Origin of the sequence: Bacillus sp. FSL R9-9530 (genome assembly GCF_038008145.1) — a bacterium.
GTDB lineage: Bacteria > Bacillota > Bacilli > Bacillales > Bacillaceae_G > Bacillus_A > Bacillus_A mycoides.
Genome location: NZ_JBBOYO010000001.1, coordinates 1,384,117 through 1,499,459, shown reverse-complemented (window position 1 = coordinate 1,499,459; position 115,343 = coordinate 1,384,117). Strand labels below are relative to the sequence as shown.

94 protein-coding genes and 6 pseudogenes (1 of these 100 running past the window's edge) are annotated in these 115,343 nt (G+C 32.7%); 69 read left to right on the top strand and 31 right to left on the bottom strand.

Going from position 1 to position 115,343, the window contains the following annotated elements; translation table 11 throughout:
* Positions 1 to 203 precede the first annotated feature (203 nt).
* Positions 204 to 1,130: a class A beta-lactamase Bla1 gene (bla, locus tag MKX66_RS07425; protein WP_431179596.1), complete on the top strand. Its 927-nt coding sequence runs from the start codon at positions 204 to 206 to the stop codon at positions 1,128 to 1,130.
* A 7-nt stretch (positions 1,131 to 1,137) separates the two neighbouring features.
* Here bla (MKX66_RS07425) and MKX66_RS30835 read toward each other — a convergent pair.
* A pseudogene (locus MKX66_RS30835) lies at positions 1,138 to 1,224 on the bottom strand (undecaprenyl-diphosphatase); the annotation flags it as partial.
* A gap of 607 nt (positions 1,225 to 1,831) precedes the next feature.
* Between MKX66_RS30835 and hblC the strand changes: the two are divergent.
* The 4 genes from hblC (at position 1,832) to MKX66_RS07405 (ending at position 8,729) form a co-directional block, all read left to right on the top strand.
* The gene (gene hblC, locus MKX66_RS07420) at positions 1,832 to 3,151 is read left to right on the top strand and encodes a hemolysin BL lytic component L2 (RefSeq protein ID WP_341085856.1); all 1,320 of its coding nucleotides are present in this window, start codon (positions 1,832 to 1,834) and stop codon (positions 3,149 to 3,151) included.
* A gap of 62 nt (positions 3,152 to 3,213) precedes the next feature.
* A complete protein-coding gene (gene hblD, locus MKX66_RS07415; protein ID WP_142396323.1) occupies positions 3,214 to 4,443 on the top strand; it encodes a hemolysin BL lytic component L1 in 1,230 nt (409 codons plus the stop codon).
* Between the two features lie 31 nt (positions 4,444 to 4,474).
* Entirely contained in the window at positions 4,475 to 5,608 is a 1,134-nt protein-coding gene (gene hblA / locus MKX66_RS07410) for a hemolysin BL binding component B (RefSeq protein WP_002016983.1), read from the top strand.
* Between the two features lie 511 nt (positions 5,609 to 6,119).
* Positions 6,120 to 8,729, top strand: coding sequence for a putative mucin/carbohydrate-binding domain-containing protein (locus tag MKX66_RS07405; protein WP_341085855.1), 2,610 nt, complete (start codon positions 6,120 to 6,122; stop codon positions 8,727 to 8,729).
* 681 nt (positions 8,730 to 9,410) lie between these two features.
* Here MKX66_RS07405 and MKX66_RS07400 read toward each other — a convergent pair.
* A complete protein-coding gene (locus MKX66_RS07400) occupies positions 9,411 to 9,665 on the bottom strand; it encodes a DUF5065 family protein (RefSeq protein WP_078177185.1) in 255 nt (84 codons plus the stop codon).
* A 523-nt stretch (positions 9,666 to 10,188) separates the two neighbouring features.
* Between MKX66_RS07400 and MKX66_RS07395 the strand changes: the two genes are divergently transcribed.
* Both MKX66_RS07395 and MKX66_RS07390 read left to right on the top strand, forming a co-directional pair.
* The gene (locus tag MKX66_RS07395) at positions 10,189 to 11,388 is read left to right on the top strand and encodes an NAD(P)/FAD-dependent oxidoreductase (RefSeq protein WP_016120229.1); all 1,200 of its coding nucleotides are present in this window, start codon (positions 10,189 to 10,191) and stop codon (positions 11,386 to 11,388) included.
* A gap of 66 nt (positions 11,389 to 11,454) precedes the next feature.
* On the top strand, positions 11,455 to 12,891 hold the full coding sequence (locus MKX66_RS07390; protein ID WP_002141829.1) for an MBL fold metallo-hydrolase: 1,437 nt from the start codon (positions 11,455 to 11,457) through the stop codon (positions 12,889 to 12,891).
* A 502-nt stretch (positions 12,892 to 13,393) separates the two neighbouring features.
* On the opposite strand, the gene MKX66_RS07385 is transcribed toward MKX66_RS07390, so the two are convergent.
* The 4 genes from MKX66_RS07385 to MKX66_RS07370 all read right to left on the bottom strand — a co-directional run bounded on the left by MKX66_RS07385 (position 13,394) and on the right by MKX66_RS07370 (position 18,988).
* Entirely contained in the window at positions 13,394 to 14,521 is a 1,128-nt protein-coding gene (locus tag MKX66_RS07385) for a Ger(x)C family spore germination protein (protein ID WP_305927537.1), read from the bottom strand.
* Positions 14,518 to 15,621: a GerAB/ArcD/ProY family transporter gene (locus MKX66_RS07380; protein ID WP_002127474.1), complete on the bottom strand. Its 1,104-nt coding sequence runs from the start codon at positions 15,619 to 15,621 to the stop codon at positions 14,518 to 14,520. Before MKX66_RS07380 ends, MKX66_RS07385 begins: the two co-directional genes overlap by 4 nt.
* Entirely contained in the window at positions 15,608 to 17,116 is a 1,509-nt protein-coding gene (locus MKX66_RS07375) for a spore germination protein (RefSeq protein ID WP_002085466.1), read from the bottom strand. The genes MKX66_RS07380 and MKX66_RS07375 overlap by 14 nt, the downstream gene beginning before the upstream one ends.
* 828 nt (positions 17,117 to 17,944) lie before the next feature.
* The gene (locus tag MKX66_RS07370; protein WP_098636732.1) at positions 17,945 to 18,988 is read right to left on the bottom strand and encodes a Fic family protein; all 1,044 of its coding nucleotides are present in this window, start codon (positions 18,986 to 18,988) and stop codon (positions 17,945 to 17,947) included.
* Between the two features lie 1,085 nt (positions 18,989 to 20,073).
* Here MKX66_RS07370 and MKX66_RS07365 point away from each other — a divergent pair.
* Positions 20,074 to 20,301: an ArsR family transcriptional regulator gene (locus tag MKX66_RS07365; RefSeq protein WP_050551317.1), complete on the top strand. Its 228-nt coding sequence runs from the start codon at positions 20,074 to 20,076 to the stop codon at positions 20,299 to 20,301.
* A 179-nt stretch (positions 20,302 to 20,480) separates the two neighbouring features.
* On the opposite strand, the gene MKX66_RS07360 is transcribed toward MKX66_RS07365, so the two are convergent.
* Complete coding sequence (locus tag MKX66_RS07360; protein WP_050000495.1) at positions 20,481 to 21,608, bottom strand: alpha/beta fold hydrolase; 1,128 nt, start codon at positions 21,606 to 21,608, stop codon at positions 20,481 to 20,483.
* Between the two features lie 147 nt (positions 21,609 to 21,755).
* Between MKX66_RS07360 and MKX66_RS07355 the strand changes: the two genes are divergently transcribed.
* Together MKX66_RS07355 and MKX66_RS07350 are read left to right on the top strand one after the other, a co-directional pair.
* The gene (locus MKX66_RS07355; protein ID WP_002016995.1) at positions 21,756 to 22,331 is read left to right on the top strand and encodes a TetR/AcrR family transcriptional regulator; all 576 of its coding nucleotides are present in this window, start codon (positions 21,756 to 21,758) and stop codon (positions 22,329 to 22,331) included.
* A 288-nt stretch (positions 22,332 to 22,619) separates the two neighbouring features.
* The gene (locus tag MKX66_RS07350) at positions 22,620 to 23,996 is read left to right on the top strand and encodes a lytic polysaccharide monooxygenase (RefSeq protein WP_002016996.1); all 1,377 of its coding nucleotides are present in this window, start codon (positions 22,620 to 22,622) and stop codon (positions 23,994 to 23,996) included.
* 153 nt (positions 23,997 to 24,149) lie between these two features.
* Here the strand turns inward: MKX66_RS07350 and MKX66_RS07345 are convergent, their stop codons facing one another.
* Together MKX66_RS07345 and MKX66_RS07340 are read right to left on the bottom strand one after the other, a co-directional pair.
* The gene (locus MKX66_RS07345) at positions 24,150 to 25,565 is read right to left on the bottom strand and encodes a phosphatidylinositol-specific phospholipase C (RefSeq protein WP_341085853.1); all 1,416 of its coding nucleotides are present in this window, start codon (positions 25,563 to 25,565) and stop codon (positions 24,150 to 24,152) included.
* Between the two features lie 421 nt (positions 25,566 to 25,986).
* Entirely contained in the window at positions 25,987 to 26,556 is a 570-nt protein-coding gene (locus tag MKX66_RS07340) for a methyltransferase (RefSeq protein ID WP_341085852.1), read from the bottom strand.
* A 600-nt stretch (positions 26,557 to 27,156) separates the two neighbouring features.
* Here MKX66_RS07340 and MKX66_RS07335 point away from each other — a divergent pair.
* The 13 genes from MKX66_RS07335 (at position 27,157) to MKX66_RS07275 (ending at position 40,261) form a co-directional block, all read left to right on the top strand.
* Complete coding sequence (locus tag MKX66_RS07335; RefSeq protein ID WP_002189658.1) at positions 27,157 to 27,999, top strand: metallophosphoesterase; 843 nt, start codon at positions 27,157 to 27,159, stop codon at positions 27,997 to 27,999.
* Positions 28,000 to 28,215: 216 nt separating this feature from the next.
* A complete protein-coding gene (locus MKX66_RS07330) occupies positions 28,216 to 28,467 on the top strand; it encodes a hypothetical protein (RefSeq protein ID WP_002017002.1) in 252 nt (83 codons plus the stop codon).
* Positions 28,468 to 28,651: 184 nt separating this feature from the next.
* Entirely contained in the window at positions 28,652 to 29,377 is a 726-nt protein-coding gene (locus MKX66_RS07325; RefSeq protein WP_002032219.1) for an ABC transporter ATP-binding protein, read from the top strand.
* The gene (locus tag MKX66_RS07320; protein WP_193653879.1) at positions 29,374 to 30,393 is read left to right on the top strand and encodes an ABC transporter permease; all 1,020 of its coding nucleotides are present in this window, start codon (positions 29,374 to 29,376) and stop codon (positions 30,391 to 30,393) included. The genes MKX66_RS07325 and MKX66_RS07320 overlap by 4 nt, the downstream gene beginning before the upstream one ends.
* Before the next feature lie 24 nt (positions 30,394 to 30,417).
* Positions 30,418 to 31,071 carry a TetR/AcrR family transcriptional regulator gene (locus tag MKX66_RS07315; RefSeq protein ID WP_002065518.1) on the top strand — a complete coding sequence of 218 codons (654 nt, stop codon included), beginning with the start codon at positions 30,418 to 30,420 and terminating at the stop codon, positions 31,069 to 31,071.
* 4 nt (positions 31,072 to 31,075) lie between these two features.
* Complete coding sequence (locus MKX66_RS07310; RefSeq protein WP_002189662.1) at positions 31,076 to 32,044, top strand: YbgA family protein; 969 nt, start codon at positions 31,076 to 31,078, stop codon at positions 32,042 to 32,044.
* A gap of 216 nt (positions 32,045 to 32,260) precedes the next feature.
* A complete protein-coding gene (locus MKX66_RS07305; RefSeq protein WP_002189664.1) occupies positions 32,261 to 33,406 on the top strand; it encodes an acyl-CoA dehydrogenase in 1,146 nt (381 codons plus the stop codon).
* Positions 33,407 to 33,421: 15 nt separating this feature from the next.
* Positions 33,422 to 34,759 (top strand): acetyl-CoA carboxylase biotin carboxylase subunit, encoded by a 1,338-nt coding sequence (locus MKX66_RS07300; RefSeq protein WP_016101963.1) that lies wholly within the window; start codon positions 33,422 to 33,424, stop codon positions 34,757 to 34,759.
* A 26-nt stretch (positions 34,760 to 34,785) separates the two neighbouring features.
* Positions 34,786 to 35,001: an acetyl-CoA carboxylase biotin carboxyl carrier protein subunit gene (locus MKX66_RS07295; RefSeq protein ID WP_001985297.1), complete on the top strand. Its 216-nt coding sequence runs from the start codon at positions 34,786 to 34,788 to the stop codon at positions 34,999 to 35,001.
* Between the two features lie 21 nt (positions 35,002 to 35,022).
* Positions 35,023 to 35,934, top strand: coding sequence for a hydroxymethylglutaryl-CoA lyase (gene mvaB, locus MKX66_RS07290; RefSeq protein WP_002017011.1), 912 nt, complete (start codon positions 35,023 to 35,025; stop codon positions 35,932 to 35,934).
* A gap of 4 nt (positions 35,935 to 35,938) precedes the next feature.
* On the top strand, positions 35,939 to 36,727 hold the full coding sequence (locus tag MKX66_RS07285; RefSeq protein WP_002017012.1) for an enoyl-CoA hydratase: 789 nt from the start codon (positions 35,939 to 35,941) through the stop codon (positions 36,725 to 36,727).
* Between the two features lie 2 nt (positions 36,728 to 36,729).
* A complete protein-coding gene (locus MKX66_RS07280) occupies positions 36,730 to 38,271 on the top strand; it encodes an acyl-CoA carboxylase subunit beta (RefSeq protein WP_002017014.1) in 1,542 nt (513 codons plus the stop codon).
* Positions 38,272 to 38,320: 49 nt separating this feature from the next.
* Entirely contained in the window at positions 38,321 to 40,261 is a 1,941-nt protein-coding gene (locus MKX66_RS07275) for an AMP-binding protein (protein WP_002189670.1), read from the top strand.
* 443 nt (positions 40,262 to 40,704) lie between these two features.
* Here MKX66_RS07275 and MKX66_RS07270 read toward each other — a convergent pair whose 3' ends face one another.
* The 3 genes from MKX66_RS07270 to MKX66_RS07260 all read right to left on the bottom strand — a co-directional run bounded on the left by MKX66_RS07270 (position 40,705) and on the right by MKX66_RS07260 (position 42,243).
* Positions 40,705 to 40,902 carry a hypothetical protein gene (locus tag MKX66_RS07270; protein ID WP_002189672.1) on the bottom strand — a complete coding sequence of 66 codons (198 nt, stop codon included), beginning with the start codon at positions 40,900 to 40,902 and terminating at the stop codon, positions 40,705 to 40,707.
* 301 nt (positions 40,903 to 41,203) lie between these two features.
* A complete protein-coding gene (locus MKX66_RS07265) occupies positions 41,204 to 41,677 on the bottom strand; it encodes an exosporium leader peptide-containing protein (RefSeq protein ID WP_341085851.1) in 474 nt (157 codons plus the stop codon).
* A 197-nt stretch (positions 41,678 to 41,874) separates the two neighbouring features.
* Positions 41,875 to 42,243: an FtsB family cell division protein gene (locus MKX66_RS07260; protein WP_002141846.1), complete on the bottom strand. Its 369-nt coding sequence runs from the start codon at positions 42,241 to 42,243 to the stop codon at positions 41,875 to 41,877.
* A gap of 329 nt (positions 42,244 to 42,572) precedes the next feature.
* Between MKX66_RS07260 and MKX66_RS07255 the strand changes: the two genes are divergently transcribed.
* Both MKX66_RS07255 and MKX66_RS07250 read left to right on the top strand, forming a co-directional pair.
* On the top strand, positions 42,573 to 42,743 hold the full coding sequence (locus MKX66_RS07255; protein ID WP_002189675.1) for a hypothetical protein: 171 nt from the start codon (positions 42,573 to 42,575) through the stop codon (positions 42,741 to 42,743).
* Positions 42,744 to 42,909: 166 nt separating this feature from the next.
* Positions 42,910 to 43,290 (top strand): hypothetical protein, encoded by a 381-nt coding sequence (locus MKX66_RS07250; protein WP_002127497.1) that lies wholly within the window; start codon positions 42,910 to 42,912, stop codon positions 43,288 to 43,290.
* 107 nt (positions 43,291 to 43,397) lie between these two features.
* On the opposite strand, the gene MKX66_RS07245 is transcribed toward MKX66_RS07250, so the two are convergent.
* Positions 43,398 to 43,739 carry a hypothetical protein gene (locus MKX66_RS07245; protein ID WP_341085849.1) on the bottom strand — a complete coding sequence of 114 codons (342 nt, stop codon included), beginning with the start codon at positions 43,737 to 43,739 and terminating at the stop codon, positions 43,398 to 43,400.
* A gap of 494 nt (positions 43,740 to 44,233) precedes the next feature.
* Here MKX66_RS07245 and MKX66_RS07240 point away from each other — a divergent pair, with 494 nt between their 5' ends.
* The 5 genes and pseudogenes from MKX66_RS07240 to MKX66_RS07220 all read left to right on the top strand — a co-directional run bounded on the left by MKX66_RS07240 (position 44,234) and on the right by MKX66_RS07220 (position 47,031).
* Positions 44,234 to 44,590, top strand: coding sequence for a hypothetical protein (locus tag MKX66_RS07240; protein WP_002032241.1), 357 nt, complete (start codon positions 44,234 to 44,236; stop codon positions 44,588 to 44,590).
* 124 nt (positions 44,591 to 44,714) lie between these two features.
* Positions 44,715 to 45,230 carry a GNAT family N-acetyltransferase gene (locus MKX66_RS07235; RefSeq protein WP_341085848.1) on the top strand — a complete coding sequence of 172 codons (516 nt, stop codon included), beginning with the start codon at positions 44,715 to 44,717 and terminating at the stop codon, positions 45,228 to 45,230.
* A gap of 46 nt (positions 45,231 to 45,276) precedes the next feature.
* On the top strand, positions 45,277 to 45,837 hold the full coding sequence (locus tag MKX66_RS07230) for a hypothetical protein (protein WP_341087625.1): 561 nt from the start codon (positions 45,277 to 45,279) through the stop codon (positions 45,835 to 45,837).
* Positions 45,830 to 46,570, top strand: a pseudogene (locus tag MKX66_RS07225) (alpha/beta fold hydrolase). Before MKX66_RS07230 ends, MKX66_RS07225 begins: the two are co-directional and overlap by 8 nt.
* Before the next feature lie 2 nt (positions 46,571 to 46,572).
* Positions 46,573 to 47,031 carry a DinB family protein gene (locus MKX66_RS07220; protein ID WP_341085847.1) on the top strand — a complete coding sequence of 153 codons (459 nt, stop codon included), beginning with the start codon at positions 46,573 to 46,575 and terminating at the stop codon, positions 47,029 to 47,031.
* A 57-nt stretch (positions 47,032 to 47,088) separates the two neighbouring features.
* Here MKX66_RS07220 and MKX66_RS07215 read toward each other — a convergent pair whose 3' ends face one another.
* The 3 genes from MKX66_RS07215 to MKX66_RS07205 all read right to left on the bottom strand — a co-directional run bounded on the left by MKX66_RS07215 (position 47,089) and on the right by MKX66_RS07205 (position 50,129).
* Entirely contained in the window at positions 47,089 to 48,105 is a 1,017-nt protein-coding gene (locus tag MKX66_RS07215) for a D-alanyl-D-alanine carboxypeptidase family protein (RefSeq protein WP_002141854.1), read from the bottom strand.
* Positions 48,106 to 48,286: 181 nt separating this feature from the next.
* On the bottom strand, positions 48,287 to 49,444 hold the full coding sequence (locus MKX66_RS07210) for a sensor histidine kinase (protein ID WP_002085430.1): 1,158 nt from the start codon (positions 49,442 to 49,444) through the stop codon (positions 48,287 to 48,289).
* On the bottom strand, positions 49,434 to 50,129 hold the full coding sequence (locus tag MKX66_RS07205) for a response regulator transcription factor (RefSeq protein WP_002016575.1): 696 nt from the start codon (positions 50,127 to 50,129) through the stop codon (positions 49,434 to 49,436). Before MKX66_RS07205 ends, MKX66_RS07210 begins: the two co-directional genes overlap by 11 nt.
* A 197-nt stretch (positions 50,130 to 50,326) precedes the next feature.
* Here MKX66_RS07205 and MKX66_RS07200 point away from each other — a divergent pair.
* The 12 genes and pseudogenes from MKX66_RS07200 to MKX66_RS07145 all read left to right on the top strand — a co-directional run.
* A pseudogene (locus MKX66_RS07200) lies at positions 50,327 to 50,449 on the top strand (HD domain-containing protein); the annotation flags it as partial.
* A 25-nt stretch (positions 50,450 to 50,474) separates the two neighbouring features.
* Positions 50,475 to 51,149 (top strand): DUF3885 domain-containing protein, encoded by a 675-nt coding sequence (locus tag MKX66_RS07195; RefSeq protein ID WP_002189679.1) that lies wholly within the window; start codon positions 50,475 to 50,477, stop codon positions 51,147 to 51,149.
* Positions 51,150 to 51,173: 24 nt separating this feature from the next.
* Positions 51,174 to 51,884, top strand: a complete 711-nt coding sequence (mtnN, locus tag MKX66_RS07190; RefSeq protein WP_002189680.1) for a 5'-methylthioadenosine/S-adenosylhomocysteine nucleosidase — start codon at positions 51,174 to 51,176, stop codon at positions 51,882 to 51,884.
* Positions 51,885 to 51,932: 48 nt separating this feature from the next.
* Positions 51,933 to 52,673, top strand: a complete 741-nt coding sequence (locus tag MKX66_RS07185) for a class I SAM-dependent methyltransferase (protein ID WP_002192889.1) — start codon at positions 51,933 to 51,935, stop codon at positions 52,671 to 52,673.
* A gap of 27 nt (positions 52,674 to 52,700) precedes the next feature.
* Positions 52,701 to 53,549, top strand: a complete 849-nt coding sequence (locus MKX66_RS07180) for a GNAT family N-acetyltransferase (RefSeq protein WP_078177076.1) — start codon at positions 52,701 to 52,703, stop codon at positions 53,547 to 53,549.
* A 192-nt stretch (positions 53,550 to 53,741) separates the two neighbouring features.
* The gene (locus MKX66_RS07175; RefSeq protein WP_033728073.1) at positions 53,742 to 54,305 is read left to right on the top strand and encodes a class I SAM-dependent methyltransferase; all 564 of its coding nucleotides are present in this window, start codon (positions 53,742 to 53,744) and stop codon (positions 54,303 to 54,305) included.
* 436 nt (positions 54,306 to 54,741) lie between these two features.
* Positions 54,742 to 55,221, top strand: coding sequence for an SRPBCC family protein (locus tag MKX66_RS07170; protein WP_341085846.1), 480 nt, complete (start codon positions 54,742 to 54,744; stop codon positions 55,219 to 55,221).
* Positions 55,222 to 55,299: 78 nt separating this feature from the next.
* Positions 55,300 to 58,470 carry an ATP-binding cassette domain-containing protein gene (locus tag MKX66_RS07165; RefSeq protein WP_341085845.1) on the top strand — a complete coding sequence of 1,057 codons (3,171 nt, stop codon included), beginning with the start codon at positions 55,300 to 55,302 and terminating at the stop codon, positions 58,468 to 58,470.
* 454 nt (positions 58,471 to 58,924) lie between these two features.
* A complete protein-coding gene (locus MKX66_RS07160) occupies positions 58,925 to 59,266 on the top strand; it encodes a PadR family transcriptional regulator (protein ID WP_002085418.1) in 342 nt (113 codons plus the stop codon).
* Positions 59,263 to 59,778: a hypothetical protein gene (locus MKX66_RS07155; protein ID WP_098168227.1), complete on the top strand. Its 516-nt coding sequence runs from the start codon at positions 59,263 to 59,265 to the stop codon at positions 59,776 to 59,778. The genes MKX66_RS07160 and MKX66_RS07155 overlap by 4 nt, the downstream gene beginning before the upstream one ends.
* Position 59,779: 1 nt before the next feature.
* Complete coding sequence (locus tag MKX66_RS07150) at positions 59,780 to 61,231, top strand: serine hydrolase domain-containing protein (RefSeq protein ID WP_341085844.1); 1,452 nt, start codon at positions 59,780 to 59,782, stop codon at positions 61,229 to 61,231.
* Positions 61,232 to 61,453: 222 nt separating this feature from the next.
* Entirely contained in the window at positions 61,454 to 62,029 is a 576-nt protein-coding gene (locus MKX66_RS07145; protein ID WP_078185743.1) for an NUDIX hydrolase, read from the top strand.
* 42 nt (positions 62,030 to 62,071) lie between these two features.
* Here MKX66_RS07145 and MKX66_RS07140 read toward each other — a convergent pair whose 3' ends face one another.
* The gene (locus MKX66_RS07140) at positions 62,072 to 62,788 is read right to left on the bottom strand and encodes an SDR family oxidoreductase (protein WP_002032271.1); all 717 of its coding nucleotides are present in this window, start codon (positions 62,786 to 62,788) and stop codon (positions 62,072 to 62,074) included.
* Between the two features lie 186 nt (positions 62,789 to 62,974).
* On the opposite strand from MKX66_RS07140, the gene MKX66_RS07135 reads away from it, so the two are divergent.
* The 5 genes from MKX66_RS07135 to MKX66_RS07115 all read left to right on the top strand — a co-directional run bounded on the left by MKX66_RS07135 (position 62,975) and on the right by MKX66_RS07115 (position 67,068).
* Entirely contained in the window at positions 62,975 to 63,322 is a 348-nt protein-coding gene (locus tag MKX66_RS07135) for a winged helix-turn-helix transcriptional regulator (RefSeq protein WP_002141868.1), read from the top strand.
* Positions 63,323 to 63,609: 287 nt separating this feature from the next.
* The gene (locus MKX66_RS07130; protein WP_341085842.1) at positions 63,610 to 64,362 is read left to right on the top strand and encodes a class I SAM-dependent methyltransferase; all 753 of its coding nucleotides are present in this window, start codon (positions 63,610 to 63,612) and stop codon (positions 64,360 to 64,362) included.
* A gap of 136 nt (positions 64,363 to 64,498) precedes the next feature.
* Entirely contained in the window at positions 64,499 to 65,332 is an 834-nt protein-coding gene (locus MKX66_RS07125; protein WP_341085841.1) for an alpha/beta hydrolase, read from the top strand.
* Positions 65,333 to 65,449: 117 nt separating this feature from the next.
* Positions 65,450 to 66,244: a VOC family protein gene (locus MKX66_RS07120; RefSeq protein ID WP_341085840.1), complete on the top strand. Its 795-nt coding sequence runs from the start codon at positions 65,450 to 65,452 to the stop codon at positions 66,242 to 66,244.
* Positions 66,245 to 66,360: 116 nt separating this feature from the next.
* Complete coding sequence (locus MKX66_RS07115; RefSeq protein WP_341085839.1) at positions 66,361 to 67,068, top strand: phosphotransferase family protein; 708 nt, start codon at positions 66,361 to 66,363, stop codon at positions 67,066 to 67,068.
* Positions 67,069 to 67,139: 71 nt separating this feature from the next.
* On the opposite strand, the pseudogene MKX66_RS07110 reads toward MKX66_RS07115, so the two are convergent.
* Positions 67,140 to 67,214: pseudogene (locus MKX66_RS07110) on the bottom strand (aminoglycoside phosphotransferase); the annotation flags it as partial.
* 397 nt (positions 67,215 to 67,611) lie between these two features.
* On the opposite strand from MKX66_RS07110, the gene MKX66_RS07105 reads away from it, so the two are divergent.
* Positions 67,612 to 68,688: a helix-turn-helix domain-containing protein gene (locus MKX66_RS07105; RefSeq protein ID WP_341085838.1), complete on the top strand. Its 1,077-nt coding sequence runs from the start codon at positions 67,612 to 67,614 to the stop codon at positions 68,686 to 68,688.
* 69 nt (positions 68,689 to 68,757) lie between these two features.
* Here the strand turns inward: MKX66_RS07105 and MKX66_RS07100 are convergent, their stop codons facing one another.
* Positions 68,758 to 70,449, bottom strand: a complete 1,692-nt coding sequence (locus MKX66_RS07100) for a M3 family oligoendopeptidase (RefSeq protein ID WP_326997803.1) — start codon at positions 70,447 to 70,449, stop codon at positions 68,758 to 68,760.
* Between the two features lie 17 nt (positions 70,450 to 70,466).
* Positions 70,467 to 71,405: a DMT family transporter gene (locus MKX66_RS07095; protein WP_000185903.1), complete on the bottom strand. Its 939-nt coding sequence runs from the start codon at positions 71,403 to 71,405 to the stop codon at positions 70,467 to 70,469.
* Between the two features lie 124 nt (positions 71,406 to 71,529).
* On the opposite strand from MKX66_RS07095, the gene MKX66_RS07090 reads away from it, so the two are divergent.
* The 3 genes from MKX66_RS07090 (at position 71,530) to MKX66_RS07080 (ending at position 74,573) form a co-directional block, all read left to right on the top strand.
* Positions 71,530 to 72,900, top strand: a complete 1,371-nt coding sequence (locus MKX66_RS07090) for an aminotransferase-like domain-containing protein (protein WP_002189692.1) — start codon at positions 71,530 to 71,532, stop codon at positions 72,898 to 72,900.
* A gap of 243 nt (positions 72,901 to 73,143) precedes the next feature.
* Positions 73,144 to 73,560 carry a VOC family protein gene (locus tag MKX66_RS07085; protein WP_002127537.1) on the top strand — a complete coding sequence of 139 codons (417 nt, stop codon included), beginning with the start codon at positions 73,144 to 73,146 and terminating at the stop codon, positions 73,558 to 73,560.
* Positions 73,561 to 73,694: 134 nt separating this feature from the next.
* A complete protein-coding gene (locus MKX66_RS07080) occupies positions 73,695 to 74,573 on the top strand; it encodes an SDR family oxidoreductase (RefSeq protein WP_002032284.1) in 879 nt (292 codons plus the stop codon).
* A gap of 174 nt (positions 74,574 to 74,747) precedes the next feature.
* Here the strand turns inward: MKX66_RS07080 and MKX66_RS07075 are convergent, their stop codons facing one another.
* Entirely contained in the window at positions 74,748 to 75,401 is a 654-nt protein-coding gene (locus MKX66_RS07075) for a CPBP family intramembrane glutamic endopeptidase (RefSeq protein ID WP_341085837.1), read from the bottom strand.
* A gap of 398 nt (positions 75,402 to 75,799) precedes the next feature.
* Here MKX66_RS07075 and MKX66_RS07070 point away from each other — a divergent pair, with 398 nt between their 5' ends.
* Positions 75,800 to 76,003 carry a hypothetical protein gene (locus tag MKX66_RS07070; protein WP_033709141.1) on the top strand — a complete coding sequence of 68 codons (204 nt, stop codon included), beginning with the start codon at positions 75,800 to 75,802 and terminating at the stop codon, positions 76,001 to 76,003.
* 35 nt (positions 76,004 to 76,038) lie between these two features.
* Here the strand turns inward: MKX66_RS07070 and MKX66_RS07065 are convergent.
* Positions 76,039 to 76,280, bottom strand: a pseudogene (locus MKX66_RS07065) (hypothetical protein).
* Between the two features lie 127 nt (positions 76,281 to 76,407).
* Here MKX66_RS07065 and MKX66_RS07060 point away from each other — a divergent pair.
* The 4 genes from MKX66_RS07060 to MKX66_RS07045 all read left to right on the top strand — a co-directional run bounded on the left by MKX66_RS07060 (position 76,408) and on the right by MKX66_RS07045 (position 78,528).
* Entirely contained in the window at positions 76,408 to 76,689 is a 282-nt protein-coding gene (locus MKX66_RS07060; RefSeq protein ID WP_002189695.1) for an NmrA family NAD(P)-binding protein, read from the top strand.
* Positions 76,673 to 77,170, top strand: a complete 498-nt coding sequence (locus MKX66_RS07055) for a DUF421 domain-containing protein (protein ID WP_002189697.1) — start codon at positions 76,673 to 76,675, stop codon at positions 77,168 to 77,170. Before MKX66_RS07060 ends, MKX66_RS07055 begins: the two co-directional genes overlap by 17 nt.
* A 242-nt stretch (positions 77,171 to 77,412) precedes the next feature.
* Positions 77,413 to 77,946 (top strand): TetR/AcrR family transcriptional regulator, encoded by a 534-nt coding sequence (locus MKX66_RS07050; RefSeq protein ID WP_002032294.1) that lies wholly within the window; start codon positions 77,413 to 77,415, stop codon positions 77,944 to 77,946.
* Positions 77,947 to 78,105: 159 nt separating this feature from the next.
* Positions 78,106 to 78,528 (top strand): DUF3995 domain-containing protein, encoded by a 423-nt coding sequence (locus tag MKX66_RS07045; protein WP_326997798.1) that lies wholly within the window; start codon positions 78,106 to 78,108, stop codon positions 78,526 to 78,528.
* 340 nt (positions 78,529 to 78,868) lie between these two features.
* On the opposite strand, the gene pdxR is transcribed toward MKX66_RS07045, so the two are convergent.
* Entirely contained in the window at positions 78,869 to 80,308 is a 1,440-nt protein-coding gene (gene pdxR, locus MKX66_RS07040) for a MocR-like pyridoxine biosynthesis transcription factor PdxR (RefSeq protein ID WP_002141887.1), read from the bottom strand.
* A 148-nt stretch (positions 80,309 to 80,456) separates the two neighbouring features.
* Between pdxR and MKX66_RS07035 the strand changes: the two genes are divergently transcribed.
* The gene (locus MKX66_RS07035) at positions 80,457 to 81,374 is read left to right on the top strand and encodes a DMT family transporter (RefSeq protein ID WP_044442047.1); all 918 of its coding nucleotides are present in this window, start codon (positions 80,457 to 80,459) and stop codon (positions 81,372 to 81,374) included.
* A 215-nt stretch (positions 81,375 to 81,589) separates the two neighbouring features.
* Here MKX66_RS07035 and MKX66_RS07030 read toward each other — a convergent pair whose 3' ends face one another.
* Together MKX66_RS07030 and secY are read right to left on the bottom strand one after the other, a co-directional pair.
* Positions 81,590 to 82,033 (bottom strand): carboxymuconolactone decarboxylase family protein, encoded by a 444-nt coding sequence (locus tag MKX66_RS07030; RefSeq protein WP_193653764.1) that lies wholly within the window; start codon positions 82,031 to 82,033, stop codon positions 81,590 to 81,592.
* Between the two features lie 81 nt (positions 82,034 to 82,114).
* A complete protein-coding gene (secY, locus tag MKX66_RS07025) occupies positions 82,115 to 83,419 on the bottom strand; it encodes a preprotein translocase subunit SecY (protein WP_002141891.1) in 1,305 nt (434 codons plus the stop codon).
* Positions 83,420 to 83,956: 537 nt separating this feature from the next.
* Here secY and MKX66_RS07020 point away from each other — a divergent pair.
* The 8 genes and pseudogenes from MKX66_RS07020 to MKX66_RS06990 all read left to right on the top strand — a co-directional run bounded on the left by MKX66_RS07020 (position 83,957) and on the right by MKX66_RS06990 (position 102,818).
* Entirely contained in the window at positions 83,957 to 84,472 is a 516-nt protein-coding gene (locus MKX66_RS07020) for a DinB family protein (RefSeq protein ID WP_341085836.1), read from the top strand.
* A 555-nt stretch (positions 84,473 to 85,027) separates the two neighbouring features.
* Positions 85,028 to 86,974, top strand: a complete 1,947-nt coding sequence (locus MKX66_RS07015; protein ID WP_341024603.1) for a bifunctional metallophosphatase/5'-nucleotidase — start codon at positions 85,028 to 85,030, stop codon at positions 86,972 to 86,974.
* 681 nt (positions 86,975 to 87,655) lie between these two features.
* Positions 87,656 to 89,359: a M4 family metallopeptidase gene (locus MKX66_RS07010; RefSeq protein WP_341085835.1), complete on the top strand. Its 1,704-nt coding sequence runs from the start codon at positions 87,656 to 87,658 to the stop codon at positions 89,357 to 89,359.
* Between the two features lie 483 nt (positions 89,360 to 89,842).
* Positions 89,843 to 92,413 (top strand): type I pullulanase, encoded by a 2,571-nt coding sequence (gene pulA / locus MKX66_RS07005; protein ID WP_341085834.1) that lies wholly within the window; start codon positions 89,843 to 89,845, stop codon positions 92,411 to 92,413.
* Positions 92,414 to 92,679: 266 nt separating this feature from the next.
* Positions 92,680 to 92,757 (top strand): annotated as a pseudogene (locus tag MKX66_RS30830) (DM13 domain-containing protein); the annotation flags it as partial.
* Positions 92,758 to 93,284: 527 nt separating this feature from the next.
* A complete protein-coding gene (locus MKX66_RS07000) occupies positions 93,285 to 94,262 on the top strand; it encodes a SagB/ThcOx family dehydrogenase (RefSeq protein ID WP_060751149.1) in 978 nt (325 codons plus the stop codon).
* Between the two features lie 32 nt (positions 94,263 to 94,294).
* Positions 94,295 to 101,308, top strand: coding sequence for an amino acid adenylation domain-containing protein (locus MKX66_RS06995; RefSeq protein WP_341085833.1), 7,014 nt, complete (start codon positions 94,295 to 94,297; stop codon positions 101,306 to 101,308).
* Positions 101,309 to 101,363: 55 nt separating this feature from the next.
* Entirely contained in the window at positions 101,364 to 102,818 is a 1,455-nt protein-coding gene (locus MKX66_RS06990) for a pyridoxal phosphate-dependent decarboxylase family protein (RefSeq protein WP_002127563.1), read from the top strand.
* Between the two features lie 88 nt (positions 102,819 to 102,906).
* On the opposite strand, the gene MKX66_RS06985 is transcribed toward MKX66_RS06990, so the two are convergent.
* The 3 genes from MKX66_RS06985 to MKX66_RS06975 all read right to left on the bottom strand — a co-directional run bounded on the left by MKX66_RS06985 (position 102,907) and on the right by MKX66_RS06975 (position 106,569).
* On the bottom strand, positions 102,907 to 103,863 hold the full coding sequence (locus MKX66_RS06985; RefSeq protein ID WP_002127565.1) for an alpha/beta hydrolase: 957 nt from the start codon (positions 103,861 to 103,863) through the stop codon (positions 102,907 to 102,909).
* 849 nt (positions 103,864 to 104,712) lie between these two features.
* On the bottom strand, positions 104,713 to 105,714 hold the full coding sequence (locus MKX66_RS06980) for an alpha/beta hydrolase (protein ID WP_341085832.1): 1,002 nt from the start codon (positions 105,712 to 105,714) through the stop codon (positions 104,713 to 104,715).
* A gap of 393 nt (positions 105,715 to 106,107) precedes the next feature.
* Positions 106,108 to 106,569, bottom strand: coding sequence for a GNAT family N-acetyltransferase (locus MKX66_RS06975; protein ID WP_002189710.1), 462 nt, complete (start codon positions 106,567 to 106,569; stop codon positions 106,108 to 106,110).
* 512 nt (positions 106,570 to 107,081) lie between these two features.
* Between MKX66_RS06975 and MKX66_RS06970 the strand changes: the two genes are divergently transcribed.
* Complete coding sequence (locus MKX66_RS06970; RefSeq protein WP_002032327.1) at positions 107,082 to 108,512, top strand: ABC transporter permease; 1,431 nt, start codon at positions 107,082 to 107,084, stop codon at positions 108,510 to 108,512.
* Positions 108,513 to 108,523: 11 nt separating this feature from the next.
* Entirely contained in the window at positions 108,524 to 109,201 is a 678-nt protein-coding gene (locus tag MKX66_RS06965; protein WP_003189466.1) for an ABC transporter ATP-binding protein, read from the top strand.
* 257 nt (positions 109,202 to 109,458) lie between these two features.
* Here MKX66_RS06965 and bla (MKX66_RS06960) read toward each other — a convergent pair whose 3' ends face one another.
* Positions 109,459 to 110,391 carry a class A beta-lactamase gene (bla, locus tag MKX66_RS06960; RefSeq protein WP_341085831.1) on the bottom strand — a complete coding sequence of 311 codons (933 nt, stop codon included), beginning with the start codon at positions 110,389 to 110,391 and terminating at the stop codon, positions 109,459 to 109,461.
* A 469-nt stretch (positions 110,392 to 110,860) separates the two neighbouring features.
* Between bla (MKX66_RS06960) and MKX66_RS06955 the strand changes: the two genes are divergently transcribed.
* Positions 110,861 to 112,153 (top strand): hypothetical protein, encoded by a 1,293-nt coding sequence (locus MKX66_RS06955; RefSeq protein WP_341087623.1) that lies wholly within the window; start codon positions 110,861 to 110,863, stop codon positions 112,151 to 112,153.
* A gap of 57 nt (positions 112,154 to 112,210) precedes the next feature.
* Here the strand turns inward: MKX66_RS06955 and MKX66_RS06950 are convergent, their stop codons facing one another.
* On the bottom strand, positions 112,211 to 113,683 hold the full coding sequence (locus MKX66_RS06950; protein ID WP_002189716.1) for a sensor histidine kinase: 1,473 nt from the start codon (positions 113,681 to 113,683) through the stop codon (positions 112,211 to 112,213).
* Entirely contained in the window at positions 113,676 to 114,341 is a 666-nt protein-coding gene (locus MKX66_RS06945) for a response regulator transcription factor (protein WP_000800741.1), read from the bottom strand. Before MKX66_RS06945 ends, MKX66_RS06950 begins: the two co-directional genes overlap by 8 nt.
* Before the next feature lie 562 nt (positions 114,342 to 114,903).
* Between MKX66_RS06945 and MKX66_RS06935 the strand changes: the two genes are divergently transcribed.
* Positions 114,904 to 115,343: the 5' portion of an HAD family hydrolase gene (locus MKX66_RS06935; RefSeq protein ID WP_341085829.1), read on the top strand. It continues 235 nt past the right edge of the window; only the first 440 of its 675 coding nucleotides appear in the window; the start codon lies at positions 114,904 to 114,906; its stop codon lies beyond the right edge, outside the window.

Below are 115,343 nucleotides of genomic sequence, written 5' to 3'. Positions count from 1 at the left end.
GAAATAAGAGATAGCGGCTATCATAGTTGCTATCTCTTACTTTTGTTAATATCTTGGCTACTAGTTAAAAAGGTTTTAAATTTATGGAACAAACTTGTTTCTTAGATGGTCTATTATGTGTACGTATAAAAACAGGTTTTCAAATAGGATACAGTGTATTGAATTTACTACTTGTTTTCAGTATTGAAAATTTGAAAGGAATGATGATTTTGAAAAACAAGAGGATGTTAAAAATAGGTTTATGTGTTGGTATATTAGGTTTAAGTCTTACAAGCCTAGAAGTTTTTACAGGAGGGGCATTGCAAGTTGAAGCGAAAGAAAAGACCGGACCAGTTAAACATAAAAATCATGCGACGTATAAAGAATTCTCTCAACTTGAGAAAAAATTTGATGCTCGATTAGGTGTGTATGCTATTGATACTGGTACAAATCGAACAATTGCTTATCGACCTAACGAAAGATTTGCCTTTGCATCAACCTACAAGGCATTAGCGGCAGGAGTATTGCTACAGCAAAACTCAACTGAGAAATTAAATGAAGTTATCACTTATACGAAAGACGACTTGGTGGAATATTCACCCATTACAGAGAAACATGTAGATACAGGCATGAAACTTGGGGAAATTGCAGAGGCGGCTGTTCGTTCCAGTGATAATACCGCCGGGAACATTTTATTTAATAAAATAGGCGGACCTAAAGGATATGAAAAAGCACTTAGACAGATGGGTGATCGGGTTACTATGGCTGATCGCTTTGAGCCAGAGTTAAACGAAGCTACTCCAGGAGACATTCGTGACACTAGTACAGCGAAAGCCATTGCTACCAATCTTAAGGCTTTTACGGTCGGAAATGCACTTCCAGCTGATAAACGTAAAATTCTTACAGAGTGGATGAAAGGAAATGCTACAGGAGACAAACTTATTCGTGCAGGCGTACCAACTGATTGGGTAGTTGGAGATAAATCAGGAGCTGGAAGTTATGGGACACGAAATGATATTGCTATCGTTTGGCCACCGAACAGGGCACCTATTATCATTGCGATCTTATCTAGTAAAGATGAGAAAGAAGCTACCTATGATAATAAATTAATTGCAGATGCAGCTGAAGTTATAGTTAAGGCTCTTAAATGATAATTTCTCAATTCTTTATGTAATGTAATTGAAAATAGGAACCTAGAAAGCGATTCTTTTTACTGTGAAAAGAATCGCTTTTTTGTATTCCTATAATGAGTAGTAAGTATATAAGCGAAAATTATTATTTCATGGACAATTTATCCCCTAAAGTGCATGAGGGAAATTTTCTCCTGTGGTGTTCGTAGCAATATGATTGTTATGTATACGATAATAATATTTTGGAGTAGTTAAGCTAGATACTCCTATATGGATATGTAATTTTACATATCCATATAAAAGACACATATGTGTTAATCACTATTAAATTATATTGAAATCATTTTTAAGTAAGGGGTTCATATAGATTTAAGGGAATCAAAGAATTTTTATGTTTAATTATCATAGTATAATTATTTCACTTTATGAAATGAAATTTGTATTTAACCTTTTTAAATATAATATTTTTAAATTCGAATAATAAATATCTGAAAAATTAAATTTAATCAATGTGATTTTCAGGTTTACTTATGAAAAACATAGTGTTTAAAATGAGGGGGAAGTAAGGTCCTTATATTATATCAAAAATAAATAAAAAACGAGATACGATTACTCTATCGAAAAAATTTCTATCCTCAAGTGTGTGTGATGAAATCCTAACGTTAGGTTGTACAAAATTTACGATTAAAACTGTAAAAAACAATAGTGAAGAGGTGTACGGAATGAAGAATAAAATTATGACAGGATTTTTAATAACATCAATCGTTACTGGGGCGACTATTCCTATCAATACTCTCGCAATGCCAATCGTTCAGGCAGAAACGAAACAAGATAATATAGATATTTCCTCAGCATTACGAAAAATAGGTGCACACTCCAAATTAACACAAACCTTTATAGATGGAGCCTTAGCGAGTCCGAATGTACAACTTGAAGAAGTTCCATCTTTAAATACAACTCAATTTCTAATTAAACAAGATATGAAAGAGTGGTCATCAGAACTATATCCAAAATTAATTCTACTAAATTCAAAAAGTAAAGGATTTGCAGCCAAATTTAATAGCTATTATCCAACATTAAAAGGATTTGTAGATAATAAGGAAGATAAAGAAGGGTTTATAGATAGACTGGAAGTTCTTCAAGATATGACTATAACAAACAAAGAAAACGTGCAACGTCAGATTAATGAGTTAACAGATCTTAAACTACAGGTAGATAAGAAACTGAAAAATCTTGATACAGATGTGGTAAAAGCACAGAGTGTACTTAGTTCAGAGGGAACAGGAAAAATAGACAAGTTAAAAAATGAAATGCTAAATACAAAAAAATCAATTCAAAATGATTTAGAGCAAATAGCATTATTACCAGGAGCTTTAAATGAACAAGGGCTAAAGGTATTCCAAGAGATTTATAGCCTATCAAAAGATATCATTGAACCGGCTGCTCAAACAGCGGTAGTAGCGTATAACAAAGGAAAAGAAATAAATAATACTATTGTAGAAGCAGAGAAGAAAGCAGAGCAGGAAGCAACAGAAAAGGGAAAATCAGCTATAGAAATTGAAGCTGCCAAAAAAGAAGCACGTGAAGCGATAGAGAAAAGTAAAAAAGGTGAAATTGCTGCAGCTGCAGTTACAAAAACGAAAGAGTATGATCTTATGAAAGTGATTGATCCTGAAAAAATTAAAAAAACATATAGTACCTTTGCCGAAATTAATAAACTAACAGCAGAGCAAAGAGTATATTTAAATGATTTAGAGAAACAAAATCAGAAATTATATGACTTAACAACTAAATTAACAGTAGCAGATTTACAAAAATCAATGATTCTTTTCATGCAAAATGATTTGCATACATTTGCTAATCAAGTAGATGGAGAAATTGAGCTAATGAAACGTTATAAAGAGGATTTGAATCTAATAAATAATAGTATTACAAAATTAGTGACTGAAGTTGATACTAGTAACACTCAGTCTCAAAAAGATACATTAAGACGACTAAAAAATGTAACAAATCAACTCGAAGAACAAGTTTATAAATTTTAATATTAAGAATTTAGGTTTAATAAAAAGATAATAACTCAATTGAAAATAAGGAGGAGAATCAAATAATGAAATTTCCATTTAAGGTCATAACTTTGGCCACTTTAGCAACAGTTATAACTGCTACGAATGGTAGTACTATTCACGCACTTGCACAAGAACAGACAGCACAAGAACAGAAAATAGAAAATTATGCGTTAGGACCTGAAGGGTTAAAGAAAGTGTTGGCTGAAACAGGCTCTCATATTCTTGTAATGGATTTGTACGCAAAAACAATGATTAAGCAACCGAATGTAAATTTATCCAACATTGATTTAGGTTCAGGAGGGGGAGAATTAATCAAAAACATTCACCTGAATCAGGAACTGTCACGAATCAATGCAAATTACTGGCTAGATACAGCGAAGCCAAACATTCAAAAGACAGCACGTAATATTGTAAATTATGATGAACAATTTCAAAATTATTACGACACACTAGTAGATACTGTAAAAAAGAAAGATAAGGCGGGCCTCAAAGAAGGAATAGGGGATTTAATCGGTACAATTCATACAAATTCAAATGAAGTTACGGAAGTTATTAAGATGTTAGAAGCTTTCAAAACAAAGTTGTATACAAATACTGTAGATTTTAAAAATAATGTTGGAGGTCCAGATGGACAAGGGGGATTAACGGCTATATTAGCGGGAAAACAAGCACTATTCCCACAACTTCAGGCCGAAATTGAGAATTTACGTTCTACGCAGAAAGCACATTTTGATAATGTATTAGCCTGGTCAATTGGTGGTGGATTAGGAGCAGCTATTTTAGTTATTGGAACGATTGCAGGAGCGGTAGTAATTGTTGTGACCGGTGGCACAGCGACACCAGCTGTTGTTGGTGGTCTAACAGCTCTAGGGGCAGCTGGTATCGGTTTAGGAACAGCAGCTGGTGTTGAGGCATCTAATCATATGAACTCCTATAATGAAATTTCGAATAAAATTGGAGAATTAAGTATGAAAGCTGATTTAGCTAACCAAGCAGTTATTTCACTTACTAATACAAAAGACACTTTAACATATTTGTATCAAACAGTTGATCAAGCAATTATGTCTCTAACAAGTATTCAGCAACAATGGAATACGATGGGAGCGAATTATAAAGATCTATATGATAATATCGACCAAATGCAAGAACATAAACTTTCTTTAATACCTGATGATTTAAAGGCTGCAAAACAAAGTTGGAATGATATTCATAAGGATGCAGAATTCATTTCAAAAGACATTGCTTTTAAACAAGAAAAAACAAATTAAAAATCAATATATATGTATAGGAGGAATTAAAATGAATAAAAACTTTCCTTATAAACTACTTGCTGTATCGACGTTTTTAACTCTGACAACAACTACTGTAGTTTCTCCAGTGGCAGCCTTCGCAAGTGAAAGTAAAATGGAACAAACTAGTACCGAAGATATATCTCTTTCTGTAAACAGCGAAAAGATGAAAAAAGCTTTGCAAGATGCTGGGGTATTTGCAAAATCCATGAATGATTACTCTTATTTGTTAATTAAAAACCCAGATGTTAACTTTGAAGGCATTGACATTAAAGGATATACAAATCTACCTAGTCAAATTCTACAAGATCAAAAGAATGCAAGAGAGCATGCTACGAAATGGGATTCACACATAAAAAAACAACTTTTAGATACACTGACGGGGATTGTAGAGTATGATACTAAATTCGACAATTATTATGACACATTAGTAGAAGCGATTAATGAAGGGGATGCAGACACATTAAAAGAAGGCATGACAGATTTACAAGGTGAGATTAAACAAAATCAAGCATATACACAGAATTTAATACAAGAACTGGCTAAGTTAAGAGATAGTATTGGAGAAGATGTCCGAGCATTTGCAGGTCATAAAGATATTTTGCATTCGATTCTGAAAAACCAAGCATCTGGAATTGATGAAGATGAAAAGCGCCTAAATGAAGTTTTAGAGCAAGTAAGACATTTTAAACAAGTAGAATCAGATGGAATAATAACTGTATCAATTCCCTCAATTCCTACGTGGATTGCTGGTGGTGTAATGATAGGGGTAGCAAGAAATAATTTAGGTACGTTAGAGCCGTTGTTAGCACAATTACGTCAGACTATAGATTATAAAGTAACATTAAATCGTGTAGTTGGTGTTGCGTATAATAATATTAATGAAATGCACAATGCGATTGGATCGGCTATTAATGCACTTACCTATATGTCTGCACAATGGCATGATTTAGATTCTCAATATTCGGGAGTGCTTAGTCATATTGATAAAGCATCCCAAAAAGCGGATCAAAATAAATTCAAATTCCTAAAACCTAATTTGAATGCAGCGAAAGATAGTTGGAAAACATTGAGAGCGGATGCGTTTACATTAAAAGAAGGGATAAAAACATTAAAAATGGATCCTGTTTCTTCAAAAAAATAGCGGAATACAGTATTTGTTGCAAGGGCATTTATACAGTTATAAAATGATTTTTTGTTCTTTATAAATTGAAAAGACGGAGGTATCATCAGGCCTCTGTCTTTTATTTTATTGAAATATTTTTATAATTCCATCCTATATGTAGAAAGTAGTTATACAAGTTTGAATTTTTAAGGTGAATGATTTTTATGAATTTTTCCATAAAACCTAATCTATGATTAGTGAGCTTTATATTCTTATTTTCCTAATTGAATACTTTTATACAATTAGATGGAAGTTAAGAATACTAAATCAAAACATAATAGGTTGTTATTGATGAGTTTATCGTAAAGTTGTTATTTTATGTGTCATCAAATAACATTTATAAACAATTAGAAATAAAGAAAAGGAGACTATTATGAGAAAAAATAGAGTATTAGATACAACATAAATAGCGTAAAAAATTTTTGGTGTAAAAACGTAATAAATAAAATAATAATCCTTAAATGTACTAAGGGAAAATGAGGGAGATAATATGGGGAATAACTCAAAATATAAAACTAGAAAAATACTTGCAGCTACCGCTACAGTAACTATGCTTACGACTGGAATGGTTTCTTCATCAGATGTCTTTGCAGAGGAAACAAAGCAGCAAAAAAAAATATCGACATCACTGCAAGAGGAAAAGTCAGTTAAATCAGAAAACAGAATATATACAGTCCCAGGAAAAGGGGATGTTGAGGTACTGAAACAACAGGAAAGAAAAAGTATGGCATTTAGTCCATATGAACCCACTGGTTTATATGCAAAGCCAAATGAACAAATAACGATTAATGTAGAAGGAAATCAAAATATTCAAGCATACATTGGAACGTATTCGTATGATGCTTCTTGGAGAGAAGACTCTAAAATAAAATCATTTACATTAAAACCTGGTATAAACACAATCCAATCTCCAAATGGGGGGATGATTTATTTTTATAATAAACAACAAGGTGGTACCATTCGAACAACAGTCACAACAGGTGGAACGACTACTCCTTTTTTTGAACTAGGAAAGCATACGAAACAAGATTTAATAAACATGCTGGACCAATATCCCAATGCACATGCAGTGGAGTTAAAAGGAGAACGTGTATTAATTACGGCCAGCCCTGCACGTGTTAAGAAATATTTGTTAGGTTCTAATACAGATCCTGTACAACTCTTAAAAAAGATGGATGAAGCTACTCGAATTCAAGACAAAGTAGCTGGTTTATCCGGGGAACAAGTAGATAAACATTATATTCATTACGTAGAAGAAAATCATTCTCCCGATTATTATATGTATGCAACTTCTTATCGAACCGCATATGTAGGAGATGCAATCCAATACGTGCTAGATATTAATAAATTTATAAAAGATGGCTGGGGTCCTTGGCATGAGGCAGGGCATTTGAGACAGCAATCACCTTGGAAGTTTTATAATATGACAGAAGTACAAAATAATATTTACAGCCTTTCTGTAGAAAAAGCATTTACATCTAATCAATCTTTTAGATTGCAACAGGAGGGCGCTTATACTAAGGCATTTCAATACTTAGAACAACCTAATAAAAATTATGACGAAGTTAGTGATGTTTTTGTTAAGCTTGTTATGCTTTGGCAACTACAGTTAGCATATGGAGAGGACTTCTATCCTAAATTGCATCAATTGTATAGAGACATGTCTTCAAGTGAACTTCCACAAACTGATGAAAATAAAAAACAATTATTTATGATTTCGGCATCAAAAGTAGCCAAACAAAATTTGATACCTTTCTTTGAGAAGTGGGGATTGCGTCCAAATAACGATACCATTCAAAAAATGGCTGCATTAGGATATCCGATTTTAACAGCAGAGATTTGGAAGGGTACGGATTCTAATCCAATTAAACCAGATGTGCCTAATGAAAATAATATTTTAGAAGGAAGCCAATTTGCATGGTCACTAAAAGGGATTAGTGATTTCGAATTTGCTAAAATCAATTTCAATAAGTCGACAGAAGAAATGCAAATTGACTTAAAAGCAGGCGTACCGCATCATTATTTTAATGAAACATATGCGAGTATTAAAGTGCAAAATGCATCAGGAAAAGTAGTATACAAGAAAGACATTTATGGAAACAAGCAACAAAATGCTGAATCGCAAAAAGTTCCAGTCAAAGTAGGCGATTATATTGAGTTAACACATTTAGAAGGTGTGCATAGAGCTACTTTCACAAATGTAGACAACAGTAAACAAGAAATCTTTGGAAAAAAAGCAATGTATGAAGTCACAAAAGAAGGCTTGAAGAAAGTAGAAAAAATGCCAGAAGCAACAATTTTAGATGGAAATCAATTTGCATGGTCACTAAAAGGAATTAGTGATTTCGAGTTTGCTAAAATCAATTTCAATAAGTCGACAGAAGAAATGCAAGTTGACTTAAAAACAGGCGTACCACATCATTATTTTAATGAAACATATGCGAGTATTAAAGTACAAAATGCATCAGGGAAAGTAGTATACAAGAAAGACATTTATGGAAACAAACAACAAAATGCTGAATTGCAAAAAGTTCCAGTTAAAGTAGGCGATTATATTGAGTTAACACATTTAGAAGGTGTGCATAGAGCTACTTTCACAAATGTAGACAACAGTAAACAAGAGAGCTTTGGAAAAAAAGCAATGTACGAAGTTACAAAAGAAGGTCTGAAGAAAGTAGAAAAGATGCCAGAAGCAACGGTTTTAGACGGAAATCAATTTGGTTGGTCTTTAAAGGGATATAGTGATAGAGAAATCGCAAAAGTAGATTATAATAGGGTAACAGAGAAAATGCAGGTGAATTTAGAAGCAGGCGTACCACATTCTTATTTTAATAATACGTATGCAAGTATCAAAGTACAGAATTCATCCGGTAGTGTTGTGTACAATAAGGAAATAGTGGGAAATAGACAGCAAACTGCTGAAAGACAAACTGTGCCAGTCAAAGTGGGAGATTATATCGAGTTTACCCATATAGAAGGGGAAGCAGTAAAGGAAAAGACACGGGCTACACTTATTAACCTTGAGAATAATAAACAAGAATATATAGGTAAAAAAAGAACCTATCAAGTTACTTCTACGGGATTAAACAAAATAGATTAACATGAAGAACATTCAAATTATTAGTAAGATGCTAAATAGTGGTTCATTATGAACGGCTATTTGGCTTTTATTTATATAAAAGTGAAATATAATCCAATGTTTAATGATTTATTAGAAGTAAAAAGGTAGGTATTATATAAAAGAAAATGAATAATTTATGCAGAGCTTGTATACGGTATTATTATTTAACTATTCTAAAATCAATTGATAAAAACGCTGGAATGTTTTTTAGAAAACAACTGACTCCATAGGTGGAATTTGGAAGATTAATTCTATTTTGGAGTTTATTTTTATAAGGAAATTCACATACGTGGATTAGTATTAAGATTCAAAATGTAAAATATCTAAAGACCTAAGTACAAGCACACATTTTAAATAAAAAAAGTGAGAAGAATGAATAACATTCTTCTCACTTTTAGCAATTAGGGTCGGCATATACATAAATATGCGTTTGAGTGGAATTTTGGATGAAAAATCCACATGCATAGTATACCAAAATATTTAAGGCCCTTCGTATGCAATATTGCATACGAAGAGTAGGTGGATATAATAGTTAACTTACTTCTATTAAAAGTAAAATGTGTTTATATTAAAAAAGGTAAAATCCAATTAAAGCTGGTTAAGATCTTAATTCTTCATAGCTACCTAATTAATCAATTCTAGCTATTGAGTAGGAAAGAGTTAATTAATTTGAAAATGATTTGAGTAGGTAAATTCTCCGTTATACTTAATTACTGCAATATATGTCCCTTTAGTATATACATTTGTAATTGGTGTTCTCCAAATTTCTAACCCTTTAGGCGTAGTAATAAATTCTGGTTCAATTGTAATAAAGCGTTGTAAAGTACCGTCAGGGTGAACCTTGAAAATCTTCATTTTGGCACCAAAATGCGCTCTACCAAAACGTTGAGTTAAGTAGAAAGTATCTCCTGTTATGAGGTGTTCAATATTCCAGTCGGGTTGGTATGTACTATTTTCAGCTCCCTATAAATCAAAGGCTACGGGAAATATGGTAATAGCAATTCTCACATTATTGAGGGACTGGAAAAACAACAAAGACGTTCTCAAATGCATGTATAGATATTTATAACAAAGATTCAAAAAAGAATAGGTAATATAGCTATTGGAATAAGATTGTTTTTGTCTATCTCCTGAAAAGGAGGATGGACAAACCATACCAAAGAAACTTGCATTTCATTATCTATAGAAGTGTAATGTCATTAAAGTGAGATAGGATACAGGCTAATATTGAGAAATGTAAAGTTTGTAGAGTTTGAAACAAATTAAAGAAGTAACATAAGGGATTTACGCATATAGTAATGTCGACGGATGAAGTTAACGGAATATTCGTTTTAATAAGATAAAATAATAGTATTTTTATCTTATAATATTGTTACTACGATGAAATAAGGCTAATAATTAGTTAACTTAAAAATTAAATTCAGATAGGAAGAGGATAATGAAGACCAGAGATAATTATAAAATTATTGTGATTGGCGCTGGGACTGCAGGACTATCTTCTACTGCACATTTGTTACGAAATGTATCCCTATTGAAAGAAAGTATAGCTATTATCGATTCATCTAAAAAACATTACTTCCAACCACTATGGAGTTTAGTTGGGGGAGGAATTGTTTCAAAGGAATGTACGATGCGTGATCAAGAATCACTTATTCCAAAAGGAGCAACGTGGATTCCTAAAAGTGTTGTTAAGTTGTTTCCAGATCAAAATAAGATACTTTTAGATGATGGAATGCTACTTGAATATGAGATTCTTATTGTAGCAGCCGGTATACAAATAAATTGGGGTGGTATTAAAGGCTTAAAGGAGTCTATTGGGACCAATGGGGTTTGTAGCAATTATTCTTATAAATATGTTGATTCTACTTGGAGAGAAATTGAAAAATTCAAAGGAGGAAATGCGATTTTTACCCACCCCAATACTCCTATTAAATGTGGTGGCGCCCCACAAAAAATTATGTATTTAGCAGAAGAGTATTTTTGTAATGGCGGTTTGAAAAACAGAAGTGAAGTAATGTTTTATTCTGCGAACGCTAACATATTTCAGGTACCGCGTTATGCTGAAACATTAGAACAAGTACTAGAAAGAAAGCAAATTATAACGAACTATAATAAAAACTTAGTAGAAATTATCGCTGAAAAGAGAGAAGCAATTTTTGAAGATACGCAAACACTGAAACGAGAAACAGTACCATATAGTATGATACATGTTGTTCCACCAATGGGGCCACCTAACTTTATTAAAGAAAGTGAGATAAGTGATCATCAGGGGTGGGTAGATATAAGTCCTTATACTTTGCAGCATGTAAAATATAAGAATATTTTTGGACTTGGAGATTGTACCAATTTACCTACATCTAAAACTGGAGCGGCAATTCGAAAACAAATACCTGTCTTAAAACAAAATATTTTGGACGTACTTAATGGAAGAGACTTGCAGGCTAATTATGATGGGTATACATCCTGTCCGATTGTTACAGGATATAAAAGTCTTATACTCGCTGAATTTAACTATGAACATGAGCCTCAAGAAACGTTTCCATTTAATCAAGCGAAAGAACGGTATAGTATGTTTTTACTTAAAAGGTATATGTTGCCCTATATGTATTGGAATTTAATGTTGAAAGGGATTCTATAAGGAAAGATAGAGAGTTGTTGTAACAACCGAGAAGTAATTTGAAATAAGCATTTGGAGGGAATAGCTATGCTTTTAAAATATTTTTATGATGAAAAATTAGCTCATGCTTCCTATTTAGTTGGTTGTCAGAAGGAAGGCGTAGCAATTGTTATTGATCCCAGCCGCTATATAGAACAATATATAGAATTTGCTAAGAAAGAGGGAATGGAAGTAATTGCTGCGGCTGAGACTCATATTCATGCAGATTTTCTATCTGGGTCTAGAGAACTTTCCCTTCTTTTTAATGCAAATTTATATGTATCAGATGAAGGAGATAGTGATTGGAAATATCAAAATCTTAACGAGGGCCGATACAATTTGGTTAGAGAGGGAACAGAGTTTAAGGTTGGTCATATAAAATTCAATGTTATTCATACCCCAGGGCATACGCCTGAAAGTATTTCCTTTTTAGTAACCGATACAAGTCAAAATAATTATATGAATGATAAACCGATAGGAATATTCACAGGTGATTTTATATTTGTAGGAGATATAGGTAGACCCGATTTATTAGAAATTGCTGTTGGTATTAAAGATACCGCAAAAATAGGAGCGAAACAATTATTTGATTCTATACAAAAAATAAAAATATTCCCTGATTATTTGCAAATATGGCCATCACATGGTGCAGGAAGTGCATGTGGAAAAGCATTAGGAGCAATTCCAACTTCCACATTAGGTTATGAAAAGATGTTTAATTGGGCGTTTCAATGTAATGATGAAGATAATTTTATATCGAATTTATTGACGGGACAGCCAGAGCCTCCAAAGTATTTTCCATTAATGAAGCATTTAAATAAGTATGGTCCACCAACTCGTAAGAAGAGAGAGATTACTGCTATTTATATAATAGAAGAACTTCAAGAAGTGATGAGGGGTGTTCAGCAAATAGTTGATATAAGGGATGTAGAGTGTTTTGCTGCTGGCCACATCGAGAAGTCAATTAACATACCTTATAACAATTCTTTCACAACTTGGTGTGGGGGGATATTAGATTATAAAAAAGAAACTTTAATAATTTTAGATGCGGAAAATGTTAAAGTGGAGGAAGTTATTAGAGACTTTGAGTCCATTGGCTTAGATAATATTATTGCTTTTGCACCTTCAAAGGTAATTCAAAGATTCCATAGTTTAGAGATTTATAAGGAAAAAACATCAAATGAATTATATCCGTTAATAAAAGATGGAAGTGTAAAGGTTATCGATGTGCGTAGTAAAAAAGAGTGGGATGAAGGACATCTTCATGATGCAATACATATCACTTTAGGTAATCTACTTGAACGGCTAGATGATGTACCGAAAAATTGTCCAATAGTTTTACAATGTCGAACGGGGTTACGTTCCGCTATAGCAGCTAGCATTTTACAAAAAGCTGATATAAAGAAAGTAGTTAATTTAAAGGGAGGATTTCTTACGTGGAAAAAAGAAGGGCTCCCCTATACAACATGTAATCAAGAAATTTGAAATATATCAAAAGAGTCAAATGGGAAGAAAATAGAATCATTTGAAATAATCTAAGGGGATAAATAATAAAATTCAATTACTATCAGTATGGGATATATAAACTAAAAATGATTTATTAAAGCCGCATTAAACGATAAAATTAAGCACAAATATGCTGATGTGTATCTATTCTATCAAAGTACATAAAACTAAAACTAAGATATTCGAACGAACTCAAAAAGCCGAAACCCCTTAACTTAGGAATTTCGGCTTTGATAATGGGATCTGGCATGTTTACTGCAATAGAGTTATAAGTTCTTAAATTCCTTAAATTAGAAACTTGTACTTGATTACCGTAGTTAAATTGTTGCCCTTTTAAAAGAACTGGTTAGAGAAAAAAGAAAAATCTATTGGTTAGCATTTAACCGAAAGATTTTTCTTTGAATTAGCGTCTTTTATATCATAATTATTGAGGAAGGGAAATTCGACTGAGAAATGCTGTCAAATAAAAGAATAGGCTAATCTAATTTCTAATGGTCCCTGTATCTTTTATTTTGACGTGTGTCTTTACATTTATTTTAGCCTCTGCTAACGCTTGCAACCAATTTCCTTTTACTTTTTTCCACTCGTTATATTGAAAAGCTCTAGCATATAACGATAATCCGATAGGATCAATTTTATTCTTTTGTAATTCATACAACATATTTTGTAATTTCTTATTAATTTCTTTTTGAACCTCATTTTCTAAATTATGTATGTTTTTTTTATTATCATAATGCTCCTTAATTAAATGTGCGTTAGTTTTTTCTATTACAGCTACATTAGCGTTTATATCGAAATTAAATACAAACTTTCCTTTTTGAAAATTAACATCTATTTTCCTAGTCGCATTCTGTATTAATATAGAAGTGTTTGGTTTTTGGCTGGATTTTTTAGGTGGAAGCACAAGGTGTAGTATCATCCGGCCTTTATTTTTGGGCTTATTTAAAAGATTGAAGAACTTAACATTTTTTTTAGGGATACGGCTTAAATATTTACCTTGTCGATCTAAAAGTGCAATTCCTACCGTGTCGATTTCATTCTTTGTTTTTTTTATAACTGGAACAGCTTGTGTCATTCCTTCTTCATTTTTTTCTCTCATTAATTGTTGAATCGTGGAAGAAACGGATTGATTATTTTGAATGGAGGATTCGATTACACTACTTATGTAAGATGGTAGTGATGGTTTATCGGGCTTATTAATTGTGAAAATTTCTTCTACAGGTCCATCAACAAGTACTACTTTAGCATTAATGGTAGCGTAAGGATCACGGTAAGAAGAATCAAGCTCCTGCATCCAATTTGCTTCTTGGGCCAATTTTTTCCCAATTAAAATGATTTCAGCTTTTGAGGCTGTCATATAGCCCGTTAACTTCGTATCTATTTTACTGAATCCATTATATACAGTGGATGCCCGCGTCCATTGCTCTATAGTACTTCTTTGCTGTTTATGATGAAAGAGTGGTATGCTTGTGCCCACTTTTATGTCTCCATTAGAAGTTCTATCTAAGGCGATTAACAGGATTAATGAAACCTGTTCAAGAGGGATTCTTTGACTACAACCGATTAAACATACACAACAAGTTACAATCCATATCCATTTTCGAATCAAAGTTGTTTCCTCCTAGTTAACCAAGTGAAAAGAATGCTGTATGCGAAAAAAAAGATTGGTAATAGAATAAAAAAAATGATATTTAAGATATCCATAAGAGAATATATAAACAAATATTGATCCACGTCGGGATTTAGAAAAATAAATAAGCCGACTATTAAAAACATAAAACTAACGAGCACCCAATTGCGAGCATTTTTTTGAAGTAAAATGGTCACAGATTCAAAACTGAAAAATAAATACGGATATATTGTAGTAGAAAATACAATCAAATAGTAAGCGATATATATAATTTCTAATCGTTCTATGAATGAAAAACGAACCCCTTTTAACAAATGAAATACTGGCCAAATTACGTCTTTTATTCCCTCCGGACTAAAGTATATATAAGAAAGAATAGTCACATATAGATAGAAAAACATGGTTCCAGTATTCGCTATTAGTATTCCTTTTATGGCTTTTTGTTTTTTTTGTAAGAACGGATAAATAAAATATGCAATTTCTAAGCCAGCATAAGGGGTAATTGTTTCTTTTGTTGCCTTTACAATAGGGGATATGCCATCTTTAAAAATAGGTAGTAGGTGTAAAGGATTGTAGTTACTCTTTAATGAAAACAGAAGAAATAGTGGCATCCAAGCAGTGAAGAAGAAAACAAGCATAGAATAACTAGTAAGAGCCCTTATCCCACTCAATGATAAAATAATAAAAGGCAATAGTAATAATATGGCGATTTGATAAGCAGGAGTGGAAGGGAATATCCACACTTTTATAATGTCAGTTGCCTTTAATAAAGTATTAAAACCAGCAAAAAATAGATAAAAGGCATATAAAAGAAGAAAAATTGTTCCTAGCCATTTACCAAAGTATGTTTTTAAAATCTGTGAGAAATTTTTGCTAGGACTTTTTTGTAACATTAATACAATAAATACGCCAATTATAGAAGTAACCATCCATCCCAGAATGATAGAAATCCAGCCATCTGTGCCAGCGGTAGTAGCAAGTGGGCTTGGCATAATTAACATACCCGATGCAAGTTGCAGTGAATGGATGAAAACAATAAATTCAAATAAAGTTATGTTTTGAAATTTAAGATTCCCCATGCGAACCACCTTCTTTTTTCTTTTTTTGTTCCGGCTGTCCTGTACTCGAGCGGGTGGTGATCATGGAAATAGGAAATCTTACAAAAGAATCTTTTAACTCTTGGAGACGAAATGGTGCAATTGGCAATCCATATGGTGAACCATAGGAAGTTAATGAAACAAAATGAGCAAATAAGAGCATTAATCCACTAACAATACCTACAATCCCATAAAAATAGGCTAATAACATCATTGGAAAACGAATAAGCCGAATACAACTTGATAAATCATAATTAGAAACAATAAATGATGCAATGGCGGTAATAGATACGATAATAACCATAACGTTACTCACAAGACCAGCTTGAACAGCCGCCTGCCCAATTACAATCCCTCCAACAATTCCAATTGTTTGTCCAATTGGTTGTGGTAAGCGAATACCAGCTTCACGTAGCATTTCTAGTGTGATTTCCATTATAAAAGCTTCCAATAAAGGAGAGAAAGGGACTTTAACTCTTGACGTTGCAATAGAAGTGTATAGATCTAAAGGAATGATTTCAAAGTGAAAAGAGACTATAGCAATATAAATTGCGGGTAAAAAAATAGCTATAATAAATCCTGCAAATCGTAATAAGCGAAAAAATGATGCAATGAGCCAATGTATATTATAATCATCTGGAGTCTGAAAAAATCCAATTAAATTCATTGGGACAATCATCGCACCAGGAGATCTATCAATTAACACTGCTACTTTTCCATCAAGTATATGATTAGAAATGGCATCTGGGCGTTCACTTAAATAAGCCTGTGGAAAAGGAGTCCAATTTTGATCCTTTGTAAAATTAGATAGTTCTCCAATGCTCAATACCGCATCCGTTTTAATTTTACAGATTCTAGTTTCTATTTCTTGGACCACATCTTCGTTTGCTACATCCCCTAAGTAAATTAAATAGACTAAAGAAGTGGCGCGTTCTCCAATTGTCATTTTTTTAATTTTCAATTCAGTAGAAGGAATATATCGACGAATTAAGCCTATGTTTTTTGTGGCATTCTCAATAAACCCATCATGTGAGCCTTTAATAGTAACTTCTGAAATGGGTTCTTGAATCGCTCTTTCTGCCCAGCCTTTTGTATTTATTAGAAGGGACCTCTTTTCTCCTTCCATAAACAGTACACATTGTCCCTCAAGTAATCCTTCTTTAATTTCATTCCACGTATATACTATTTTGGTATGAGTAGCAATAATATTAGAATTAAATATTTGACTGTCTTCATTCACTTCTTGTAATAATGGTGTAACAACATTTCCTTTTAATGCAACACCATCTGTAAGGCCTTCAAAATAATATAGTAAAATATTCGTGTTTGTTTTTAATTGCAAAGGATGTTCAATCAAATCTGCACTAATATCAAAGATGTTATCTAATGTATTTTTAAGTTCTTTTAAGTTACTTGTTTGGATTTTTTCAATGGTTTTATCTGTCTTTGTTTCTAGGGTCTTTTCATTTAAGGACAAAATTGACACCTCTTTAATATATAACGATTAGTTGTAGTTATTATTTTTATATGTTTGAATTTTATTCACTAATTTAAACGGATTGAGATCAAGAATAACTAAAATTGAAGTACTATATTATAAATTCAATAATTGAGAGTAAAAAAGTAGATGTAATTTGTGTAGAAATCTAAGTATCAAGATAGAAGTGAAATTTGAATAATTATAATAAAAAAGAACCCTTGATAGGTTCTTTTTAATAGTTGGTAAATATGTTGTCAACAATAGATGGCGATAAAGGTAGTAATTTAGATGTCTTTATGTTACTCAGCTGAATTTTGTAGGAAGAATTATTTTTTCATACCTCAATGCTCAATAAAAAAGGACATTTCATTTATTTGAGTGTTTTAGTGTATTTGAATTTTGCACGCTAACAAATTTTGTTTAGGGACAAAATGTGAAGTTTTATTCTGAAATAACAGAAAGTTAATGCGGCAAAATTCCTATTGGTAATTTGGATAGGTATCAAATATTTCTTTGGCCTTATTTTCTTGATATGACCGTACGTTTATATGTTTCTAAGGGAAAGAAATATTTTCATTTTTATTACCATCTATTGTTTGATTAAGATGGTAACATGAAAATAAAACGTTTACAACCAGAAAATAAAGAAAAAATAGTAAAATACGACTTTTTTCGACAAATATTCCTATAAAACGTTTTGTAGGAATTAGTAATAATAGCTTAATATATTAAAGTGAAATTCAATGAATAAGAGTCCAAAGGCATGAATTTAAATGATAAAGTTATAATTTTCTTTTTTGAACTGTAAGTGTTTTACAAGTATAGTTAAACTTTAATCCAACTAGCATTTCTTCCTTTTGTCACTAGCTTAATATGGCCAAACAATTGCAAGGAATTTAAAGCCTTACTGATTGTACTCTCTGCTATGTCTGGATATGTGTTACGAATACACTCCTTAGTAAAGGGTTGTTTTTGTTTAAGGATAAAATCCTGAATTCTCTCCACTTTAGTATGCTTACATATAGAATCTAGAACTGTATTATGAAGATCTTTGTACGCCTCTAATATAATAGTTAAAAACGTTTTTAACCAAAAGCTACTATTATGTTCCTCGCAGTACCAATTTACCGAAGATTTATAAATCGAATTGTAATATTCAGATTCATTTTTCTTAATGTATTTATCCAGACATACATATTTTACAAATGTATTTCCACTCTTAATTAATAGCAATTGCATTAACATAAGTGCCAATCTGCCGTTACCCTGATTAAAAGGGACTATGCAATAAAAATTAAATATAAAACGAGCTATTAATAAAAGTGAATGATGGACCTTACTAGAATTTAATGAGTTATATTGATCACATAATTGTTCCATTACTTGTGGAATAAGCTCATGTGGAAGAATGCGGTAACTATTTAAGTGCATTCCGTTTTCAGGAATACCTGGAATAGTAAACGGTTTTTCGCGCCATTTGGCACTGTCAGAGGTAATGTAATGTATTAATTGAAAATGTAATTCCTGTATAGTCTCTGGATTGATTAATAAATCACAGGAATTCTTATGTACAAAAGTAAGTGTTTGATAAAAACAAAAGATAGCATCTTCCGAAATATTTTGAGGTACTATATCATCTAAAATAAGTTCTTTTAATCTTTTATTTGGGACTTTTATATCTTCATAGGTAGTAGTAAAGTTTTTTATGTAATGAAGTGGTATGGTTTTTTCTAAGCTAGTAAATATATCAGGATTTTGTTCCTGATAAGCAGCTAATTTTCCTTTTAATTCACTAATTTCACTGATTATATTTAATAGTCTCCTTTTTAATTCAATATTTTTATACTTGTCATCGAAAAAATTTCTCATTTTTATTCCCCCTGTAACCCCTTAACATGCTGTTACATAAATCTTTCCATTCTAAAGATAGTTTACAACATTATTTTGAAATAACAATATATTTATTTTGATTTTGAACTTATTTTAGAATCAAAATTGTTATTTAAATTTGATTAACGAGTTAGAACTTATGATTAATCATGTTTGAATAAAGAATGAATATACACAGATAGAAAATATAGTTTGACGTAAATTCCTTTTTATGAATTTACGAGATGAAAATATAATTTTAGAATTATTATTAGTGTAGTTTGCTGTATTATTGCTGGGAATTTACTAGAAAGTAACTAATTTTCACAAATAAAATAAAGAAATCTTAAAGAGGAATCAATAGGATCTAATTTGAATAGGCATAATCCTAACACTAAATGTGCAAATGTACAATAATTAAATGAAAAAAATATGAAAATATCGACTTTTTTCGACAAAATAAATTAAATAGAAAAACAATCTAATGTAAGAAAATTGTTGCTTTAGATGGTCTCTGCATTTCATAAATTAATATTGAAGGAATTATCAAATGGTTTTTACGAGTAATAAAAGAGTAGATATATAAATTAAATTGTGACAATTATAAAGTTAGTATTCTCCATTTTCATTATTTAATTTAACAAATTTAATAATATTAAGGTGACTTTCTATATTTAATATAAGTATTTGATGGGGTATGCTCATAAAAAGTGTCATTTTCTATATATCCATGTAGCATTTAGCGCTTGTATTGCGAAATATTTTGACATAAGTTAATTTAAATATTAGGTACAGAAACATTTTAAGGAAAAGAGTCAGTATGAAAGTACCCTGAAAAACGTTTCACCCTAAAAACGTTTTTCCTCAAGAAGATTTTCAGGAGCACTAAAGTTTTTTAATTTGTTTCTGTGCCTTATTAGATAAAAATAATGTAATAAGTTGTTTAGAAAAGGTGAAAAATTCCCCCATTATAAAATGAATTCATATCACTTAACGTCCGTATGTTCTAGTTAAAGTAGGAATTTAAAGAAAAGGAAAGGGCTAGCTCTAGTTATAATTAGTGCAATAAATAGGGGGCTACTCAAATTTTTTTGTTTGATTTAGTAAGAATAATTATAAACGAGTTAATTCAGTATAAAAAATGTAATGTTACACAATTGACGAAGCTTTTAAAAATTCCACAATCCACTGTTTCCCAACATTTATCGAAAATGAGGGGTAAGGTGCTAAAGGCTGAAAAAAAGGGTTTAGAGATGTACTATTATATTACTAATCTAAAGGCGAGTCAGATTGTTGGAATTTTAGGTTTGTAAATAAACAAAACTTCACATATTTCATTATAAGTAAAACGCAGAATAATCCCCCACAAATACGTGGGGGATTTCTTTTATGAAAATAATATCAGTCTTTTTGAGTAGTGACACGATGGTCACCATGTTCTAATGTGCTAATAAAAGAAAAATTTTGAAAGTGCTAAAACGCTTCATATTTTTCAATATAATTTATGTCGCAAAAATCTTTTAATTTCATCAAAAGCTAAGTGACGATGACCAGCCTGACAATGTTGTTCACCACCAGTTTTCTTAGTGAAAACTACAGAAGTGATGGAGGCTGCATTACATAGCTCCGATTCGATTTGCGGTAATCGGCTAATTGGAACGTACTGATCGTCTTCACCAGCCAGGAGCAATACTTCTTGATTTATGAACTGACCGATTCCTGCCATCGTATGTTTTTCAAAGTTTTTAAGTAAGTTAAATGGCGTTTTTTCACCTGTATTTTCCATACCTTTTTTAACTTTCCAGTTCAGGTCGATGCTGGTGGCCATCATTTGTTTAAACATGGTATTAATTTTGTCAGCTTCATTAGTAGCCAGAAGCGTGGTCAATTTATTCCAGATATTATCCGGCATGCGCATCTTGAGTGCATCAAGGCCACTATAAAAAATATTAAAGGCGATGACTTTGTCGATTCGTTTTTCAAAAGCGGCGGCACGCATTGCCAAGTAGCCGCCCCAAGAAGCTCCGAGAATACTAACACGGTCAAGTTTGAAATAGTCAATGACTGTGGAAACGGGCTTCTCCCAGTTGTGGATGAATTTTAAGCCGTTTTTCAGTGCTGTTCCTTGTCCAGGTCCATCAAAAACTATAATATTATAATTGATTCCTATGAGGTAGTTCATCATCTTCATCATTTCCTCCATGTAGGAATCGTAGCCTCCAAAGAAAAGTAGTGTATTACATGCGCCTGGTGTCATGAATTTGATTGCAGGAAGATAGGAATCTTCATAAGGAATTTGATAGGTTTCATACTCAAAGTCATGAAAGCCCTTATAAAAAGTTTCACGGTATTTTTGGTACACTTTTTCTTTTTTTGGATCGGATGATTCCATATAAAACTCGGCAGCCTGATAATAAACCGAAGCTAGATCGAAGTCTTTCTGATGCTCCCGCATTGCTGCATATTCTATCCAAGTGTTATACCAGCTGTCCGTGTCTGTAAGTCTTGGGATGATGGCTTGCAAATCCTGATTTGCCCGCTCATCGTCTTGATAGAAATCGTTGAAAAAACGGTTAATTTGCAAATTGAACTGTTCGTTGTTTACATACTGTTTAAACATAAAATCCCTCCTTATATTTGACTACAAGGTAAGGATAAGAGAAGTATATTAAAGAAACAACAAGCAGGAAAGGGTAAGAAGTACGAAATCGAACCATAAGGATATAAATGGTTTGATAAGCAACTTTGGGAAGGAGATTGATTATTAATGGGAGAGGATGTTCGCGTTTATAAAACGAAGAAAAATATTTCTAATACACTTATTACCCTCTTGAACGAAAAAGAGTTTGGGCGAATTACAACTAAAGATATTTGCATACATGCTATGGTGAGTAAGTCCACATTTTACAGCCATTTTGCAGATAAATATGATCTTTTGGAAAAATTAGTGCAAAATTATGTCTGCTGGTTCAAGGAAGAAATTGAATTTCGTTTCGCATTAATAGAGAATGGAAATGTGGCTCAAGCTATTAATATGATAACCGATAAGATCTCAGCGCGAAAAAAAGAGATTGCAACTTTACTCCATGTACGTGTTCCCTCAGCGGATTTACGTTTAGAATTAGAATCCATTTTATATAATGCCTGCTATTCCTATTTGAAAGAGCAGCAGGTTGAAGTAAGTGTGCCGATTGACTTTGTAGCTCAGTTGTATACAGCAAACGCAATGGTGTCAATCAATTGGTCGCTGAGCAACGATAAAAATCCAGATGTGGTTGAACTAATCGATAATATGCAGGGATATGTTTTTGACCTGATTTTGTCAGGTGGCGAGAGAATGTAATAAATCATGAAACCTGCTTAATAATGTAGTTATCGTGTGGGGTGTGGTTGTAAAAAATTAAGTAATCGATATTTGGATTTTTTGTGAATCTTTATTGGTTTTTTATAAACTCTTTACTACATAATGTTACAAAATAGAATTAATTTGCTTAATTTAGCCCCATATCAGGTTAATAAATAAACTAAATGTGTTTATGTTATTGAACTATTAATATATTAGTAGGTGATTTGTTCGTTTATCCCTATATTGCTATTATATTAGCATAAACAATATATTGGGGGGACGAGTATGAATTTGAAGTTAACATCTAAGTTAGAAAGATTAAGAAAAAGTAAAAAAGGAATTGGTGCTTGTGTTTTAGCTGTAGGGGTGACGGCAATTACAATGATTCCTCAAAGTGCATATGCACATGGGTTTGTTGAAAAGCCGAGTAGTCGTGCTGCTTTATGTAGTCAGAATTATGGAGCATTAAATTTAAATTGTGGAAATGTAATGTACGAACCTCAAAGTCTAGAAGCACCTAAAGGATTCCCAGATGGTGGACCGATTGATGGGAAAATCGCTTCGGCAGGAGGACTGTTTGGAGGGATTCTTGACCAACAAACATCAAATCGCTGGTTCAAAAACACAATAAAGGGGGGAGCAAATACATTTACATGGAAATACACAGCGGCACATTCTACAAGTAAATGGCATTATTACATTACCAAAAAGGGATGGGATCCTAATAAACCATTAACACGTGCTGAATTAGAACCAATTGGAACTGTGAAACATGACGGTTCGGCAGCATCAAATAATTTAACACATACAATTAATGTACCAACTGATCGCAATGGTTATCATGTTATTTTAGCTGTATGGGATGTAGCAGATACGTCAAATGCGTTTTATAATGTAATTGATGTAAATCTAGTAAATAATGAAGCTCCCGATACAGTAGCTCCAAGTCAACCAACTGGATTAAATGCGTCTAAAGTTTCTGCCAATAGTGTTGAACTAACATGGAAGGCCTCAAATGATAATATAGGCGTAAAAGAATATCAAGTGTTACGTAATGGAGAAGTAATTGGTACGGTACCAGGTACAACTTTTACTGATAAAAAACTAAAAGCAAATACGGAATATACCTATACAATAAAGGCATTAGACGCTGCTGGAAACATATCAAAAGAAAGTGAAAAACTAAAGGTTAAGACAACAAATGAAACTCCAGATAAAGAGGCTCCGACTCAACCAAAAGGATTACATAGTATGGGTACAACAGCGACAACTGTTGATTTGATGTGGAGTGCGTCTGAAGATAATGTAGGTGTTGATCATTATGTTGTATATAGAGAAAGCACTGGGGTTATGAATAAAATTGGGACAGCGGATAATACATCCTTTATGGATAAAGATTTAAAAACTAATACATCGTATAAATATGTAGTGACGGCGGTTGATTTAGCTGGAAATGAGTCTAGTAGAAGTGATGTTTTAACTGTAGCAACAAAACTAGAGGACTCTACTTATGAAAAATGGGATGCAAGAAAAGCATACAATAAAGGTGATAAAGTAGTACATGAGGGAAAAGTGTATGAAGCGATTCAAAGTTATCAAGGGAACGGCGATCCAAATTGGATTTTTGCACTATCGCTTTGGAAGCCAGTTTTAAATAAATGATCAGTGGAAAAGGGTAGTTATCACTTATTCTATGTGCAATACCGGAACAGGGGTGCAATTTTTACTCTTCATCCCAATATATACGAAATGAAATTATTAAAGAACCCCAATGGTATTCCATCAAAAAGGAATTCCATTGGGATTCTTTATTTTTTAATTTGTAATAGCGTATATTTTCACTGTAAATTTGTTAGTGGCACCAAGTGGGCTTGCAATATAATATTTAGTATTCGTATAAGCTTCAGTCCTAGATCCATGTGAAATATTTTTCCAACGAGTAGAATCTGTACCTAGAGAAACGTCAATCATTACATTGAAAGAGATAGAAGAAGGATGATCTTTTTCTGAAGGCTCAATAATCCATTTTAATTCCTTAGTACCTACAGGTAAACTATCAATTTTAAAGTTTTGACTGGATCGATTTTGTTGTCCGGATAAAGGGCTAGATTCGGATGAAATTTGCGAAATTAATATTTCTTTTTCATTCGAATGTATACCATTTAATTTAATGATACTATCAATTAAACCTGGACCAGGAAAATCAGCTGCGATAATACCAGAATGTTTAATTCCACCTTGTTGCAAGAGTTCGGTCCCAAGTGTATTCATTCCACCATAAAATACTTGACCATTTATATCACGAGGGAAATCTTCCCACGCATTAGTTGTAGCTTTTTGAATCATCTTGGGGTTACTATCAGTATTTCTGCTCTCTTTACCACTTGCAACAAACCAAGGATAAACATTATTTAATAATGCAGCAGCACCACCTGTGCCACTAAAATGGTTAAGATAGATTTTATCATTGTTAAAATTATTATTTGCATTTTGAAGGTGGGTTCTCACCGCATTCCATTTTTCATACATTCCGTCTGGTCCGTTTTCAATTTCAAATGTATCTTGTATATTTAAGCTATCGTAATTAATACCATATTGCTGAGAGGCTGTAAAGTTTTGTAAGATTACAATTTTCCCTCGGATGTCTCCTAGAGTAGGGTTATTTCTTTTTGAAGTTGGTACAGAACTCGGATCCCAAAAATAGGAATAATTAAGGTCTTTGTATTTATTAAGTATTTCCTCGAATGATAGTGAGCCACTTTCAGGAGTAGTTTCTTCTTTTAAGCGCATTAAAATTGTTTCTGTAGGATGATCTTTTAAAAATTGAATTGCCTCTTTTAATACATCTTCAAACATTGCTTTTTGATTTACAATCCCATGGTACATTGCAAAAGAATCTTTTACACGTTTAACACGCATATCTACATATCGAATTCCGGAATTTAATTGTTGTGGTAGACTCATAGTTTGATTTCTTGTCAAATTTTCATCAAGAAAACTTGCTCCATGTAAAGCCATTGTACCGTGAGTCCCTGGAATAGATATTTCACTCAATTTTGTTGAATCTGCTACTTTCGACATCCATGCTGGGTTTTGATAGCCTATATTGGATTCATAGGAATAACCTGGATGACTATCAGCAAAAATAGTAGATGGTGTACTTAAACTTGCTAGTGTGAAACAAGTAAGGATACTAATTTTAAAAAAATTCCTCATTTTTATTTTGTTCATTTTATCTCTCCTGACTTTTAAACAATAGATATAATAAAACAAGATGATTTTTTACTACATCTATTGTTTTGATTCTTAAAGTAATGAATTTTTGTGTTTGAAAAAATCAAAATAGGGTAGGAAGTTATTTGAGATTTTAATAGTTTGTTGTAATAAATTGTATCTAATAGTCAAACGGATTCTTAAAGAATTGAAGCATAGATAGGTAAAAAACAAACTTTCCGCTGTACTGTATACAAACAAAACAGAAGTCTTAAAAAAGACTTCTATTTTGTGACATATAATGAATGATAAGGTGGTTAACAAATCAAGATAATGTGACTGAGTGGTAAAAATCTATTTATAGCTGTTTCAGAATTTTTTATAACAAGGTTACTTATGAAAAATGGGACTCTGTTAGGCTAACAAAAATTAAGAAATTCTACTCATTAAAACTTAAACTAACTACAGTTGCGATAGATTGGGCTGCATGTTCCCAGCTTCCATCTATCACTTTTCCAATCTGTTGACCAAGTGCATTTAAATCATTTGGATTAACTGGAATCCCATTATACGCAGCAAGAATTGATAAAAGTGGAGCGGCAAAAGGTGTCCAACCACCTCTATCAATATTAAATGCAGGCTTATCTATTACCTTTCCATCTTGCACTGTAAACTCATAATAAAATTGATCATCTGGACGAAAACTTAAATGATGAGAAATTTGTCCCTTAACATATGTTTTACCGCCACCTAAATTTACTACTTCAATTGGTTTTACATTAAATTCATGCTCAAATACTTTAATTTTTTTAACTTCTGGACCATTTAAGGCAGCTTTAACTGCTGTTTCCAAATTATTTTGTGCAAATGGTTGAATACTCATCTGTGTCTCTTCTTTTTGGATAGGAGCCTCTTTTTCAGCAGCAAACACTGATGTACTTGGTAGTGCACCTGTAGCCAATGTAGCTGCAAGTGCTGTCGTCATCATGATTTTTCTTTTCATCTTCATAGTTTTCTTCCTCCCTTAAAGTTATGATATATAATTTTTTAAAGACTGACATGGGGCAATATTTTATTTCATAATGCACGCAAAAAACTAGTTTAAGAATTATGTGAAATTATGTCAGGAAATTAAAGTTAATTATATATGCACTTACAATGATAGCTATCTACACATATTTTTTCAATTTTCTAATAAATAATACAGTAATACCTTTTCATAAGGCAATTTAGTGTTTCAATTCTCTCTTTGTACGTTTTAAACAAATTAAAATCGTAGTGGTAATAATATATTTGTAATCAAATGTCGTATATACTTCGAGAAAAGTACACAATATTTTTATAAAAAACTATAGGAATTATCATGATATAGTTATCAAACTAAGTAAGATAAATGTTAATATTATGAAGAAATTCCAGTGATCTGCTATAAAATTACTGAAAAATGAGCATGACATCATATACGCATGCGATTGAAAAATTTTATAAGTGGCGTATAAAACTATAACAAATACTACAAATCAATTAAAAAATTTCAGTTATTCTGAATGCGAAGGGCACGTAATATTTATTGTGAACTGTAGTACTGATTAAGATTTTAGGAGGAAGTATGAACAAGAAGATTAAAAGAATCATATTAATTATTGGTATATTAGTAGGCATTAGTATCTTTTTATATTTACAAAACAATTTAATAAGTATAACTGAGGTTAAAATAACCTCTAGTAAAATTCCCTCTTCTTTTAAAGGATATAAAATACTACAAATTTCAGATTTACATAATAAAAAATTTGGTGATAATCAAGACGTTTTAATTCAAAAAGTAAAAAGCATAAATCCAGATATTATTGCTATTACGGGTGATTTAATAGACAGTAAATCGTACGATGCAGAAATGAGTATGCAAGTAATACGAGAACTTGTGAAGGAATATCCGGTATATTTTGTGACAGGAAATCATGAAAAATGGTCAGGAAAATATAACAGTTTAGAAAAAAAATTAAAGAAACAGCATGTCACTGTTTTAAGAAATGAACATGTAATAATACAAAAGGGAGGACACGAAATAAACTTGTTAGGAATTGATGATCCGGAATTTAATACTGGAGATATTGATGAAGGAAGTATTGTAAAAGATGCAATTGTAAAAGCAAAAATTGAAACGCTGCCAGATAGGTATAATGTATTATTATCCCATAGGCCTGAATTTCTAGAAGAGTATGCTGAGGAGAAAGTAGATTTAGTGTTATCGGGTCATGCACATGGGGGACAAGTTCGGTTACCTTTTATCGGGGGATTAGTTGCTCCTAATCAAGGAATACTGCCCAAATATACAGCGGGTTTATATGAACAACAAAATACGTCTATGATAGTTAGTAGAGGATTAGGCAATAGTATCATTCCGCAAAGAGTTTTTAATAGACCTGAGATTGTAGTCGTGCAGTTAAATTAATCTGTACGGCTTTTTTGTTCAGGAGAATAATTTAAAGGTAGTTTTTCTTGAGTACAAGTTTCCATTACAATTTTGTTAAAATTTTTCAACGTTACATAAAGTAACAAAATTTGACCTATTGAGTTTGTTATAGTGTAAATAATCAAAAAACTTAAAAATTAGTCGAGTTAAAATAGTTATTATTAAGCAATATTAAAAATATAAAGGGGTGTACAAATGCATAAAGAATTTGAAATTGAAGAATATACGGCGATTGAGGAGCAAATTCATTATTATAGTACGTCTTTATTAGTAAGTCATCCTGAGCAAATTGTAAAGTATTTAGAAAAACGGTTGGAAAAGTATGCAGAAACGTTACAATATGCACATTTATATCCGGAAACGGTTATATTACCAATACAGCAAATAGTTATCGAATATTCATTAGATGTTGCTAGAATTAGAAGGTATTTAAATTTAAAAACATAACAAAAATCGAATAATTCACAATGAAACAGAGTCGACTTTAAGAAAAGATATTCTAATGTCGACTCTGTTTCATTGATTTAGTAAATAACAGAAAAAATATATGTTTGAAAAGTTTGACATATAATAATTCGAGAGTAAAATAAAAGTGAGTACTCACTCATTTTAAAGAAAAGGGGGATTTTTAGTGCAGCAACCTTCAATTATTTTACGAGATGTATCAAAAAGTTTTGGGAAAAAAGAAGTTTTGCATAACCTTTCGCTGCAAGTAGAAAAAGCAGAAATTTTTGGCTTGGTTGGACCTTCCGGATCAGGGAAAACAACACTCATTAAAATGATTGCAGGTATTAATGAGTCAACTACAGGGGATGTAATTGTTTTTAATACAAACATGCCTAATCTAAATGAAATGAAAAGAATTGGTTATATGGCTCAGGCTGATGCATTATACGAAGAACTATCGGCATATGAAAATGCAGATTTTATTGCAACGATGTATGGGTTAAAAGGTAAGCGTAAGAAAGAGAGAATCGTAGAAGTTTTTGAACTTGTGCAATTATCAGAGCATATGAAAAAGCAAGTACAGCATTTTTCAGGTGGAATGAAAAAACGTTTATCATTGGCGATAGCACTCCTTCATGAACCAGAAATATTAATTTTAGATGAGCCAACAGTTGGGATAGATCCTCTACTTCGAAAATCGATTTGGGAGAAGTTTTATGACCTTAAAAAGAAAGGAACAACTATTATTGTAACAACGCACATTATGGATGAAGCTGAGTTTTGCGAACGTCTAGGGCTAATTAGAGAAGGGAATTTAGTTGCGATTGGCACACCGGAGGAATTGAAAAAACAAACATCTTCTGGACGAATTGAAGATGTCTTTATGTTAGAAGGAGTGATTGAATCATGAGAGTTAATGGTGTAGTCATCCGTATCATTCGTCAATTTTTTCGAGATAAGCGTTCTTTAGCAATGATGTTTGGGGCACCAATGTTATTACTTTGGTTATTATCGCTAATATTTACACAAAAAGACTATATACCGCATATTGCTGTAGTCGATGTACCTGCTCCTATAGTAAAAGCAATGAAAAATCAAGAAGCATCAATTTATGAATATAGTAAAGACAAAGCAATTTCGGAATTAGAAAAGCAAAAGGTAGATGCAGTAATTCATTTAGAAAATGGAAAAATGAATCTTCTATTAGAAGGCAGTGATTCATCAAAAAACCGTGCGGTACTTCAAGTATTGCAAAAGAGTACAGAGAAGAATAATGTATCAATGATGAAGCCTGAAGTGGATTATTTACATGGCTCTAAAGACATTACGATGTTTGATGGGCTTGGTCCCGTATTAATTGGTTTCTTTACATTTTTCTTTGTATTTATATTGTCCGGAGTATCTTTTGTAAGAGAACGTTTAAGTGGTACATTAGAGAGATTATTATCCACACCAGTGAGAAGATGGGAAATAGTTGTAGGATATATTATTGGTTTTGGAATCTTTGCATTTATACAATCTATTATAATTGTAAGTTTTTCAGTTTATATTTTAGATTTATATGTAGCTGGCTCAATATGGCTAACGCTACTTATAACATGTATGCTTTCTTTAACTGCACTAACATTAGGCACATTTTTATCGGCATACGCAAATAATGAATTTCAAATGATCCAATTTATACCGCTTGTTATCGTGCCACAAGTTTTCTTTTCTGGGTTGTTTCCAATGGAATCCATGAATACATGGTTACAAATGTTAGGTAAATTATTTCCACTCACATATGGTGCTGACGCTATGAGACAAGTAATGATTCGGAATCAAGGGTTTACAGAGATTGTATTAGATCTTACTGTATTACTACTTTTTTCACTATTATTTGCAGTAGGAAATGTATTTGCATTAAAGAAACATCGCAAAATATAATGATGATAAAAAGGAGCACAATAAATGAAGAAGGATTGGCTGGAAGAATTAGTTGCCGCAACGAATACTGATAAACGTAATGAACGTCAAATGCGTATATTAGAGGCAGCTGTTGATATGTTTGGAGAAAAAGGGTACGCCTCAACTTCAACGAGTGAAATTGCAAAGCGAGCTGGTGTAGCGGAAGGAACAATCTTCCGCTACTATAAAACGAAAAAAGATTTATTGTTTGCAGTCGTGATGCCGACCTTAACAAAGTTCGCTGCACCATTTTTCGTACAAGCCTTTGCAAAAGAAATATTTAAAACAGAGTATGAATCGTATGAAGTGCTTTTAAGAGTAATAATTCAAAATAGATTTGAATTTGCTAAAAAGCACTTTCCAATGATAAAAATATTAATTCAAGAAGTACCATTTCAGCCAGAACTAAAAAGTGAAATACAACAATTAATAGAAACAGAACTGCTTGTACATTTTAAAAAGCTGATTGCTAAGTTTCAAGAAGAAGGGGAAATTATTGAACTTCCGCCTTCTTCTGTATTACGTCTTACTTTATCAGCTGTATTAGGGTTGCTCTTAACGAGGTTTTTATTATTGCCGGAAGAGAAATGGGACGATGAAGTGGAAATTGAAAATACGATTCAATTTATTTTGTATGGACTAACGCCACGGAGGTAATGTGATGCGACAATTTGCTAAACCGATAATTGTTGTAAGTAAATGTTTAGAATTTGATGCCTGTCGTTATAATGGAGAGATGGTTCCAGATTTAACAATTCGAAACTTGCAGCCATTTGTTACATTTATACCTGTATGTCCTGAAGTAGAAATTGGTTTAGGGACTCCTCGTGAAACGATACGTATTGTAGAAAAAAACGGTACGAATAGGCTTGTGCAACCGTCAACACGAGAAGACGTAACTGAAAAAATGGAGCAATTTTCAAATGAGTTTTTACAAACATTACCTGAAGTTGACGGTTTTATTTTGAAGAATCGTTCGCCAAGTTGCGGAACTCGTGATGTGAAAATCTATTCTGGTTTTGAAAAAGGACCAGTAAAAGGAAAAGGAACTGGATTATTTGGCGGAGCAGTAATAAAAAAATTTTCGCATCTTCCAATTGAAGAAGAAGGTAGATTGTCGAATTTTATTATTAGAGAGCATTTCTTTACAAGATTGTTTACAATCGCGCATTACAAAATGATTAAACATACTAAAAACATAAAAGAACTCGTAGCGTTTCAATCAGATTATAAGTATTTATTTATGGCATATAATCAGGTGAAACAAAAAGAATTAGGGCGTATTATTGCAAATCAAAAAAATGAAACAATTGAAGTCGTATTTGATAACTATGAGAAGACTTTATATAAATTATTTATTCGCGCGCCTCGCTATACATCGAATGTAAATGTATGTGAGCACATTTTCGGATATTTTAAAACAAAGCTAAAAAAACAAGAAAAAGATCATTTTTTAGAGCTGTTACAGAAGTATTCTGAAAAGAAAATCCCACTTAGTAGTTTACTTGTAATTTTAAAAACATGGGCCATTCGATTTGATGAAAAGTATTTATTAAGACAAACATATTTCGAACCATACCCTGAAGGGTTAGTAGAAATTTCTGATTCGGGAAAAGGTAGAGATTATTAAACAATAAATTACATAATTCGACACAAAACCTCCTATGTTGTTGTAGAACAATGTAGGAATTTTTTTGTGCATTGGTACAGAATCTGTTTTAAAATTAAGTTATGACAGAATTATAGCAATTGTCTAACTAATATTCGTGTCTTTTAAGAAGTAATGTTTGTAGTAGAAACTCGCACGCTGTCGAAACTCAATATTCGATAAGGGGTGTGTAGCGGAATGGAATTTACTCTAACTCGCGAAAAACAAATGATTAAAGAAATGGTACGTGATTTTGCTGAAAAGGAAATCGCACCGAAAGCTGTATATTATGACAAAACTGCGGAATTTCCATATGAAACATTTCAAAAAATGGGCGAACTAGGATTATTAGGTATCCCATTCCCGGAAGAGTATGGAGGTTCAGGTGGCGATACGTTATCGTACGCGTTAGCTGTTGAAGAGATTGGTCGTGCTTGTGGTGGAACAGGTTTAAGCTATGCTGCAACAATTTCATTAGGTGCTTCTCCAATTTATTATTTCGGTACAGAAGAACAAAAACAGAAATTTTTAGTTCCAATGGCGTCAGGTAAAACGTTAGGTGCTTTCGGATTAACGGAGCCAAATGCTGGATCTGATGCAGGGGGCACACAAACGAAAGCAATTTTAGATGGCGATGAATATGTTATTAGTGGTGAAAAGTGCTGGATTACAAACGCAGAGTATGCAAATACAATTATTGTAACCGCTATCAACGGTTTTGAAGACAATGGTAAAAAACGTATTTCTGCATTTATCGTACCGACTACTAGTGAAGGATTAACGATTTCAAGCCCTTACGATAAGATGGGTGTTCGTGCCTCTAATACTTGTGAAATCGTACTTGATGGTGTACGTGTACCGAAAGAAAATATTCTTGGTGATGTAAATAAAGGATTTAAACAATTCTTATATACACTTGATGGAGGACGTATTTCAATTGCAGCATTAGCAGTAGGTATTGCACAATCTGCATTTGAACGTGCATTGCAATATGCGAAAGAACGTCAACAATTTGGAAAATCGATTTCTAATTTCCAAGCGATTCAATTTAAATTGGCTGATATGGCGACTGAAGTAGAATTAGCGCGTAATTTAGTACATAAAGCAGCTTGGTTAAAAGATAACGATAAACCTTTCGGTAAAGAAGCGGCTATGGCAAAGTTGTTTGCATCTGAAGCTGCAAGTCGTATAGCAAATCATGCAGTACAAATTCATGGTGGATATGGCTATATGCGTGAATATGAAGTTGAACGATATATTCGTGATGCAAAACTTTTAGAAATTGGTGAAGGAACTTCTGAAATTCAACGTCTCGTAATTGCAAGACATTTAGGATGTAGATAAAAAGGAGGAGTCACTATGTTTCAAAAAATATTAATTGCTAATCGCGGGGAAATCGCAGTTCGCATTATGAAAACTTGTCAAAAACTTGGCATTCGTACCGTTGCTATTTATTCTGAGGCTGATGAAAATGCCCTTCATGTAAAATTGGCAAATGAAGCTTACTTAGTAGGCGGTCCGCGTGTCCAAGAAAGCTATTTAAACCTTGAAAAAATTATTGAAATAGCTAAGAAGACACATGCTGAAGCAATCCATCCGGGGTACGGATTATTATCAGAGAATCCATCTTTTCCGATTCGCTGTAAAGAAGAAGGAATCGTATTTATCGGTCCTTCAGAAGAAATCATTACTAAGATGGGAAGTAAAATTGAGTCACGTATAGCGATGCAAGCAGCAGATGTGCCAGTAGTTCCAGGCATTACTACAAATATTGAAACTGCTGAAGAAGCAATTGAAATTGCGAAACAAATTGGTTATCCATTAATGCTTAAGGCATCCGCGGGCGGCGGAGGCATTGGAATGCAGTTGATGGAAACTGAGCAAACGCTCACCAAAGCATTTGAAAGTAATAAAACAAGAGCGCAAAATTTCTTTGGTAACGGAGAAATGTATTTAGAGCGCTATATAGCAGATGCACATCATATTGAAATTCAGCTTTTAGCAGATACACATGGTAATACAGTGTATTTATGGGAACGCGAATGTTCAGTGCAGCGCCGAAATCAAAAAGTAATTGAAGAAGCACCTTCACCATTTTTAGATGAGGGTACACGAAAGGCTATGGGAGAAGTTGCTGTACAAGCCGCTAAAGCACTTGGTTATACAAATGCAGGTACAGTTGAGTTTCTTGTAGATGATCAAAAGAACTTTTATTTCTTAGAAATGAATACGAGATTACAAGTAGAACATCCAGTTACAGAAGAAATTACTGGGTTAGACTTAGTTGAACAACAATTACTTATCGCATATGGTGAGAAGCTATCATTTACACAGGATGATGTAAAACGTAGTGGTCATGCCATTGAGGCTCGTATTTACGCAGAAGATCCGAAAACATTCTTCCCATCACCTGGGAAAATTACAGATTTAACGTTACCGACAAATATACGTATTGATCACTTTTTGGAGAATCAAGTAACGATTACACCTTTCTATGATCCAATGATTGCGAAAGTAATCGCACATGGTGAAACTCGTGAAGAAGCGATTTCAAAATTAAAAATTGCTCTAGAAGAGTTAAAAGTAGAAGGTATTAAAACAAACACACCAATGTTACTGCAAGTACTCGGAGACGATGTGTTCAAAAGTGGTATTTATACAACGGGTTTCGTAACGAAACAACTTGTTAAAAAGTAAGATTTATGAATATTAAGGGGGAAAAAATGATGACGAAAGTATATGCATCGATGGCAGGAAATGTTTGGAAGATTGTTGTAGGAGTAGGAGATACAGTAGAGGAAGAGCAGGATGTCGTCATTTTGGAATCTATGAAAATGGAAATTCCAATCGTTTCAGAAGAAGCCGGAACTGTTATGAAAATTAACGTACAAGAAGGCGATTTTGTAAATGAAGGAGATGTATTACTAGAAATTGAATAGGGAGATATAGGGGGAAGCGAATTGAAACTACCTAATTTTGCTGTCATTAAAGAAGTCGGGCCACGTGATGGCTTACAGAATGAAAAAAAGATTGTTGGCACAAAAGATAAAGTAAAATGGATTCAACTGCTTACAGAAGCGGGATTGTCGTACGTTGAAGTTTCCTCATTCGTTCACCCTAAATGGGTTCCTGCATTAGCAGATGCAAGTGATGTATTTTCTGAGCTAAAAAGGGATCCAAATGTTACATATGCAGCGCTTGTTCCAAATCAAAATGGTTTGGAACGAGCTTTTTTGCAAAATGTAGATGAGGTGAATGTTTTTTTATCAGCAAGTGAATCTCACAATAAAAGTAATATTAATAAATCTATTAAAGAAGCATTAGCTGTAATTGAAGATATAACAAAACAGGCAACGTTCGAAGGTAAAAAGGTACGAGGCTATGTTTCTACTGTATTTGGATGTCCTTATGAAGGGGATATAAGTGCCACAGCAGTTGACGAAATATGTAATCAACTATTTTCATACGGCATTTATGAAGTTTCTCTCGGTGACACGATTGGTGTAGCGAATCCATTACAAGTAGAACAAGTATTAGAACATCTATTAAAGAAGTATGATGCTTCGCAGTTTGCAATGCATTTTCATAATACGTATGGAATGGCTCTGGCGAATGTAGTTAAGTCTTTAGAATATGGTATTACAACGTTTGATAGTTCTTGTGGTGGACTCGGAGGATGTCCTTATGCACCAGGAGCATCGGGTAATGTTGCTACTGATGACTTAGTGCATATGCTCCATAAGCTGGGAGTCCAAACTAATATTGATGAAGAAAAGTTATTGAGAGCTAGTCAGTTTATTCAAAGTAAGTTGAATATCCAATTACCGAGTCATGTGTATAGAGCGCTTCAACATAAAACGATAAGTAGGTGAGAAGATGCTACAATTACAAAACATTTCAGTTGACTATGTTACACCGCACGTTGTAAAGATTTCGTTAAATCGTGAAAGACAAGCAAACTCATTATCTTTGGCATTATTAGAAGAATTACAAACTATATTAACTCAAATAAACGAAGAATCAAATACGCGCGTTGTTATTTTAACAGGGGATGGCGAAAAAGCATTTTGCGCTGGTGCTGATCTAAAAGAGCGTGCCAACATGAGTGAAGAACAAGTTCGCCATGCTGTGGGTATGATTCGTTCTACTATGGAGATGGTGGAACAATTACCACAACCAGTTATTGCTGCTATTAATGGAATCGCACTTGGTGGAGGTACTGAATTAAGCTTAGCTTGTGATTTTAGAATTGCTTCTGACACTGCGAGTCTAGGTCTTACTGAAACTTCTCTTGCAATTATACCTGGAGCAGGTGGTACGCAGCGTTTACCGAGATTAATTGGAGTCGGTAGAGCAAAAGAATTAATTTATACAGGAAGACGTATTTCGGCGCAAGAAGCGAAAGAATATGGTTTAGTAGAATTCGTAGTACCAGCTGATTTACTAGAAGAGAAAGCAATTGAAATTGCAGATCGAATTGCTAAAAATGGTCCAATTGCTGTTCGATTAGCAAAAGAAGCAATTTCAAATGGTATTCAAGTAGATTTACATACCGGCTTACAAATGGAAAAACAGGCGTATGAGGGCGTAATCCATACGAAAGATAGATTAGAAGGATTACAGGCATTCAAGGAAAAACGCAAACCAATGTATAAGGGGGAGTAAGTATGTTAGATCAAAAACAACAATCTAATTCATTTGAAGAACGAGTTGAAACAATTAAGCAAGGCGGGGCACCGAAATATCATGAACAAAACAAAGCAAAAGGAAAACTTTTTGTTCGAGATCGTTTAGCTCTTTTATTCGATAATGGTGAATATGTGGAAGATGCATTATTTGCAAATTGTGAACAAACCGGGTTACCAGCTGACGGCGTTGTAACTGCAACTGGTAAAATACATGGTCGCACTGCGTGCGTAATGGCAAATGATTCAACTGTTAAGGCTGGATCATGGGGAGCACGTACAGTTGAAAAGATTTTGCGTATTCAAGAAACGGCTGAGAAATTACGTGTACCGTTATTTTATTTAGTTGACTCTGCTGGGGCACGTATTACAGATCAAGTTGAAATGTTCCCTGGACGCCGCGGTGCGGGAAGAATTTTTTATAACCAAGTGAAATTATCTGGAAAAGTGCCACAAATTTGTTTATTATTTGGACCTTCAGCAGCTGGTGGTGCGTATATTCCAGCATTTTGTGACGTTGTTATGATGGTTGAAGGAAATGCTTCTATGTATTTAGGGTCTCCGCGTATGGCTGAAATGGTTATCGGTGAGAAGGTAACTTTAGAAGAAATGGGCGGAGCACGTATGCATTGCTCAGTATCAGGATGCGGAGATGTTTTATGTAAAACAGAAGAAGATGCAATTACGCAAGCAAGACAATATATTTCTTATTTTCCAAGTAACTATTTAGAAAAGACTCCTTTGATTACACCTCAAGAACCGAAACAGTTCGATAAAACGTTAGAAGAAATCATTCCAGAAAATCAAAATGCTCCTTTCAATATGAAAGATCTCATTAACAGAATTATTGATGAAGGTTCTTTCTTTGAAGTGAAAAAATTATTTGCTCAAGAACTAATTACAGGTTTAGCACGCATTGATGGTAAGCCAATTGGCATTATTGCAAATCAGCCGCGTATGAAGGGCGGCGTATTATTCCACGATTCAGCTGATAAAGCAGCGAAGTTTATAAATTTATGCGATGCATACCATATTCCATTATTATTCCTTGCAGATGTACCTGGATTTATGATTGGTACAAAAGTAGAACGTGCCGGAATTATTCGTCACGGTGCAAAAATGATCTCTGCAATGAGTGAAGCAACTGTACCGAAAATTTCTATCGTCGTTCGAAAAGCATATGGAGCTGGCTTATATGCAATGGCAGGTCCAGCGTTTGAACCAGATTGCTGCTTAGCATTACCAACAGCTTCTATTGCAGTAATGGGTCCAGAAGCAGCGGTCAATGCTGTATATGCAAATAAGATAGCAGCTTTACCAGAAGAAGAGCGTGCAAGCTTTATTGCTGAAAAACGAGAAGAGTATAAGAAAGATATTGATATTTACCGTTTAGCATCTGAGATGGTGATTGATGGTATTGTTCATCCAAACAATTTACGTGAAGAGCTAAAAGGACGATTCGAAATGTATATGAGTAAATATCAAGTATTCACGGATCGTAAACATCCTGTATATCCAGTTTAAAAGCCCTATTTAGGGCTTTCTTGCTCAAAAAATCAAGGAGGGGAAAACATTGAAACAAGCAGTTTGGTTTCCAGCAGAAGAATATAAAGAAAAAACGCGTTTATTTGGTTGGATGAAATCATTAGGCTATGAAGATTACGAAGCTTTTTATAATAAGTCAATTGAAGAAACAGCTTGGTTTTGGGGAGAAGCTGAGAGAGCAGTTGGCTATCAGTGGATGAAACCATATACAGAAGTGTTAGATTTAGAAAATGGTACACCGTTTGCACAGTGGTATACTGAGGGAACTTGTAACGTTGTAGAATCTGCTTTATCTCGCTGGCTTGCAGACGATAAAACGAAAACACAAGCAGCGCTTATGTATGAAGGGGAAAACGGAACTTCGAAATCATTTACATATGAAGAGCTTGACAGCTGGGTAAGCCGTGTTGCCAACGGTTTGAAACATGCTGGTATTGAAAAAGGTGATCGTGTAACAATTTACATGCCAATGATTCCTGAAACAGTTGTTGCTATGTTAGCGGTAATGAAAATTGGAGCGATTATTTCACCAATATTCTCAGGTTTTGCTGCTGATGCAGTAATGACACGTGTACAAGCGGCTGGTTCAAAAATGGTTATTACCGCAGATGGCTTTTCACGCCGTGGGAAAATTGTTTCATTAAAAGATGAAGTAGATAAAGCTTGTGAACATTGTCCAACTGTTGAAAAGGTGGTAATTGTTCGTCATGCAGGAAATGATTTTACACCGCATAATTATGATTTTTCATGGAGTACGTTAGAAAAAGAAAAACCATTTATACATGCTGAAGAAATGAACAGTGATGATCCATTAATGCTTATATATACATCTGGAACGACTGGTAAGCCGAAGGGGACAGTACACACACATGCTGGTTTCCCGCTAAAATCTGCATTTGATGCAGGGTTTGGAATGAATATAAAACAAGGCGACCGAGTATTATGGGTAACTGATATGGGCTGGATGATGGGACCATTTTTACTATTCGGCTCTTTAATTAATGGCGCAACAATGGTTATGTATGAAGGTGTCCCAGACTTTCCAGAAGCAGACCGCTTATGGGAGACAGTCGATAAATATGAAATTACTCATCTCGGTATTTCACCAACGTTAATCCGTGCATTAATGGCAAAAGGTGATGAATATGTAAATAAACACTCGTTAAAGAGTTTAGAAGTATTCGCATCAACAGGAGAACCTTGGAATCCAGACCCATGGATGTGGTTATTTAATACAGTTGGTAAAGGTAAAGTACCAATTTGTAACTATTCAGGTGGAACTGAAATTTCAGGTGGGATTTTCGGGAATGTCCTAATTAAGCCGATCGCACCGATTAGTTTTAACGCATCTTTACCAGGAATGGCAGCGGTTGTACTTGATGATCAAGGTAAACCAATTCGAGATGAAGTCGGAGAATTATGTTTAGAAAAACCTTGGGTAGGTATGACGAAAAGTTTCTGGGAAGATGATGAACGTTATGTAAACACATATTGGTCACGCTTTGAAAATAAGTGGGTTCATGGTGACTGGGTCATTTATGACGGTGAGCAATACATCATCACAGGACGTTCAGACGATACGCTAAATATTGCAGGGAAACGTATTGGGCCTGCTGAATATGAATCTATTCTTGTGAAACATAATGATGTAATAGAAGCAGCGGCAGTTGGTGTACCGGATGATGTAAAAGGAGAAGTTTGTCATTGTTTTGTTGTATTACGAGATGGTGTAACATTCTCAAGAGAATTAAAGAAAGAATTAATGAGTTTAGTAAACTCTCATATTGGTAAAGCTTTATGTCCAAAAGACATCCACGTTGTAGAAGATTTACCAAAAACACGAAATTCTAAAGTAATGCGACGTGTTATTAAAGCAGCTTACTTAGGAAAAGAGTTAGGAGATTTATCGTCACTTGTAAATCCTGAAGTAGTTCCGTTTATTCAGGGGTTACAGTCTAGCAAACTATAAAATTACGAATGAGCTCTATGTAAATAGAGCTCATTTTTAATGTTTACAAAAAGATAAGAGAGAAAAAGTAAATTTGAAGTTAAAAAATCTACTATTAGTGTTAAGTATATCTGTTTGTTTTTAGTTTTTATCAAAATAGGATACTATAGCTGTCTATTCAATGGAGTGATTGAATTTTGTTAAGAATGAAAATTTAGTGAAGAAAAAAGTAATGAATAAAAGGAGAAATCCCTGGGGGACAGGGATTCAATAAGGGAGATATTATTGTCGTTCAGTGTCGAAATTTGGCGTATCCGACAAATTAATATTATCACGAATTTTCAGGAGATTGTGATAGTGGATGTGTCAAAAATGTGTACGGGTTTCATATAAAAGTGTTATTTAAATAGGAAAAGGGAAAAGAATTAAGTTCACTCGTTCTTAAGATTTTTTCCCTTTTAAATTTACTGTTTGTTCGTTGTTCTATATACATCTGAAATTGGTAAATCTTCGCCATGTAAAGCTTGAGTACTGTCCTTTTTGTTTGAATTATGTGCCTCCTGAGAGGTTTCTTGCAGTTGTTCTTGGGCCTTACTAGGGGTATTCAGCGCATCTAATGACACAGAATCAAGTTGTTGACTTAATAAATCTTTTTTATCCATGTTATGTTGCTCCTTTTTGAACTTAGATATAAAAACAAAGTATTTTTAAATAGTTACGTGGGTATTATGTATCTTTGAATGGAATTATATACACAAACTATATTGAGAATTTAACTAATTATAAAAATTACTTGTGCTGACAAGCTTAAGAAATATAAAGATCATTAGTTCTTAATAAAAGCGTTATTTTAGTAGGGTGTTACGAAATTTCATTTGAAAGGAACATCCCAATGATAAAAAAGAGCACTGTAAATCAGTGCTCATCTTATTAGATATTGCTTAGTCCTTAAAAATAAAACCGTTACGGACAATTCACAATGGTAATAGTGACGCTAGCCATTGTTCCAGGAGAATCAAGAAGTGAAGCAGTAACGGTTACTGTTCCAGGACCATTAGCGGCTAGAAATACAGCGGTAAAGTTACCTGAAGCATTGGTAATGACCGCAAGAGGAACCATGAAAGCAAGAGAAGGGTTACTAAATGAAAAACTGACCACTACTCCTGGAGTAGGACTACCGTTTACTAATACTTGACCCGAAAAAAATAAAGTATTATTTCCTTGAGTGGATACACATGCTGTGGTTTCGTTAGAAGTCAAGGTAATAGATGCAGGCCCAGCAGGAAGATTAAATCCGGTTGATCCGGTAGAACCAGTTGGTCCGGTTGATCCAGTAGAACCAGTAGGACCGGTAGGGAATTGAAAGGGTGGAACAGGTGGAAGTGTAGGTCCAATAGAACCCGGATTAAGTGCAGCAAAAGATAAAAACTCGTCCATTATATATCACCTCTAAAAATCGTATTACTAATAGTAAATGTAATGATAGAGCAATGTGAAATGGACAAGCGGTTGTATTTTAATAAATTAAACAAAATAGTTATTTGATAGAAAAAGAAATTAGTATGTTTATTTTAGAAATTAAATATAAAAAGGCGATTATCGTCAAATCGCCTTTTGGGTAATGCAGTGTAATTTTATTCAGTTATTTGAAATATAGTTTCATTCGGTTTAGAAAATCCATACAGTTTCCTTGCGAATTTTAAAATTTCTTCTTCACTACCTGTTAAAGCCTTAACATCATTTTTAAGGGTATGACCATCCTTCTTTAAAGAAGATAATTTTTGTTGCTCCGTATTAACCGTGATTTGTTTCTCTTTAATCATTTCTTGCTGGTTATTAAGAGAATATTGAAGGACAAAAATTATAGGTAATATAAAAGCTAAAGTAGTTATAATACGGCGTCTTGTTTTTTTATTATTACCTTGTTTGGTGTTAGCGTTCACTTGCTGTGAGGGTATCTTAGGATTTGATTGTTGTGATGATATTTTTGGGATGTTTCCCATTAAAATGCCTCCATTACTGATTGTAGAATTTAAACCGTTTAAAAGTATTATAAATGTTCAATGGGAATTTTAGAAGATAGTTTAATATAGGTGAGTTTTGTAAAGTTTAAACAAAATCCTTATTTAAATAAAAGGAACCCCGATTGTCTGCGGGGGCTCCTAAGGGTAATCGTCAAGTAATGACGTACTCGACTAGTTAACGATATCATGAATTTTTTGGTAAATATACTGGTAAATGCGTCCAAATTAATGAGAGCATTATTTGAAACAAAACGCTATTTTAATAGGGAGGGGAATAATGATGATTCCATGGGACAAGCGAGTATACATTGTATCAAGGTGATCATTTTATTACAGAGGGGACAATTTTAGAGGTTAGTGAAAAGGCGAATCAATCATTATATTGGCTTTGGTGCATGTTAGCTCCAAGCTATGAAAAAGTGTACGGTAATAGTACAAAGCGACTTCGGTTGATTCGGATAGATGATGATGAAGAATGATATAAAAATTTCATTTTGTAGAGAAATGAGGTGATTAAGGATGGGCATAGAATATGCCATGATTGTATTAAAAAAGAGCAGAATTTAGCCTATATATAAAGATGTTGGAATTGTTCTAAAGGGGGGAATATCTGAAATATAAATAATTGAGGGGAGTGAACTAATAATGGAAACTAGTACTTTTTTAGGATTGTTTTGGGGATGGATAACGGTTATCGTATCGGGAATACTTTTCGTACGTCCATCGGTACTACGTGAATTGAAAAAATTAGTGGTTGAAGACAGAGGATTTGGTATTATGTATGGTTTTCTATCGATTTTCCTAGGGTTAGGTAGTGTAATCCTACATAATGTATGGGTATTCAACTGGCAGGGGTTCCTAACGGTTATTGCATGGCTTGCATTATTAAAGGGAATCTACATAATTGCATATCCTGAACCCTCCAAGAAAACAGACTTTGAATTAAGGGTACTATCTACACGTATAGCGCTTGCTATCATTGGCGCCTTGGCTTTATGGATGCTTATAGTAATCTATATAAAATAATCCTTTTCTAATAAGAACTATATTAAAGTAAATCTATACGTGTTAATATACAAAAAGCTGACTATACTTAGTCAGCTTTTTGTATATTACATTCTAGTGTTTATCGGTCACAAAAGACATGTTCTCTCTTTTAAGTCGATATCGAAAATATTACCAATTTTTTCTTTTACAATGACAACAAATAAAGAAACATTTACAACGACACTTATTTCGTTTAGAACTCCAATCATCATCACAATGATTCTTTTCTTTAGATTTCCACCAATCATCATCACAATGCTTTTCCTTAGAACTCCAATCATCATCACAATGATTCTTTTCTTTAGATTTCCACCAATCATCATCACAATGCTTTTCCTTAGAACTCCAATCATCATCACAATGATTCTTTTCTTTAGATTTCCACCAGTCATCACAACAATGCTTTTTCTTAGAACTCCAGCAATCATTTTTCCAGGACATTCTTTTATACCTCCCTTCAATAGGATTCATACTATTCTATGTTTTAGTAAAAGAATGGCTTGTTTATTAACCTATTATTTTACCTTTATATGATAGAGTGCTTTCTACTAGATATAGAATTCATACAAACTATGCTGATTTTCAAGAGATAGTTGAGAGAACTACTGGTTATGATATTAATCAACAAACACCTGTTGAAGGAAACGTTAAGATTTTAAATAATATCTTATTTTGGAGTACGCTTTTCTGAATGTATATTTCACAATGGTAAAAGAAAAATACACCATATCACTGCGAACAAAGCCTATGTATATGTGAAGTAATAGGAAAAGGTGGTCCCTATTCAAGGAGCCGGCTTATTAAAAGTATAAATAAGAAGGTTTAGTACAAGTGTTTGTTTTTTTGTTTCTATGCTTTTGTCTCGTACACTTTTAAGCTATTGGACATACTTTACTAGTAGAAAGGATTAGGGGGTGAGGTTTTGGGTTCTCGATTTAATAATTGTAGAAAGAAATGTACGTGTAAGCATGATGATTGTTGGGACATTTTTGAAGAGTGTAAAAAGGAAAAGAATGAGAAATGTGACAGCTCTTGTGTACAAGGAATTAGAGATGAGCTTAAAAAATTAATTAATAAAACAGTGCGAATTAACACTGAAGGACGTACTTATATAGGTACTGTTTCTTCGGTAACTTGCGATGTTGTTAAGCTAGCTGCTATTCCTGGTTCAGTTGCAGCAATTATATCTCTTTGTAAAATTGAAGCAATTTTACCACCTGCTACAACTGTTACTGATGAGTTTGATTTTAACGGTGTTGACGTAGCAAATAAAGATTAATTATGCTTTATTGATGCTAAGCCATTCTTATGAATGGCTTTTTATTTTGTTTAAAAGGGAATATATTTTTCATATAGAAATAAATTTGAAGGTGTATAAAAGGTTGTGTGAAAGGAGAATGAGAGTGATCAAGCTGAAACAATTTACAAGAACTGATTTCAAACAATTAATAAATTGGATTAATTCCGAAGAATTTTTAATACAATGGTCGGGAAATGCATTCACATATCCTTTAAATGAACAGCAATTAGAGAAATATACAGAAAGTGCAAACACACTGGCATTCAAAATAATAGATGAAGAGACTAAAGTAGTTATTGGTCATATTTCTCTTGGACAAATAGATAATATAAATAAGTCTGCTAGAATTGGAAAAGTGCTAGTTGGTAATACGAAAATGAGAGGGCGTTCTATAGGGAAACATATGATGAAAGCCGTACTTCATATTGCTTTTGAAGAATTAAAACTACATAGAGTAACTCTTGGTGTTTATGACTTTAATAAGTCAGCTATTTCTTGTTACGAAAAAATAGGTTTTGTAAAAGAAGGTTTATTAAGAGAGTCAAAAAAAGTAGGAGAAACGTATTGGAATTTATGGGAAATGAGTATGTTAGAATATGAATGGAACAATAAAAAATAGTGTTTTATAATTATATTATGTTAATAAAAGGGGTTTGGTGGGAATCGTGAATAAAAAAACAAAAATAATTTCAATTGCAGCTGTTTCAGGGGGCGGTAAAACTACCATTACAGAAAGTTTAGCTCATGAGTTGAAAAACTCAAAGGCTCTATATTTTGATAGATATAAATTTGATAACTGTCCCGCAGATATTTGTAAATGGATTGATGATGGAGCTAATTACGATGAATGGGTACTTACACCGCTAATGAATGATATTCAGCGTTCTATACAAGATAGTAGTTTAGATTATATTATTGTAGATTATCCTTTTGCATACTTAAATAGAGAAGTGGGACAATTCATTGATGTAACTATATTTATCGATACACCTTTAGATATTGCGATGGCTAGAAGAATTTTGAGAGATTTTAAAGAAGATACAATGAGTGAAATACATAATAATTTGAAACATTACATGACACATGCGAGAAAAGCTTATTTAGAGGCAATTCATACTGTTAAGCCGAATTCGGATATTGTATTGGATGGATCTTTATCTGTAAGTGAAATAATTAATCATGTTGTAGAGGAACTTAGTCGAAGAGAAGTGATTGTCAATGGTTAAATGTATTGAGGAATATGTACCAGTTGATAACTTTAAAATATATACGAAAATATTCCAAGGAAAGAAGAAGCGACCAGTTATAATATTGGAAGCAGGTTATGGTGATTATTCAAAGGCATGGGATCGTATTGCGGAAGGGCTGACAGAATATGGGACGGTACTCACATATGATCGAGCTGGATTAGGAAAAAGTGAGAATAGCTCTAAGCTACGCATTAGTTCTGAAATGGTAAAAGATTTAAGAGATTGTTTAAAGCAACTTCATTTAAGCCCACCATATATATTTGTAGGTCATTCATTTGGTGGTATTAATGCACGTTTATTTACGACTTTTTATCCTGATGGTATGTTGGGAATCGTTTTGGTTGATTCAACACCAGAAAATTATAAAGAAGATTTTTTACCAATAATGCCTCCAGAATTTCAAGAAGCTTACTATAAGCAATTTGTATATGAAAGTTCATATGAATAATTTATGTTTAGTCTAGGTGAAGCAGATCGACATTGTAAATCAATGAGTGATATTCCACTTGTCGTGTTAGCTGCTGGAAAAAAAGCCTTTTATTCAGCAGATGCACAACTGAAATGGTTACAATTGCAAGAAGAATTATTACAATTATCAGCCAATAATAAATTTATAATTGCAGAAAATAGTGGTCACTATATTCAAAAAGATGAACCACATTATGTAATAGATGCTGTTAAGTGGATCCTTGGGGTAGGGGAGAGATAAATATGTACACTTTATTTCAACACAATTGGCAAGTAAGAGATGATTGGTTTAAATGGTGTGAACAACTTACAGAGGAAGAATTACTTCGCAAACGTGTTGGAGGTGTTGGGAGTATTTTAGAAACACTTTTCCATATTGTAGATGTTGAGTATAGCTGGATTAGTGCACTTCAAGAAAAAGAGGATAACGAACCACAGTTTAAAGATTATCAATCAATCAAAAAAGCGAAAGCGCTATCTGATTCATATCGACGAGAATTAGAAGAGTTTTTGCAAATATGGTCTGGTGACCTAGAATATAAGATAGTAAAAGCTTCGTGGACAGATAAAACATATAAATACGGTGAAGTTTTAAGGCATGTAATTGTACATGAAATTCATCATATTGGTCAGATATCTATATGGGCAAGAGAATTAAATCTTCAGCCCGTTTCAGCGAATTTAATTGGAAGAGGATTATAAATTTAGAGGCCGACTTGCATTTGTATTGCAAGTCGGTTTTTATATTAAAGAGAATTTTTAGTTAAAATCCTCGGCTTTTTTTTGACGTATATATAAAAACATTAAGATTGTAATGATGAAAAAGATCATAATCGTTTGTATGATTAAATTTTTAAACTGAAACAATATTGTCCAAGATGTAACAGCATCTTTAAAAGCTTGGAGTGCAGAGTACGAGGAAGGATCAAAACCGTACTGAAGTAACTTTTTTGTTTCAATAAAAGTACTGTTTTCATCACCGGCGTCTAATATTACTGAAATAAGTCTAGTATCTCCTCGTGTGGCTGTACTGACAAAACTATAATTACCATTAGTTGAAAAACTAGTTTGTAAGCCGTCAACACCTTGGAGTTTAATGTTTTTATTAAGGGAATATATCATTTTATTTGTATTGAAAACTTTTGAATCTTTGAAGGTAAATTGGTAAGAGGTTAGTTTCGTAACATTCAATACATCTGGAAAGTCTTTTACTAATTGTGTTGCTAGTTTAGCGACGTCTATCGATGTTGTAGTTGATTGTTTATTCGTATCGTTATTAATTCCAGTAGCATTTAGAAACGGGGATGGTTGTGATAACTTTAGTTGTTTTGCTTTGTCATTCATTAAAAGTGTAAAGTTATCTTCGTTTCCAGCAATGTGTTCTGCAAGGGCAAGTGCGGAACGATTATTCCCTGTCAAAAACAATGCATGAAGTAAATCACGAACCGTCGTTTTATCTTTCGAAGTTACTTGTATAGGACTCGTTTCTGCTCGGAAAACTTCGTTACTTATTTTTACTAATTCATCTAACTGTATTTTCCCTTCATTCAGTTGTTCCAGTGCGATATACTCTGTCATTAATTTAGATAAAGTAGCTGATTGTATAGGAGTTTCTTCATTTTTTTTATAAACAATCTCACCAGAATTAGTATCTATTAAAATAGCTGATTTAGCTTGAATAATTGGACCATTTACATAAAGATAAAAATATAAAACGATAAGTGCAGTAATAAGAAAAGATAATAATAAAACTGTTATTTTTTTCAAGAATTGCATTAGCGATCCTCCTAATATTACATCAATAATATTATTGTAAAAAGGAATGCTTAATTAGGAAGAAAGAAAAGGTAAAGAATTTCTAAAGAATTATAAAGGATTATTAAATTTTGGATATTAATGGAATATAAAAGGTTCAATTTCTTATATGATAAAAAATTGAACCTATAAATATGTGGTATTAAGCTTTATAAGGGAGTAATTTTACAGTGAAAGTTGTTTTTTTATCATCGCTATATACTTCAATTGTTCCTTTATGCAATTCAACAATACTTTTTGCAATTGCTAATCCGAGCCCAGATCCACCAGTGTTTGTTGAACGTGATTTTTCAACACGATAAAAACGTTCAAAAATATGAGGTAAATCAGTACTAGGGATAGGTTGTCCGTAATTTGTTATATCAATTGTAATCATGTTATTGCTTTCGTAAGCGGTAATATCAATATGATCTCCATCATTTCCATAAGTAATAGCGTTTATGATTAGATTTTCAAACACACGTACTAATTTATCCCCATCAGCTAGTACCATTAGCTTTTGAGATGGGAAAGAAGGGCGACATTCAATATTAGCTTCTTGAAGCTGTATCCGAAATTGGACAGTTAATTGTCCAAGCAATTCTACAATATCAATGGGAGCAGAATATAAACTTAACTCTTTATTTTGAACACGTGTATATTCAAACAAGTCATTCATTAATGCATTAAGACGGGTTACTTTATCGTAAATGACTTGAATATAGTATCGTAATTCTACTTCATCTCTATAATTATCATGATGGATTAAATTTACGTATCCAACTATAGATGTAAGAGGGGTTCGTAAATCATGTGATACATTTGTAATAAGTTCGCTTTTTGCTTGTTCTGCCTGTCTTTCTTCATCAATTGATACTTTTAATTGCTCAATAATTTGATTGACCCCAGTTGCCAGTTCTTCTAAATAATTATGGTGTACGATGGAAACTTTATGATTAAAGTTTCCACTTGCAATATACCGAATCTCTTCAATCATTTTTTTTATACAAGTTTCATAGTAAACCTTTCTTTCATGACGATAAAAAATGTATAAATAGGATGAGAAAATAGAAAATAAAAACAAATAAGATACAATCATCATCCATAAAGACTCTTTTAATCCAATATATTTTTCATGGCCAAAAATTCTAATGAATTCTTTTCCTAGTTCGCTTAGAGTAAGTGAACTCTCAATTACACTCGTTACGAGGCGAAATATAATTAATTCGGTAATTGGTGTAAGAGTGATAGCTAATAAAAGCCAAAAAATAAGCTTCCACTTTGGTATATCTTTTAATATATCAAATGCTTCATTTCTCAATTTTATATCCTACTCCCCAAACCGTATGAATTAGTTTTTCACCATTCATTACGGTTTCAAGTTTATCGCGTAAATTACTAATATGGACCATTACCGTTTTATTAGAACCATAACCGTCTTCATTCCAAACTCGTTCGAATATCTCTTCAGAGCTAAATACTCTTCCAGTATTACTCGCTAGTAAATATAAAATATCAAATTCGATAGAGGTGAGTTTAATATATTCTCCATTTACTTTAACAGTATGATTATGTTTATGTATTTCAACAGAACGAATACGAATAATACCATCTTCATTCTTTTGGGAAGTAGCATTTTGGAAAGAGGATCTTCGTAATAAAGCTTTCACTCTAGCCACTAATTCTAGTGGATTAAACGGTTTAATCATATAATCATCTGCGCCGGTCATAAGTCCTAAAATTTTATCCATATCTTCAGCCTTTGCACTAAGCATAAGGATAGGTACAGTATTATTTTCACGCACTTCTTGACAAACTTCCAATCCGTTTCGTTTTGGCATCATAATATCTAAAAGCATAAGGTCAACTTCATATGTACATATCATTTGTAATGCTTCATCACCATCATAAGCTTTATAAATGTTATAGCCTTCATTTCGTAAATAAACAGCCAATAATTCTACAATATCTTTATCATCATCAATAATTAATATGTTTTTATTCATTTTATAGTTAGTTCCTTTCCTTACAATTAATCAACATTACTATAATATCAAACATTTATGTATTTTGTAGTAATGTTTCTACATAAAATTTCATGTATCGTATTAAAAAGGAATTAAAACATTCATAACGAATATAAAATAAGAAGGATATTTAAACTCCACATTATACTGAAAGATAGTTATAAGGGGGACTTGCTATGTTATATAATGATATATATTCATTTACTCCAACTGGAAAAATAGAAAATGATATTAAAGCTTTTCTATTAAAATACAATAAAGAATTTACATATAAACATTCAATTCGGAATTTAAAAGAAATTGTAGAGTAGAAAGGGTATGAAAATGCAATTTAAAGAATATATGAATCAAATATTTCCAGGAGTTACTTTAGTACCGTACATATACTCTCAGTGGGAAAATCATCTTCATTTTGATTTTGGGAAAGATAAATATCAATTCAAAGAAGATGGTAACACGTATAATATGGAATATTTCACACAACTATATAGGTATAATAAAAATCTATTTAAAGATATATTTTCAAAAGAAGATACCGTCTTTTTAATCACAAATGTTTATCGATTTAAACAGGAAAATATAAAAAATCTGCAGAAAATAAATGTATACAATAGATTTATTAAAAAGAGCGGTTTAAAGTTTCATATTAGACAAGAAACATTACCTTTTCTATTTGAAGATGAAGAAGCTGACTTATATTGTACATATCAATTTTCTTTACAATGTTTTGCAGAAGATATTAAATATGAACCGCTTATTCAAGCAGCTAATCATGAAGATTTCCCTGACCTACGTCCACGTCTAGGGCGAAAAAAAGAAATTTCATATCCAGATGTATTTTTTATAAATGTAACAAAGGATATTATCATGTTTATTTATGATGATAGAGGATGTGAAGTAATTGCGAAGAATAAAGAAAAGATACGGGATTTATATGTGAAGTATAAAGAGTGGATACCAGAATATGAACGAGAGAGTATAGATGACTTATTTACATGAAAATAGGAGGAAGTGAAGTGTGTAATGAAAAGGATCGCAATTGTATCTGCATGGGAACCAGAGCTTACGTATTTGCATCAACATTATCCAAGTGAGCGTGTAGAAAAAATAGCAGCTTGGGAATTTCATTTTCATTCTATTAATGAATTAGAAGTTATTTCAGTTGTAACTGGTGTCGGTAAAGTAAGTTGTGCTAGTTGTGTACAACTATTAATAAGTGAATTCCAGCCAGACCAGTTATTTATGACAGGGATTTGCGGGAGTTTATCAGATAAGGTGAAAAATGGACACATCGTTGTAGCTCTTAATACTTTGCAGCATGATGTTACAGCGGCTGGTTCAGGAGAAGATAGTTTTAATCTATATGATGGTAGAACAGCACCTATTGAAACAACTAAATCACTCGTAAAACGAATGAAGAAATTGCGTTCGTATGACCCGGTCCATTTTGGTACATTTCTATCTGGAGATCAACGTATTCGAAGTTCAGAAATGAGGTATTTACTTCATACTGTATACGGTGCTTTAGCCGTTGATCAAGAAGTGGCAGCATTTGCTTATGTATGTCGTGTAAATAACAAACCATTTCTATGTTTAAAAGCTGCCTCAGATCAAGCGAATGACAAAACGAAAGAAGAACAAAAGGTTTTTAAAATGTTAGCATGTGAACGAGCGTGTGAGCATTTAATTACTTTTGTACGTGTTTATGAGATTACTGTAGTTAACAATAGATAACAAGAGGGGGAATATCCCGCTCATTTCAAATTAAGAGGTGAATTATAATTGCATACGTATTATGGAGAACTTTGTACAAAGATATATGAAAGTGATAAATCAATTGCAGCCGGAAAAGAATTGGATTTTTATCTTTCTTTTGCAAAAGATAAAAATATACATGTGTTAGAACCAATGTGCGGAAATGGTAGAATGTTAATTCCCTTTATGCAAAATGGTGTGAATATAGAAGGGTTCGATATTTCGAAAGATATGCTTAAAGTTTGTAAAGATAAAGCAGAAAAATTAAACTTAAAACCGGTTGTGTCACAAGGAAGAATAGAAGAATATCATAGTGATAAAAAATACGATCTTATTATGATTCCTATCGGTTCATTTTCACTTTTACCAAATAATTTAGTAGACAATAGTCTTCAAAATATGAAAAACAACTTAAAGGAAAATGGAAAATTACTTCTGACAATTGTACAAGGTGGAAGTGAGACAGAACAAATTTTAGATTGGATAGAGACAAATAGAAAAGAAATTAACAATGAATTAATTGTTGAGTATAGAAAAGTTTCATATGATAAGGCGCAAAAACTTCTAAATATTATACTGAAATATGAAATCATTCATGATGAGAAAATAAAAGAAACTGAGATTATGGATTTTCCTATAAGACTATATAATTTAAAAGAATTTGAAAATATACTTATTACTAATGGGTTTAGTCAAATTGTTGTTCATGAAATAAAAGATGGATATGGTGAAGGTAATTCATTTCATGTATTTGAATGCAGTTTATAACAAGTCAAAGTGGGGGATTATACTTATATGATTCAATACAAAAGATGTAGTGAAGTAAGTATAGATTTAGTGTATAAAGCTTTTAAGGATGGATTTTCAGATTACATCATTAAACTTGAAGTTTCAAAAGAAGATTTTATAAAAAGATTTTTTGGGCCAGAAGGGAATTCGCTAGAACACTCCTTTCTTGCTTTAGACGGTGACAAATCTGTTGGTGTAATACTTGGTGGTATTAAGGTATATGAAAGTATAAAAACAATGCGCTGCGGAACATTAGCTGTTCATCCAGAATTTCGAGGCATTGGTGTAAGTCAAAAGTTATTTGAGTTACATAAAGAAGAAGCGACACAAAATAAATGTAAGCAGCTTTTTCTTGAAGTTATTGTAGGAAACGATCGGGCGATTCATTTTTATAACAAATTAGGTTATGAAAAAGTATATGATCTTTCTTATTATAATTTAAATGATTTAACTAAAATAATGAATAAAGGTAATAAAAATATTGAAGTAAAACAATTAGAATTTCCAACATTTAAAGTTGAAATTCAGAAATGGCTAAGCTTCCATATAAATTGGCAAAATGATATTGATTATATCGAAAAAACAAATCATACATTTTACGGTGCATATGTTGATAGTGATATAAAAGGTTCTGTATGTGTAAATGAACAAGGAAAAATTAGTTTTATTTTCATAGACAAAGATTATAGAAATATTGGTGTTGGGACGAAATTATTACAGGTAGCAAGTGAAGAATTAAAGTTATCAAGTTTATCAATTGGGTTCCCAAACAACAATTTACTGGAAGGGTTTTTAAAGAAATCTGGATTTGAAAAGAATTCTTTAGCACAATATGAAATGTATTTATTGCTATAAAAAGCGGAGGGAATTATTCTTTTCGCTCTTTATTTTGCACTATAAACGTTTTTGCTGTATGTGGGAGGATAAGTAAAAACAACAGAAGTTTTGTTACCTATCTTATTGAGCTAACTGGCACTTTAGTTGAAAAAGGAAAATGTATAGTAAACATAGAATATATTAATACATTAAAAGATTTATGAGGTGAAAGTGATGGCAATTAAGCAAGACGAAATTAAAGTAGTAGTCGGAGCTGGAGTATTTAATAATAATCCAGGTTGGGTTCAAACGCAAGAAGATGAACTTAATTTACTAGACAATACCACTTGGGAAGAAAGATTTGAATACAATTCCATTTCAGCTATTTTAGCAGAGCATGTATGGGAACATCTTACTTTTGAAGAAGGTGTAAAAGCAGCTGAAATTTGCTATAAATTTTTAAAGCCATCAGGTCATATTCGGTGCGGAGTGCCTGATGCATTTTTCCGAGATGAAACCTACCAAAATATAGTTCAAATAGGCGGCCCTGGCCCGAAAGACCACCCAGCTGCAAGCCATAAAATCGTACATAATTATAAAACATTAACGAAAATGTTTGAAATTGCTGGATTTGAGGTAGTTTTACTTGAATATTGTGATGAAAATGGTCAATTTTATTACACAGAATGGGATGCGAATGACGGCGTTATTTTCCGTTCGAAAAGGTATGATTCTAGAAATAGAGGCGATAAACTTGGTTTTCCATCGCTAATTGTTGACGCGATTAAAAGGTAAGTCATTCACCTAAAATAGGTGTTAGTTCTATCAGTTCATGAGTCGCAAATGCGGCTTTTTTTATTTGCTTTGTAAACCTACGTTTAGCAAGGAATTAGACATACATAATAAGTGATTTTGAACATTACATAACTTGATTTGAATACTATATTAGCTCTTATTAACAACATTTATCTTAAAGGAAATTGCTTTTAAATATTTAATGGAAATATCATATAAAGTAAATAAATCAACGTTTTCTCATGTTGAATTTTTTTGTGGAAATGTTGAGGTACGCCTATTGTAATAAACATATGGAGAGAATATATAATAAATCAATGTTCAAATTACCATTCACACATTAAATTAATATTTCATTGCCATAGAGATTTCTTTTATACATAAATTCGTGTAAAATAAGAACATACATTCTATATGCAAGTAGGAGGCAATAAATATGTTGGCTGAAATAGAGAAACAAACTGACGGCTATATTGTGAAATTTGAACGCCAATTTTCTTATACAATAGAGGAAGTTTGGTCTGTTTTAACTGAAAACAGCAAGCTTAAAAAATGGATGTCTAATTTACAGATTGAAAATCTTAAAACAGGTGGAATTATAAAGTTCGACATGATGGATGGTTCATTTTTAAATATTGATATTTTAGAGTGCCAACTAAATTCAGTACTTGAATTCACATGGGATAAAGATCGTGTCCGATTTGAAATACATAAAGAGAAAAATGGTGCTCTTTTACTACTTAAAGAATACATTCATGAATTAACTGATCATACACCAAAAGATATAGCTGGTTGGCATATTTGTTTAGATCTTTTTTCTTCCGTTTTAGAAGGAGAAGAGAAGGTGTTTTCAAAAGATGAGTGGGAATATTGGTTTGATAATTATAAGGTTAAGGTTGATGAGTTGAAAGATTAGGGATTAAATTCATGGTATTTATTATGTAATTATTATCTTATAAAAATGATTTTTAAAACAATAAGAATAGAGGTTAATATGAAAGTAAATCAATTAATTGCTAATAACATAAATAAACTTGATACTGTTATTCCGTTTAATAAATCACTTGGTATTGCTGGTTTATCTGGATCTGGAAAAACAACTCTTTGTCAAACAATTGGTGAAGAATCAAAGAAGCGTCTAGTTTCCTTATTGCCAAAGGCTGAATATCAATATTTATTTCCTAATATTATGGAAACTAATTTTAGTGCAATTAAAATGGAAGAAATGCCTTTAGTACTTTTTTTAGGGAAATCATCAATTTCTTCCAATCCGCGTTCGACGATTGGTACTCATACAGGTGTTTTTAAAGAGATTCGTGAAAAATTAGCGGAAGAATTTAATCTTTCTCCTGAAGTCTTTTCATTTAATAATCAATTAGGTTGGTGTGCTGGCTGTAAAGGGCGTGGTACAACTAAAAATATTGAGTGTAAAAAATGTAAGGGGAAACGTTATAGTGAAGAAGTTGAACAACGTACTATTGAGTTATTTGCTGAATCACATACAATTTCGGGTATTAACGATTTAAGTGTTGAATCTATTCTTTCACTAGCAGAAGAATTAAATATTAGTGAAGCAAAACAACATATACTGCAAAATATTATCAATATGAACATTGGTTATTTAACATTAAATCGAATTATGGGTACGTTGTCAGGTGGAGAATTAACACGACTTTACTTAGCTGAATTCATGGCAGTAAGTGAAAATGCTGTAATTATTATTGATGAGATTTCCGTGGGGCTTGATAATGAAACATTGTTACAAATATTAGAAGAGATCAAGCAATTAGGGTGTAAAAATCAAATCTGGCTCATTGATCATTCAGATACAGTACTGGATACAACAGATGAGCAATTGTTCTTCGGACCTGGTAGCGGAAAATATGGTGGACAAATCGTGAAAGAATCACCAAGGCCAAAGCCAATACTATCGGAACGAAATTACAAAATGCCAACAGAATATTATACATTCCATGAATTATATTGCCGAAATATCCAAATGACTGAGTTTCAGATTCCTAAAAATAGACTTGTAACTGTTACAGGAGAGTCTGGATGCGGGAAATCTACACTTGTCAATGAGTGTTTAGCTACAGATTTCTTGAAACGATATCCAAAAGATAAACTAGTTATGGTAGGGCAAGATCGAAACCAATCGATTACAAGTCGATCAACTGTAGCAACTTTCTTAGATATTAAAAAGAAACTGACAAAGTATAGTGAAGAAATTGATGATATTTTTGAGCGCTCAATTGAGGATATTATTGATGAAATTCCAAACGAAGATATTGCGTATAAACGCTTGAGCCTACTAATCAAATTAGGACTGGGCTATTTAACATTAGAACGAAAAACACAAACATTATCAACGGGTGAGTTTCAATGTGTTCATTTAGTTTCTGAGTTATTTGCAAAAACAAGAAATCCACATACATTGTTTATTTTTGATGAGCCTTCAAAAGGTTTATCGCAAAATATTTTAAATCAATTTATAGATAGTGTTAGAGGGATATTACAAGATGAATCAGTCTCTATCATAATGATTGAGCATAACAGTTACATGCTAGAAAGTTCTGATTATATTGTTGATTTTGGAAAAAGACAGGTTGAATCTATAGAGCATCTTGATGTAGTAAGTCATGAGGATTATTATCGTCAAAAAAGAAGTGTGAATAATGCTGAACAAGTACACATTTCTTCAACGCTTAAGCGTAAAGAAGGAGTTCACTATTTAAAAGAAAATCATATTAACTATTTTAAAAATGCTGAAAACGTTTATAAGGGTGGTATTTTAAAAAGCTTATCATCAATGGCACGATTAATTTATGGTGAATATGAATCTGATACAATGGCACCTGTTGTTGCTATTGATCTCGAAAGACATTTGTATAGTCAATATAGTTTCTTATATGAAATTGGTGGATTGATCAATCATATTGTAGCTGCTCATCCGACTAATAAAGATACGAGAAGCTTCGATTTCTATTCTCAGGATAATCATTGCCCATCATGTTCCGGACGTCTTCAAATTGAAGTTTTTGATAAAGAAATTACAATTCAAGATAAAAATGTTCCATTTTGGGATGGTCTATTCGATCCGGAAATCATGAAAGTATTAAAATTTTATCAATATGAAAAAATAGAATTTCTATTTGAAGAAATTAAAAATGAGCTTGGTCATGATTTGTCAAAGAGCTATAATGATATGTCTGAGGAAGAAAAACATACATTTTGGTACGGCTATTTTGATAAGTCCTTTTATGATAAGAAAGGAAAGACACGTAGAACATGGGTAGGATTTAATACGATTATTGGCGGGTATATTGTTATTTCAAAAGCAGCTATTAAAGAAGATATTAAGACTTCTAAAGAAATGATGAAATGTCCAATTTGTAAGGGGACTTTATTAAATCACCACAAACCACTTAATTTTGGAGATACAGATATTCGTGAAATTATTAATCAGCCGCTTAACGAAGTATTAAAAATTGTAGGAGATTTGCCTGTACTCGTCAAATTGAAATCTATCGTAGGTGACGATATGATTATGACAGAAGATGTTTCTTTATTACCTAGAAATATACAAGTCGCACTGAAAATGTTTGAATTAGAACAAGCAAGCTTTTCAAATTATGAAATGGTGTTACAAAATGTTTTACCATTCTGGGATGAAATAAAAGGAAATATAGAATCCATTTGCTTCAACAATCAAGTAACTATTTGTGATTTTCCTAATGTTTATGAAACAAGAGAAACCATTATAGATAAGTATTTCACAAATGGTAAATATAAAAAACTAACATATGTATACGAAGCATTTGGTTACAAAAAATTAGTTACCCAAATTAATAAAATTAAAAAAAGCAACCAGTGTCCATTCTGTAACGGTAAGAAAGTTATAACCGAAGATAATCTACATGATGGCGTGTTTAAATTAACAATTCCATGTATAACTTGTAATGCAAGTGGTATTAATGATGAAGGGCTTAAAGAAATCGTTGATGGAATAGATGTGCAAACATGGTTAACCGGAAAAGTTAGTGATGTTGTGGATGAAAGCTTACGAACTGAGGATGTTGCAGACATTCTAATATTTAATCGAATTCGTGAGTTGAATAAGCGAGAAATGATGGCAGTTTATGAGTGTCTTGAGAAAAATAATTAAATTAAGAAGAATAAAAAATAGTGGTCAGTTAGGGATTAAAAACTCATTTGCAATAATCTGCAAATGAGTTTTTATGTTGAAGAAGAGTTTCTTTAAACGTGTTAAGGTAGATAGATAATAGAGCAAGAAAAATCTATTTGTAATACCAATATAAATTATTCTTAAATTTTAAACTGAAAGGTATTACAGGTTGGCATTTATGTTTAAGTTTTGTTAGTCTTTCTAAGATGTAAATACATTTATCTGCGAGAGTTAGTTTTAAATCGTTAATTATAATCATTTATTATATAATTATTGACGTATAAAAATGTTTTTTCGGGATAATAATTTAGGTTATTTGGATAATAACAAAAGGAATATGCTACTTTTTTAGTGATTGTATAATTATTAGAATTTTTAAATTTAACAGAAATATATACTTGAATGAAGTATATATTTCTGTTAAATTTATCGTATGGATAGAACAAGTTTAATTAAAGGGAATTTAGAAATGTGTGTATTGTCTATTTTGTCTACAAAGAAAAGTTATGGTTATGAAATTATGAAAGAACTCGAAGTACATAATTTAAAATTGAAAGGAGTAGGAAGTATTTATCCCATTTTAACTAAACTGAAAAATCAAGAGTGGGTTAATACTTATCAAGAGGTGACGGATAGTGGTAAAGTTAGGATTTATTACGAAATTAATGAAAATGGAAAATTACGTCTTGAGAAGAAAGTTAATGAATGGTTAGAGTTGCAATCTGATATTAAAATATTATTAAAGAGTGGTTTGAAAGGAGACCTTCTGAAATGAGGAGTGAATTAAAAGATAAAGAACAGCAATTTTTAACAGGCGTACTTAAGGAATTAAAGCAATATGATATAAGTTTAGAAGAAAGGGAAAATATTAAACAACAAATTTTAGAGCATATCCAAGAATGTCGTGAACATGGTGAGGAAAGTATAAATGACCTAGGAACGCCTCAATTATTTGTTCAAGACTTTTTGGAGATAAATGAAATTGATCTGCGAGTGAAAATGAAACAACTTCAAAATATAAATAAAAAATCTAATACATTAATCATAATTGGCATATTTGTCGCATTTATTACATACCTCATTTCACAAACTACACTTTCAATATTTTTAACTGAATCCCTTAATCCAACCAACAGTGAAAATAACTTTAATTTTAATCTTTTATATCGAATAGCAGAAAATCAATGGTGGAACTCTATATTAATAATGATTAGTTTAATGGTTTCTTTATTAATATCAATAATTTTAGTAATTTATAAAAAAAGAAAGTTATCCGAAGTACATTAAGATGAAGATATCGAAATATAAATTGTTTCTAATTTGTATAGTTTGTAATGTATTAATGTTATGTATTGCACATTCAAAAGTTTACGCTCAGCAAAATATTAGAGTTACTTTAGATATTTATATTGAAAAATTTTTAAAGGAACATAAAATTCCAGGAGCTTCAGTAGCTATTGTACATAATAGAGATGTATTTTACACAAAATTATGGGGGGTTACTGGAGAATCTGAAAAAAAGATAACTAGAAAAACACCATTTGCGATTGGCTCAATAAGTAAATCTTTAACAGCTTTAGCTATAGTCAAGTTAATAGAAGATAAAAAAATAAAATTAGAGGATTCAGTTCAACAACATCTTCCTTCGTTTAAACTAAAAGATACACAATCAACTTCAAATATAACAATCCAACATCTACTAACTCATACAAGTGGAATAAACACATATGAAGGCTTAGCATTATCAGATAAACAATTGAAGAATTCTAAAGCATTAAAGGAAAATGTAATGAAACTTTCAAAAGTAAAATTAAATGCCCCACCAGGTGAAAAATATCAATATAGTAATGCAAATTATATGATACTTGGTGCCCTTATTGAGGCAGTCACAAATGAAACATATTCTTCATATATAGAAAAGCATGTTTTTCAGCCTTTAAAAATGAATGGCGCAGCGGCAAATAAAGAAAGTGCATATGAAAAAGGCTATTTAACAGGTTATCAGTCGTTGTTTGGTATACCAAGAAAAAGTGTAGTGTCTTATGATAATGCTGGAGCACCGTATGGTTATATTACCGCGAATTTGGAAGATATGATTCAATTTATAATGTTTTTGAATCACCAAGACCACACTCGATTTTTAAAGAAAGAAAGCATGGATCTTTATCTATCACCGCTTTATAAAATAAATTCAGAAAAAAGTTATGGGTTTGGATTAAGAACAACAAATATAAATGTAAGCGAAACGATGGTTTGGCATTCAGGATCAACGCCTGATGCTCGTGCAGAAATGTTTACTTTAAATAAAAGTGGCTGGGCTGGTGTGATTTTAACGAATAAAAATCATGTATTAGAAGAAACAGCACTAACGGTATTGAAAAAGGGGATTATTAGTATTTTGAATGGGGAAAAACCTGGTGATATCCCTAAAAACATACCATTCACACAAATTGTTATGTCGATAGTCACACTCTCACTCATTATTACATCAATTATGTTAATGAAAAAGTATAAACGTAAGAAAACTTGTAAAAAACAAACTTGGCTGTTCGTTGGGAGTATATTTCTACTATTATCTAGTATTTTGATCCCACTTCTTATTTATTGCACAAATTCACCGTGGCATACGATTAAATTGTTTGCAGCAGATGTAGCTTTACTCGCTAGTATTACAGTAATATTATTAGCTGTGAACGGACTAATATCAATATTTATAGCCCTGAGGAGCAAGAAAGTATAAGGATAAATAATTAAAGAAATATAATTAAAGTTGTTAAAAATAGTTGACTCTCACACAATGTCAATATTTAAGATAAAGTTGAGTTTCGAAGTAGATGTAAATCCCAAAATCTAAAAATTGCATTCCTTTTAAAGGTTGCAACAGACCATAAATTAAACTTAGTAGACATGCAAATCTAAATAGTAGTGTTTCATAATGTTTTAATGATTTGGAGGGGGAATTTTGATAGATATTAATAGAGACGTAAGAACATCTGGCGCGTATGTTCTTTATAATAATCTATTTATTTTTCAAGTTGGTCCAACAAGAAAAGGCGATACATTAGGTGTAGTAAGGCTGGGAGGCCATAAAGAAAACAATGAGACAGCAGTAGAAACCGCTAAAAGAGAAGTGAAAGAAGAAGCTGCTATTGATATTACTATATTGAGTTCACCAAGTACATACTACAAAGAGAATTGGAATGCACAATCAAAGAAAATAAAAGTAGAAAATGAAGTCGCTCCAATATTAATTATTGATAGTCCATATGAAACTTTATCTATTATGTATATTGCACATTCAGAAAATGAACCAAATCCATCTTCTGAAACAAACGGACTATTATTACTTTCAGTAAGTGATATTAGGCTAATTTGTAGTAAGGAAATAACACTAAACGATTATATTAAGCAAGGTGGAATGGCTATATTGAAAGAAAAAATGGATAAGGAGTTAATCTTACAACCTTTTCCTCAACTTTTGTTTTTAGCAGAACTTTTAAAAAAGGATCCTGTATTACTTCAGCAGTTTCTAAATTAGCAACAAAAGCCACCTTAATAAGGGGCTTTTGTTTTAAATAATTTAATGGTATGTGTATCCTCCATCAGGAAATAATACATTACCTGTAGTAAAACCATTTTGCATTAAATACAGGACAGTATGTGCAATTTCATCATTATACCCAGGTCTCTGTACAAGAGAAAGAGATTTATAATCTTCATAAGCAGCTAGTCTTTTCTCACTTTGTTCATTCTCTCTTCGTATCGTTCCAGGAGAAACAACATTAACTCTAATAGGAGCTAATTCAACAGCTAAAGCTTTCCCTAAGCTTTCAATAGCACCATTACAAGCGCCATAAGCAGGTGCACCTTTAAGTGGTCTTTGACTAAATGCACCGGACATTAACACGATAGATCCAGAGTTTGAAAGAAAAGGAATCGCATATTTTACGGCGTAATATTGTGGCCAAAACTTTCCGATAAAGCTGCTTTCAGCAATTTCCTCTGTAGCGGTTATTGGTCCAAGTGTGTAAGAGGCTCCCGGTGTGAATAAATGATCAAAATTCCCAACTGTCTTGAAAAAATCTTGTAATTGCTCTTTATTTTGATTATCCAATACATAAGTTTGAAGATGGTTGTTATTTATTAATTCTCGAGAAATTTTTAATTTTTCTTCCGAGCGTCCTGCAATAATAACATGTGCGCCTTGTTCGATTGCTTGTTTTGCTGTTACTAATCCAATACCAGAGCTTCCACCAATGATAACGATACGAGTATCTTTTAATGTAGTAATAGACATATTTTAGCCCCTCCTTTAATAAAAACTTTAAAATAAAACTGCTATGCTTGTATTATTCGCTAAAAGATTGCAAGTGAAAAGTACGCACTTTATATGTACATAGTCGCAAATTTCGTACTAATCGCTTGTTATATGGATACATAATATAAAAAATTACTCATTATAATTTATGATTTGAGGGGAGTGGTGAGGAAAGTGAATTTAGAGGAACCGAAATTAAAAGGGGTAATAGCGACATTACAAATAATCGGTGGGAAATGGAAGCCACTCATTTTATTTATATTATTAACAGATGGAACGAAACGGTTTGGTGAATTAAAGCGATTAATGCCAGGCATTTCTCAAGGAACATTAGCGAAGCAGCTTCGTGAATTAGAGCACGATCAACTAATAAAACGCGAAATTTATCAAGAAATACCACCTAAAGTGGAATATAGCTTAACTGAGCATGGAAAAACAGTCAGTATTGTTTTGGATAGTATGTGTGGTTGGGGAAGAGGACATTTAGAATATATCGATAAAAACAAACTATAATATTATTATGTAAACTAAATGGGGTTTGTCGAAACATATCGTTTTAGTAATTTGCATTTTATAATATATAATTAAATAGTGTTATAGGTTATTATATATGCAGTCTTCCAGATGAAGTAATATAGATGAAATGCTGTATCGTTCGAAGTAACTAGTTGTTCGGGGCTGAAAAAATGCGTAGCAGATATAAAAGAAGACGTAGGCCCTTTCACGATAATATCAACTATGAGTCTATTTCGAGAATCATCTAAACAGTTAATGCATTTTTACAAAGGGGAAATAATAACATGAATGAATTAGAGTATAAAAGTTTTTATGATAAAGTGGGACGATTAAATGGGTGGGACTTTAGTAAGCTAAAGTGTGAAACTGTAGGTGACACTTGGGACTTTTATGGCGAAGTGCAAGAAAGATGTAAACCATCAGATATTCTACTTGATGTTGGCACAGGTGGAGGAGAGAATATATTAAAAATAGCATCTTCAGCTGCATTACTGATTGGAATAGATAACTCTAAAGGAATGATCAAAACAGCACATTCCAATTTGAATAAAGCAGGTGTACAAAATGTTGAATTTCTTCAAATGGATTCGGAATTTTTAACGTTTCCGCATGCTCATTTTGATATTACTTCAAGTTGTCATGCGCCGTTTGTAGCACCTGAATTGGCAAAAGTAATGAAAAAAGGTGCTTTTTTCTTAACACAACAAGTTAGCGAACATGATAAATTAAATCTTAAAGAAGCATTTGGTAGAGGGCAATGTTTAGGTGAAAGAGATGGTACGTTAAAAGATAATTATATGGGTGAACTTATTAGTGCAGGATTTGAACTCGTACAAGTACGTGAATATGATGTTACTGATTATTACAATACTCCTGAGGATCTTATTTTCTTATTAAAACATACGCCTATTATTCCTAGATTTGGAGAAAAAGAAGAGGACTTTAATATTTTACAAAATTTCATTGACGCTAATAGTTCCGAAAAAGGTATTCGTACGAATTCAAAAAGGTTTATGATTATTGCTGTTAAATCATAGTGTATTTTAACGTAAAAGCTGATTTTCTTTAAAAGAAAATCAGCTTTTTTTGTGGAAAAGAATGCAGGGGAAACTTAAAAATCATAGAAATAGGTAAAGTAGTAATCTGAAAATTGAAATATAGGGGATAATTATTTTGAAACGTTACTATATTAACAACGAAAAAATAAACGCGCATATTACTGAGTGGGGAAATAATGAAAAGCCCGTTATCTTTTGTTTACATGGGTTAGGTAGTACGAGTTTAAGTTTTATAGAAATTGCAGAGGAATTAAAGGAAGAGTATAGATTTATCTCCATTGATGCACCTGGGCATGGTAAAACACCGCCCTTTGAAAGAACGGAAGATTGTGAGATGCTGAATTTAGCAAACTGGTTAAATGAAATAATAAATGAACTGAGAATTGAACATTTCTATTTTTTATCACATTCGTGGGGAAGTTTTGTAGCACTATTTTATTTATTAAATAATCCAGAAAAAGTACTAGGAAGCATTCTTATTGATGGAGGATATCAAACAAAAAGGCTTCAAGAAGAAACGCTTGAAGAGGAAATCGCGTATTACGAAAAGGATTTTGAAGAATATATTTTTAATAATTGGGATGGATTTTTCAAAAGTGAAAAAGAAGCATATACTAGGTGGTCTCCATTATTAGAAGTTGCTGTAAAAGATCTAGAGATTGAAATGGATAATAAAGTATGTTGGCATGCGAGAGGTACAACAGCTGGTAATATAATAAGAGGTATGCATAAAGATGAAACGATAGATATTTACGAGAAGTTACCATCTAATATTGTATTACTTCGAGCTACACTACCGCAGATATGGGATGATTATAGAGAAAAGACAGTAAAAATTTTCAAGTTAAAAACTGGCGCGAAAGTAAAATTAATCTTTGATACTACACATTTGTTACACTGGGATAAACCAGAAGTTGTTATAGAGGAAATAAAAAGTAATTGGAGCTAACATATTCATACTAAAGTTGTAGTTTTTACACGGAAAATCCACCCTTCGGTTTGATTTTATCTATTTATAAGTGTAATACAATAAGAATAGATAATAAGAAACAAGGGGGAATGTAAAGTGATTACACATATATCAGATATAAAACTACAAACGGTTTCTATAGAAGGGGTAAAACAAGTCTATAAAGACATATTATCTTTTCCAATAAAAAAAGAAACCGCATCATATATTCAATTTGAAGTAACATCGTATACAACAATTAGTTTTCAAGAAGTGTATGAAGCAATTGCACCTGCGCATTTCGCTTTTGAGATCCCATATTCAAAATTTCATGAAACGGCAAAATGGCTTAAAGAGTCTGGATTACTCATTGTGAAATGGAAAGATGGTCATACAATTGGTGAGGAGAGCGGTCTATTCAATTTATACTTTAAAGATGGTGATGGAAATCTTCTCGAAATTATCGCACATAGTTATGTTAAAGAAGAGGTAATAGTCCCGCATTCACCGTTAAACATTTTATACGTAAGGGAAATTGGTCTTCCGGTTAAAAGTGTACCTGTATTTACGGAATGGTTGAAATCAAATCTAGACATGAAAACGAAGGAAGATGGGGATATTTTCAACTTTGTTATAGGTGGCACTGCATATATCGTTGCAACCTGGTGGCAGCGACCGTGGATTCCAATCGCGATGAAAGCTTTACCACCGAAAGTACATGTTTCATTCGGAACACCGGATCATGCGTTTTTACAACAAATCCAAAATAACTTTAAGAAAAATGGTGTTCCATTTGAAAGTAAACATACTGAAGTAGTGTTTATTCAACAAGGGTATTCATTTTCTGTTTTGCATACACCGGAGTTTCATTCCGATATTCCTAGAAAATTAAACTTACCACTTTCTATATAATTATAGGGAGGGGTAAGTTTTTTTTATTTTCATGAAGAAGGGTTTCAGTATAATTACACTGAATTTATAGAGGACTATAAAGCGTTATTTTAATTTGCTGTAAGGAGAGAAATGAATTGAATCTAGGAAATCCGATAGCCAAAGGAAATACGGCTGAAATTTATCTTTGTGATAATAAAGTTGTGAAATTGTTTAAAGAATGCCTCCCTAATACAGAATCTCTATACGAAGCACAAAAACAAAAGTATGCATATTCATGTGGTTTACACGTTCCTAAAGTATTTAAAGTTACAGAGATACAAGGTAGACAAGCTATTATTATGGAATATGTAGAAGGGGAAAGTGTTGGTGAGCTTTTGCTTAATAATTTGAGTAAAGCGGAGCATTATATAAGTATATGTGTTAGTGTACAACAAAAGATTCATGCGATCTGTGTGAGATCGCATGAAATAGAGCTGATGGAAAAGAGGCTTTATCGTCAAATTAATTCTGTTCATAATCTGGATGAAAAACAAAAGGGAAATATATTAAAAAAGTTAGATTCAATCACATTTGAACCTAGATTATGTCATGGTGATTTACATCCGTTTAATTTAATTATGAGTAATGGTGATGTGAAAATTATAGATTGGGTTGATGCTAGTTCAGGTGATATTCGTGCAGATGTGTTTCGGACATACTTATTGTATTCACAGAATTCAGTGGAATTAGCTGAAATGTATTTACATATATATTGCAAAAAAACAGGTTTATTAAGAGATGAAATTTTCCAGTGGGCTCCTATTATTAACGCAGCTAGATTGGCGGAGAGTACACCTCTGTAAATAAAAGATGTTTTCAAGTATTTATTTTGATCCCTATTAAAATAGTGGATCATTTATTTTTTTACTCATTTCGCGCTATAGACTGGAACAGCTAAATCGAATATGTAAAAATGTTTTTCACAGTCTTGAAAATCAATCATTTGGATATAGTTTATTAATTAGTTTAAGTATCTCTTTTTCTATATTATTCATTTTAACTTCCTTTCCAAACATAAATTTTCCACTCACAAAACTACTAGTTCATTAACTTACAAATTTCGTGTTTTATTTGGTAGAATCCTTTAAAAAAGATTTATCCCGTAAAAGTCCGATTAGTATGGGATAATATTCAGTGGGGAGGAACAAACTCCCCACTGATTAAAGTTTCACTTTATTGAAAAGTTAAGTAAATGTATGACAAAATAAGATAGCTGAAAAAAGATGAAATGAGTAATTACATATGATATTTAAAGGTTCTAGAGGGTGGTTAATGTTATAAACCACAAGAAATATCAAAAGAAAGAAGTGGATACTTCTTATAATATTTAGAGAGGAGGGAGATAAATGAATGAACATATACAGCTAATGATTGAATGGATTGAGGGCAATTTAAAAAAGGAGTTTTCATTAGATAAATTATCTGATTATATGGGGTATTCTCCTTACATCTGTTCGTTTAAATTTCATCAAGTAACAGGGATAAGTATTAGACGATATATTCTTCTTAGAAGATTGTATTTATCAACGGAAGATTTGACGAATGATAGAAAGATAATTGATATCGCATTTGATTACGATTACTCTTCGCAAGAGGCTTATAGTAGAGCATTTAAAACTGTTTTTGGTATAACCCCAGGAAAATTCCAACTTAACAAAATACCGGTTCAATCATTTATTAAACTCTCAATCAATGATGGAAAGGAGTGGGATAGAATGAATTTTTCTAGAAAAATTGAAGTTAATCAGTTACGAAATGCGAAGAGTGAGCTGTTTGATAAAGATGTACTAAACATATTAAATGGTCAATTTATGTATGAAGAATTTAAAAGCGAAAGACTAATGGGAGAGTCTGATTACGCTCCATTTAATGAAGCTATGTGTGTAAATGCGACTACTGCACAGATTTTTGATGATGAGTTTATTAAAACAAGGGCAGAAGGACATCAAGGTACTGTAGAAAATTATATGAAAAAGGTTATTCATCCTTTAGAGAATTTTTTTAAGAAAGAGTATAAATGTATCGTTTTATGGTTTGGTGAGGATATGTTTTGCCAAATGAATCTACTTACCGTACTTTCTTACCTTGAACAATCTGATTATAAGGGAAAAGTATACTTAAATAGCTTCAGAGAGGATGAATTTAAAGTAAGTCAAATTGAACTTGAATTAGGGAACTATTTTTCTGTTTACAATGAAGTTCTAGTAAATCATAAAAAGCCATCTCATGAGATACTACCTGTAATGTATCAGGCGATAGATTTATATTTAGAGATGCTAAAAGAAAATAATGTAGTAGTAAAGTATATCTCCAAAAATAAAGATTTACCAACACAAGAGTTACTAAAAAGGTTGTTTAATCTTTTTCCAACAATAGGATATGGGGACCTACAATATATAGAGCTTATTAATAAAGCGAGATGAAAATTGAAACTAATTAGAAGAGAATACAGTAAAAAGATGCACCTAAAAGTATAGGTACATCTTTTTTACTTATATTTGTTCAAGTAAATTTAATTCTTCTTCTACAAATGCCATTAATTCTTTTATTGTCTCACTAGAAAAATCAAAACGAATTCCAGCTGCTTCATATACCTCTGGTAAGGATTCAGAGCTACCTAGAGATAATGCTTTTTTGTAATTTTGTAGTGCTTGTTTAGGATTCTCTTTATATTGTTTATACATTTGCAATGCACCAAGTTGCGCGATTGCATATTCGATATAATAGAATGGTATTTCGAATATGTGTAGTACAGGTAACCAGCCAGTTGCTATCCAGTTTTCATAACCTTCAATATTTACCACATTCGATTGGTAAGTGTTATGTAATTCTAAATATTTTTCATTTCTTTCTTTAGCATTATGATTTGGATTTTCATACATCCAATGTTGGAATTGATCAACGATAAGCATTTGTGGTAAATACTTAACAATATCTTTAAAGAAATCTAATTTTGCTTTTATAAATTCTTCTGTATTCTCATAAAATGTATCCCAATACTCCATCGAAAACAATTCCATTGTCATGCTGGCTAGCTCAGCTGATTCTGAAGGGATTTCTAAATATTTTTGTAGCTTTAGCTGCTTCATACATTCATTATGAATACTATGGCCCATTTCATGGAGGAAAGTAGTAACATCATAATGTGTATGATTGAGATTCATAAAAATAAAAGATAATTGAGAAGCAGGTAAGTGTTCGCAAAATCCTCCAGGTGCTTTTCCTTTACGACTTTCTAAATCTAAGCAATCATTTTTATGCATACGGCTCAATAATGCAGAAAATTCTGGGTCTAGTTTTTGTAAAATATGAGAACTTTTTTCGATTAAATCACCCTCGTCTTCAATGGGTTTTAATACTTTTTGATTTGGTGCGGCTGCTTTTAGATCCCACGGACGAAGTGTATCTACTTGAAGTTCAGCTTTTTTCTCATTAAATATATTATCAATAAGTGGCACAACGTATTTACGAACGGATTCTGCAAGTTCATAGCAATCATCAGCCGTATAATCAAAACGTTCATGTTTTTTAAACATATAATCACGATAATTATCTAATTGAATGTTTTTTGCCTTTTGGTGACGGATTGCAATTAATTCATTTAAAATATGTTGTAAATTATTTTCAACAGATAAGAATTTTTCAGAAATGAGCGTTTTTGCTTTTTTTCGTATATCACGATTCGGATTTTGTAAGTAAGACTGTAGTTCAGTAATTGTTTTTTCTTCGCCATCCCATAGTGCAGTCAAACTGCCTGTAATTTCGAAGTACTCGGTTACTAATTTGTCTTCTTTTACTTCTAAATCAATGTTCTTTTCACAAAATAATGTTTGCGCATTTTTTATTTTTTTATCTAGTAAGCTATAAGTTTTTGGATCAAGTTGCATTCGAAATGGTGACTCTAAATATTTATTATCAAAGGAATTTTGATAACGTTTCAAAAGAGGCCTTACATATTGTTGATCATATCCAAATGTATCTTTTATTTCTTTGTTATCTGTATTACATTGAAAGTCAATATAGTGTGATCTCAATTGTTCTTCGATTTCCCATATTAATTTCGACTGTATTTTCAGCCAATTTTCTAAATCTTCTCCTGAAGAAATGGGTTTACTTAATAAAGTAGATAATTCGTTCTCTAGCTCATGTATATTACGGATATCGATCGTATTAGAGTTCTGCATTATTTACCCCTCACTTTTTATTTACTCAAGGAGGTATTCTTCTTTTTCGCTATGATTCCTTTTTTTCCTAGAAAATTTGTGCCTATTACTCCAAGAACAATCATAAGTGTACCGACAATATGATAGTAGGCAATTTGCTCGTGTAAGAATACAACGCCTGCGATAATGGTAATAAGTGTAGATAAGTTGCTAAAAACACTTATTTTGGCTGCTTCAATATAAGATAATGAATAGTTTAATAATAATGCTGTCAGTAAGGAAGATAGTAATCCTAAATATAAAATGGAGATAAGGAATGTTCCATTCGTAAATGGCTTAAAGTATACAGTTATTGTACCTTTGTTCATATGGTCAATGATTGCGATGAAATTAAAACTAATAAAACCGATTGCTGTCATTGTGTATGTTAAATCCATCAGCTTGAATTTTTTTGTCATTTTTCGAGCTAATACATTGTAGCAAGCAGATGATAATGCCGATAATAAAATGAGAATAACACCGATAAAGCTCGTTTCATGAGCCCCTATACCATTCATAACAAATATATAAATGACACCTATGACAGAAATACATACTGATGTTTTTTGCCATGTATTCGTATATTCTTTTAAAAAATAGGAAGCTAGTATCATCGTAAATATAGGGATCGCTGCTTGTATAATTCCAGCTTCAGATGAACTTGTATATACTAAGCCAAATGCTTGGAAAGCAAAGAACAATGCTGGATAAAATATTGCGAGTGGTAAAAGTGTAAGTATGTTTTTAAATGATATATTTAACTTTACAAAACCGAAAATAACCGGAATGGTTGCTGCTATGAAGGCAACTGTAAAACGGTGAGCCAGAGTATCAAGAGGACTCGTAATGGTTAGTGCTAGTTTCACAAACATAAATGAAAACCCAATAATAAATGAATAGAGTAATGCTGATATATATGCTTTTGTTGTATTTGTCATAATTCCACCTCATAGTAGTTGATTTCTTACTGGCCAGTATACGTACATAGTAATCCTTCTGATCTAGTGCTACAATGTGAACAAATACAAACTGTACCGGTACAAAAAAATAGGAGGTGTAATGATGTATAAATATTTACATGTTTTGAACGACTTAGAAAGTATGATTCAAAATGGTGAGATAAAAGAAGGAAAGAAATTACCGTCTATACGGTCGCTTGTTACACAATATGAATGTAATAAGGCGACTGTAATACGAGCGCTGCATGAATTGGAAAAGCGTCATATTATTTATTCTGTACCTCAAAGTGGATACTACGTTGTTAAGAAATCTGGAAGTTACATAGAAAGTAACGAGATTATTGATTTCGCTTCTTCGGCCCCAGATCCAGATGTTTTTCCATACTTAGATTTTCAGCATTGCATTAATAAAGCGATTGATACCTATAAGAATGATTTGTTTATATACGGAACACCGAAAGGGTTACCATCTTTAATTTCGGTTGTGCAAAAACAGTTAGCAAACTATCAAGTTTTCACAAAGGAAGATAATATATTTATAACGTCAGGTGTGCAGCAGGCGCTTGCTATATTAACTTCAATACCATTTCCGAATGAACATAATATGATTCTAATTGAACAGCCAAGTTACCATTTATATATTGAATATGTAGAAACAAATAACATTCCTGTAATCGGAATTAAGCGTACGCATGAGGGGATAGATTTAAATGAACTAGAGCGGATATTCAGCACAGAAAAAATTAAATTCTTTTATACAACTCCAAGATTTCATCATCCACTTGGAACTTCGTATTCTAAAAAAGAGAGAGAAAAGATTATTAAACTTGCGAAGAAATATAATGTATTTATAGTAGAAGACGACTATTTAGCAGATTTAGAAACTGATTCAAAAGTAGATCCGTTTTACAGCCAAGATAATTGTAATCATGTTATATATTTAAAAAGTTATTCGAAGATCATCTTTCCTGGATTGCGAGTCGGTGTTGCAGTCATCCCGCAATCCATTGCAGATGCCTTTTATAAGTATAAAAAGATTTTAGATATCGATAGTCCTATGATTTCGCAAGCTGCTTTAGAAATTTACATAAAGAGCGGAATGTTTGATCGGCATAAACATAAAATAAAAGCATCTTACTACAATAGGTCAAAAAAACTAGCAGCAGTAGTAGAAGGTGTTCAAAATGAAAATCCACATTTGTTTACTTCTAGAACAGTAGATCCAATTGGAATACACACTTGTTTACAGTTGAAAAAAAATATAGTCACGGACACATTTATTAAAAATTTAAGCAAGAGTCAAATAAGTATAGATTCTATTGATAAAAATTATTTAAGTAACTTTCATAAAGAGAGATTGTTAAAGTTAAACGTATCAAATGTAAAAGAAGACAAGATTGAAGAAGGGATTCGCAAAGTAAGTGAGGAAATAAAGCGAATGAACCGTGTAGATTTTCAGTTCAAAAAAGAATAAAAATTATGAGGGGGCGTGTTTTGAATAGAATAGCCTTGTTTGTATGTATTGCTCTTATTGATTCACAATATTATTGTTTAATTACAAAAAAATCGTTACGTTCATGATCTTCCATTAAAAGGGCATTTTCTTGAATGTGGATAAGAGAATGGGTTATTTATATGTGAATTAAAGGTAATTCAGAAGGTGTTATTTCGTTTTAGTATGTGGAAATATTACTCAACATTATGGAGGAGATCGATTATGAGCAATACACAGACATTACGAGGGCTAACCACAGTTAGTTTTTGGACAGATAATCTAGCAGCCGCAAAGAAATGGTACGCTGACCTATTAGGAAGTGAACCATACTTTGAACGTCCAGGATATGCCGAATTTCGCATTGGCGACTACCAACACGAGCTAGGTTTAATCGATAGCCGTTATGCGCCAGCTGATTCAGTGACCGGCCCATCTGGCTCTATAGTGTACTGGCATGTTGATGATGTAACAGCAACTTTCAATAAGCTACTGTCTATGGGAGCAAAAGAGTATGAGGCACCTACAGAGCGCGGCGTGGGATTCATCACGGCTTCCGTAGTTGATCCCTTCGGAAACATATTAGGCGTTATGTACAATCAGCACTATTTAGATGTGCTGATTTCGAACAAAAAAGCATGAACTTCGCTGCTGCACAACGAAGCATAGGGTGCAATGCTAATCAAATTTAATTAATATTATTTTAACCCCTTCTTAAAATCAGAACGGGGTACCGAAAATAATTATACTTGATTATAAAGAGTAAGGAGAATCACATGAAACCATTACAAGGTAAAGTAGCAGTTGTGGCCGGAGCAACACGAGGCGCCGGAAGAGGTATTGCGATGATGCTTGGTGAAGCCGGTGCAACTGTATATGTAACAGGAAGAAGTACAAAAGGGAATTTATCCTGTATGGGAAGAACTGAAACGATTGAAGAAACGGCAGAGCTTGTTACAAAGCAAGGCGGAAAAGGAATCGCAGTTCGTGTTGATCATACGGTAGAAGAAGATATTAAAGCATTATTTACAAAGATTCAAGACGAACAAAATGGACAGCTTGATATTTTAGTAAACGATGTTTGGGGCGGCGATCCTTTAACGGAATGGGAGAAACCTTTCTGGGAACACAATCTACATAACGGACTACTTATGCAACAAAGAGCTGTTCATTCTCATATAATGACAAGCCATTACGGTGTACCATTAATGGTGAAAAATAAAATGGGACTTGTTATTGAAATTACAGATGGAGTCGATTATCAATATCGAGGTAATTTGTACTATAGTTTAGCAAAAGTCTCAACAATTCATTTAGCAGAAGCTATGGCGAAAGATTTAGAACAACACAATATTACAGCTGTCGCAGTTAGTCCAGGATTCCTTCGTTCAGAAGCGATGTTAGATATATTTGGTGTAACAGAGGAGAATTGGCGAGAAGGAGCTAAACAAGACCCTCATTTTATCGCATCAGAAACTCCTTTCTTTGTTGGAAGAGCAGTAGCAGCTTTAGCAAGTGATCCAAATGTTCATGAAAAAACGGGACGAGCGTTAAGTTCATGGGAATTAGGAAGAGAGTATGGATTTACAGATATGGATGGAAGACGCCCAGATTGGGGGAAATATTTTGAGGAGAATGTTTTGAATCAAAATTAATGTTTTTAGAGCACTCAATAGCTGAGTGCTCTTTTTCTTTATACTGTACATAAATAATAAAGTCCTCTTAAAAATAAAGTGAAACTTTAATCAGTGTGGAGGTGTCCATCCTCCACTGATTATTAGCCTTCACCAATTGGGCGTTTACTGCCCACAAATAGAGGGATAAAATAGTTATTTAAAAAGCATTGGTACAAATGAAATACAGTCAAAAATAAAGTGACAAATCCAACTTACCCAAATACTTTTTGAATTTTTCCATATATAATTTAGTGCTAATCTAATTGGGATTATAGTTATTAATAACTGCATTGGCACAAAACCATAAGCTGGAATATGCCACAAAGCGAACAACAAACTACATATTAATGATGCAGTGCCAAATTTTAATCCTAATTTTTGTAATGCGATAATTATATTAGTGCAAATCAACTCTTCACCCATTAACATAAAGGGTACACGGAATAAAATCATAGAAATACTTATTACTTCAGCAACGGAATTTTTAGTTGCAGGTTCAAAAATGTAACTGAATATTAAGTTGGAAGCCATACCTACGATAATTGTTAAAGGCAAACCCCAAAGTAATGTCTTGATATTAAAATGTTTAAATTGCTCTAATGATATTTTTCCTAAAAAATAGTATCCTATAATTCCACATAATACAAGATTCCATAAAGCTTCAAGAATCATTCCCAATACTGCAGGTATATTATCTCCTAACACTGCGAAAAGTTGATATACAATCCCGAAAATAATTAATAATCCCAAAGCCAAAAGGGATTTTGAATCAATTTTCTTCTCTGTTTCTATAATCTTTGTTTCCACAACAGCCCCTTCTTTCTTATTATTTCATTGATTACGAATATATAATAGCACATTGTTCTCCAAAATAATGGTAATTGAGACGATCATAATAATTTTATTTTTCCAAATCAGTAAGTCCAAGATTAGGAGATTCCTTGCAAGAATCATTTAGACCAAAACCTATTATTAATGTCGTGATTGAAATAAAGCAATTATTAAACAAAAATAATAATCGCCCATCAAATTTATGAGTAGGCGATTAATGTATTTCTAAGAACAAAATTAAACAACTTTATTATCTTTACACATATATCGCATAAAACACTTTTTAACTTCATTAAATATATAGGGAATCATTACCAAAAAAATGATATCCTTAAAGTATAGTCTATATTTTGTATAGGAGAGTGATGGAGTCTATGGCGGTACGTATAGTCGATGATTTACAACAATTCTCTTTATTACTTATGTTTTTGAGTACATTAATATTTTACAGATACTTAAAGAAAATTAAACGAGAGAGAAAACTGACTTCTTTTGAATGGACAATGTATTTTGTCACTCAATTCGCGACTTCCATTTGGGCAATTACTTATTGTATTAAATTTTTGTCTGAATCGTAAGTTACATTAAACCATTTTAGTTTACTGGATTATTGTTATCTATTAGGGATATAAATATAGCCCGTATCTAAGTCAATGACGACATCACTCTTAATGTCTTCTTGTAATGACTTTGGAATGTTTTCAAAATGATAACGTACACAAAATAAATTTATAAGCTCCTCATTAGATAACTCTTCATTTTTTACGTTAAAATACATTTTTTTAACTTACTGATAGAACAGTTATGACCAATAACATACTCATTAATTCCATATCCATCAAATTCAATTATCATGTTATCACTATTGGTTGCTAGCCAACATTATAGCTTTAATTTTGGATGAATCTTTCATATTGATTATTATACATAGCTTATATATGTCTCGTATCAATTATGATATTCAAAATAAGAAGAAACACATTTGGAAATTTTTGTAGCAGGTGCAACAGGTGTAATAGCACGTTCTTTAATACCAATGCTAATAAAAGAAGGTCATACTGTGTATGCAATGATTCGTAACGAATCACAAGTAGAAGCAATGAAGAAAGTTGATGCTTTACCAGTACTAGCTGGGAGAGAGGTGCTTCAAAGAATAAGGCACGTAAAGAGAATGGATACTTTAAAATATCATAAAAATCCTTTAATGGGAATACTAGTAACATTCACTATTAAAGGATTGGGCTGTAATGAATATACTTTTTGAAAGCATTATTTTAATCCTCACTGGAATTATTGTTTTAAAATTGACAGGTAGTAAATCTGTTAGCCAAATGACGAGAGCTGAAATTATTATTGTGGTTTCTATAGGACGTATTATTGTAGAACCTATATTAAGTAGGAAAGTAGGCCCATCTATTTTTGCTGCGTTTATTTTTGCGGGTGTTTTACTTATTATTCATTTTTTTGAATTGAAATCACGAAAAGTAGAAAAGTTTCTAAATGGAACTAGCATTATTGTTATAGAAAACGGAGAAATCTTAAAAAAGAATTTATTACGCGCGAAAATGTCAGAACAACAATTATTTATGCATCTGAGAGAAAAAGGCATACATGAAATCAAGAATTTACAACAAGCAACTGTAGAAACGAATGGACGGATTGGGTATCAACTAACTACCAAGGCACAACCAGTTACTTTGGAAATGCTAGAAAAGCTTCTAGAGCAATGTAATCTGAAAAAATAGTTTTAGACTAAAAAGCGCTTCTTGTACATAAAGGGACTTTTCGCAAACGTGTAAAAGTCCCTTCAGTAATCCTGAAGGGACTTTCGTGTTATCTAATTTATCGAGGGTGATGACGATCAATATTACGATTAACAACAACGTTAAAGTTCATAAAAATAAACAGAATGAATAATTGACAAAAAATGAGAATAGTAGTAATCTAACGTAAAACATACGCTAGCGTATTTTATTGGAGAGATAATATGCAATTAACGAGAGAAGACTGGATAAAAGTAGGATTACAACAATTAGCTAATGAAGGTATACATAAAGTTCGCATTGAAGCACTTGCTCGATTGCTAAAAATAAGCAAAGGAAGCTTCTATCACTATTTTCGTGACCATCAAGAGCTTTTAGATTCTATGCTCGACTTTTGGGAAGTGCATGCAACAAAGCTGATTGTTCAAAGTATGGAGCAACAGGATGCCTCTTTAGAACAGCTATTACAGATTAGTTTTAATCGAGATAAAAAAATTGAGAATGGTATTTATGCTTGGGCTAAATATGATCCTGTTGTGGCAACACGTTTAGTAGATATAGAAGAACAAAGAATTTCTTGTGTTGCAAAATTGTATCAAAAAATGGGCGTAGACGAAACTGAATCAATTGATCGAGCGAGACTTGCCTATTTAACGTATGTAGGATGGATGACAAGGTTTGAAGCAAATCCTAATTTTGATATTGATAAAATGGTTGAGCTTTTCACTTCTTTCAGCGGGTGTCCAAACATCCACTGAAAGAAGTGAAAGCCTCCGGACGCAATTATGCTGAGGCATAATTGATTATTCGATAATAAATGTCCCTAATATGGTTATAAAACCTGAAGGGACAAAATTTTCACTATAACATACGGTAGTGTATGTTATCTTTGAAGTTACGAAATTGGGGGCGAATAAATGAAATTACTATTAATAGTAGTAGCTGTGGGGCTTCTGTGGTTTATCAGTTTTTTGCATATTTATTGGGCTTTTGGAGGTCGATGGGGTTCTGCTGCTGTTATCCCAGTAAAAGAGGGAGAACATAAGCCTGCTTTTACTCCGAGAATATGGGGAACATTATTCGTAGCCATTCTTATTCTATTAGCTAGTGTCATTATTGTTGTTCAAGTAGGTTATTTGCAGGGGTTCGAAGCAAATAGTTTATCTAAAATCGGAAGTATTGTCTGTGCTTTAGTTTTCATTATTAGGGCAATTGGTGATTTTAAGTTTGTTGGATTTTTCAAAAAAATTAAACATTCTCAGTTTGCTATATATGACACTTGGTTCTATAGTCCATTATGTTTATTCTTTGGTTTTGTCTATATCATGTTGTTGTTTTAATAAGTATAATGAATTCCCTATAAAATAAATTTTATGCAGGAAGAAAACACCTCTTATTGAACAAGTAGTAATAAAAAGAAGTTTGAGCATAGCAATAGAGCAATACAGGTTCTGTTGACAGCGAAGTCCGCTATGATTAGTCATTTGTGTTTAAAAAGAGGATAGATAGGGCGAATTTATTCAAGCTCTTCTATCCTTTTAATTTTTATACATATAATGTATGACATTAGATAAGAATTCACTATTAATAATAGGTTCAGCTTATATCTTGACTTTTAATAAAATTTTAAAGTGTTGGTTTTTTATTGTGTGAATAAGAGGTTAGTTGTTGTTTTAGAGTTTAAATCATTGATTTAAACTTGGCAATTGTATCATGTAATCTTTCTAATCCAATCAACATATCTTTTTCATTTAACATTGAATAACTAATTCGCAAATGATTATATTGATTTTCATGGTTTATCAGACAAGCTGTGCCGGGTAAAAAAGAAACATCTACTTCATTCGCTTTTTGTAATAATGTAAAAGGATCGATTGACTGAGGGAGTGTAACCCATAAGTTAAATCCTCCATTAGGTATTTCAAATTCTAATTCTTTTAATGGAGATAATATATCAATTGTTAAATCACGTCTAATTTGTAAAGCAGTCCGTAATTTTTCTAAATGATTTTTCATTCGTTCCGCGCGTAAAAAAGGAAGTAGTGCTTTTTGTGTCAATAAGGGACTACCAATATCCATCGAAGCCTTAACGGCGTATAACCATTCAAAGATAGGACCTTCAGCTGCAAGTGCCGCGATGCGAAGACCTGGTGCTAACGTTTTACTAAATCCTTTTAAATATATAACATGACCATTTGTATCAAAGCTTTTTATTGGAGGGGGAATTTTAAAATCCTCAAAATATATCTCTCCGAAAGAATCATCCTCTAAAATGAAAAATTGATAAAGCTCTGCTAGTTCTACAAGTTCCATTCTTCTTTCTTTACTCATTACTGTGCCCGTTGGATTCTGAAAAGTAGGATTCACATATAACAAAACAGGATTCTTTCTTTGACAAATATCATCGATTAAATCTGAGCGAATGCCGTTGTTATCAAGACTAACAGGGATAATTTGAACTCCTTTATTAACAAATACATCAAGCGCCGCTCCGTAACACGGACTTTCTACTAACACTATGTCTCCAGGTTTTAATAATGTTTGGGCGATTAAATCAATTCCTTGCTGGGCACCACTTGTAATTAATAATTGAGATGGATCTGTAACTACTTGTTGGTGTTCTTTTAAGTAGTTTGTTATTTCCACTCTAAGTTCTTTGTCACCTTGAACAGGTCCATATGTTGCCAGTATCATTTGATCCTTATTAAGTAATTTGTGCATTTCATCTGAAAGAAACGGATTTGGTAATAAACGTGGATAAAGGACAGCCTGTGAAAAATCAAAATATTTACGATGTTGGTTCATTACATATTGAGAACGCATAACATTAATGGATTTCGTTTGTTGCCATTGATATGGAATTGGTTTGAAATCTTTGTTCACACGTTTATGTATATAGGCACCTTTTCCTTGTTCAATTCGTATATAACCTTTCGTTTCTAACTGTTTATAAGCTTTACGAACAGTTAATAAACTAATTTGCAAATCATCGGCCATAGCACGTAAAGAAGGGAGGTAATCGCCATGTGAAAGCATCCCGCTTTGAATTCTCTCAACAATTTGCATATATATTTGTTGGTAATATGGTATGTTGGATTCTTTACGTAGTACTATCTTCATAGAATCACCTGTTTTTCTTTTTAATTTAATTAAAGCGAAAAACAGTCTGACAATCAACTATATTTTTATTCAACTGTTATATGCGTGGATACACTGTTATACAGCATATCCTCTATACTCATTTCAAGAGTAAAAAGGAGGAAGGAAAATGGTCATTTTAAATTATATTTTAGTATGTATTATTTTTGGAACGACATTTTTAACGATAAAAATTGGAATAGAAGCTGGCGCACCACCATTATTTTCAGCTGGAATTCGTTTCTTTTTGGCGGGCCTTATTCTCATTATTATTTTTAAATTAAAGCGAAAGGATATTATGCCCTACTTATTATCGAAACGTATTATATATGCTGGTTTTTGTTTAACATTTATGACATTCGCGACCCTTTACTGGGCTGAACAATATATTTCTTCTGGATTAGCTGCAGTTCTATCTGCAACAGCCCCAATGATGATTTTGCTATTACAATCAAAGAGAAATAAAACAAAATTGCAAAAAGAACAACTTGTTGCTTTAGTTATAGCACTTACAGGAGTTTTGTTTATATCTTTACCTGGCATGCATCAAGAACTTACTTTCATATGGAGTATTGCATGCCTTGTTATATTAGTAGGAGAGTTGTTTTATGGAATAGGTTCTATTCGTTCTAAAGAGATACTTTCAGATTTACCTAACGTATCACCATTTCTCATTAACGGCATTCAAATGTTTTATGGAGGAGTTTTGCTATTAATTGTATCTGTTGTAATGGAACAGCCGAATTTAGCTGTATTAACATCTTGGAATGTACAATGGCCAATTTTATATCTCATATTTGTAGGATCAATCGGTGGGCACGGTTTATATTATTGGCTCTTATCAAAAACAAATCCAATATTTCCATCAACATGGTTGTATGTATCCCCATTAATCGCTGTTATTGTAGGTTATTTTGTATTAGGAGAACCATTAAATCCTGCAATGGGAATTGGAGCTTGTTTAATCTTGATTGGTGTATTTTTAGCGAATCGTTCTACACTTGGAGTTTATTTTAAGCAAGGAAGGTTGTTAAAAAAAGAGATGTAGTTAAAGTTTAATGATGTAGAAAACAGCGAAAAACGTATTCAAACTTTAGAAGGAAAAATAGTTAATTTAGAGAAAGTGATTAACACATTAGAATATAGATTAGGGATAGTAGAATCAAAAACACAGTTGGAGAAATAACCAACTGTGTTTTTATATAGGGTGTATTTTATTTTACACTTAACTAAATCGGTCGCATATTGTTTGGTGGATAAGTGTTATTTTTTTATTACGGTATTGCCCATCGCGATAGAAATTCGATTCCAATTGTTTATTTGATTAATGATTAACACAAGGTCAACATATTGTTTTTCGTCAAAGTGTTCACGTACTCGGTTATATAGATTTTCAGGAACTCTTTTAGTAGGAATGAGAGTAATATGCTCCGATAGTTCCAGAGCAACTTTTTCTTCAGGAGTATAAAAATCACAATCATCCCAAGCGCTTAAGCAGTAAATTCTTTGCTCGGCTTCACCCAATTTTCGGGCGTCAGAAGTATGCATATCGATACAATAAGCACAGCCGTTAATTTGAGAGACTCTAATTTTTATAAGCTCTCTAACAGCACGATTAATTGAGGATTTCTTCGTGTATTTCTCCATATCCATCATAATTTTCATACCATCAGGCGAAATATCATAATAAGACATTCTTTGACTCATAAGACAAAACCTCCGTTATTATAAGTTTTTATAATAAAAACACACTAGGTCGCTATTGTGACTTCTAGTGTGTTTTTGTAATTAATTCACTTTTTTTATAAAACCTTTATAATGACGCTTAACAAGTTGACTTTCTAACGTCTTCATCGTTTCTAATGCAACACCTACGATGATTAGTAAACTTGTACCGCCGATTTGAGCAGATGGTGGTAATGTTGCGATTTTCGTGAATACGAGCGGTAATATTGAAATTGCTCCTAAGAAAATCGCACCGATAAATGTTAAACGGTATAAAATTTTTGTTACATACTGTTCTGTAGATTTACCTGGGCGAATACCCGGGACATATCCGTTTTGCTTTTTCAAATTCTCAGCCATTTGTTCAGGGTTTACTTGAATAAATGCATAGAAGTATGTGAAAGCAACGATAAGACCAACATAAAGCGCCATTCCAAACGGATGTGCAAAATCAAGATTCGCAATTAGCCATTTAGATACGCTCGAGTCAGGGAAGAGCTGCGCAATTGTACGCGGCGTCATTAAAAAGGCTGAAGCAAAGATAACAGGAATTACACCTGCACTATTTACTTTAAGAGGTAAATGAGTATTTTTTGCTCCTTGATATTGATTGTTTCCTGAAACAGCTTTTGCATATTGAATCGGTATTTTTCGAACAGCTTGTTGAATGTAAATAACACCAACAACTATCGCTAAAATTACGAGTCCAATTAAAACCATTTTTATTATGTGCATAAATAACTGATCGCCTGCGTTTTGGAATTGTTGCAAATAAATTTGATTAGCGACATTTGGAATCGCCGCAACAAGTCCTGCGAAGATAATCATTGAGATTCCATTACCAACGCCATTAGCGGTAATTTGTTCACCTAACCAAAGTAAAAATGCAGTACCAGCAGTTAAAACTGTCGCAATAAATAAGTATGTAGTCCAGCTTTGATCTGTAATTAATTGTCCACCTGCTATATTATTAAAACCATAAGACATCCCAATGGATTGTATGAATGCGAGAATGATTGTAAAGTAGCGAGTAAATTGAGCTGATTTCTTACGGCCCATTTCTCCTTGCTTTGCCCATTCTGTAAATTTAGGTACAACGTCCATTTGTAGTAATTGTACAATGATAGAAGCTGTAATATATGGTGTGATACCTACAGCAAAGATTGAGAAGTGTTGCAGTGCTCCTCCGCCAAATACGTTTAGCATACCTAAAACGTTGGCTTGATCTTGTACTTTTAATACCTCTGCGTTAGTATGAGGAACTGGAATAAACGTGCCAATTCGAAAAACAATTAGCATCGCTAGTGTAAAAAGAATTTTGTTTCTTATCTCAGCTACTCTCATGAAATTTGAAATCGTACGAAACATTATGTCGCCTCCTATATTTTTATCAGTTCAAAACTGATTATTATATCCCGATGAAGTAACCACAAACCTCCTTCCGCATTAAATTCATTTGACAAATGGAATTTTATACATTTTGTAGTTTTCACGGATATAAAAATATAAGGTGTTTATACAAGCGATTTATTAATTTTTCGTAATCATTCAATACCCATAATATAACTAATAAATTAACAAATGTACATACATAAGCATTAAAAATGAATGAATAGATTGATTTTTTACATATATTTAATGCTAGATTGATAATTAGGAACGTTTTATGTAGTTATATTGAAAGGATTCCGTTGAAAGTATTATGATGTAGCTGTAGCGCATAATAACCTCAAGGAAATCTTCAAGGATGTTGAGAGAACTCATACATTTCAGCATGAATTAGAGAACCTACTAAAGAAAGAAAAGATTGGATTGGAATAATAGTGAAGGAAAATCTTTTTTCCATAGAGAATATTTCTAGCGTAGGAATTTAAGTATGTAGGTTCTAGCGAAAGGAGAATTCACATGAATACATTTGTAAATGACAAGTTTTATGAAACTAGAAATCAATTATTTGAGGAAATTACTTTGTTAAGTGATGCTCAATTTAATAGGAAACCAGATAAGGATAAATGGAGTATAGCACAAGTTTGTCATCACTTAGTTTTATTAGATGAGAGAGTTATAACAGTTATTTCATCGGGATTAAAAAAGATGGATAGTATCTTAAATGAGCGTAAAGAAATTCACACTATTTTATTAGATAGATCGATAAAATTTATAGCCCCAGAAATGATTGAACCAAGTATAGAACCATTTGAAGTGCAGCAAATGTTTGATTTGTTAAACGACTCTAGAAAAGAATTGATGCGTTTCCTGAGTACAATAGAAGATGAATCTATATTAGCGAAAAAATCAGTGACGCATCCAGCTCTTGGAGAATTACTACTTGATCAGTGGATAGAACTGATCTATTTGCATGAACAGCGTCATATAGAACAAATTAAAGAGATAAAATTGCTTTGTGGAGTTGAAAAGTAAAATCATTGTCTATTTATTGAGCGATTTGGGATAGCATCAAGGATTCGAGTGATAAAATACAAGTCCTAATTAAAATTATGATGAATTTAGTTGAAAGCAACCAATAAGCAGAAAAAAATACGAAACTAGCAGATTTTACTCCTGAAGAGGAAACGAACATTTGAAAAAAATCTGAATCCGATTTGCTGTATAAGTGTAACCCCGTCTTAAATGAAGAGCGGGGTTATTATTTTTGGAAGTGATCTCAGTATTTTCATATAGAAGGAAAAAATTAGAAATAAAATCCGAAAATGAGTTGCATGTCCAAAATTTTGAAAGTACATATACATCTACCGTTGGTTTAGCGCCCTTCACACGTTGGAGGAAGAAGTATTTTATTAGAAAATGATAAAATACTATTCTGTTAGGGGATATATGCATTTTATTCTCTATATTTTCACAGCAAAACCAACTACAAAATTATCTTTTGTAGTTGAATTTCTCTGAATAATAAGTTACATTTTTAAAGTTCAAGCAACTTTATGACAGTACAAAAAGGGGAGAAATATTGTTATTATGCAAAAAATGAAATGGAAGAACTATGTATGCAATTTTATTATTCTTATGCTTCTTGTAACAGCAGTAACAGTCAAACCAGCTATTTCTAAGGCTGAGGAATCTAATGTTAATATTACATTGTTAGGTACTGCAGATATTCATGGTAGATTTATGCCTTGGGATTATGCGCTTGATGGAGCAAATATGAGTGGAAGTTTGACGCAGCTTTATACGGTTATAAAGAAGGTACGTCAAGAAAATCCAAATACCATATTAGTAGATGCCGGGGATACAATTCAAGGAAACTCAGTAGAATTATTCAACGATAAGCCACAATCGCCAATGATGGTAGCAATGAATACAATGGGATATGACGCCTGGGCATTTGGAAATCATGAATTCAATTTTGGATTAGATACATTGAAAAAAGTTAGTGAGCAATACAAGGGAAAGACGTTAGCAGGAAATATTTATAAGGAAAATGGAGAGCGTTTTCTTCCTGCATATACGATTGTTGAAAAAGGTGGAATTAAAGTCGGGATTATTGGTATGAATACACCAATGATTAGTGATTTTGAAAAAGGGACAGATCATTTGGATGGTTTAGTAGTGAAAAATCCAGTAGAAGAGACAAAAAAGGCTATTAAAGAATTAGAAGATAAAGTAGATGTAATGGTAGGGGTTATGCATATGGGACTAGAAAATGAGAATGGAATCCCAGGTACTGGTGTTCAAGATATTGCGAATGCTTGTCCGGAACTAAGCGCTATTTTTGCGGCTCATATGCATAAACTTGTAAAAAAAGAAGTTGTAAATGGCGTAATTATTACAGAACCAGATAAATACGGAACGCATATTTCACGTATTGACCTTACTTTTACAAAGCAAGATGGGAAGCTTGTTTTAAAAGATAAAACAGCTACCGCTATACCTGTAAAAAATGCTGATGGAACTACAGTATTATCTGATTCTACACTTGAAGAAACACTAACACCTTTTCATGAGTATGCGAGAGGAGATGCAAATGTTGTAGTCGCCCGATTAAAGGGTAGAAACCTTGTTCCTCAGAATGAAATAAAGGGTATTCCAAGTGTGCAGATTCAAGAGACACCTTTATCAGATTTCTTTCATGAAGTCATGCTCCATTACAGTAAGGCGGATGTAGTAGCCCATCAAATTGATAATGATTATGCCCGTTTGGATATAGGTCCTATAAAGAAGAAAGATATTGCTTATAATTATCAATATGCTTTGGGAGAAATTACAGTATATAAGATAACTGGAAAAGATTTAAAAGACTATATGGAATGGGCAGCAGGATATTTTAACTCATCTCGTGCCGGAGATGTAACAGTTAGCTTTGATAAAAATCGTCGTGCGTCTAAATACAGTACGAACGATTTCTTTGGAGGCGTAAAATACGAAATTGACTTAACAAAACCATATGGTAGTAGAATTACAAATTTACGCTCTATTCGTACAAATAAACCAATCAAAATGAGCGATGTTATGACGCTAGGAATGAATGCGTATAGAATGGAGGCTCTTCAGGCAAAAGGGGGAGCTTTAGAGGGACGAAAATTTGAACAAACTTGGTCATCTAAACAAGAGAATGCATTCGGGGAAACAGGTGGAACCATTCGTAACCTTGCTATTACATATTTAAAAGAGGTAAAGAACGGTGTATACACGCCAAAAGTTATGCATAATTGGAAAATTACTGGTGTAGATACACATTCTTCAGAGCATAAGGCTGTAGTTGATCTTGTAAATAAAGGGATTTTAGAAATCCCAAAAACAGAAGATGGAAAATATACAAATATAGCATCTATAAATACTAAAGATTCAATTACAAAAGAAGAGATTGTAGCACTCTCACAAAAAGCTAATATTAATCCAAATCAGTTTAATCATGTAAAAAGAAAAGGTGAATTTTACAAAAAACTTAGTAGGATAATTAAATAAATATAAAAAAGATGGCTCTCGTGCAAAAAACTATTAAACTTGGACATACCATTATCCTAAAAAAGTTTGTGATTGGTATGGAAATATAGAGAATCATCGGTAAAAAACCCCCTGGATTGCTTTAAAAATTCAGGGGGTTTTTCATTTGAATAATTATTGTTTCATTTCTCACTATGTATATTTATAATATGCTTTAAAAGAACATACCTTAAGTTAATAACATGCAATAGATATGTCCTTTTCTATATTTAAATGGGGAGACAAATTTATCTTTGAAAGATATTTTTGACAAGATGAAACTCATATAAGACTTCAGCAGTCTCAAAACGTTACAATCCATGCAGCTATAGACATAAATAACAAAATTATATTGAAAAATCTAACTTGTATATGCGTTGCCTCACCTCACTAAAGTATTTGACTACAATTCTTAAAATAGTAAAGAGTGGTTTTTTATGTTGTTAATAAGATATAAGTGTACTTTGATTAGAATGAATATAGATAATTAACGACTAACCAATTGGATGAGCACCTAAAAGGGCTCGTTTTTTATTTTATCGACCACATATATGTAATTTTGCATAATATTACATAAATTTTGTATTTTCTCTTTTTTTCGACATAAATAGACAGTATACTTTGTACAAGCTTTCTATTTCAAAAATTATACGAGGTGAAAAAATGAAAAACACAAAGACATTAACTAAGGTAGCATTAACAACAGGATTAGCTTTAACAGCTGTGGCACCATATGGAATAGGTCATGCTGAGGAAACAGATCAACTACAAGTTCAAATTCAGGAGGATTCATTCCGTTCGGGTGAACTTACACAACCGTCACAAAAAGCACCAGAAAATGTAGTAAAGGATGCACTTAAGGAGAAAGCTGAACAAGCTCTTTCTCCAAATCAAGTCAATGGAGAAACAGGAGTAGATTATAAAGTTCTTCAAAAACGTGGTTCGTATGATGGAACAACACTTGTGCGTATGCAGCAAACATACGAAGGAAAAGAAGTATATGGCCATCAATTAACTGCACACGTAGATAATAAGGGTGTTATTAAAAGTGTTTCAGGCGATAGCGCGCAAAATTTAAAACAAGAAGAATTGAAAAAGCCTATTAATCTATCAAAAGATGGAGCGAAACAATATATTTATACGAAGTACGGGAACGATATCAAGTTTATTTCTGAGCCAGAAGTTAAGGAAGTTATTTTTGTTGATGAAAATAATGGACAAGCTAGCAATGCATACCAAGTTACCTTTGAAGCGGCAACACCAAACTATGTTTCCGGAACTTATTTAGTAAATGCACAAAATGGTGATATGTTAAAAAATATGGTACAAGAATCTAACTTAAAAGCAAGTGAAAAACTAGTTGGAGCTTTAAAGGAAAGTAAAAAAAGTAGTCTTACATCATTAACTGGAACAGGAAAAGATGATTTAGGTATATCTCGTTCATTTGGTATTTCTAAACAAAGTAATGGAAAATATGCACTTGCTGATTATACAAGAGGGCAAGGAATTGAAACATATGATGTGAATTACAGAGATATTACTAAAGAAGAAAGCTATTATCCTGGTACACTAGCAACCAGCACTTCAACAACATTTAACGATCCAAAAGCAGTAAGTGCTCATTACTTAGCAACAAAGGTATTTGATTTTTATAAAGATAAATATAAGCGTAATAGTTTTGATAATAAGGGACAAAAGGTAGTTTCAGTTGTACATGCTTGGGATTCTGAAGATACGAACGATCCGAAAAATTGGCAAAATGCATTAAGTGCTAATAATGGAAGTATGCTTGTATATGGCGATCCTATTGTCAAGGCATATGACGTAGCTGGACATGAATTTACACATGCTGTTACTTCTAGCGAATCTAATCTTGAATATTACGGTGAATCTGGTGCGATTAATGAAGCGCTATCTGATATTATGGGAACATCTATTGAGAAATACGTAAATAATGGAAGCTTTAACTGGACAATGGGAGAACAAACTGGATCTGTTTTCCGTGATATGGAAAACCCAGCTTCTGTTCCATCTTCACTTGGAGTACCTTATCCAGATGATTACAGTGAATTTAACGATTTTAATGGATGGGATCAAGGCGGCGTTCATTTTAATTCAAGTATTATTAATAAAGTTGCGTATCTCATTGCAAAAGGCGGAATTCATAACGGAGTAACTGTTAAAGGAATTGGTGAAGATAAAATGTTTGATATTTTCTATTATGCAAATACAGATGAGTTAAACATGACATCTAATTTCAAAGAATTGAAATCAGCATGTATTCGAGTGGCAACTAATAAATATGGTGCGAATACAGCTGAAGTTCAAGCAGTTCAAAAGGCATTTGATGCAGCAAAAATTAAGTAAGTTAGAAATATAGTTTCCATTCGTATATTAATACATTATGAAAATCAGCTAATGTCATTTTAAGGATATTAGCTGATTTTTTACGTAGCAATGTATTAGTGAAAATAAAATTACTAAGCAATAATCAGGCATCTATCTTCAATAAGTTACGACAAATATATAAGATTTCAAGGATATAAAAACAGAAAATTAATAATATATTGACCTTTTAATAGTAAGTGCTATAAAATGAAAGCGATAACAAACGATTGCTTTAAAATGATTTCCCTGATCTTTTAGTATTTACAACTATATGAAGGCAAAAAAAATCTATTTTTTTAAGCATTAATGCAAACGTTTTCGTATTGAAAGATCATTGAAATACATACGTGAAAATAGTCAATATGGGGGTGAAGTAAAAGAGATTTCTAGATTAATTTAAGCAGTGTTTCGTAGTATGAGCATAATAAATTTTTCGTAATATTTAAAGAAAGGGTGTATGGGGTGCAAATTACAAAAAAATTAATTAACAAATCGTTTTTATTACTTACCATAATCGTTATGTTATCATCTGTTTTCTCTTTTCAGAGTGTGAAGGCAGTTTCAAATTCGAAAACAACTGAAGTTATCATTCATTACAAAGAGAAATCTGGAAATACAAAAGACTGGAATCTTTGGGTATGGGGAGAAAATGCAAACGGTAAATCATATGAATTTACTGGTGAAGATGAATTTGGAAAATACGCTAAGATAAAAATAGATGGTGACTATAATCGTGTAGGATTTATAGTTCGTACCAATGAATGGGAAAAAGATGGAGGTGATCACTGGGTTGAAAATATAAGGGATGGTCGTGCTGAAGTATGGATCCTTTCGGGTGATGAAAAAGTATATAACTCTAAGCCTTCTTCGGATCTCTCAATTCAAAAAGCTACTATTGATAGTTTTAATGAAATTACTGTAACGACTAATGTTCCGTTTAATAGTAAGGAACAGAAAATTGAAATTGAAGGCGTTAAAATTAAGGGAATTAGTCCTTATGATAAAAATAGTGGAGATATTACTAATAAGGTTAAAATAATTACGGAACAGAAAATTGATTTAAAACAAACATACAAAGTTAAAATAGCAAACTTAGCTGATGCGAATACTGAAATCGGTAAAGTCATTCGTAGCGAGGAATTTGATAATTTATTTTATTATGGTGGTAATGATTTAGGGAATATATATACTCCGCAACATACAAAGTTCCGTTTATGGGCTCCTACTGCGAGTGAAGCGAAGTTAGTTACATATAAAAAATGGAGCGATAAAATAGGTACTGAAATAAACATGCAACAAGGTGAAAAGGGAACTTGGAAAGCAGAACTTAAAGGGAACCAAAAAGGTCTCTTTTATACGTATAAGGTGAAAATTGGGGATAAGTGGACTGAAGCGGTTGATCCGTATGTGCGTGCTGCTTCTGTAAATGGAGATAAAGGTGCAGTTGTTGATTTAGAAGAAACAAATCCGAAAAAATGGAAAGCAAACAAAAAGCCAAAATTTAAAAATCCGGAAGATGCTATTATTTATGAATTACATGTACGCGATCTTTCCATTCAACCTGAAAGTGGTATTAAGCAAAAAGGAAAATATTTAGGTGTAACAGAAAAAGGAACAAAAGGGCCTGAAGGTGTAAAAACAGGACTTGATCATATGAAAGATCTTGGTGTTACTCACGTTCAGTTTTTACCGATATTTGATTATGCTTCAGTAAATGAAGAGAATTTAAATGAACCACAATATAACTGGGGATATGACCCGAAAAATTTCAACGTCCCAGAGGGCTCCTATTCTACAAATCCTTTTGAGCCAACTGTTCGAATAACTGAATTAAAGCAAATGATTCAAACATTGCATGATAATAATCTTCGTGTTGTGATGGACGTAGTATATAACCATATGTATAATGCCGCTGAATCAAATTTTCATAAGTTAGTTCCAGGTTACTATTATCGTTACAATGAAGACGGAACATTAGCAAATGGAACTGGAGTAGGGAATGATACCGCTTCAGAACGAAAGATGATGAGAAAATTTATGGTAGATTCCGTCACATACTGGGCAAAAGAATACAATTTAGATGGGTTCCGTTTTGATTTAATGGGTATTCATGATTATGAAACGATGAATGAGATACGTAAAGCTGTTAATCAAATTGATCCTTCTATTATTCTGCATGGAGAAGGCTGGGATTTAAATACACCTCTTGCAGCTGAATTGAAAGCAAATCAAAAAAATGCGGAGAAAATGAAAGGGATTGCTCATTTTAACGATAATATTCGTGATGGATTGAAAGGTAGTGTATTTGAGGAGAAAGAAAATGGTTTTGTAAATGGAAAGCAAAACATGGAAGACCGTATTAAAAAAGGCATTACAGCCGGTATTGACTATGATACAAATTCGTCTACTTATCAAGATCCGGAGCAGGTGCTAACTTATGTGGAAGCACATGACAATCATACTTTATGGGATAAACTTGAGTTGACTAATTCAGGTGACAGTGAAGAAATGCGAAAACAAATGCATAAATTATCTTCTTCTATTTTATTAACATCACAAGGTATTCCATTCTTACATGCAGGACAAGAGTTTATGCGCACAAAATATGGTGATCATAATAGTTACAAATCTCCTGATTCTATTAACCAGATGGATTGGTTACGCCGTGCAGCATTTAATAATGAAGTAGAGTATATGAAGGGCTTAATAGATTTACGCAAAAAATACCCAGCTTTTCGTATGAATTCTGCAGAGCAAATTAAAAAGTATGTAGCTTTTATCGATGTTCCTAAAAATGTTGTAGCTTATACAATAGATGGAAAGGGAAGTGGGAATAAAAGCGAATACTTTATGGTGGCTCACAATGCAAATAGGGAAGCCGTTGACATAACACTTCCATCGAAAGGTCCATGGAAAGTGCTAGTAAACGAGAATCAGGCGGGAAGTAAAACACTTTACGTTGTCCATGACAATAAAATTAAAGTTCCTGCATTAAGTTCACTAGTTTTAAAAACAGAGAAACCGATTAAATAAAAGCAACTAATGTGAAAGTATATACTGAATTGAGCAAATTGAATAGGGATTGCAAATGAAAAAAGCGAAGTGAAGGTTGTTTTCACTTCGCTTTTAAAGTTAAAGTAATATAATTTCACATACTGTAATTATATTACAATTTAATAACGAAAATAGACAAGAGATTATTGCTATTGTTACAGTAGGAGGAGAAGATATCTTTGTATTTATTTATAAAATTATCTGAAGCACATTCTTAATTTATATAATTTTTATTATATATTCGAACATCTAACGGGCTAGATGTTCGAGTTGTATTAATTCCTACAAATCGTTTAAAAAATAGCAAAGATGCAAAAGTATATGGAATTAAAATAGAGAAAAGACACCTTAAATGGTGTCTTTTCTCTATTTTAAATACGATATGTTAGTAACTCACTTGTATGTAATAGTATGTGCATTTTTACACTAACTTCTAAAGAAAAATTTCAAATTCTTTTCTTAATCTATTTGTAATAAATCTCATTAGAAAATTTTATCGCTATAACAAATAAAACTTTCTCAATATTATTTTGTTTAATAACTATTTCCATCTGCTTTCCAATCCATTACAATAATTTCACATTGGAAATACATGAAAATTCTTAATGTTCTAAATGGTTTATACCTTATAGGATTACTATGGGAAAGGATGTGAAATGTCTAATAAAAAATCATTTTTTATGATGAAATAAAAAAATTTAATGAAGAAAAAGTTATTTTATTATTCTCAAGCTTCGTTGAAGTACATGTATTTATAATCACTATGAGACAAGGGGCAGAATCTAAAGATTATTTTTGTAGATTAGAAAATTGTATTTTGAAAATAAGTAAAACATTTATGGAGGGTTATATGAGCGAGCAAATTTATTACTGGTCTCCTATTAAGCATTGGGAGAAGTTGCATAATGAAATTTTGATAGGAGAAACAAGATTTGCAGGCGTTCTGTCTGAATGGTTTCCTGAGTTTTATTTTTTGACTCAAAAAGGTGTGAAAATTAGTGAACTAGTAGAGCACTTTTCGTTAGGAAATGTAGAAGAGACACAAAAAACAATAGAGCTTATGATAAAAAATCGTGTGTTAGTAAGTAACATATTACCCCCAAGAGAAGTATTTTCCACACAAGAAAAGATTTTTCCGAATCCATATAGCAACCAGATTCGCTTTTCTAAAGAAGATTTAGATAAGTATATGAGTGAACAATTGAATCGAACACACCATGCTGTGCGGTCAACCGAAATTCAACTTGAAACAACAAATGAGTTACCCACTATAATCAAGGAACGTAGGTCTTGTCGCCAATTTGATATGAAAAAACATATTAGTTTTTTAGAATTTTCCCAATTCATATCAACTCTAAAACAGGTTAGGAAAGAAAATATATACTATCATTACGCAAGTGCAGGCGGACTCTACCCTATTGATATCTTTATTTATATAAAACCAAAACGTATAGAAGGTATGAAAGCTGGGTTTTATTATTATAACCCATCAAAAAACTGTCTTGTTATTGTAAATAATATTGATCAAGTAATCAAAAGTGATCATGAGTCAATTAACCAAGATTTATTTACTCAGTCTGCCTTTTCAGTTTATTTGGTTTATAATGCGAACGCTTCCATCCCGAAATACGGTTCAGATGGATATTTATTTGCTTGTATTGAGTCTGGTATTATCACTGCTACCTTAAATATGGTGGCTGAGACATTGAATTTAGGCGTTTGTTCAGTTGGTCATATGAAATTTGAAGAGATTCAGCAATTTTTATGTTTGGATAACCATCAAGTATTTCTCCATGGGCTTGAAGTTGGCTTGAAAATTAACGAATAGATGAAATGAATATTAGGGGGATAAAGATAAAAATGCACATTAAAGATCGAAGTTCGATTCATGAAAATAAAGGGGTAGAGGCTTTTTGGAAGGAGCAGTTATCTTCCGAGGTTCTCGATTTTTCTGTATTTAATAGCGGTTACCAACTAAATAAAGAAAATCCTTGCGAGCACGTTCAAGTCATAATGAATGTAGAGTTTAGTAAAAGTATACAAAAAGTAATTAAGTCTCAAGATTTATTATTATTTAGCTGGTTACAGGCCGCGTTAAGGATTTGTTTGGCACACTATACAGATCAAGAAAAGATTACTATTGGTATTCCTGTAATTGAAAAGAATATTGAACAAAGCGAGAATCTTAATAAGTTGATTCCTTTAGGAAGTGAAATCCATCCGCATCACAGCTTTAAACAAGTAGTAAATCAGATTGAACAAACGACTTTATTCGGGTATGACAATCAGAGTTATCCACTCTCTGAATTATTAGCGAAACACCATTTAACTCCTTTTCAAATTGTTATTGGGATGGAAGGATTACATAATAAAAATTCGATAGAAGAATATGCAGAGAATAATTTAGCCATCTGGATACAAAGAAAATGGAATGAAATACATAATGAATTTGAAGTTCAAATTTCTTTCAAGTCTCATTCATTCTCTTCTTTGCAACAGTTTGCAAATTCATATCTTTATGTTTTAAAGCAAGTGTCAACAAATTCGAATTTGGCTGTGAAAGATATTTGTATCATTTCAGAAGAAGAGAAAGAGTTGCTAGAAGAATTGAATCAAGGTCAGGCGGACATAGAATTGTCTCAATCATTTCAAAATTTGTTTGAGGAACAAGTGTTAAAAACCCCAGATCAAATTGCTGTTGTTTGTAATGATCAATCTTTGACATATAGAGAATTGAATAAGAAAGCAAATCAATTGGCCTCTATTCTTCAAAGTAAAGGTGTTTCCAAAGAAAGTATTATTGGGGTTATGGTAGATCGGTCATTGGAAATGATCATTGGCATGGTGGGGATTTTAAAAGCAGGAGCAGCGTATTTACCAATCGATCCTAACTATCCAAATGAACGAATTGAATATATGTTACAAGATAGTCAAGCGAAATGTTTACTGAGCAAGCGAACAGAAGTAGAATTGCCGCAATTTGCGGGTGAAGTGCTGTATCTTGATGAGGAATATCTCTTCCAAGGTGATGAGGAAAGTAATTTAGTTCGAGAAAGTTATCCTAATGATTTAGCTTATGTTATTTATACATCGGGATCGACAGGGAATCCAAAAGGGGTAATGGTAGAACAGAAATCTCTTGTCCATTTTTTAAGTGTAATGAGAGAAAAAGTAAAAGATAATCAGTCATTCTTGTTTCTTGCTAGTGTATCTTTTGATATCTCCTTGTTAGAAATATGTCTGCCTTTAACACAAGGTTCGAAAGTAGTTATTGCTACAGAGGATCAGTTCGCAACAAAAGAATTAGCTTATTTGGTCAAAGAACATAAGGTGGATTTATGGGAATCAACGCCATCGCGAATGGAAGTGATTTTGAGTGATCCAGAAGGGGCAAATTTTCTAAAAGATTTAAAATCTATTTTGTTAGCGGGAGAAGCATTTTCCATTGATTTGGTTGAAAAAATTCGATGCATCAGTGAAGCGACAATTTTAAATATTTATGGTCCTACAGAAACAACCATTTGTGCAACAGTAAAGGATTTGAGCTCTGCCAAAGAAGTTACGATTGGAAGTCCCAACCCGAATTATCATTCCTATATATTGAATAAGTATGGTCAATTAAAACCATTTGGAATTCCGGGTGAACTCTGCATTAGTGGCGTGGCGGTAGCACGAGGGTATCTTGGGAAATCTAAACTGACAGATGAAAAGTTTGTACCGAGTCCCTTTACGGCAGGAGAAATGATGTATCATACGGGTGATCTCGTTCGTTGGTTGCCTAATGGAGAACTTGAATATCTAGGTCGAATGGATCATCAAGTAAAAATTCGGGGATATCGGATTGAATTAAGAGAGATCGAAAGCCAGTTAAGGGAATATCCAGAAATAAACCAAGCTATCGTTGTTGATCAAGTATATGGAAATAGGAAATTATTAGCTGCGTACTATGTATCGGATAATAAGGTCTCTTTTGATGAAATCAGAAAATATTTAAGTGATAAATTACCTGAGTTTATGATTCCTGAAAAAATGATTCAGGTGGAAGAGATTCCGTTGAATCCAAATGGGAAAGTAGATAGGAAAAGGTTATTAGATATAACACAAACAGATTATGTATCAATTCCATACGTTGCCCCGCGCAATGAAATTGAACAAAAATTGGTGCATGCATGGGAAAAAGTTATGGAGCTTGAGGGAATCGGTATTCATGATAATTTTTTTGCTTTAAAAGGAGAATCGATTAAAGCACTTCAGGTAATTAATTTATTAAGAAAAGACTGCTTAAAAATAAGTACAACAGATTTTTTTAAGCATCCCACGATTGCTCAACTTAGTACTTGTGTAAAGTTAGAGCATAAAACGGAAAACTTTGAAAATAGACCAACCCATGTTAAAGATTTGTCTAAGCCATTTCCCTTAACAGAGGTTCAGACAGCGTACATGTTAGGACGGAATTCACAGTTTGAATTAAGTGGTATTTCACCTCAAACTTATTTTGAATATGAAACAGAATTGAATATCAATCGTCTTTCAAAAAGTTTTCAAAAGGTAATTCAACGTCATCCGATGTTACGAGCTGTAATTTTACCAGAGGGAGAACAGCAAATATTACAAAGCGTTCCTGATTACGAGATTGAAATAGTAAGTCTCATAGATTTAGATGATAGGAATCAAAATGCTCGCTTACAAGAAGAACGTTCTCGAATGACTAATCATGTATTTCCTTTAGGGCAATGGCCTTTGTTTGAATTAAAAGCCTTTCTTTTAAAAGAAGACACGTATTTATTATGTTTTCGATACGATGCTTTATTAATGGACGGAGCAAGCATGAACATCGTTGGACAGGATTTGTTTCATTATTATTATAAACCAGAGCAAAGGTTAGAACCTCTATCTTTTGATTTTCAAGATTACATGTTTATCTATGATGAACTGGAACAAAGTACAGAATATAAAACAGCAAAAGATTATTGGACAAGTAAGCTTCCTGACTTTCCGTTTGCGCCTTCTTTGCTGTTAAAAAAGGATCCAGCAGAGATTGCTACTCCTAAGTTTCAATCACTTAATAAGATCCTGGACAATGAAATATGGACAAAGCTACGAAAGTTAGCACAAGAGAAAGAAGTAACTCCTTCGGCTCTGCTTTGTACAATATATGGTGATGTATTGGCATATTGGAGTAATCAACGTCGATTGGCAATTAATTTGACTGTATTTAACCGTTATCCTGTTCATGAAGAAGTAGAGCAAATTGTGGGAGATTTCACTTCACTCATCTTGTTGGATGTTGATGTGAATCCAGATCAATCTTTCTTTACTAGAGTAAAAGAAACGCAATCTACTTTATTAGATGGTCTCGAACATCGCCATTACGATGGAGTTAATTTCATTCGAGATTTTACTCGATATCATCAAATGACGCCAAAAGCAGTTATGCCAATTGTTTTCACCTCGATGCTAGCAGGTGCGGGGGCTTTTGCTTGGGAACAACTTGGTTCACTTCGCCATATTCATGCTCGGACTCCACAAGTGTATTTGGATAATGTGGTAATTGAAAAAAATGGAGAGTTATTAATTAGCTGGAACTATGTTGAAGAATTGTTTGATGTTGATGTGATAGAAGCGATGTTTCACCAATTTGTTGACTTATTGGAACAATTAGTGAAACAAAGTGACGTAACATCTTTGCAGATGAAAGAGTTAGACCACGCTTTAATTGAGCAATACAATGAGACAACAGAAAAAATACCGTCGACTACTTTATATCAATTATTTACAGACCAAGTAAAACGTACACCGGATGAAGTAGCAGTAGTTTTTGAACAAGACTACTTAACATACTCGGAGCTTCATAAGCGCTCCAATCAAGTTGCGCACTTTTTAAAAGAACAAGGAATTGGTCTAGGTGACAAGGTTGGTCTTTTAGCACAAAGACGAGTTGACACAATTGCTAATATGATAGGTATTTTAAAAGCAGGTGCCGCTTATGTTCCGATTGATCCCGACCATCCTTCAGATCGCCAAACATATATTTTAGAAAATAGCTCATGCAAACTTTTATTAGAACCTAGTCTTTATGCAGAAAACCACTTGTCATTATACACAACAGAAGATATGCCTGCTATTGCTGGTCCGGAAGATCTTGCCTATATTATCTACACTTCAGGAAGTACAGGGAAACCGAAAGGAGTAATTATTACTCACCAAGCGGTTGCAAATACCATTCAAGATATTAATCAAAAATATCAGGTAAATGAAGATGATCGTATTATTGGTATTTCTTCTATGTGTTTTGACTTATCTGTATACGATATTTTCGGAACGTTAAGCACAGGTGCAATGTTGGTAATGATTCGTGACCCAAGAGACATGCAAGAATTAATCCGTACTGTCGAACGTAGAGGAATTACAATTTGGAATACAGTACCTGCAATTATGGATTTGGTATTAGATCAAGTAGGTTCTCATTTTGAACATTATTCCTTGCGTTTAGTTTTACATAGTGGAGATTGGATTCCACTTTCTTTACCAGAAAAAATAAAACGACATTTTCCGATTGCGGAAGTAGTTTCACTCGGAGGAGCAACAGAAGCATCGATTTGGTCAATTTATTATCCGGTCAAACAGGTGGAATCGCATTGGAAGAGTATTCCATACGGGATACCTTTGGCAAACCAAACGTATTATGTGTTGAACTATGAAAAGAAAATGTGCCCTGTTGGTGTAATTGGAGATTTATATATCGGGGGAGTGGGCCTTGCTAAAGGATATTTAAATGATGAACAGAAAACAAATGAAGCATTTGTATCACATCCTGATTTTGGTCTTATTTACAAGACAGGAGACTGTGGAAAAATGCATCCTGAGGGATATATTGAATTTTTAGGCCGCCAAGATTATCAAGTCAAAATTCAAGGATATCGAGTAGAGTTAGAAGAAATCGCCCATTGTCTTCTCACTTACAAACAAGTCGAACATGCAGTAGTGATTGATCAGACAGATGAGTATGGTATAAAATTTTTAGTCGCATATGTGGTAACTGAGAAAAATATTAGCACAACAGAACTTCGAAAGCATTTGCGAGATCACTTGCCAGATTACATGATTCCTTCTTATTTTGTTTATTTGGAACAATTGCCCTTGACTCCAAACGGGAAATTAGATAGAAAAGCGCTCCCTACTCCGGAGAAACAAACAAATGAAGTATTTATTGCTCCAAAAACGGAAATGGAAAAAATATTAACTAGTGTTTGGCAAGAAGTACTCAAAGTAAATCGGATTGGAGTAAATGATCATTTCTTTGCCTTAGGTGGAGATTCGATAAAAGCGATTCAAGTTTCCGTCAGACTGTATAGACAAGGATTTGAGCTGGAGCCAAAAAATTTATTTTCATTTCCTATATTAGGAGACATGGTTCAATTTGTTAAAAAGCTTGATCATCTTCCAAATTCGCAAACAAGTGATGCAAACAAAATGAACGATAATAAAGTTACATTACTAAATGTTAAAGATAAACAACTTAATCAACATACACTTATCAAAATACAAGAAAAAATGCCAAAAATAAAAATAGAACGTATTTACCCATTGGCACCTTTCCAGGAAGTTATTTATGAACATGCTGCGACTGAACCTGATACAAATGCATATTTCGAACAAACAATTTGGGCACTTGAGGGGGAGCTGGATATTAATCTCTTTATTCAGTGTTTCCAACAATTAGTTGATCGTCATGATTCTTTAAGAACGATAATTGTGCAAGATGAACAAGCACAACCTTGGCAAGCTGTTCTACATGATGTTCAAATGATTTCAGAGATAAAAAACTTGATTGAGATGACGAAACAAGAACAGCAAGAATTCCTAGACCAGTGGATGAATGAAAATTTAAGTCAAGGATTCAAAAATGATGAACTCATGACCCGTCTCTGTATATTCCAACTAGAAAATAACGAGCATAAGGTGGTTTGGAGTTCCCATCATCTATTATGTGATGGTTGGAGCGTCAGCATTTTGATAGACGAATTATTCCAGCTCTATGAAACAATAAATGCGGGAACTACGGCAGAGTTACCTATGGTGAAACCTTTTGAGACATTCATAGATTGGACTGTAGCACGAGATCATGAGAAAGCACGTCATTTTTGGCGGGATTATTTATCAGGATACAATCAGAAAATTAGTATTCCTAAAAAGAAAGTACCAACTCAAAGTGAAGGGTTAAATTTTACATTTATGGATTTAACATTAGATAAGGATTTGACTAATCAGTTACAGACATTTGTAACTAAAAACAATATAACTATGAATTCGGCATTACTAGCTGTATGGGGAATATTGCTTGGCAAATACAACGGAAGGAGAGAAGTAGTATTACCTAATCTAGTATCAGTCAGACCCCCCGAAGTAGAAGGGATTGAAAATATGTTCGGTCTGTTCACAAATGTTTTGCCTATCCGACTAGCATGGACAGAAACGCAATCTTTTGTGGACTTCCTGCAAAAAGTACAACTAGAAACATTGAAATGTAATGAGTATGCATACTATTCATTTGTTGATATACAAAAACAAAGTGAATTAAAAACTGAGTTGACTGACCATCTTTGGGTTTTTGAAAACTATCCGACTAACTCAGCTATCTTTTCTTCAAATGAAAACAGAAATTTTGCCATCACAGATTACGAAGTTGTTGATGAGCCTCATGTAAAGTATGGAATTATGTGCTTCCCTGAAGAGAAACTTACAATAAAGTTTGGATATGATCAAACCGTATATGAAGCGGAGAAAATACAGGAAATATTGAATCACATCCATCAGTTAATCAACATGATTCTTCAAAATCCAATACAGGCAATCGGTGATTACAAATTATAAAAAATGAAAAGGCGAGCAAGAACTCGCCTTTTTAAATAGAGTAGGAGTAAACCAAATGACAAAAAACTTGCAGTTATCAGCCGAAGAGATGCGTCAGTTAGGATATCAAGCGGTGGACTTGATTGTTGATCATATGAATCATTTGAAAAGTAAACCAGTTTCGGAAACGATTGATAGTAATATTTTTAGAGACAAGCTAATTGAAACGATTCCAGAAAACGGATCTAATCCAAAAGAGTTACTTCATTTTCTTAATAACAATGTGTTTAATCAAATTACTCATGTGGATCATCCTCATTTTATGGCTTTTGTGCCAGGTCCTAATAATTATGTTGGTGTAATAGCAGATTTTTTAGCAAGTGGGTTTAATGTATTTCCTACGGCTTGGATAGTAGGTGCAGGTGCTGAACAAATTGAATTAACGACAATCAACTGGTTAAAATCAATGCTAGGATTCCCTGATTCAGCTGAAGGGCTATTTGTCAGTGGCGGTTCCATGGCTAATTTGACTGCACTTACTGTAGCGAGACAGGTCAAGCTGAATAATGACATAGAAAATGCGGTTGTGTATTTTTCTAACCAAACTCATTTTTCTGTAGATCGAGCACTTAAAGTATTAGGTTTTAAACATCATCAAATTTGCCGAATTGAAACAGATGAAGATTTAAGAATTTCAGTTAGTACTTTAAGAAAGCAAATAAAAGAAGATCGATTAAAAGGGAAAAAACCATTTTGTGTTATTGCTAATGCAGGGACAACGAATTGCGGAGCGGTGGACTCCCTCGATGAATTGGCTGATCTATGTGGTGATGAAGATGTATGGCTACACGCGGATGGTGCTTATGGGGCTGCAGCAATTCTCAGTGAAAAAGGAAGGGAGGTGTTAAGAGGAATTCATCGTGCTGATTCTTTGACGTTAGACCCGCATAAATGGCTTTTTCAGCCTTATGATGTTGGTTGTGTACTCATTCGCAATAGCCAATATTTAAGTAAAACGTTCCGTATGATCCCAGAGTATATTAAGGATACGGAAACTAATATAGAAGAAAAAGTGAATTTTGGGGAGCGTGGAATTGAACTTTCTCGTAGATTTAGGGCATTAAAGGTATGGCTTTCTTTTAAAGCATTTGGAGTCACAGCTTTTCGTGAGGCAATAGATCATGGCATTATGTTGGCTGAACAAGTTGAAGAGTTTTTAAGGAAAGAAAAAGATTGGGAAGTAGTAACACCTGCCCAATTAGGAATTGTTACTTTTCGTTATATTCCTTGTAAGCGAACGTCTACAGAAACAATTCATGAAATAAACAAAAAACTGGTGGAAGAAATTAATCAAAGAGGATTTGCTATGCTAAGTACGACTAAATTAAAAGAAAAAGTAGTAATTCGACTTTGCTCTATCAACCCGAGGACAACATTAGAAGAAATACTTCAAATCATGATGAGCATTAAGGCGTTGGCAGAGGAAATAAACACATCGCCTAAACATCTTATATCTGTTTCTCAACCTTGATATATTAGGTGAATTTTACATATTAATAGCCGATTCTAAATGAGAATCGGCTATTATACTATTTACGAGTGTTTTTCTTGTAAAGGGATTAAGCCTCAACCTTAGAGACTCTTTTGAAACCAGTCTTTACTGCTTGTACCATTTCGTTTACAGCGTAAATAGATACATCGGCATTTGGATTTAACCCTTCAAACCAGTGATAGGCATTTGGATATAAATGAAACTCGACATCAACACCAGCTTGCGCTAGTTTGCTTACATAGGTTAATGTTTCACTGCGGAATGGATCTAATTGACCAACAAATGTGTAAGTATATGGTAAATCACTATAATCCTCTGCTCGAGAAGGCGCTGCATAGACAGGGATTTGATCTGTTCCATACATTTCTCCTAAATACATTTTCCAACCAGCTTCATTTGCCTTTTGATTCCAAACAAATCCTTCTTTAATTTCATTCGCTGAAGGTGTATTATTTCGGTCATCAATCATTGGATAGAGTGGCATCTGTAAACAAATTGAAGGATATTTTCGATCTCGGGCTAATAATGATAATGCTGCTGTTAGTCCACCTCCAGCGCTTACTCCTGCAACCCCAATTCGATTCGAATCAATGTTTAATGACTTCGCATTATCAGCAATCCATTTTAAAGCTGAATAACAATCCTCAATTGGTGCTGGGTAAGGGTGTTCAGGTGCTAAGCGGTAGTCTACAGACACGACCACACAGCCAGCTTCTTTTGCAAACCTCATACAAGTATCATCGTTATCATCTATAGACCCTAAGATATAACCACCACCATGTATCCATAATAAGACAGGTAAAGGCTCATTATTTGATTTTGGACGATAAATTCTTAATGGTAACGGATTATCATCAGGTCCAACAATGACTTCATCTGTTAATGAAAGGGATTCATCAACAACGGTAGGTGGTCTCATTTGAGCTATTCCTTCTCTGATTGATTGCAAGTTTTCCGGGTGTAAATCGAGATTTGGAAACATCTCTAACCCTTGTAATAACTCTGGATTTACTCTTGTTTTCATTTTAGCACCTCTATTTGTAATTGTTTTCGAATAAATGAAGTGTATTCTAAGTAGTTTAATTGTGAAAAAATATCACAATTAAATTGTAAATTGGATATGCGACAACAGTCAACAGAATATTCGGAAATTAAAACCTTTCTCAAGAAGGAGTTTCACGCAACCAATAATACAAGTAGTGGATTTAGGAGAAAAGTGTTTTCATGTCGTTGTATTTATGTACACTTAGTTTTCTAATTAAACCAAGTGATAATCCTTTTTATTTTAATGACATATTGCAAGTGATACCTATTCGAATTCATACTCGGAAAGAATTAATACATTTTCATTCCTTAATATATAATTCAGGGAAATACTCATGGGCAGGCATTAATATAGGAGAACAGTACAAATTAAAATAACTGTTTAAAAAAATTCCTTTTATTTGGCTAGAAAAGGAGTAGATTCTTTTTTCTTATCTAGACTCATGAAGAAGTATGAAAATCAGAATTTATAATTCAAAAGCCAGCTTAAAGTAATTGCAATAATTACTTTGGATAGTAATCTTAAAAAAATATAAAAAAGAGAAGAACTCACCAAGGTTCTTCTCTTTTTTATATGTAATTAGGGTTTCCATAACTGTAGATATGGATGGTGTAAATTAATGGATGAATAATTTACTCTTAAAATTATAACAGAACAATTAAAGATTTTTATATGTAATATTGCATATAAAGGGTAAACAACAATAATTTCTTTTTATAAAAATAAGCCCCTGGTGAAAATGATGAGTAACCCTTTTCTATATGAAATGAACTTGGTATAAAATGAAAGATTACAAGTATAAGATTCTATACTTAGTAATCCCTCACTTTAAGGTATGTCTTTGGGGAAGTGTGAGGAGTTCAATCGATTCTGAATAAAATTGATAGTATCAGTTGCAATTTTTTTACGTTTAAGAACAATCCCGGCATGTCCACATGTATAAATATATCGCGTAGGTCTTTCCCAGGATTCCCACAAATAGTCCGTATCCTCAGAGTGTACATATAGATCGTGCTTACCTGAAATTAATAAAATATTTTCTTTTTTTACTTTTGGTAACGCTTGACTCGGTTCAGTGATTTTCCAATAAGCTATTAAATCATCATACGTAACACCATGATGTTCCAAATCTTCTCTAATAAATTTACCTGGATTTGTCTTCCAAATTGAATAAGAGAGTCGATTCGCGTAGAAAATGGATGCTAACACATCAATTTCTGGTTCAACAAGAGATGTTAAGTTAGTAATAACTCCACCTAAACTGATTCCTATTAAAATCAAGGGACCATTTTTATTTGCTTTAATCCATTTGATCAAAGTTCGTAAATCAGCTACCGCTTGTTTAGTTGCTTCTACAGTTCGTTCAACATTGGCACTTACCATGTACTCTCCACTGTATAGGGATTGGTTCGGTTTTCTGTCAAAATGATATGGTAAAGTGAAATAATACATATTCCACTTCAAGTTGGTCATATGGTCGTGGAATATTTTTTTTACACGTTCGTTAGAATCCATTCTCCAACCGTGAACAAAGATGACATGAGGTGCATCTTCATTTTTATGTGAAAATAATTCCCCAGTGACAGAATCGTTGCGTGAATCACCAGATTGAACCGAGCTTTTATATTTGAATTGTCCAACCATGTATTCCTTTTCTTGTTTTAAATGCTTAATGTTAAAATGAATATGAGATGGTTTTACTTTATAAAAAAATTCTATGTCCTTTATATATAGTGAGGTGTTAGAAAGAGAAGTATACTGGAACTTTACACTTCTTTTTTTGTGCAAATCATACAAGGCGTATCGATCAATGAGTTTTGAAAAAATCAAATTAACCTCCTCCAAAATACATATCGTCTAAAAGATGGACAAAATTTATGCTGTAAATTAATTGTAAAATATTCTCTTTTCCTAATAGTAGATGCTTGAATTATAAAACAGATGGGAATTTGTATATTATATTATAAAGCTATCAATAAAATAAAACTATAAATATCTTTTACAAAAACCTAAAAAGCAAGTTAATATTCTCATTCATAAAAGAGAACATTAACTTGCTTATTTTCGTATCAAAAGGTACACCTTTTGAAGTGACGTAATTTATATGAAAGACAATGTGTCAATTTGTATATTTAATACAGTGATAGTTACCATAATTTTCGAAGCCTATAGTTAATTAACCTTACAATATACGTCTTTTTGGTATATAAATAGCTATATTCATTAGAGAAAGAGTTTTAATCCTTCATGAGAATCTTTAAAACCTAATTTCTTATAAAAGTGTAAAGCTTCTTGTCGTTCTTTATCTGTTGTTAACTGTACTAAATGACATCCCCGTAATTTAGCACGTTGAATAGCCCATTTAATAAGTTTACTTCCTATACCTTTACCACGTTTTGATGAGGCTGTCCGTACACCCTCAATTGTAGCTCTCCACCCCCCTTGACGTACAATGTAAGGCGTAAATGTAATTTGTTGAATACCAACAATCTCCGTCCCATCACACGCTACAATCAACTCGTTATTTGGATCACAATCAATAGCATGAAATGCTCTTATATAACTATCAGGGAGTGGTGTTTCATAGCGCTCTCTTTTATTTCCTAAAACATCATCAGCAAGCATTTTTACAATTACATCTAAATCATCTGCCGTTGCAATCCTAAATGTTATAGTTTCTGTCACTATCAAAAAACCTCCTTAATGTATGCACTTGTTACTTTTATTTTACTTGTTTAAATACAAAAGGTTAAATTATAAAATATTATGAGTCTCTATAACTTTTTCTTATAGATAGCATAAAAGCCTAACTTATAAAATTATAAGTTAGGCTTTTTAACACAATATTATTATTAGAGAATCCGACCAACTTCAATAAAAGTCCATATTCTTTAATGAATTTTCATATTTAACAAGCACACATATAACCATCCAAATAGGGTGGTTTTTATTTTTTGTATAGAAATTACGAAATAAGCATGGATTTGTATGCTCTCATTCAATGCTATCTAAAGCCATAACTTCCTTGCCAATATTCAAAACGATTACGTTTTTGAATATGTGTTCCGGTCTTTCTTGACCAGGTCAATGAATAACTACACATAAACTCCTTATATCTCTAGATAAACTACCGATTAGCTCCATATAGACTCTAGATAACCTATATAGAATACAAGTTATCAAGGAGGTAAGAAAAAATGAACTTTATGAAACGAGCAATTCTCAGTATGAAAAAAAGAGTAGGAACATCATTAATTTTGATGGCAGTTTTCCTAATTGTTACAAATTTAGTGTTGGCAGGATTCACAATCCAAAATGCATCAAAAAAAGCTGCTGATGCAGCAAGAAAAAAACTCGGTGCAGATGTTACTTTAAGTCTTGATTTTGACAAATTAGGTCAACAAGCTAGGGAAACTGGAGAGATGCCTAATCCACCGAAGCTTAATACAAAAGAAGCAGATCAATTAGCGAAGTCAAAGTATGTAAAAGACTATAATTACATAACTAGCACTCTCGGAATTTCTGACGGACTTAAACTAGTAGGAGCTTCAGAAGGAGAAGAAGAAGGAAAAGGTAAGGCGGGAATGGCGGCTGTACGAGGCGGTTCAGGCTCCGGTACAGAAATAGATATGAATTCTTCTTTTATGATTGAGGGAGTTCGCAAAACTGCATTACAAGAAAGCTTTAAGAATGGAAAAAGTAAAATCATTGATGGGAAACCAATTACAGAACAGATGAAAGATCAGAATGTAGCTTTAATGGAAAAACGATTAGCGGAATTAAACAACTTGAAAGTAGGAGACAAAGTTAAAGTGCAATCAGGGGATAAGAAGGAAACCCTGGAGGTTGAAATTATCGGTATTTACGAAACGAATGAGCAAGCAATGGGGCAACAAGCTCCTCCTATAATGGATCCAGCTAATAAACTATATATGCCGCATTCAACTATGAAAAAATTAGAAATAGATCAAGGTATAAGTAGCATTCAAGTCGTGTATTTCTTGAAAGATCCACAAAACATTGAAGCATTTAAAGAAGAAGCAAAAAAATCTGATATTGATTTTAATTATTATAAATTAGATGCACATGATTCGTTGTACAAACAAATGATTGGGCCTATCGAAAATATCTCATCTACTTCTCAAATGATTATTTATATTGTATCAATTGCAGGTGCGATTATTTTAGGGTTAATCATTATGTTATCGATTAAAGCACGTCGTAAGGAAATGGGGATTCTATTGTCCATTGGAGAGAAAAAGTGGAAACTGATGGCGCAGTTCGTAGTAGAAGTAGTATGTATCGCTATTTTAGCATTTGGATTATCCATAACAACAGGAGCAAAAATTTCTCAATTCATAGGGAATAATTTACTTTCGAGTGAAATTGCTACAGCAGGAGAAGAAACAAACACCTCACAAAATGGAACTGTAATGGTAGCTGGACCTGGTGGAACTGTACAAAATCAAAAAGAGGATCCAATTGATAAAATTAATGTAAGTGTAACAGGCGAAGATGTAGGGAAAATGGGGGGCATTGGACTAGCTATTGCTATATTAGCAACGCTTCTTCCAGCATTATCTATTCTACGCCTGAATCCAAAACAAATTCTTTTAAAAGATGAATAAGGAGGCTCGATATGGAGACGATTTTACAATTTAAAAACTTAGATTATTATTATGAAAGTAATGGAAAAAAAGTAGCGATACTAGAAAATGTTAACTTTTCTTTTCAAAAAGGACATTTCTACACGATTCTAGGACCATCCGGATCTGGTAAAACCACTACGCTTAGCTTAGGTTGTGGGCTAGATATACCTAAAAATGGTTATGTACTATTTAATGGAAAGGATATTCGGAAAATTGGTTTGGATCGGTACCGTAATCAAAATGTATCGGTAATTTTCCAATCTTATAATTTGATTACCTATATGAGTGCTCTTCAAAATGTCTTAACAGCAATGGAAATTACAGGTGTTAAAGTGCAAAATAAAACGGCAAGGGCATTAGAATTATTAGAGAAAGTAGGACTTACAGAAGTAGAAGCGAAACGAAATGTTCTGCAACTAAGTGGCGGGCAACAACAGCGTGTTGCAATCGCTCGAGCGTTATCTTGTAATGTTGATTTACTGATTGCGGATGAGCCGACAGGAAACCTCGACGAAGAAACGGCAATGGATATAATAGAACTGTTTCAAGAACTTGCACATAAAGAAAATAAATGTATTATTGTTGTGACGCACTCACAGGAAGTTGCTAAAAAATCAGACCGTGCAGTCTATTTAAGTAAGAAGAAGTTGGTAGTAAACGAAATTTAATATAAACACCCTAGTTTTTTAATTCACATAATTTTCGAAATCAGTTTCTTCAAATATTTATATTTGATATACAATATAACCAAGCCATAATCAAAATGGTCTCCCTGTATTGAATGTTAAAATAGTTTGTTATTCCCTTTTTAACAATTTTTGAAAAAGAACTTGTAGTATATTCTACAGGTTCTTTTTTGTGCTCTTTCAATATCAACGGTCTTCAAATGAAATATGAATTTTAACTAAGTCATTCTTTGGAGTAATTATTTATTCGTTACTTTTAAATTGTCTAACACTATTTTAGTTGCATCTGCAATAAGTTTATCATCGTATTTCGCATCCTCTTTAGCATGATTAGAAAGTATCGCAAGCATAATTGGCTTTTTATTTGGTGGCCAAATGATTGCAATATCATTCCTTGTTCCATAAGACCCAGAGCCGGTCTTATCGGCTACTTCCCATTCTCCTGGAACTCCAGCACGAATTAAGTTGTCCCCCGTAGTATTTCTTTTCATCAAATCTATTAAAAAGTTCCGTTTCTCAATGGAAAGTATATCGCCTAGCGCGTATGCTTGAAGACTAGTAGCTAACGCCTTTGGGGTACTAGTATCACGAGTGTCTCCTGGCTGCACTTCGTTTAATTCTGGTTCAAAACGTTCAGGATTCGTGACAGTATCTCCTATTTCTCTCAGTGATTTTTTGAATTCACTTGGCCCACCTAATTGCTTAAGAATAAGATTTTGTGCAGTATTATCGCTATATCGAAGGGAAGCATCCGCAAGCTCTTTAAGAGTCATACCTGTATCTACATATTTTTCAGTAATTGGATTGTAATTCACAAGATCTTTGCTAGTATACTTAATTCTTTGATCTAAATCTTCTATTGATTTCTTTTGTAACAGTGCTCCAACAGCAAGGGCTTTGTGGGTAGATGCGTATGCAAACCGTTCATCTGAACGATAAGTAACAGTTTGATTCGTACCTGTGTCCAATGCATAAATACCAAGTTTAGCATCATATTCTTTTTCAAGCTTTACAAAAGAATGATTACCTGTATTTTCTTGTTTGGTTTGTTTCGGTGGTTCGGATTGAATATTACTATTGGAACAGCCTATAAGCGTTGCACATGAAAGTAATACTACAGGGAGCATCTTTTTATAATGTGCGATGTGAAAAAACTTCTTTGAAACTAGCATACATTTTCAACCTCTTTCAAGAATATATGGATTTTGTTTAGGTATTTTACATACCGATACAATTAACAAATGTACCAGATAGCACTCATCTTGTGTTTCTTGCATTACAAAATGAGAGAACTACCAAAAGCACCTTTTTTATACGTAATAGACAATCTAAGTAACACATTTGTTCCATTTATGATTAAGGTTTTGAATATATCCATTAATTTTATTTATAAGAATCACAAAATCCACCTTTTCTGCACGCCACTTAATTTAATGTGGATTTAGATTGAGTTTACCTCGTAATGGGAATTTCAATTGGATTGCGTATATATAACAACCTCGTTCCGGACAGAATAAGTAATAACAACTACTGATTTCATTTTAAGTGAGGTGTTATACGATACATACGACAAAGCAAAAAAGACTTGTGGTGCAAAGTATAACTACATTTAGTCTACTAATAACGACTATCTTTACACCCATGCTTATTTACATTGTTTATGGATTACAGATTTCGAAAGGCTTTGAGGGATACTGGCCATCAATCTTGTTTTATACAACTTATATGACGGGTGTGTTTATCTGGATACCTATTGTGAATAAGGCTGGGATTCACCGCTCTTTATATTGGACTGTTTCTATTCTGATAGTATCATTACTTAATGTTACTTTCTTTGGATGGAGTTCAAGATGGCTAGAAATAAGTGCGTTATTTTCTGGTTTTGCAGTTAGTACAATTTCTACCATGACGAGTACTTTATTGTTTCTACATGTGGAAGGCGGGGGAAAGGTTTATAATAAAAATCAACAAGCGATTATTATTGGTATCGTTTTTCTTTTACTAATAATCGTATTGTTAGCGATTAGTTTTTTATCGCCGCCGCTGATAACATGCATATATGGGATTTGTTTAATCAGTATCCTTTTTGCTATAAAAAAAATGCCGAGAACAGAGTTAGCCAAAGGGCTTTTACCTATCTCCATCGTATCGGTTGTAGGAAAGTTTCTTTTTGTCTCAATGCTTATTCTTTTGATTCGAACAAGTCGTAACATAAATAATGAACAATATATTTTTTATTTTTTTCTACTTTCTATAGCGCTTATTTGTTTCATGTTTTTGAGTTTGTTGAAAGGAAAGTTCTTTCATAAACTTTCATCTTCTTTACCAATCCGCTTAAAGGCAGAATCATTTTTACTTGGATTAGGAAATGGATATTTATTTTTGATGGGTATTTTTTATAGTTTTACTTTCTATAACATGTTAACCTGTATTTTCATTGTAGTTGGACCATACCTATTAGGGATTTTGATGTCCATATTTTTAGATATCAAAGCTGCTAAGAAAGTTAATCCAATCCATTTGTTTTTAGTAAGTACTTTAATCATGATATTCGGGTTATATTCTCCAATATTTATAGTCCTTAGCGTTACATTTGGGAGCTATGCCATTAATAGTATTTCTTCTCAAAATAATATGAAAGTATATATGGTGAATGCTACACATAGAGAGCTTTCTTTACTCATTTACACAACATGGAGAAATATGGGGAATATATTTTTACAATTTTTTATATTGATTGTGATTGTGGGAGTAGGGGTGTTTTACGATGTCGAATGGTCGCAACTTTTCCAAACAATTGTTGGGAAGGGTCAAATGCAGATTGAAGGGTTATCCGTACAACGATTGATGTTTATGTTAGCAATTTGCTGTTGGCTTGGCATGGTGGGCTTAGGTATGTGGATTGGTAAAAAAGCTAATCCCAATATTGCTTAAAAAGTAACTCGAAAAATATCAATACTAAAACTACAAAAAACAAACAAACTCGTCCTACTAAGAGGGGAGTTTGTTTGTTTTTTGTTTAGATAATGGAATGTTCATGCAAAATTGTACACTATGTTCCATATTTTTTATAGAATATTTTATATCTAGCGTTTCAAGAATTTGTTTAACAATATATAGCCCCAAACCACTTCCTCCAGTATTTCGATTCCTTGATTTTTCAATTCGATAAAATGGTTTGAAAATTTGTTGTATATCCTCTTCTTTAATATTGACACCTGTATTCATAATTTGCATTTTGATTTGACCTTGTTTAGAATCCTCACTTAACTTTATATAGACTTTTTCATTATGTGGTGAATACATAACCGCATTATGGATAATATTTTTACATGCTTTTTCAAAAAGAACACGATCTGTATAAACAGAAAGATCAGAATCAATTTCTTTTATTATTTGGATGCTTTTTTGAGAAGCAAAAAATTCGAGATCTTTTGTGATTGTATCTATTAACTTCGAAAGATTAACTTCTTCTACTTTTAGTTTAAAGGTGTGTTGTTCTAATTTCGACATGCTTAAAATTTCACGAACTAATTGTTCCATACTTTCAATAATTTGATGATTTTTCTTTAAATATTGATCACGATTTTGATAAGGGCCAATATTGTATATCATCCCTTCTAAGTATCCTTTCATTACAGTTAGAGGGGTCTTTAATTCATGTGCTACAATCGCAAAAAACTCTCTGCGTTTTGTTTCTATTTCTCGTTCTTTTTCAATATCATTTTTTAATTGTTGATTTGCTTTTTTTAAATCAAACATAGCTTGTTGTAAGTTAATAGACATGTCATTCAAACTATTAGATAGTTCTCCTAACTCATCTGTAGAGCGAACCTCAATTTTTTCGGAGAAATCTAAATTTGCCATCTTTTGTGCACCCTCATTAATATAAATAAGTGGTTTTGTAATAAACCTGGAATAGAAATAAGCACTCCCTACACCAATTATGAGTACAATGATACTAATATAGGGGAGAAAGCGTACTAAAACCTGTGAAGCTTCATCAATTGGTTGAAATGTAGCAAAGACTATAAGCGTTAAACTACCATCTTGGAATTGAATTGGTTTCGTAACGTTATATGAATTGCTAAGGGTACCTGCATTCTCGAACCGTGTGGCTCTAGTAACTACTGTTGTTTGCGAACCATTTTGAGTAAAAGAAAATGAAGGAGAGTATTTAATTATTCCCTCATTATTTTGAAGATAAAGCATCGCATTATTTTTTTTTGCATATTCATCAAAAAGTGGTATCGCATCTTGAAACGTAAGATCTTTAGATTTATCAATGATTTCTTTTATCCCTGTTTGAAGTTGATCTGTTTTGTATTGCTCATAAAACGTAGGGAGAAAGAAGTATAAAGTTAAATAAATCAATACTGCAAAGGATAACAAAATGAGAGAGGTAGTCATAAAGAGTTTATAAGTAATTTGCTTCATCTTCATGATTTTCACAATACTATTCATCAATTTTATAACCAATACCCTTTATTGTTTTAATATAAGGGATAGCTAACTTTTTACGTAGGTTTTTAATATGTGTATCAATTATTCGTGTTTCTCCAAAATAATCGTACCCCCAAACTTTTTCTACGATATTTTCTCTTGTGAGTACTTTTCTCTCATTTTGAAATAGTAGTTGTAGAATTTCAAACTCTTTTGTCGTTAATAAAATTTCAACGTCATTTACATATACTCTATATGCATCAACATCGATACGCACTTCTTTAAATACCAAATGATTATTTACATTTTTATCATAACTTCTTCTAAGTACAGCTTCGACTCGTCTAATCAAAACATGAAACGAAAAGGGTTTTGTTATATAATCATCGATTCCAAGATCGAACCCTTTCATTTGATCTTCCTCTTCTTCCAATGCAGTTAGCATAATAATTGGTACGTTTGACTGACTTCGAATCATCTTGGATACTTCAAATCCATTAAGATTGGGCATCATTACATCTAGAAGAATTAAATCAAAGGATTGCTTATTAAATTGTGTCATACCCTCTAATCCATCTGATGCGACTACCACTGTATACTGTTGTGTCATTAAAAATTGTTTAATTAATTCCTGAATTTCTTGATCGTCCTCAACCACGAGGATATGATAGTTTTTCATAATATCACCTCTGGTAGTCATTATAGCCGTACTATCTGTAGTTTATGTGGAGATAAATTAGGAGATTCCACAAGACGATTATTGTGTTAGCTCCACGTTCAATAAAATGAACATTAATATTTAAGTAAAACTAATGTATAATAATGTAAATCGGGTGTAATTTCTTGAATTGTATGAAAATATATTTTTACTTCTTTACCAAGAGGAGAAAAGGAAATGAATTTCAATATAAAAGAAGCTACTGTAATTCTAGAGCGTGTGCCACAAACTTTGGAGTTTTTTATCTAGTTTATCAGGCGAATGGCTACATTGTAATGAAAAGGAAGGAACTTGAAATACATTCGAAGTAGTTGAGCATTTAATTGATCTGGAGAGAAACAACTGGATTCTAAGGCTAGAATTAATTCTCCTGGAAGGTAAAAATAAATCCTTTACTCTGTTTGATCGTTATTCTCACATAAATAACAACTCTCTTGGTAAACCAAAAGTTTCAAGGTACGAACTAGGGATTATTTATATATTGCGAGAAAGGTTGTGAAATTATTTGAGGAGTTATAAAGCTATGCTGTTTGATTTAGATGATACGTTACTCGATAGGGATAAGGCAGTAGATAACTTGTTTTTATTAGTTTTAGAGAAGTGCTATGAGGATGTTAGTGATACAGTCAAAAACAATATGTTACAGAAATTCAAAGAATATGATAAAAGAGAATATGGCATTAGTGATAAAACAATAGTTTTAGAATCATTATTTGATGAATTCGCGCCGAAATATAGATTGCCACGCAATTATATCCAAGATTTTTGGAATGAAAACTTGCCTAAATGTTTTTCAATTGACCAAAATACTATTCTTTTCTTAAATCATATAAAGAGGCACTTTAAAGTTGGAATTATTACAAATGGCTCAACTCAGAGGCAAAAAGCTAAAATAATGAATACGGGTTTAAATGAATATTTTGATACGATTATTATTTCTGAAGAAGTGGGATTTAGTAAACC

Bases quoted from the DNA above. Each gene is read 5' to 3' on its own strand.
- bla (WP_431179596.1), top strand. From the start codon at position 204: ATGATTTTGAAAAACAAGAGGATGTTAAAAATAGGTTTATGTGTTGGT.
- hblC (WP_341085856.1), top strand. From the start codon at position 1,832: ATGAAGAATAAAATTATGACAGGATTTTTAATAACATCAATCGTTACT.
- hblA (WP_002016983.1), top strand. From the start codon at position 4,475: ATGAATAAAAACTTTCCTTATAAACTACTTGCTGTATCGACGTTTTTA.
- MKX66_RS07405 (WP_341085855.1), top strand. From the start codon at position 6,120: ATGGGGAATAACTCAAAATATAAAACTAGAAAAATACTTGCAGCTACC.
- MKX66_RS07395 (WP_016120229.1), top strand. From the start codon at position 10,189: ATGAAGACCAGAGATAATTATAAAATTATTGTGATTGGCGCTGGGACT.
- MKX66_RS07390 (WP_002141829.1), top strand. From the start codon at position 11,455: ATGCTTTTAAAATATTTTTATGATGAAAAATTAGCTCATGCTTCCTAT.
- MKX66_RS07380 (WP_002127474.1), bottom strand. From the start codon at position 15,621: ATGGGGAATCTTAAATTTCAAAACATAACTTTATTTGAATTTATTGTT.
- MKX66_RS07370 (WP_098636732.1), bottom strand. From the start codon at position 18,988: ATGAGAAATTTTTTCGATGACAAGTATAAAAATATTGAATTAAAAAGG.
- MKX66_RS07360 (WP_050000495.1), bottom strand. From the start codon at position 21,608: ATGTTTAAACAGTATGTAAACAACGAACAGTTCAATTTGCAAATTAAC.
- MKX66_RS07355 (WP_002016995.1), top strand. From the start codon at position 21,756: ATGGGAGAGGATGTTCGCGTTTATAAAACGAAGAAAAATATTTCTAAT.
- MKX66_RS07350 (WP_002016996.1), top strand. From the start codon at position 22,620: ATGAATTTGAAGTTAACATCTAAGTTAGAAAGATTAAGAAAAAGTAAA.
- MKX66_RS07345 (WP_341085853.1), bottom strand. From the start codon at position 25,565: ATGAACAAAATAAAAATGAGGAATTTTTTTAAAATTAGTATCCTTACT.
- MKX66_RS07340 (WP_341085852.1), bottom strand. From the start codon at position 26,556: ATGAAGATGAAAAGAAAAATCATGATGACGACAGCACTTGCAGCTACA.
- MKX66_RS07335 (WP_002189658.1), top strand. From the start codon at position 27,157: ATGAACAAGAAGATTAAAAGAATCATATTAATTATTGGTATATTAGTA.
- MKX66_RS07330 (WP_002017002.1), top strand. From the start codon at position 28,216: ATGCATAAAGAATTTGAAATTGAAGAATATACGGCGATTGAGGAGCAA.
- MKX66_RS07320 (WP_193653879.1), top strand. From the start codon at position 29,374: ATGAGAGTTAATGGTGTAGTCATCCGTATCATTCGTCAATTTTTTCGA.
- MKX66_RS07315 (WP_002065518.1), top strand. From the start codon at position 30,418: ATGAAGAAGGATTGGCTGGAAGAATTAGTTGCCGCAACGAATACTGAT.
- MKX66_RS07310 (WP_002189662.1), top strand. From the start codon at position 31,076: ATGCGACAATTTGCTAAACCGATAATTGTTGTAAGTAAATGTTTAGAA.
- MKX66_RS07305 (WP_002189664.1), top strand. From the start codon at position 32,261: ATGGAATTTACTCTAACTCGCGAAAAACAAATGATTAAAGAAATGGTA.
- MKX66_RS07300 (WP_016101963.1), top strand. From the start codon at position 33,422: ATGTTTCAAAAAATATTAATTGCTAATCGCGGGGAAATCGCAGTTCGC.
- MKX66_RS07295 (WP_001985297.1), top strand. From the start codon at position 34,786: ATGATGACGAAAGTATATGCATCGATGGCAGGAAATGTTTGGAAGATT.
- MKX66_RS07285 (WP_002017012.1), top strand. From the start codon at position 35,939: ATGCTACAATTACAAAACATTTCAGTTGACTATGTTACACCGCACGTT.
- MKX66_RS07280 (WP_002017014.1), top strand. From the start codon at position 36,730: ATGTTAGATCAAAAACAACAATCTAATTCATTTGAAGAACGAGTTGAA.
- MKX66_RS07270 (WP_002189672.1), bottom strand. From the start codon at position 40,902: ATGGATAAAAAAGATTTATTAAGTCAACAACTTGATTCTGTGTCATTA.
- MKX66_RS07265 (WP_341085851.1), bottom strand. From the start codon at position 41,677: ATGGACGAGTTTTTATCTTTTGCTGCACTTAATCCGGGTTCTATTGGA.
- MKX66_RS07260 (WP_002141846.1), bottom strand. From the start codon at position 42,243: ATGGGAAACATCCCAAAAATATCATCACAACAATCAAATCCTAAGATA.
- MKX66_RS07250 (WP_002127497.1), top strand. From the start codon at position 42,910: ATGGAAACTAGTACTTTTTTAGGATTGTTTTGGGGATGGATAACGGTT.
- MKX66_RS07245 (WP_341085849.1), bottom strand. From the start codon at position 43,739: ATGATTGCTGGAGTTCTAAGAAAAAGCATTGTTGTGATGACTGGTGGA.
- MKX66_RS07220 (WP_341085847.1), top strand. From the start codon at position 46,573: ATGTACACTTTATTTCAACACAATTGGCAAGTAAGAGATGATTGGTTT.
- MKX66_RS07215 (WP_002141854.1), bottom strand. From the start codon at position 48,105: ATGCAATTCTTGAAAAAAATAACAGTTTTATTATTATCTTTTCTTATT.
- MKX66_RS07205 (WP_002016575.1), bottom strand. From the start codon at position 50,129: ATGAATAAAAACATATTAATTATTGATGATGATAAAGATATTGTAGAA.
- MKX66_RS07195 (WP_002189679.1), top strand. From the start codon at position 50,475: ATGCAATTTAAAGAATATATGAATCAAATATTTCCAGGAGTTACTTTA.
- mtnN (WP_002189680.1), top strand. From the start codon at position 51,174: ATGAAAAGGATCGCAATTGTATCTGCATGGGAACCAGAGCTTACGTAT.
- MKX66_RS07180 (WP_078177076.1), top strand. From the start codon at position 52,701: ATGATTCAATACAAAAGATGTAGTGAAGTAAGTATAGATTTAGTGTAT.
- MKX66_RS07170 (WP_341085846.1), top strand. From the start codon at position 54,742: ATGTTGGCTGAAATAGAGAAACAAACTGACGGCTATATTGTGAAATTT.
- MKX66_RS07165 (WP_341085845.1), top strand. From the start codon at position 55,300: ATGAAAGTAAATCAATTAATTGCTAATAACATAAATAAACTTGATACT.
- MKX66_RS07160 (WP_002085418.1), top strand. From the start codon at position 58,925: ATGGATAGAACAAGTTTAATTAAAGGGAATTTAGAAATGTGTGTATTG.
- MKX66_RS07155 (WP_098168227.1), top strand. From the start codon at position 59,263: ATGAGGAGTGAATTAAAAGATAAAGAACAGCAATTTTTAACAGGCGTA.
- MKX66_RS07150 (WP_341085844.1), top strand. From the start codon at position 59,780: ATGAAGATATCGAAATATAAATTGTTTCTAATTTGTATAGTTTGTAAT.
- MKX66_RS07140 (WP_002032271.1), bottom strand. From the start codon at position 62,788: ATGTCTATTACTACATTAAAAGATACTCGTATCGTTATCATTGGTGGA.
- MKX66_RS07130 (WP_341085842.1), top strand. From the start codon at position 63,610: ATGAATGAATTAGAGTATAAAAGTTTTTATGATAAAGTGGGACGATTA.
- MKX66_RS07105 (WP_341085838.1), top strand. From the start codon at position 67,612: ATGAATGAACATATACAGCTAATGATTGAATGGATTGAGGGCAATTTA.
- MKX66_RS07100 (WP_326997803.1), bottom strand. From the start codon at position 70,449: ATGCAGAACTCTAATACGATCGATATCCGTAATATACATGAGCTAGAG.
- MKX66_RS07095 (WP_000185903.1), bottom strand. From the start codon at position 71,405: ATGACAAATACAACAAAAGCATATATATCAGCATTACTCTATTCATTT.
- MKX66_RS07090 (WP_002189692.1), top strand. From the start codon at position 71,530: ATGTATAAATATTTACATGTTTTGAACGACTTAGAAAGTATGATTCAA.
- MKX66_RS07085 (WP_002127537.1), top strand. From the start codon at position 73,144: ATGAGCAATACACAGACATTACGAGGGCTAACCACAGTTAGTTTTTGG.
- MKX66_RS07080 (WP_002032284.1), top strand. From the start codon at position 73,695: ATGAAACCATTACAAGGTAAAGTAGCAGTTGTGGCCGGAGCAACACGA.
- MKX66_RS07070 (WP_033709141.1), top strand. From the start codon at position 75,800: ATGGCGGTACGTATAGTCGATGATTTACAACAATTCTCTTTATTACTT.
- MKX66_RS07055 (WP_002189697.1), top strand. From the start codon at position 76,673: ATGAATATACTTTTTGAAAGCATTATTTTAATCCTCACTGGAATTATT.
- MKX66_RS07050 (WP_002032294.1), top strand. From the start codon at position 77,413: ATGCAATTAACGAGAGAAGACTGGATAAAAGTAGGATTACAACAATTA.
- MKX66_RS07045 (WP_326997798.1), top strand. From the start codon at position 78,106: ATGAAATTACTATTAATAGTAGTAGCTGTGGGGCTTCTGTGGTTTATC.
- pdxR (WP_002141887.1), bottom strand. From the start codon at position 80,308: ATGAAGATAGTACTACGTAAAGAATCCAACATACCATATTACCAACAA.
- MKX66_RS07035 (WP_044442047.1), top strand. From the start codon at position 80,457: ATGGTCATTTTAAATTATATTTTAGTATGTATTATTTTTGGAACGACA.
- MKX66_RS07030 (WP_193653764.1), bottom strand. From the start codon at position 82,033: ATGAGTCAAAGAATGTCTTATTATGATATTTCGCCTGATGGTATGAAA.
- secY (WP_002141891.1), bottom strand. From the start codon at position 83,419: ATGTTTCGTACGATTTCAAATTTCATGAGAGTAGCTGAGATAAGAAAC.
- MKX66_RS07020 (WP_341085836.1), top strand. From the start codon at position 83,957: ATGAATACATTTGTAAATGACAAGTTTTATGAAACTAGAAATCAATTA.
- MKX66_RS07015 (WP_341024603.1), top strand. From the start codon at position 85,028: ATGCAAAAAATGAAATGGAAGAACTATGTATGCAATTTTATTATTCTT.
- MKX66_RS07010 (WP_341085835.1), top strand. From the start codon at position 87,656: ATGAAAAACACAAAGACATTAACTAAGGTAGCATTAACAACAGGATTA.
- MKX66_RS07000 (WP_060751149.1), top strand. From the start codon at position 93,285: ATGAGCGAGCAAATTTATTACTGGTCTCCTATTAAGCATTGGGAGAAG.
- MKX66_RS06995 (WP_341085833.1), top strand. From the start codon at position 94,295: ATGCACATTAAAGATCGAAGTTCGATTCATGAAAATAAAGGGGTAGAG.
- MKX66_RS06990 (WP_002127563.1), top strand. From the start codon at position 101,364: ATGACAAAAAACTTGCAGTTATCAGCCGAAGAGATGCGTCAGTTAGGA.
- MKX66_RS06985 (WP_002127565.1), bottom strand. From the start codon at position 103,863: ATGAAAACAAGAGTAAATCCAGAGTTATTACAAGGGTTAGAGATGTTT.
- MKX66_RS06970 (WP_002032327.1), top strand. From the start codon at position 107,082: ATGAACTTTATGAAACGAGCAATTCTCAGTATGAAAAAAAGAGTAGGA.
- MKX66_RS06965 (WP_003189466.1), top strand. From the start codon at position 108,524: ATGGAGACGATTTTACAATTTAAAAACTTAGATTATTATTATGAAAGT.
- bla (WP_341085831.1), bottom strand. From the start codon at position 110,391: ATGCTAGTTTCAAAGAAGTTTTTTCACATCGCACATTATAAAAAGATG.
- MKX66_RS06955 (WP_341087623.1), top strand. From the start codon at position 110,861: ATGCTTATTTACATTGTTTATGGATTACAGATTTCGAAAGGCTTTGAG.
- MKX66_RS06950 (WP_002189716.1), bottom strand. From the start codon at position 113,683: ATGAATAGTATTGTGAAAATCATGAAGATGAAGCAAATTACTTATAAA.
- MKX66_RS06945 (WP_000800741.1), bottom strand. From the start codon at position 114,341: ATGAAAAACTATCATATCCTCGTGGTTGAGGACGATCAAGAAATTCAG.